This is a genomic window from Streptomyces sp. NPDC057854 (assembly GCF_042797055.1).
GTDB lineage: Bacteria > Actinomycetota > Actinomycetes > Streptomycetales > Streptomycetaceae > Streptomyces.
Window position 1 is genome coordinate 57,672 of record NZ_JBHVMF010000005.1, and the last position, 113,524, is coordinate 171,195.

102 protein-coding genes, 5 tRNA genes and 1 pseudogene (2 of these 108 only partly in view) are annotated in these 113,524 nt (G+C 72.8%); 77 read left to right on the forward strand and 31 right to left on the reverse strand.

What is annotated here, in order from left to right; translation table 11 throughout:
* From ACFVQZ_RS09655 to ACFVQZ_RS09670, 4 genes are all read left to right on the forward strand, one after another.
* Positions 1-7: the 3' portion of an ABC transporter ATP-binding protein gene (locus ACFVQZ_RS09655; protein ID WP_383620848.1), read on the forward strand. The gene continues 1,172 nt to the left of window position 1, outside the view; only the last 7 of its 1,179 coding nucleotides appear in the window; its start codon lies beyond the left edge, outside the window; it ends in the stop codon at positions 5-7.
* A 69-nt stretch (positions 8-76) separates the two neighbouring features.
* Positions 77-751: a trimeric intracellular cation channel family protein gene (locus ACFVQZ_RS09660; protein ID WP_383620850.1), complete on the forward strand. Its 675-nt coding sequence runs from the start codon at positions 77-79 to the stop codon at positions 749-751.
* A 22-nt stretch (positions 752-773) separates the two neighbouring features.
* Positions 774-1,637 carry a thioesterase family protein gene (locus tag ACFVQZ_RS09665; protein WP_030492515.1) on the forward strand — a complete coding sequence of 288 codons (864 nt, stop codon included), beginning with the start codon at positions 774-776 and terminating at the stop codon, positions 1,635-1,637.
* A 70-nt stretch (positions 1,638-1,707) separates the two neighbouring features.
* On the forward strand, positions 1,708-2,871 hold the full coding sequence (locus ACFVQZ_RS09670; protein WP_383620852.1) for a cysteine desulfurase family protein: 1,164 nt from the start codon (positions 1,708-1,710) through the stop codon (positions 2,869-2,871).
* A gap of 26 nt (positions 2,872-2,897) precedes the next feature.
* Here ACFVQZ_RS09670 and ACFVQZ_RS09675 read toward each other — a convergent pair whose 3' ends face one another.
* Entirely contained in the window at positions 2,898-3,563 is a 666-nt protein-coding gene (locus tag ACFVQZ_RS09675) for an N-acetylmuramoyl-L-alanine amidase (RefSeq protein WP_036413519.1), read from the reverse strand.
* Positions 3,564-3,623: 60 nt separating this feature from the next.
* On the opposite strand from ACFVQZ_RS09675, the gene mnmA reads away from it, so the two are divergent.
* Positions 3,624-4,748, forward strand: a complete 1,125-nt coding sequence (gene mnmA, locus ACFVQZ_RS09680; RefSeq protein ID WP_030492512.1) for a tRNA 2-thiouridine(34) synthase MnmA — start codon at positions 3,624-3,626, stop codon at positions 4,746-4,748.
* A gap of 13 nt (positions 4,749-4,761) precedes the next feature.
* Here mnmA and ACFVQZ_RS09685 read toward each other — a convergent pair whose 3' ends face one another.
* Positions 4,762-5,349, reverse strand: coding sequence for an alpha/beta fold hydrolase (locus ACFVQZ_RS09685; RefSeq protein ID WP_383620855.1), 588 nt, complete (start codon positions 5,347-5,349; stop codon positions 4,762-4,764).
* 118 nt (positions 5,350-5,467) lie between these two features.
* Between ACFVQZ_RS09685 and ACFVQZ_RS09690 the strand changes: the two genes are divergently transcribed.
* From ACFVQZ_RS09690 to gatB, 9 genes are all read left to right on the forward strand, one after another.
* Positions 5,468-6,007 (forward strand): TIGR00730 family Rossman fold protein, encoded by a 540-nt coding sequence (locus ACFVQZ_RS09690; protein WP_383620857.1) that lies wholly within the window; start codon positions 5,468-5,470, stop codon positions 6,005-6,007.
* 7 nt (positions 6,008-6,014) lie between these two features.
* Positions 6,015-6,713 carry an SDR family oxidoreductase gene (locus ACFVQZ_RS09695; RefSeq protein WP_383620859.1) on the forward strand — a complete coding sequence of 233 codons (699 nt, stop codon included), beginning with the start codon at positions 6,015-6,017 and terminating at the stop codon, positions 6,711-6,713.
* Positions 6,714-6,719: 6 nt separating this feature from the next.
* Complete coding sequence (locus ACFVQZ_RS09700) at positions 6,720-7,718, forward strand: methionine synthase (RefSeq protein WP_383620861.1); 999 nt, start codon at positions 6,720-6,722, stop codon at positions 7,716-7,718.
* Positions 7,719-7,751: 33 nt separating this feature from the next.
* Complete coding sequence (gene ligA / locus ACFVQZ_RS09705) at positions 7,752-9,953, forward strand: NAD-dependent DNA ligase LigA (protein ID WP_030492504.1); 2,202 nt, start codon at positions 7,752-7,754, stop codon at positions 9,951-9,953.
* Positions 9,954-10,276: 323 nt separating this feature from the next.
* Positions 10,277-12,388, forward strand: a complete 2,112-nt coding sequence (locus ACFVQZ_RS09710; protein ID WP_383620863.1) for a putative bifunctional diguanylate cyclase/phosphodiesterase — start codon at positions 10,277-10,279, stop codon at positions 12,386-12,388.
* A gap of 195 nt (positions 12,389-12,583) precedes the next feature.
* Positions 12,584-12,880, forward strand: coding sequence for an Asp-tRNA(Asn)/Glu-tRNA(Gln) amidotransferase subunit GatC (gene gatC, locus ACFVQZ_RS09715; protein WP_030492502.1), 297 nt, complete (start codon positions 12,584-12,586; stop codon positions 12,878-12,880).
* Positions 12,881-12,882: 2 nt separating this feature from the next.
* On the forward strand, positions 12,883-14,376 hold the full coding sequence (gene gatA / locus ACFVQZ_RS09720; RefSeq protein WP_383620867.1) for an Asp-tRNA(Asn)/Glu-tRNA(Gln) amidotransferase subunit GatA: 1,494 nt from the start codon (positions 12,883-12,885) through the stop codon (positions 14,374-14,376).
* A gap of 5 nt (positions 14,377-14,381) precedes the next feature.
* Positions 14,382-14,615 (forward strand): hypothetical protein, encoded by a 234-nt coding sequence (locus ACFVQZ_RS09725; RefSeq protein WP_030492500.1) that lies wholly within the window; start codon positions 14,382-14,384, stop codon positions 14,613-14,615.
* Between the two features lie 16 nt (positions 14,616-14,631).
* On the forward strand, positions 14,632-16,143 hold the full coding sequence (gatB, locus tag ACFVQZ_RS09730; RefSeq protein WP_383620869.1) for an Asp-tRNA(Asn)/Glu-tRNA(Gln) amidotransferase subunit GatB: 1,512 nt from the start codon (positions 14,632-14,634) through the stop codon (positions 16,141-16,143).
* Positions 16,144-16,219: 76 nt separating this feature from the next.
* Here gatB and ACFVQZ_RS09735 read toward each other — a convergent pair whose 3' ends face one another.
* Positions 16,220-16,606 (reverse strand): NPCBM/NEW2 domain-containing protein, encoded by a 387-nt coding sequence (locus ACFVQZ_RS09735; RefSeq protein ID WP_383620871.1) that lies wholly within the window; start codon positions 16,604-16,606, stop codon positions 16,220-16,222.
* 186 nt (positions 16,607-16,792) lie between these two features.
* Positions 16,793-17,107, reverse strand: coding sequence for a hypothetical protein (locus ACFVQZ_RS09740; protein WP_383620873.1), 315 nt, complete (start codon positions 17,105-17,107; stop codon positions 16,793-16,795).
* 21 nt (positions 17,108-17,128) lie between these two features.
* Between ACFVQZ_RS09740 and ACFVQZ_RS09745 the strand changes: the two genes are divergently transcribed.
* Positions 17,129-17,269, forward strand: coding sequence for a hypothetical protein (locus ACFVQZ_RS09745; RefSeq protein ID WP_383620875.1), 141 nt, complete (start codon positions 17,129-17,131; stop codon positions 17,267-17,269).
* Here the strand turns inward: ACFVQZ_RS09745 and ACFVQZ_RS09750 are convergent.
* Positions 17,256-17,960 carry a phosphotransferase gene (locus ACFVQZ_RS09750; protein WP_383620877.1) on the reverse strand — a complete coding sequence of 235 codons (705 nt, stop codon included), beginning with the start codon at positions 17,958-17,960 and terminating at the stop codon, positions 17,256-17,258. The genes ACFVQZ_RS09745 and ACFVQZ_RS09750 overlap by 14 nt on opposite strands.
* 268 nt (positions 17,961-18,228) lie before the next feature.
* Between ACFVQZ_RS09750 and ACFVQZ_RS09755 the strand changes: the two genes are divergently transcribed.
* The 7 genes from ACFVQZ_RS09755 (at position 18,229) to ACFVQZ_RS09785 (ending at position 27,909) form a co-directional block, all read left to right on the forward strand.
* Positions 18,229-18,660 (forward strand): hypothetical protein, encoded by a 432-nt coding sequence (locus ACFVQZ_RS09755; RefSeq protein WP_030492497.1) that lies wholly within the window; start codon positions 18,229-18,231, stop codon positions 18,658-18,660.
* A 19-nt stretch (positions 18,661-18,679) separates the two neighbouring features.
* Positions 18,680-20,953, forward strand: coding sequence for a hypothetical protein (locus ACFVQZ_RS09760; protein ID WP_030492496.1), 2,274 nt, complete (start codon positions 18,680-18,682; stop codon positions 20,951-20,953).
* Between the two features lie 2 nt (positions 20,954-20,955).
* A complete protein-coding gene (locus tag ACFVQZ_RS09765) occupies positions 20,956-21,540 on the forward strand; it encodes a hypothetical protein (RefSeq protein ID WP_383620880.1) in 585 nt (194 codons plus the stop codon).
* A 158-nt stretch (positions 21,541-21,698) separates the two neighbouring features.
* The gene (locus ACFVQZ_RS09770) at positions 21,699-23,942 is read left to right on the forward strand and encodes an MMPL family transporter (RefSeq protein WP_030492494.1); all 2,244 of its coding nucleotides are present in this window, start codon (positions 21,699-21,701) and stop codon (positions 23,940-23,942) included.
* Positions 23,920-24,477 carry a GNAT family N-acetyltransferase gene (locus ACFVQZ_RS09775; protein ID WP_383620882.1) on the forward strand — a complete coding sequence of 186 codons (558 nt, stop codon included), beginning with the start codon at positions 23,920-23,922 and terminating at the stop codon, positions 24,475-24,477. Before ACFVQZ_RS09770 ends, ACFVQZ_RS09775 begins: the two co-directional genes overlap by 23 nt.
* A gap of 195 nt (positions 24,478-24,672) precedes the next feature.
* Positions 24,673-24,846, forward strand: a complete 174-nt coding sequence (locus tag ACFVQZ_RS09780) for a hypothetical protein (protein WP_321192353.1) — start codon at positions 24,673-24,675, stop codon at positions 24,844-24,846.
* Positions 24,847-24,879: 33 nt separating this feature from the next.
* Entirely contained in the window at positions 24,880-27,909 is a 3,030-nt protein-coding gene (locus ACFVQZ_RS09785; protein ID WP_383621062.1) for an AAA family ATPase, read from the forward strand.
* A gap of 50 nt (positions 27,910-27,959) precedes the next feature.
* Here the strand turns inward: ACFVQZ_RS09785 and ACFVQZ_RS09790 are convergent, their stop codons facing one another.
* Together ACFVQZ_RS09790 and ACFVQZ_RS09795 are read right to left on the reverse strand one after the other, a co-directional pair.
* The gene (locus ACFVQZ_RS09790) at positions 27,960-29,093 is read right to left on the reverse strand and encodes a PQQ-dependent sugar dehydrogenase (RefSeq protein WP_383620884.1); all 1,134 of its coding nucleotides are present in this window, start codon (positions 29,091-29,093) and stop codon (positions 27,960-27,962) included.
* A gap of 133 nt (positions 29,094-29,226) precedes the next feature.
* Complete coding sequence (locus ACFVQZ_RS09795) at positions 29,227-30,240, reverse strand: aldo/keto reductase (RefSeq protein WP_030492490.1); 1,014 nt, start codon at positions 30,238-30,240, stop codon at positions 29,227-29,229.
* 75 nt (positions 30,241-30,315) lie between these two features.
* On the opposite strand from ACFVQZ_RS09795, the gene ACFVQZ_RS09800 reads away from it, so the two are divergent.
* From ACFVQZ_RS09800 to serA, 6 genes and pseudogenes are all read left to right on the forward strand, one after another.
* Complete coding sequence (locus ACFVQZ_RS09800; protein ID WP_030492489.1) at positions 30,316-31,278, forward strand: 2-hydroxyacid dehydrogenase; 963 nt, start codon at positions 30,316-30,318, stop codon at positions 31,276-31,278.
* Positions 31,279-31,938: 660 nt separating this feature from the next.
* A pseudogene (locus ACFVQZ_RS09805) lies at positions 31,939-34,798 on the forward strand (putative bifunctional diguanylate cyclase/phosphodiesterase).
* 226 nt (positions 34,799-35,024) lie between these two features.
* Positions 35,025-36,878 (forward strand): acetolactate synthase large subunit, encoded by a 1,854-nt coding sequence (locus ACFVQZ_RS09810; protein WP_030492488.1) that lies wholly within the window; start codon positions 35,025-35,027, stop codon positions 36,876-36,878.
* A 34-nt stretch (positions 36,879-36,912) separates the two neighbouring features.
* Positions 36,913-37,440, forward strand: coding sequence for an acetolactate synthase small subunit (gene ilvN / locus ACFVQZ_RS09815; RefSeq protein WP_030492487.1), 528 nt, complete (start codon positions 36,913-36,915; stop codon positions 37,438-37,440).
* A 119-nt stretch (positions 37,441-37,559) separates the two neighbouring features.
* Positions 37,560-38,561, forward strand: a complete 1,002-nt coding sequence (gene ilvC, locus ACFVQZ_RS09820; protein ID WP_043219930.1) for a ketol-acid reductoisomerase — start codon at positions 37,560-37,562, stop codon at positions 38,559-38,561.
* Positions 38,562-38,797: 236 nt separating this feature from the next.
* On the forward strand, positions 38,798-40,387 hold the full coding sequence (serA, locus tag ACFVQZ_RS09825) for a phosphoglycerate dehydrogenase (RefSeq protein ID WP_030492485.1): 1,590 nt from the start codon (positions 38,798-38,800) through the stop codon (positions 40,385-40,387).
* A 58-nt stretch (positions 40,388-40,445) separates the two neighbouring features.
* Here serA and ACFVQZ_RS09830 read toward each other — a convergent pair whose 3' ends face one another.
* The 3 genes from ACFVQZ_RS09830 to ACFVQZ_RS09840 all read right to left on the reverse strand — a co-directional run bounded on the left by ACFVQZ_RS09830 (position 40,446) and on the right by ACFVQZ_RS09840 (position 43,775).
* Complete coding sequence (locus tag ACFVQZ_RS09830) at positions 40,446-41,828, reverse strand: carotenoid oxygenase family protein (RefSeq protein ID WP_383620887.1); 1,383 nt, start codon at positions 41,826-41,828, stop codon at positions 40,446-40,448.
* Entirely contained in the window at positions 41,825-42,457 is a 633-nt protein-coding gene (locus ACFVQZ_RS09835) for a TetR/AcrR family transcriptional regulator (RefSeq protein ID WP_383621064.1), read from the reverse strand. Before ACFVQZ_RS09835 ends, ACFVQZ_RS09830 begins: the two co-directional genes overlap by 4 nt.
* 79 nt (positions 42,458-42,536) lie before the next feature.
* Positions 42,537-43,775 (reverse strand): helix-turn-helix domain-containing protein, encoded by a 1,239-nt coding sequence (locus tag ACFVQZ_RS09840; RefSeq protein WP_030492482.1) that lies wholly within the window; start codon positions 43,773-43,775, stop codon positions 42,537-42,539.
* Between the two features lie 195 nt (positions 43,776-43,970).
* On the opposite strand from ACFVQZ_RS09840, the gene ACFVQZ_RS09845 reads away from it, so the two are divergent.
* Both ACFVQZ_RS09845 and pruA read left to right on the forward strand, forming a co-directional pair.
* A complete protein-coding gene (locus ACFVQZ_RS09845; RefSeq protein WP_030492481.1) occupies positions 43,971-44,897 on the forward strand; it encodes a proline dehydrogenase family protein in 927 nt (308 codons plus the stop codon).
* Positions 44,898-44,929: 32 nt separating this feature from the next.
* A complete protein-coding gene (pruA, locus tag ACFVQZ_RS09850) occupies positions 44,930-46,561 on the forward strand; it encodes an L-glutamate gamma-semialdehyde dehydrogenase (RefSeq protein WP_383620890.1) in 1,632 nt (543 codons plus the stop codon).
* 77 nt (positions 46,562-46,638) lie between these two features.
* Here the strand turns inward: pruA and ACFVQZ_RS09855 are convergent, their stop codons facing one another.
* The gene (locus tag ACFVQZ_RS09855) at positions 46,639-47,520 is read right to left on the reverse strand and encodes an alpha/beta fold hydrolase (protein WP_383620892.1); all 882 of its coding nucleotides are present in this window, start codon (positions 47,518-47,520) and stop codon (positions 46,639-46,641) included.
* Positions 47,521-47,593: 73 nt separating this feature from the next.
* Here ACFVQZ_RS09855 and ACFVQZ_RS09860 point away from each other — a divergent pair, with 73 nt between their 5' ends.
* The 4 genes from ACFVQZ_RS09860 to ACFVQZ_RS09875 all read left to right on the forward strand — a co-directional run bounded on the left by ACFVQZ_RS09860 (position 47,594) and on the right by ACFVQZ_RS09875 (position 51,037).
* On the forward strand, positions 47,594-48,172 hold the full coding sequence (locus ACFVQZ_RS09860; protein ID WP_383620894.1) for a GNAT family N-acetyltransferase: 579 nt from the start codon (positions 47,594-47,596) through the stop codon (positions 48,170-48,172).
* A 275-nt stretch (positions 48,173-48,447) separates the two neighbouring features.
* Positions 48,448-48,579 carry a hypothetical protein gene (locus ACFVQZ_RS09865; protein WP_321192348.1) on the forward strand — a complete coding sequence of 44 codons (132 nt, stop codon included), beginning with the start codon at positions 48,448-48,450 and terminating at the stop codon, positions 48,577-48,579.
* Positions 48,580-48,657: 78 nt separating this feature from the next.
* A complete protein-coding gene (locus ACFVQZ_RS09870) occupies positions 48,658-49,698 on the forward strand; it encodes a 3-isopropylmalate dehydrogenase (protein ID WP_030492477.1) in 1,041 nt (346 codons plus the stop codon).
* A gap of 247 nt (positions 49,699-49,945) precedes the next feature.
* Positions 49,946-51,037, forward strand: coding sequence for a branched-chain amino acid aminotransferase (locus ACFVQZ_RS09875; protein ID WP_030492476.1), 1,092 nt, complete (start codon positions 49,946-49,948; stop codon positions 51,035-51,037).
* 13 nt (positions 51,038-51,050) lie between these two features.
* On the opposite strand, the gene ACFVQZ_RS09880 is transcribed toward ACFVQZ_RS09875, so the two are convergent.
* Positions 51,051-52,469, reverse strand: coding sequence for a cytosine permease (locus ACFVQZ_RS09880; RefSeq protein WP_383620896.1), 1,419 nt, complete (start codon positions 52,467-52,469; stop codon positions 51,051-51,053).
* A gap of 123 nt (positions 52,470-52,592) precedes the next feature.
* Between ACFVQZ_RS09880 and ureA the strand changes: the two genes are divergently transcribed.
* From ureA to ACFVQZ_RS09915, 7 genes are all read left to right on the forward strand, one after another.
* Positions 52,593-53,291 carry an urease subunit gamma gene (gene ureA / locus ACFVQZ_RS09885; RefSeq protein WP_383620898.1) on the forward strand — a complete coding sequence of 233 codons (699 nt, stop codon included), beginning with the start codon at positions 52,593-52,595 and terminating at the stop codon, positions 53,289-53,291.
* Positions 53,291-54,973 (forward strand): urease subunit alpha, encoded by a 1,683-nt coding sequence (locus tag ACFVQZ_RS09890; RefSeq protein WP_383620900.1) that lies wholly within the window; start codon positions 53,291-53,293, stop codon positions 54,971-54,973. Before ureA ends, ACFVQZ_RS09890 begins: the two co-directional genes overlap by 1 nt.
* Positions 54,974-54,984: 11 nt before the next feature.
* Entirely contained in the window at positions 54,985-56,004 is a 1,020-nt protein-coding gene (locus tag ACFVQZ_RS09895; RefSeq protein WP_383620902.1) for an agmatine/peptidylarginine deiminase, read from the forward strand.
* A gap of 93 nt (positions 56,005-56,097) precedes the next feature.
* The gene (locus tag ACFVQZ_RS09900; protein WP_107645369.1) at positions 56,098-56,643 is read left to right on the forward strand and encodes a TetR/AcrR family transcriptional regulator; all 546 of its coding nucleotides are present in this window, start codon (positions 56,098-56,100) and stop codon (positions 56,641-56,643) included.
* Between the two features lie 75 nt (positions 56,644-56,718).
* Entirely contained in the window at positions 56,719-58,038 is a 1,320-nt protein-coding gene (locus tag ACFVQZ_RS09905; RefSeq protein ID WP_030492470.1) for an MFS transporter, read from the forward strand.
* Between the two features lie 282 nt (positions 58,039-58,320).
* Positions 58,321-59,937, forward strand: coding sequence for a citramalate synthase (gene cimA, locus ACFVQZ_RS09910; protein ID WP_030492469.1), 1,617 nt, complete (start codon positions 58,321-58,323; stop codon positions 59,935-59,937).
* A 52-nt stretch (positions 59,938-59,989) separates the two neighbouring features.
* The gene (locus ACFVQZ_RS09915; RefSeq protein WP_383620904.1) at positions 59,990-61,360 is read left to right on the forward strand and encodes a hypothetical protein; all 1,371 of its coding nucleotides are present in this window, start codon (positions 59,990-59,992) and stop codon (positions 61,358-61,360) included.
* A 91-nt stretch (positions 61,361-61,451) separates the two neighbouring features.
* Here ACFVQZ_RS09915 and ACFVQZ_RS09920 read toward each other — a convergent pair whose 3' ends face one another.
* Positions 61,452-62,063: a YceI family protein gene (locus ACFVQZ_RS09920; protein WP_030492467.1), complete on the reverse strand. Its 612-nt coding sequence runs from the start codon at positions 62,061-62,063 to the stop codon at positions 61,452-61,454.
* A gap of 288 nt (positions 62,064-62,351) precedes the next feature.
* On the opposite strand from ACFVQZ_RS09920, the gene ACFVQZ_RS09925 reads away from it, so the two are divergent.
* The 3 genes from ACFVQZ_RS09925 (at position 62,352) to ACFVQZ_RS09935 (ending at position 64,878) form a co-directional block, all read left to right on the forward strand.
* The gene (locus ACFVQZ_RS09925; protein WP_383620906.1) at positions 62,352-62,861 is read left to right on the forward strand and encodes a hypothetical protein; all 510 of its coding nucleotides are present in this window, start codon (positions 62,352-62,354) and stop codon (positions 62,859-62,861) included.
* A 205-nt stretch (positions 62,862-63,066) separates the two neighbouring features.
* Positions 63,067-64,650, forward strand: coding sequence for an acyl-CoA carboxylase subunit beta (locus ACFVQZ_RS09930; RefSeq protein WP_030496936.1), 1,584 nt, complete (start codon positions 63,067-63,069; stop codon positions 64,648-64,650).
* 24 nt (positions 64,651-64,674) lie between these two features.
* The gene (locus ACFVQZ_RS09935; RefSeq protein ID WP_030496937.1) at positions 64,675-64,878 is read left to right on the forward strand and encodes an acyl-CoA carboxylase subunit epsilon; all 204 of its coding nucleotides are present in this window, start codon (positions 64,675-64,677) and stop codon (positions 64,876-64,878) included.
* Positions 64,879-64,967: 89 nt separating this feature from the next.
* On the opposite strand, the gene ACFVQZ_RS09940 is transcribed toward ACFVQZ_RS09935, so the two are convergent.
* From ACFVQZ_RS09940 to ACFVQZ_RS09975, 8 genes are all read right to left on the reverse strand, one after another.
* Entirely contained in the window at positions 64,968-65,549 is a 582-nt protein-coding gene (locus ACFVQZ_RS09940; RefSeq protein WP_282693957.1) for an ATP/GTP-binding protein, read from the reverse strand.
* Positions 65,530-66,069 carry a DUF742 domain-containing protein gene (locus ACFVQZ_RS09945; RefSeq protein WP_030496938.1) on the reverse strand — a complete coding sequence of 180 codons (540 nt, stop codon included), beginning with the start codon at positions 66,067-66,069 and terminating at the stop codon, positions 65,530-65,532. The genes ACFVQZ_RS09940 and ACFVQZ_RS09945 overlap by 20 nt, the downstream gene beginning before the upstream one ends.
* Before the next feature lie 93 nt (positions 66,070-66,162).
* The gene (locus ACFVQZ_RS09950; protein WP_030496939.1) at positions 66,163-66,576 is read right to left on the reverse strand and encodes a roadblock/LC7 domain-containing protein; all 414 of its coding nucleotides are present in this window, start codon (positions 66,574-66,576) and stop codon (positions 66,163-66,165) included.
* A gap of 10 nt (positions 66,577-66,586) precedes the next feature.
* A complete protein-coding gene (locus tag ACFVQZ_RS09955; protein WP_383620909.1) occupies positions 66,587-69,847 on the reverse strand; it encodes a nitrate- and nitrite sensing domain-containing protein in 3,261 nt (1,086 codons plus the stop codon).
* A gap of 351 nt (positions 69,848-70,198) precedes the next feature.
* Complete coding sequence (locus ACFVQZ_RS09960) at positions 70,199-70,780, reverse strand: ATP/GTP-binding protein (RefSeq protein WP_383620911.1); 582 nt, start codon at positions 70,778-70,780, stop codon at positions 70,199-70,201.
* The gene (locus ACFVQZ_RS09965; RefSeq protein ID WP_030496941.1) at positions 70,761-71,171 is read right to left on the reverse strand and encodes a DUF742 domain-containing protein; all 411 of its coding nucleotides are present in this window, start codon (positions 71,169-71,171) and stop codon (positions 70,761-70,763) included. Before ACFVQZ_RS09965 ends, ACFVQZ_RS09960 begins: the two co-directional genes overlap by 20 nt.
* Positions 71,172-71,327: 156 nt before the next feature.
* Positions 71,328-71,741, reverse strand: a complete 414-nt coding sequence (locus ACFVQZ_RS09970; RefSeq protein ID WP_030496942.1) for a roadblock/LC7 domain-containing protein — start codon at positions 71,739-71,741, stop codon at positions 71,328-71,330.
* Between the two features lie 9 nt (positions 71,742-71,750).
* Positions 71,751-75,671, reverse strand: a complete 3,921-nt coding sequence (locus ACFVQZ_RS09975) for a nitrate- and nitrite sensing domain-containing protein (RefSeq protein ID WP_383620913.1) — start codon at positions 75,669-75,671, stop codon at positions 71,751-71,753.
* Positions 75,672-76,247: 576 nt separating this feature from the next.
* On the opposite strand from ACFVQZ_RS09975, the gene ACFVQZ_RS09980 reads away from it, so the two are divergent.
* The 9 genes from ACFVQZ_RS09980 (at position 76,248) to ACFVQZ_RS10020 (ending at position 80,242) form a co-directional block, all read left to right on the forward strand.
* Positions 76,248-76,445: a hypothetical protein gene (locus tag ACFVQZ_RS09980; RefSeq protein WP_030496944.1), complete on the forward strand. Its 198-nt coding sequence runs from the start codon at positions 76,248-76,250 to the stop codon at positions 76,443-76,445.
* 112 nt (positions 76,446-76,557) lie between these two features.
* A complete protein-coding gene (locus ACFVQZ_RS09985) occupies positions 76,558-77,343 on the forward strand; it encodes a fumarylacetoacetate hydrolase family protein (protein ID WP_030496945.1) in 786 nt (261 codons plus the stop codon).
* Entirely contained in the window at positions 77,336-78,811 is a 1,476-nt protein-coding gene (gltX, locus tag ACFVQZ_RS09990; RefSeq protein ID WP_081959469.1) for a glutamate--tRNA ligase, read from the forward strand. The genes ACFVQZ_RS09985 and gltX overlap by 8 nt, the downstream gene beginning before the upstream one ends.
* An 80-nt stretch (positions 78,812-78,891) precedes the next feature.
* Positions 78,892-79,617, forward strand: coding sequence for an HAD family hydrolase (locus ACFVQZ_RS09995; protein ID WP_030496947.1), 726 nt, complete (start codon positions 78,892-78,894; stop codon positions 79,615-79,617).
* Between the two features lie 92 nt (positions 79,618-79,709).
* Positions 79,710-79,781 (forward strand) — tRNA-Gln (locus ACFVQZ_RS10000).
* A 42-nt stretch (positions 79,782-79,823) separates the two neighbouring features.
* Positions 79,824-79,896: transfer RNA gene (locus ACFVQZ_RS10005), tRNA-Glu, on the forward strand.
* A gap of 62 nt (positions 79,897-79,958) precedes the next feature.
* A tRNA-Glu gene (locus ACFVQZ_RS10010) sits at positions 79,959-80,031 on the forward strand.
* A gap of 22 nt (positions 80,032-80,053) precedes the next feature.
* A tRNA-Gln gene (locus tag ACFVQZ_RS10015) sits at positions 80,054-80,125 on the forward strand.
* Between the two features lie 44 nt (positions 80,126-80,169).
* Positions 80,170-80,242, forward strand: a tRNA-Glu gene (locus ACFVQZ_RS10020).
* Positions 80,243-80,378: 136 nt separating this feature from the next.
* Here the strand turns inward: ACFVQZ_RS10020 and ndgR are convergent.
* The gene (ndgR, locus tag ACFVQZ_RS10025) at positions 80,379-81,095 is read right to left on the reverse strand and encodes an IclR family transcriptional regulator NdgR (RefSeq protein WP_005311436.1); all 717 of its coding nucleotides are present in this window, start codon (positions 81,093-81,095) and stop codon (positions 80,379-80,381) included.
* Between the two features lie 139 nt (positions 81,096-81,234).
* Between ndgR and leuC the strand changes: the two genes are divergently transcribed.
* The 4 genes from leuC (at position 81,235) to ACFVQZ_RS10045 (ending at position 84,433) form a co-directional block, all read left to right on the forward strand.
* On the forward strand, positions 81,235-82,659 hold the full coding sequence (leuC, locus tag ACFVQZ_RS10030) for a 3-isopropylmalate dehydratase large subunit (protein WP_383620916.1): 1,425 nt from the start codon (positions 81,235-81,237) through the stop codon (positions 82,657-82,659).
* Positions 82,660-82,665: 6 nt separating this feature from the next.
* Positions 82,666-83,259 (forward strand): 3-isopropylmalate dehydratase small subunit, encoded by a 594-nt coding sequence (leuD, locus tag ACFVQZ_RS10035; protein ID WP_383620918.1) that lies wholly within the window; start codon positions 82,666-82,668, stop codon positions 83,257-83,259.
* A gap of 104 nt (positions 83,260-83,363) precedes the next feature.
* The gene (locus ACFVQZ_RS10040; protein ID WP_030496950.1) at positions 83,364-83,591 is read left to right on the forward strand and encodes a hypothetical protein; all 228 of its coding nucleotides are present in this window, start codon (positions 83,364-83,366) and stop codon (positions 83,589-83,591) included.
* A gap of 143 nt (positions 83,592-83,734) precedes the next feature.
* Positions 83,735-84,433: an HU family DNA-binding protein gene (locus tag ACFVQZ_RS10045; protein WP_383620920.1), complete on the forward strand. Its 699-nt coding sequence runs from the start codon at positions 83,735-83,737 to the stop codon at positions 84,431-84,433.
* A 91-nt stretch (positions 84,434-84,524) separates the two neighbouring features.
* On the opposite strand, the gene ACFVQZ_RS10050 is transcribed toward ACFVQZ_RS10045, so the two are convergent.
* Complete coding sequence (locus ACFVQZ_RS10050) at positions 84,525-84,734, reverse strand: hypothetical protein (protein ID WP_030496952.1); 210 nt, start codon at positions 84,732-84,734, stop codon at positions 84,525-84,527.
* Between the two features lie 10 nt (positions 84,735-84,744).
* A complete protein-coding gene (gene cofC, locus ACFVQZ_RS10055) occupies positions 84,745-85,392 on the reverse strand; it encodes a 2-phospho-L-lactate guanylyltransferase (RefSeq protein WP_030496953.1) in 648 nt (215 codons plus the stop codon).
* 128 nt (positions 85,393-85,520) lie between these two features.
* Between cofC and ACFVQZ_RS10060 the strand changes: the two genes are divergently transcribed.
* From ACFVQZ_RS10060 to ACFVQZ_RS10070, 3 genes are all read left to right on the forward strand, one after another.
* A complete protein-coding gene (locus tag ACFVQZ_RS10060; RefSeq protein ID WP_030496954.1) occupies positions 85,521-86,273 on the forward strand; it encodes a lysophospholipid acyltransferase family protein in 753 nt (250 codons plus the stop codon).
* Positions 86,270-87,271 (forward strand): NAD(P)H-dependent glycerol-3-phosphate dehydrogenase, encoded by a 1,002-nt coding sequence (locus tag ACFVQZ_RS10065; protein ID WP_383620923.1) that lies wholly within the window; start codon positions 86,270-86,272, stop codon positions 87,269-87,271. Before ACFVQZ_RS10060 ends, ACFVQZ_RS10065 begins: the two co-directional genes overlap by 4 nt.
* Before the next feature lie 120 nt (positions 87,272-87,391).
* Complete coding sequence (locus ACFVQZ_RS10070; protein ID WP_030496956.1) at positions 87,392-88,531, forward strand: D-alanine--D-alanine ligase family protein; 1,140 nt, start codon at positions 87,392-87,394, stop codon at positions 88,529-88,531.
* Positions 88,532-88,564: 33 nt separating this feature from the next.
* Here ACFVQZ_RS10070 and ACFVQZ_RS10075 read toward each other — a convergent pair whose 3' ends face one another.
* Both ACFVQZ_RS10075 and ACFVQZ_RS10080 read right to left on the reverse strand, forming a co-directional pair.
* Positions 88,565-89,053 carry a DUF3515 domain-containing protein gene (locus tag ACFVQZ_RS10075; RefSeq protein WP_030496957.1) on the reverse strand — a complete coding sequence of 163 codons (489 nt, stop codon included), beginning with the start codon at positions 89,051-89,053 and terminating at the stop codon, positions 88,565-88,567.
* Between the two features lie 20 nt (positions 89,054-89,073).
* On the reverse strand, positions 89,074-89,307 hold the full coding sequence (locus tag ACFVQZ_RS10080) for an Lrp/AsnC family transcriptional regulator (protein WP_030496958.1): 234 nt from the start codon (positions 89,305-89,307) through the stop codon (positions 89,074-89,076).
* A 233-nt stretch (positions 89,308-89,540) separates the two neighbouring features.
* Between ACFVQZ_RS10080 and ACFVQZ_RS10085 the strand changes: the two genes are divergently transcribed.
* On the forward strand, positions 89,541-90,503 hold the full coding sequence (locus ACFVQZ_RS10085; RefSeq protein WP_383620925.1) for a thiamine-phosphate kinase: 963 nt from the start codon (positions 89,541-89,543) through the stop codon (positions 90,501-90,503).
* Positions 90,500-91,303: a bifunctional hydroxymethylpyrimidine kinase/phosphomethylpyrimidine kinase gene (thiD, locus tag ACFVQZ_RS10090; RefSeq protein WP_383620927.1), complete on the forward strand. Its 804-nt coding sequence runs from the start codon at positions 90,500-90,502 to the stop codon at positions 91,301-91,303. Before ACFVQZ_RS10085 ends, thiD begins: the two co-directional genes overlap by 4 nt.
* A gap of 159 nt (positions 91,304-91,462) precedes the next feature.
* Here the strand turns inward: thiD and rpmB are convergent, their stop codons facing one another.
* A complete protein-coding gene (gene rpmB, locus ACFVQZ_RS10095; protein WP_003957616.1) occupies positions 91,463-91,648 on the reverse strand; it encodes a 50S ribosomal protein L28 in 186 nt (61 codons plus the stop codon).
* Between the two features lie 231 nt (positions 91,649-91,879).
* Between rpmB and ACFVQZ_RS10100 the strand changes: the two genes are divergently transcribed.
* From ACFVQZ_RS10100 to mutM, 9 genes are all read left to right on the forward strand, one after another.
* The gene (locus tag ACFVQZ_RS10100; RefSeq protein WP_383620929.1) at positions 91,880-93,562 is read left to right on the forward strand and encodes a DAK2 domain-containing protein; all 1,683 of its coding nucleotides are present in this window, start codon (positions 91,880-91,882) and stop codon (positions 93,560-93,562) included.
* 126 nt (positions 93,563-93,688) lie between these two features.
* Positions 93,689-95,821 carry an ATP-dependent DNA helicase RecG gene (gene recG / locus ACFVQZ_RS10105; protein ID WP_383621067.1) on the forward strand — a complete coding sequence of 711 codons (2,133 nt, stop codon included), beginning with the start codon at positions 93,689-93,691 and terminating at the stop codon, positions 95,819-95,821.
* 74 nt (positions 95,822-95,895) lie between these two features.
* Positions 95,896-96,474: a 16S rRNA (guanine(966)-N(2))-methyltransferase RsmD gene (rsmD, locus tag ACFVQZ_RS10110; protein ID WP_030496963.1), complete on the forward strand. Its 579-nt coding sequence runs from the start codon at positions 95,896-95,898 to the stop codon at positions 96,472-96,474.
* 26 nt (positions 96,475-96,500) lie between these two features.
* Positions 96,501-96,980 carry a pantetheine-phosphate adenylyltransferase gene (gene coaD, locus ACFVQZ_RS10115; protein ID WP_321193296.1) on the forward strand — a complete coding sequence of 160 codons (480 nt, stop codon included), beginning with the start codon at positions 96,501-96,503 and terminating at the stop codon, positions 96,978-96,980.
* A 110-nt stretch (positions 96,981-97,090) separates the two neighbouring features.
* Positions 97,091-98,116, forward strand: coding sequence for a cell division initiation protein (locus ACFVQZ_RS10120; protein WP_383620931.1), 1,026 nt, complete (start codon positions 97,091-97,093; stop codon positions 98,114-98,116).
* 175 nt (positions 98,117-98,291) lie between these two features.
* Positions 98,292-98,897, forward strand: coding sequence for a DUF177 domain-containing protein (locus tag ACFVQZ_RS10125; RefSeq protein ID WP_321193285.1), 606 nt, complete (start codon positions 98,292-98,294; stop codon positions 98,895-98,897).
* Positions 98,898-98,899: 2 nt separating this feature from the next.
* Positions 98,900-99,073: a 50S ribosomal protein L32 gene (gene rpmF / locus ACFVQZ_RS10130; protein WP_030496967.1), complete on the forward strand. Its 174-nt coding sequence runs from the start codon at positions 98,900-98,902 to the stop codon at positions 99,071-99,073.
* A 20-nt stretch (positions 99,074-99,093) separates the two neighbouring features.
* On the forward strand, positions 99,094-99,924 hold the full coding sequence (gene rnc / locus ACFVQZ_RS10135; protein WP_383620933.1) for a ribonuclease III: 831 nt from the start codon (positions 99,094-99,096) through the stop codon (positions 99,922-99,924).
* A 181-nt stretch (positions 99,925-100,105) separates the two neighbouring features.
* Positions 100,106-100,966, forward strand: coding sequence for a bifunctional DNA-formamidopyrimidine glycosylase/DNA-(apurinic or apyrimidinic site) lyase (gene mutM / locus ACFVQZ_RS10140; protein ID WP_383620935.1), 861 nt, complete (start codon positions 100,106-100,108; stop codon positions 100,964-100,966).
* Here mutM and ACFVQZ_RS10145 read toward each other — a convergent pair.
* Both ACFVQZ_RS10145 and ACFVQZ_RS10150 read right to left on the reverse strand, forming a co-directional pair.
* Complete coding sequence (locus ACFVQZ_RS10145; protein WP_383620937.1) at positions 100,956-101,339, reverse strand: winged helix-turn-helix transcriptional regulator; 384 nt, start codon at positions 101,337-101,339, stop codon at positions 100,956-100,958. The genes mutM and ACFVQZ_RS10145 overlap by 11 nt on opposite strands.
* A gap of 89 nt (positions 101,340-101,428) precedes the next feature.
* Positions 101,429-102,400, reverse strand: coding sequence for a CAP domain-containing protein (locus ACFVQZ_RS10150; RefSeq protein ID WP_383620939.1), 972 nt, complete (start codon positions 102,398-102,400; stop codon positions 101,429-101,431).
* A gap of 205 nt (positions 102,401-102,605) precedes the next feature.
* Here ACFVQZ_RS10150 and ACFVQZ_RS10155 point away from each other — a divergent pair, with 205 nt between their 5' ends.
* The 4 genes from ACFVQZ_RS10155 (at position 102,606) to ACFVQZ_RS10170 (ending at position 108,967) form a co-directional block, all read left to right on the forward strand.
* Positions 102,606-102,887, forward strand: coding sequence for an acylphosphatase (locus ACFVQZ_RS10155; protein ID WP_030496972.1), 282 nt, complete (start codon positions 102,606-102,608; stop codon positions 102,885-102,887).
* Positions 102,888-103,306: 419 nt separating this feature from the next.
* Positions 103,307-103,525: a hypothetical protein gene (locus ACFVQZ_RS10160; protein ID WP_030496973.1), complete on the forward strand. Its 219-nt coding sequence runs from the start codon at positions 103,307-103,309 to the stop codon at positions 103,523-103,525.
* A gap of 252 nt (positions 103,526-103,777) precedes the next feature.
* Positions 103,778-107,320, forward strand: a complete 3,543-nt coding sequence (smc, locus tag ACFVQZ_RS10165; protein ID WP_383620942.1) for a chromosome segregation protein SMC — start codon at positions 103,778-103,780, stop codon at positions 107,318-107,320.
* Between the two features lie 213 nt (positions 107,321-107,533).
* Positions 107,534-108,967, forward strand: coding sequence for a sugar porter family MFS transporter (locus ACFVQZ_RS10170; RefSeq protein ID WP_030496975.1), 1,434 nt, complete (start codon positions 107,534-107,536; stop codon positions 108,965-108,967).
* Positions 108,968-109,012: 45 nt separating this feature from the next.
* Here ACFVQZ_RS10170 and ACFVQZ_RS10175 read toward each other — a convergent pair whose 3' ends face one another.
* Positions 109,013-109,984, reverse strand: a complete 972-nt coding sequence (locus tag ACFVQZ_RS10175) for an LLM class flavin-dependent oxidoreductase (RefSeq protein ID WP_383620944.1) — start codon at positions 109,982-109,984, stop codon at positions 109,013-109,015.
* 150 nt (positions 109,985-110,134) lie between these two features.
* Here ACFVQZ_RS10175 and ftsY point away from each other — a divergent pair, with 150 nt between their 5' ends.
* Entirely contained in the window at positions 110,135-111,364 is a 1,230-nt protein-coding gene (gene ftsY, locus ACFVQZ_RS10180) for a signal recognition particle-docking protein FtsY (RefSeq protein WP_030496977.1), read from the forward strand.
* Positions 111,365-111,430: 66 nt separating this feature from the next.
* Here ftsY and ACFVQZ_RS10185 read toward each other — a convergent pair whose 3' ends face one another.
* The gene (locus ACFVQZ_RS10185) at positions 111,431-112,084 is read right to left on the reverse strand and encodes a bifunctional DNA primase/polymerase (RefSeq protein WP_383620946.1); all 654 of its coding nucleotides are present in this window, start codon (positions 112,082-112,084) and stop codon (positions 111,431-111,433) included.
* A gap of 438 nt (positions 112,085-112,522) precedes the next feature.
* Between ACFVQZ_RS10185 and ACFVQZ_RS10190 the strand changes: the two genes are divergently transcribed.
* Positions 112,523-113,524, forward strand: the 5' portion of a protein-coding gene (locus tag ACFVQZ_RS10190) for a hypothetical protein (protein ID WP_030496979.1). The gene runs 471 nt beyond the window's last position; only the first 1,002 of its 1,473 coding nucleotides appear in the window; the start codon lies at positions 112,523-112,525; the stop codon falls past the right edge of the window.

Here is a 113,524-nt window from a genome sequence, read left to right on the forward strand (position 1 = left end):
GAAGTAGGCCGTACGGAGAGGGCCCGTCCGCCGCGTGGCGGACGGGCCCTTCCCGTACGCACGGCACAATTGGCCGGTGCTCCACGATCTGTTCAGTCCGTCCGTCCAACACACGCTCGACCTCGTCGGCATCTTCGTCTTCGCGATCTCCGGCGCCCTCCTCGGCGTCCGGAAGAACTTCGACGTCTTCGGCATGGCCGTGCTCGCCGAGGTCACCGCGCTCGGCGGCGGTCTCCTCCGGGACCTCATCATCGGGGCCGTACCCCCGGCCGCCTTCACCGACCTCGGCTACTTCCTGATGCCGCTGGTGGCGACGGTCCTCGTCTTCTTCCTCCACCCGGAGGTGGAGCGCACCCAGACCGCCGTGAACGTCTTCGACGCGGCCGGCCTCGGCCTCTTCTGCGTCACCGGGACGACGAAGGCGTACGACTACGGGCTGGGCCTCACCTCGTCCGCGGCGCTCGGCCTCGCCACCGCCGTCGGCGGCGGCGTGCTCCGCGACGTCCTCGCCAACGAGGTGCCGTCGCTGCTCCGCTGGGACCGCGACCTGTACGCCGTCCCCGCGATCGTCGGCGCCGCGATGGTCGTCCTGTGCATCCGCTTCGACGTGCTGAACGCCTACACCAGCGGCGCGGCCGTGCTCACCGCCTTCCTCCTGCGGCTGCTCGCCATGCGCTACCACTGGCGGGCCCCGCGCGCCTGGAACCGCTCCTCGGCCCGCGAGGAGACCGAAAAAGCTACCGCTCAGTAGTTTCCTGCTGTACCTTCGGGCCATGAGCACGAGTACCGAGACGAGCCCGGCCCCGGCGACCGAGGCGCGCAGCGAGTTCGACCGGGACACCGCCGTCACCCTCCGCGAGCCGGGGGTCTACGACGCCGAGCTCTCGGCCGGCTGGACGATCATCCACGCCGTCAACGGCGGCTACCTCCTCGCCCTGCTCGGCCGCGCCCTCGGCGACCACCTGCCGCACCCCGACCCCTTCACCATCACGGCGCACTACCTCACGCCGTCCGCGCCGGGCCCGGCGGTCATCCGCACCGAGACCGTCCGCACCGGCCGGACCCTCTCCACCGGCACCGCCTCCCTGTACCAGTACGCCGAGGACGGCACCGAGGTCGAGCGGATCCGCGTCCTCGCCTCGTACGGCGACCTCGGCGCCCTCCCGGACGACGTCCGCACCAGCGCCACCCCGCCCGCCTTCGCCCCGGTCGAGCAGTGCTTCAGCGCCGCCGACAGCCCGGCCCCGCCGATCCCCGGCTCCTCCGCCATCACCGACCGGCTCGACCTGCGCCTCGACCCCGCCTGCGTCGGCTGGGCCCTCGGCGCCCCCTCCGGCAAGGGCGAGATGCGCGCCTGGTTCGGCCTCGCCGACGGCCGCGAGCCCGACCCGCTGTCGCTGCTGCTGGCCGTCGACGCCCTGCCGCCGACCTCCTTCGAGCTGGGCCTCAAGGGCTGGACGCCGACCGTGGAGCTCACCGTCCACGTCCGCTGCCGCCCCGCCCCCGGCCCGCTGCGGGTCGCCATCACCACCCGCAACCTCGCCGGCGGCTTCCTGGAGGAGGACGCCGAGGTCTGGGACAGCGCCGGCCGGCTCGTCGCCCAGTCCCGCCAGCTCGCCCGCGCCCCGCGCGGCTGAGCCGGTACGCCGCCGTACGACCCCGGTGCGGAGGGGAGCGCCGCTCCGGGGCTCGTAGAATCGACCCACCATGGCTTACCTCGACCACGCCGCGACCACGCCCATGCTGCCCGAGGCGATCGAGGCGATGACCGCCCAGCTCGCCGTCACCGGCAACGCCTCCTCCCTGCACGCCGCCGGACGGCGCGCCCGGCGGACCGTCGAGGAGGGCCGCGAGACCCTCGCCGCCGCGCTCGGCGCCCGCCCCAGCGAGGTGGTCTTCACCTCCGGCGGCACCGAGGCCGACAACCTCGCCGTCAAGGGCCTGTACTGGGCCCGCCGCGACGCCGACCCCCGCCGCACCCGCGTCCTCGCCAGCCCCGTCGAGCACCACGCCGTCCTCGACGCCGTCGACTGGCTCGCCGCCCACGAGGGCGCCGACGTCGAGTACCTGCCGGTCGACGCCCACGGCCGGGTCCACCCCGAGGCGCTGCGCGACGCGATCGCCCGCGACCCGGACTCCGTCGCCCTCGCCACCGTGATGTGGGCCAACAACGAGATCGGCACCGTCATGCCGGTCCGCGCCCTCGCCGACGCCGCCGCCGAGTTCGGCGTCCCGCTGCACGCCGACGCCGTGCAGGCCGTCGGCCAGCTCCCCGTCGACTTCGCCGCCTCCGGCCTCGCCGCGATGACCGTCTCCGGCCACAAGATCGGCGGCCCCTACGGCATCGGCGCCCTGCTCCTCGGCCGCGAGCACACCCCCGTCCCGGTGCTGCACGGCGGCGGCCAGGAGCGGCACGTCCGCTCCGGCACCCTCGACGTCCCCGCCGTCGCCGCCTTCGCCACCGCCGCCCGGATCGCCGCCGACGGACAGGAGGACTTCGCGCGCGAGATCGGCGCCCTGCGCGACACCCTCGTCACCGCCGTCCGAACGGCCGTCCCCGACGCGATCCTCGGCGGCGACCCGGTCGACCGGCTCCCCGCCAACGCCCACTTCACCTTCCCCGGCTGCGAGGGCGACTCCCTGCTGCTCCTCCTCGACGCCGCCGGCATCGCCTGCTCCACCGGCTCCGCCTGCACCGCCGGCATCGCCCAGCCCAGCCACGTCCTGCTCGCCACCGGCACCGACCCGGACCTGGCCCGCGGCACCCTCCGCTTCTCCCTCGGCCACACCTCCACGCCCGCGGACGTGAAGGCCGTCGCCGACGCCATCGGCCCGGCCGTGGAGCGCGCCCGCACCGCCGGCCTCAGCTGACCGGCCGCAGCGCGCGGGCGAGCCGTCTAGACCGCGGCCGGGGGCTTCGTCAGCTCCCGGCGCACCAGCGCCAGGTACCGGTCCCAGTCCCAGTGCGGGCCGGGATCGGTGTGGTCGGTGCCCTCGACCTCCACGTGCCCGATGATGTGCTCCCGGTCCGCCGGTATGCCGTGCCGCCGGCAGATGTCCGCGGTCAGCCGCGCCGACCCCGCGTACATCTCCGGCGTGAAGTCCTGCGGCCGGTCCACGAAGCCCTCGTGCTCGATGCCGACGCTCCGCTCGTTCATGTCCCGGTTCCCGGCGTGGAAGGCCACGTCGAGCTCCCGGATCATCTGCGCCACGTGCCCGTCCTTGCGGACCACGTAATGGGTGGCGGCGCCGTGCAGCGGATTGCGGAACACCTTCAGCGCCGTCGCGTACGAGCCCTGCACCACGTGGATCACCACCCGGTCGATCCGGTAGTCGTCCGGACGGTCCGCGCGCCGCCAGTTCGCCTGGTGCGCCGCCGTCCACTCGGCCGCCTTGTGGTCCAGCTCCCCGTCGGTCCGCGGCTTCTCCATCCCCGGCAGCCGCCACCACGCCCGCGCCAGCTCCTCGCGCGCCAGCACCGCCGTGCCCAGCACGGCCGCGCCGCCGCCGAGCAGCACCGCCCGCCGGCCGACCCGCCGCTTCTTCCCGCTCTCGCCGCCCATGCTCCCCAGAACGCCGGTACCGGCCGCGCGGTTCCCGCCGACCCGTACCCTGGTAGGGCTATGACTGAGACCCCGCGCCCCCTCCGCGTCCTCGCCGCCATGTCCGGCGGCGTGGACTCCGCCGTCGCCGCCGCCCGAGCCGTCGAGGCCGGCCACGACGTCACCGGCGTGCACCTCGCGCTCTCCGCGAACCCGCAGTCCTTCCGCACCGGAGCCCGCGGCTGCTGCACCATCGAGGACTCGCGCGACGCCCGCCGGGCCGCCGACGTCATCGGCATCCCCTTCTACGTGTGGGACCTCGCCGAGCGCTTCCGCGCCGACGTCGTCGACGACTTCGTCGCGGAGTACGAGGCCGGCCGCACCCCCAACCCGTGCCTGCGCTGCAACGAGAAGATCAAGTTCGCGGCCCTGCTCGACAAGGCGCTCGCCCTCGGCTTCGACGCCGTCTGCACCGGCCACTACGCCACCGTCGTGCTCAACGAGGACGGCACCCGCGAGCTGCACCGCGCCTCCGACATGGCCAAGGACCAGTCGTACGTCCTCGGCGTCCTCGACGAGCAGCAGCTCGCCCACGCCATGTTCCCGCTCGGCGACACCCTCACCACCAAGGACGAGATCCGCGCCGAGGCGGAGCGGCGCGGCCTCGCCGTCGCCAAGAAGCCCGACAGCCACGACATCTGCTTCATCGCCGACGGCGACACCCAGGGCTTCCTCGCGAGCCGCCTGGGCAAGGCCGAGGGCGACATCGTCGACGAGTCCGGCACCAAGCTCGGCACCCACGAGGGCGCGTACGGCTTCACCATCGGCCAGCGCAAGGGCCTGCGCATCGGCCACCCGGCGGCCGACGGCAAGCCCCGCTACGTCCTCGACATCTCGCCCGTGAACAACACCGTCACGGTCGGCCCCGCCGAGTCCCTGGACGTCACCGCCCTCACCGCGATCAAGCCCCGCTGGTGCGGCACCGCCCCCGAGGGCCCCGGCCGCTACACCGCCCAGCTCCGCGCCCACGGCGGCGAGACCGCGGTGACCGCCGCCCTGGAGGACGGCGAGCTGAAGGTCACCTTCGACGAGCCGGTCCGCGGCGTCGCCCCCGGCCAGGCGATCGTCCTCTACGACGGCACCCGCGTGGTCGGCTCGGCGACCATCGCCACGACGGCGCGGCGCACGGCCGCCGCGCCCGCGTAGCGGCCCCGCCCGCTCACAGGGCGTCCGCCGCCTCCGCGACCTCCGCCACGAACTCCGCGAGGACCGGCGCCAGCACGTGCGGCGCCACCTCGTGGGTCTGGCCCGTCAGCGTGCGGTGCCGGGCGCGCGGCAGCAGCGCCGACAGCTCCCGGGCCGCCCGCCGCACCGGCGCCGGGCTCGCGCCCCCGTCGACCACCAGCACGCGCGCGTGGACCTCGGGAACGGCGCCCGGCCCCTCGTACGACGGCTCGAAGACCGACACCGCCGCCACCGGCAGCCCGGCCGCCGCCGCGGCCAGCGCCAGCGCGCCGCCCGCCCCGCTGCCGTGCACCGCCGCCCCCGGGCCCGCCGCCGCCAGCACCGCCGCCAGGTCCTCGACCTCCCGCTCGACCGGGCAGCCGGCCCCGCCGTACCCCCGGCGGTCGTAGCCGAACACCCGGCAGCTCCGGGACAGCAGCCGCGCCAGCGGCGCCTCGCCGGCCGCCGACCGAGGGCCCCCGTCCACCAGCACCACCGCGGGACCGTCCGCCGCCCCCGCCCCGTACCGCGCGTACGCGATCGGCGTCCCGTCCCGGGACACGACCGTCTTCACCTCGTCCATGGCAGGGCAGACCGGCCGACTCACCGGAACTCATCGGCGCGGCCCGGGATTTCCCGAAGAAACCCGGAAACCGCAGGTCAGGGCCGGGAGGAAAAATTCGGTGCTCTACCGTGGCGGCATGAACATCTGCGTCTTCCTCTCCGCCGCCGACCTCGACGAGCGCTACACCGCCCCCGCCCGCGAGTTCGCCGGACTCCTCGGCAAGGCCGGCCACACCCTCGTCTGGGGCGGCTCGGACACCGGCCTGATGAAGGTCGTCGCGGACGGCGTCCAGGAAGCCGGCGGCCGCCTCGTCGGCGTCTCCGTCGACTTCCTCGCCGCCAAGGCCCGCCCGGGCGCCGACGAGATGACGATCACCAAGGACCTCGCCGAACGGAAGGCGCTCCTCCTCGCCAAGTCCGACGCGATCGTCGTCATGGTCGGCGGCACCGGCACCCTCGACGAGGCCACCGAGATCCTGGAGCTGAAGAAGCACGGCAAGCACACCAAGCCCGTCGTCGTCCTCAACACCGCCGGCTTCTACGACGGCCTCAAGGCCCAGTTCCGCCGCATGGAGACCGAGGGCTTCCTCCCCCGCCCCCTCACCGACCTGGCCTTCTTCGCCGACGACGGGGCGCAGGCCCTGGCGTACCTGGAGAGCGAGATCGCCGCCCGCTGATGGGACCATGGTGACCATGGCTACTCATGTGATCACCGGGGCCGGTTCCGGCATCGGCGCCGCCGTCGCGCGGCGGCTGCACGCGCGCGGGGACGAACTCGTGCTGCACGCGCGCGACGCGGGGCGGGCGAAGGAGCTGGCGGCGGAGTTCCCCGGCGCCCGGACGCTCGTCGGCGACCTCGCGGACCCGGACCGGCTCTCCTGGGCTTTCTCGCACCAGAGCCTGCCCGACCGCATCGACTCGCTGCTGCACGTCGCCGGCGTCGTGGACCTCGGCGCGGTGGGGGAGCTGACCCCCAAGTCCTGGCACCACCAGCTCAACGTGAACCTGGTCGCCCCCGCCGAGCTCACCCGGCACTTCCTGCCGCAGCTCCGCCTCACCCAGGGCCACGTCGTCTTCGTGAACTCCGGCGCCGGGCTCAACGCCCACGCCGAGTGGAGCGCGTACGCCGCCTCCAAGCACGGCCTCAAGGCGCTCGCCGACGCGCTCCGCCACGAGGAGCACGGCAACGGCGTCCGGGTCACCTCCGTCTACCCCGGCCGCACCGCGAGCCCCATGCAGGCCAAGGTGCACCAGCAGGAGGGCAAGGAGTACGACCCCGGGAAGTGGATCGACCCCGAGTCGGTGGCGACGGCGATCGTGATGGCGCTCGACCTGCCGCGCGACGCCGAGGTCAACGACCTGACGGTCCGTCCGGGACGGTAGCCCGCCATGACCGACATCGCCCAGTGGGGCCCCGCCACCGGCGTCGGCTCCCTCCCCGGCGGCGACGCCCGCGAGGCCGCCAGGACCGTCACCGGCACCTTCGAGGACTTCCCGTTCCTCGCCGAACTCCCCGCCCGCGGCCCCGGCGCCGACATGACCGGCCGCACCCTCGGGATGCTCGTCGACCTGTACGCGCACGTGGAGCCCAGCGGCTGGCGGATCAGCGACCGGCCCGGCCGCGACACCCGCCGGGCCCGCTCCTGGCTCGGCGAGGACCTCGACGCCCTGGAGGAGTTCACCCAGGGGTACGAGGGCCCGCTCAAGGTCCAGGCCGTCGGCCCGTGGACGCTCGCCGCCGCCCTCGAACTCCGCGGCGGCGAGGCCGCCCTCGCCGACCCCGGCGCCTGCCGCGACCTCGCCGCCTCGCTCGCCGAGGGCCTGCGCGACCACCTCGCCGACGTCGCCAAGCGCGTCCCCGGCGCCCGGATCGTGCTCCAGCTCGACGAGCCCTCGCTCACCGCCGTCCTCCTCGGACAGATCCGCACCGCCAGCGGCTACCGCACCCACCGGGCCGTCGACCGGCAGGTCGTCGAGTCCGCCCTGCGGGACGTGATCGCCGCCCACGACGGGCCCGTCACCGTCCACTCCTGCGCCCCCGGCGTGCCCTTCGGGCTGCTCCGCCGCGCCGGAGCCGCCGCCGTCTCGTTCGACTTCGGGCTGCTCACCGAACGTGACGAGGAGCCGATCGGCGAGGCCGTGGAGGCCGGGACGAAGCTCTTCGCCGGTGTGGTGCCGTCCACCGACACGGCATTGTCGGACCCGGGCGGTAGCGTCATGGGTGTCAGGACGCTGTGGCGCAGGCTGGGGCTGAATCCGGGGACTCTCGCCGAGTCCGTCGTCGTCACCCCCACGTGCGGGCTGGCGGGCGCCTCGCCCGCGTACGCCCGCGCGGCGCTCGCCCACTGCGTCCGGGCGGCGAGATCACTCGCGGACAACCCAGAGTGACCGGGTTCTGAAGGCACGGGAGGACGGACGAAGGTGGCAGTCGAACAGGGGGCCCTGCCCGACGGGGAGGCGGTCGTGCCCGCCGAGGCGCGCGAGAAGCACGCCGAACTGGCCGAGCAGGTCGAGGAGCACCGCTTCCGGTACTACGTGAAGGACCAGCCGGTCGTCAGCGACGCCGAGTTCGACCGCCTCCTGCGGTCCCTGGAGGCGCTGGAGGAGGAGTACCCGGAGCTGCGCACGCCCGACTCGCCGACCCAGAAGGTCGCCGGGCAGTACGCGACCGACTTCGCCGCCGTCGAGCACCGCGAGCGCATGCTCTCGCTGGACAACGCCTTCGACGACGACGAGCTCGCCACCTGGGCCGAGCGCGTCGCCCGGGACGTCGGCACCCCCGACTTCCACTTCCTGTGCGAGCTCAAGGTCGACGGCCTCGCCGTCAACCTCACCTACGAGCACGGCCGGCTCACCCGCGCCGCCACCCGCGGCGACGGCCGCACCGGCGAGGACATCACGCCGAACGTGCGGACCATCGCCGACGTCCCCGAGCGCCTCCAGGGCGACCGGATCCCGGAGCTCGTCGAGATCCGGGGCGAGGTCTACTTCCCCATGGAGGCGTTCGAGGCGCTCAACGCCCGGCTGGTGGAGGCCGGCGACAAGCCCTTCGCCAACCCGCGCAACGCCGCGGCCGGCTCGCTCCGCCAGAAGGACCCCAAGGTCACCGCCACCCGCCCGCTGCACATGGTGGTGCACGGCATCGGCGCCCGCGCGGGCTTCGAGATCGGCCGGCTCTCGGAGGCGTACGAACTGCTGCGCGAGTGGGGCCTGCCCACCTCCACCCACAACAGGGTCGTCGGCGGCCTCCCCGAGGTGCGCGAGTTCATCGCGTACTACGGCGAGCACCGCCACTCCGTCGCCCACGAGATCGACGGCGTCGTCGTCAAGCTGGACGAGATCCCGCTCCAGGGCCGGCTCGGCTCCACCGCGCGCGCCCCGCGCTGGGCGATCGCCTGGAAGTACGCCCCGGAGGAGGTCAACACCAAGCTCGTCGACATCAAGGTCGGCGTCGGCCGCACCGGCCGCGTCACCCCCTACGCCCAGGTCGAGCCGGTCACCGTGGCCGGCTCCGAGGTCGAGTTCGCCACCCTCCACAACCAGGAGGTGGTGAAGACCAAGGGCGTCCTCATCGGCGACACCGTGGTGCTGCGCAAGGCCGGCGACGTCATCCCGGAGATCCTCGGCCCGGTCGTCGACCTGCGGGACGGCACCGAGCGGGAGTTCGTGATGCCCGCCGAGTGCCCCGAGTGCGGCACCCCGCTGAAGCCGATGAAGGAGGGCGACATCGACCTCCGCTGTCCGAACGCCCGGACCTGCCCGGCCCAGCTCCGCGAGCGCGTCGAGTTCCTCGCCGGCCGCCAGTGCCTGGACATCGAGAACTTCGGCGCGGTCGCCGCCGCCGCCCTCACCCGGCCCCTGGAGCCCGCCGAGCCGCCGCTCACCGACGAGGGCGACCTCTTCGACCTCACCATCGAGCAGCTGCTGCCGGTCAAGGCGTACGTCCTCGACGCCGACAGCGGACTCCCCAAGCGGGACCCGAAGACCGGCGAACCGAAGATCGTCACCGTCTTCGCCAACCAGAAGGGCGAGCCGAAGAAGAACGCGCTCGCCATGCTGGCGAACATCGAGGCCGCCAAGACCCGCCCGCTCGCCCGCTTCATCAACGGCCTCTCGATCCGCCACGTCGGCCCCGTCGCCGCCGAGGCGCTGGCCCGCGAGTTCCGCTCCCTGGAGCGGATCGAGCAGGCCACCGAGGAGGAGCTGGCCGCCGTCGACGGCGTCGGCGGGATCATCGCCGCCGCCGTGAAGCAGTGGTTCGCCGAGGAGTGGCACCGCGAGATCGTGCGGAAGTGGCGCGCCGCCGGCGTCACCCTGGAGGACGAGGGCGCCGGCGAGGACGAGGGGCCGCGCCCGCTGGAAGGGCTCACCGTCGTCGTCACCGGCACCCTGGAAGGCTTCACCCGGGATGGCGCAAAAGAATCGCTCCAGAGCCGCGGAGCCAAGGTCACCGGTTCCGTTTCGAAGAAGACCTCCTTCGTCGTGGTCGGGGAAAACCCGGGTTCCAAGTACGACAAGGCCATGCAGCTGAAGGTTCCGGTTCTGGACGAGGAAGGCTTCAAGATCCTGCTCGAACAGGGGCCCGAGGCCGCCCGCGAGGCCGCCCAGCCGGTCGAGGAGTGACCACCCGCCGCCCCTCCCGGCACCCCGGAAGGTCACCCGTTCGGCGCATACCAGATCGTTACGGGTGGCCAGGCCGCATTCGGGCAAGAGAGGGAGAGCGCTGCCCCTCGGCGCCCTCGGCGGCCTAGTGTGGTGACCGTGCGTCTCGTCCCGCACGGCCGCGCGAGGGCTCTGCGCGGCCGTGCGCCAGGACGAACGGCCCCGTGCCGCGCGCCCCGCCCCCGACGCCGGCGGAGCGCGCGGCCCGCGGCCGGACGCCACCCGGGCCGCCGCGCGCGGCCCATCGGACAGCGACGGCACCGCCGCCTGTGAGAGGGACGGGAATGGAACCGACCGAGAGTGCCGCCCCGGTGCCACGGCCGCGCGGCCGGGTGCTCCCCGCGGGCTTCACCGGCCTGCCCGCCGCCGTGCTGGGCACCGCCGCCGCCGTGCTCGTCACCGGCCTCCAGCGGGCCCTGGCCGGCGGCCACCCGCTCTTCCCCGGCGGGGTCGCCGGCTGGTCCCTCGCCCTGCTCACCGGCCTCATCGTCGGCCACCTTGTCGCCCTGGGCCGCGAGCGCTGGTGGGGCGGCACCGGCTCCGGCGCCGCCCTCACCCTCGCCGTCCTGCTCCTGTACGGCTGGATCCCGGCCGGACTCGTCTCCCTCACCGTCGTCGTCCTGGTCAGCGCCGCCCGTCGGCACCGCTGGCGACAGGGCCTGCTGCACGGCGCCGCCGACATCCTCGGCGTCGGCGCCGCCGCCCTGGTGCTCGCCGTCTTCGGCGACGTCCCCAGCGTCGACCGGCCCTGGCACCCCCTCGACTGGGGGATCGCCGACGCCCCGGAGATCGTGCTCGCCGCCGGCGCCTATCTCCTCGCGACCCGCCTGCTGCTGTGGTACACCCTCGCCCCGCCCGGCCGCGGCCTGCCCACCGTCGCCCGCACCGCCCTGCTCCGGCAGGGGCTCGTCGCCGTCGCCCTGCTCGGCATCGCCCCGCTGATCTGCGTCGTCGCCGCCGCCTTCCCGGTCCTCCTGCCGCTCTTCGCGATCCCGCTGATCGCCCTCGACTCCACCCTCTGGATCGCCCGCGCCCGCGCCGAGGAACAGCTCCGCGACCCGCTCACCGGCCTCCCCAACCGCCAGTGGCTGCTGGAACGCACCTGGACCGCGCTCGCCGACGCCGAGGGCGAGCAGACCCGCGCCGCCCTCGTCCTCATCGACCTCGACCGCTTCCGCTCGGTCAACGACACCCTCGGCCACCTCGCCGGCGACCGGCTCCTCCTCCAGATCGCCGACCGGCTCCGCCTCGCCCTGCCCCGCGGCGCCGAGGCCGCCCGGCTCGGCGGCGACGAGTTCGCCGTCCTGCTGCCCACCACCGACTCCACCACCAGCGCCCAGCGCGTCGCCCGCCACCTCGTCGCCGCCCTCTCCTCCCCGCTCGACCTCGACGGGCTCACCCTCGTCCTGGAGGCCAGCGCGGGCGTCGCCGTCCACCCCGACCACGCCGCCGACGCCGAGGGCCTGCTGCGCCGCGCCGACGTCGCCATGTACCAGGCCAAGCGCGACCGCACCGGCGTCGAGGTGTACGAGTCCAAGCGCGACTCCAACACGCCCGACCGGCTCGGCCTCCTCGGCGACCTGCGCCGCGCGCTCGACGCCGGCGAGGTCGAGCTCCACTACCAGCCGAAGGTCCGCTTCGACGGCCAGGTCGCCGGTCTGGAAGCCCTCGTCCGCTGGGTCCACCCCGAGCGAGGAAAGGTTCCACCGGACGAGTTCATCGCCATCGCCGAGTCCTCCGGGCTGATGCCGCACCTCACCGAGTACGTCCTGGAGACCGCCCTCGCCCAGGTCGCCCGCTGGCGCGCCCAGGGCCTGGAGGTGCCCGTCGCGGTCAACGTCTCGCCGCGCGACGTGCACACCCCCGGCTTCGCCGGCGCCGTCGCCGCCCGGCTCGCCCGGCACGGCGTCCCGGCCGGCTCGCTCCAGCTGGAGATAACGGAACACGTCCTCCTGGAGGACCCCCAGCGCGCCGCCGACACCCTCAACGGCCTCACCGGCCACGGCGTCAAGATGTCCCTGGACGACTTCGGCACCGGCTACTCCTCCCTGGTGCACCTGCGCCGGCTCCCGGTCAGCGAACTGAAGATCGACCGCTCGTTCGTCGCCCGGCTCGCCGTCGACACCGAGGACGCCGAGATCGTCCGCTGCACCGTCGACCTGGCCCACTCCCTCGGCCTGCTCGTCGTCGCCGAGGGCGTGGAGGACGACGAGACCTGGGAGCGGCTGCGCGACCTGGGCTGCGACGCCGTCCAGGGCTGGCTGGTCTCCGCCGCGATGCCGCCGGCCGAGACGACCGCGTGGCTGCGGGCCCGCGGCGAGCACGGCTGGCGCCGGGCCGTCGACACGGCTCCCGCGACCGCGCTCGACCCGGCCCCCGGCCACGTCGTGCAGTGATCCCCCTGTGATCTCCCGTGACCTCCCGTGATCCCCTGCGATCCCCCGTGACCCCTGAGGGAGCCCTCGCTGACCCCTCAGTGACTCCTCAGGGAAGGACCAGGGGCCTGTCCGGGCCGACCGTTTCACCGGGAGGGGGAGCGGCCCCATAGGATTGGGGCACACACCATCAGACTCACCCCAGAGGATCGCTGCATGCCTGGCATCACGCGCGAGGAGGTCGCACACCTCGCTCGGCTGGCGCGTCTGGAACTCGCCGACGAGGAACTCGACCACTTCGCCGGTCAGCTCGACGACATCATCGGCGCGGTCGCCCGCGTCTCCGAGGTCGCCGAGCAGGACGTACCGCCGACCTCCCACCCGCTGCCGCTGACGAACGTCATGCGCGCGGACGAGGTCCGTCCGTCGCTCACCCCCGCGCAGGCGCTCTCCGGCGCCCCTGCCCAGGAACAGCAGCGTTTCAAGGTGCCGCAGATCCTGGGGGAGGACTGACCATGACGGACATCATCAAGCTCACCGCCGCCGAGATCGCCGCGAGGATCGCGTCCGGCGAGCTCACCGCGGTCGAGGTCACCGAGGCCCACCTGGCCCGCATCGAGGCCGTGGACGAGAAGGTCCACGCCTTCCTGCACGTCGACCGCGAGGGCGCCCTCGCGCAGGCCCGCGCCGTCGACGAGAAGCGCGCCCGCGGCGAGAAGCTCGGCCCGCTGGCCGGCGTCCCGCTCGCGCTCAAGGACATCTTCACGACCCAGGGCGTGCCCACCACGGTCGGCTCGAAGATGCTGGAGGGCTGGCTCCCGCCGTACGACGCCACGCTGGTCAAGCGCCTCAAGGCCGCCGACGTCGTCATCCTCGGCAAGACCAACATGGACGAGTTCGCGATGGGCTCCTCCACCGAGAACAGCGCCTACGGCCCGACCGGCAACCCGTGGGACCTCACCCGGATCCCCGGCGGCTCCGGCGGCGGCTCGTCCGCCGCGCTCGCCGCGTACCAGGCCCCGCTGGCCATCGGCACGGACACCGGCGGCTCCATCCGCCAGCCCGCCGCCGTCACCGGCACCGTCGGCGTCAAGCCCACGTACGGCGCGGTCTCCCGCTACGGCATGGTGGCCTTCTCCTCCTCCCTCGACCAGGGCGGCCCCTGCGCCCGCACGGTCCTGGACGCGGCCCTGCTGCACGAGGCGATCGCCGGCCACGACCCGCTCGACTCCACCTCCATCGACCTGCCGGTCCCGCCGGTGGTCGAGGCCGCCCGCAACGGCTCGGTGGCCGGGATGCGGGTCGGCGTCGTCAAGCAGTTCCGCGGCGAGGGCTACCAGGCCGGCGTCATGCAGCGCTTCGACGAGTCCGTCGAGCTGCTGAAGGAGCTGGGCGCCGAGATCGTCGAGCTGGACTGCCCGACCTTCGACCTGGCCCTGTCGGCGTACTACCTGATCGCGCCGTCCGAGTGCTCGTCCAACCTGGCCCGCTTCGACGGCCTGCGGTACGGCCTGCGCGCCGGCGACGACGGCACCCGCTCCGCCGAGGACGTCACCGCCCTCACCCGCGAGGCCGGCTTCGGCCCCGAGGTGAAGCGCCGCATCATCCTGGGCACCTACGCGCTCAGCTCCGGCTACTACGACGCGTGGTTCGGCTCGGCCCAGAAGGTCCGCACCCTCATCACCCGCGAGTTCGAGAAGGCCTTCGAGCAGGTCGACGTGATCGTCTCCCCGACGACCCCGACCACCGCCTTCCCGATCGGCGAGCGCGCCGACGACCCGATGGCGATGTACCTCGCGGACCTGTGCACCATCCCGACCAACCTGGCCGGCAACGCCGCCATGTCGCTGCCCTGCGGCCTGGCGCCCGAGGACGGCCTCCCGGTCGGGCTGCAGATCATCGCCCCCGCCATGCAGGACGACCGGCTCTACAAGGTCGGTGCCGCCGTCGAGGCCGCCTTCGTGGAAAAGTGGGGCCACCCGCTGCTCGAGGAGGCTCCGTCGCTGTGAGTGCCATGGCAAAGAAGGCCAAGAACTTCAAGAAGTCGAAGACCGGCATCTACGTCTCGCTCGCGACCACCGCGTTCGGTGCCGTCAGCGTCGCCAAGCAGGCCAAGCTGGCCCGCAACGACCACGACATGCTGCGCCTGATCGACTCCGCCGTGTCCGCCGCCGCCATCGTCACCGGCCTCGCGATCCTGTACCGCGAGCTGAAGCGCCTCGGCGACGACGACGTCCTGCTGGGCTGAGAGGGAAAGTTCCACCGTGACTGTCACTGAACTGCTGTCGTACGAGGCGGCACTGGCCTCGTACGACCCCGTCATGGGCCTGGAGGTCCATGTCGAGCTCGGTACGAAGACCAAGATGTTCTGCGGCTGCTCCACCGAGCTGGGCGCCGACCCCAACGCGCAGACCTGCCCGACCTGCCTCGGCCTGCCCGGCGCGCTGCCGGTCGTGAACGAGATCGGCGTCGAGTCCGCCATCAAGATCGGCCTCGCACTGCACTGCGAGATCGCCGAGTGGTGCCGCTTCGCCCGGAAGAACTACTTCTATCCGGACATGCCGAAGAACTTCCAGACCTCCCAGTACGACGAGCCGATCGCCTTCAACGGCTACCTGGACGTCCAGCTGGAGGACGGCGAGGTCTTCCGCGTGGAGATCGAGCGCGCCCACATGGAGGAGGACACCGGCAAGTCCACCCACATCGGTGGCGCGACCGGCCGCATCCACGGCGCCTCGCACTCGCTGCTCGACTACAACCGGGCCGGCATCCCGCTGATCGAGATCGTCACCAAGCCGATCGTCGGCGCGGGCGAGCGGGCCCCCGAGGTCGCCAAGGCGTACGTCGCCGAGCTGCGCGAGGTCATCCGCTCCCTGGGCGTCTCCGAGGCGCGCATGGACAAGGGCCAGATGCGCTGCGACGTCAACCTGTCGCTGATGCCGAAGGGTTCCACGACCTTCGGCACCCGCTCGGAGACGAAGAACGTCAACTCGCTCCGTTCGGTGGAGCGGGCGGCGCGCTTCGAGATCCAGCGCCACGCGGCGGTCCTGGAGTCCGGCGGCACGATCGTGCAGGAGACCCGTCACTTCCACGAGGACGACGGCTCCACCACCTCCGGCCGCATCAAGGACAACGCCGAGGACTACCGCTACTTCCCCGAGCCGGACCTGGTCCCGGTCGCCCCGTCCCGCGAGTGGGTCGAGAAGCTCCGCCAGGCGCTCCCCGAGCTGCCGCGCGTGCGCCGCAACCGGCTGCGCGAGGAGTGGGCCGTCTCCGAGCAGGAGATGCAGTCCATCCTCAACGCGGGCGCGGTCGACCCGATCGTCGCCACGATCGAGGCGGGCGCGGACGCGGCCTCGGCCCGCAAGTGGTGGATGGGCGAGCTGGCCCGCAACGCCAACGAGAAGGGCGTCTCCCTGGAGGAGCTGCCCATCACCCCGGCGGACGTGGCCCGGGTCTCGGCCCTGGTCGCCGGCGGCGACCTCAACGACAAGCTGGCCCGCCAGGTCATCGAGGGCGTCCTCGCCGGCGAGGGCACCCCGGACGAGGTCGTCGAGAAGCGCGGTCTGAGGGTCGTCTCCGACGACGGCGCGCTCGGCGCGGCCGTCGACGAGGCCATCGCGGGCAACGCGGCCATCGCGGACAAGATCCGCGGCGGCAAGGTCGCGGCCGTCGGCGCCCTGGTCGGCGCGGTCATGAAGGCCACCCGCGGCCAGGCCGACGCGGCCAGGGTCAAGGACCTCATCCTGGAGAAGCTGGGCGTCACCGAGAGCTGACCCTCCCGCCCGCCCCGCACACGAGAGCGGCCCCGCACCGGAGTTCCGGCACGGGGCCGCTCTGCGCGTCCGCGGGCTACTGGCGGAGGGTCGGCTCGGCGATGACGACGACCGGCTTGTTGCAGTCCTGGTCCGAGGACTTCTCCACCCGGACCAGGAGCCGCAGACCGTCGGTGACGTCCACCGTGCGGGTCACCGGCTTCCCGAGCGTGAGGTCCTGGGCGAACACCGGCTTCCCGTCGAGCAGCACGGTGATCCGCCCCGACTCCGCGGCGGCCCCGTCGTCGATCCCGGCGGTGAAGCCGAGTGTGGACCATTCCCGGTTGATGTCGAACTCGATCGAGCGGGTGGCGTAGCAGTAGGCGGCGGCGACGAGGGCGTCCGCGTACTCCTCGGTGTCCAGCTTCGCCGCCTTGATCCGGAAGGCGCCGTACTCGTCGTCGATGGGCTTCAGCGAGGTCAACGGCATCGTGACGGGAGCCTCGGGCGTCGGCGTCGGCGTGGGCGTCTGCGTCGGTGGGGGTTCCGTCGTCGGCGCGGTGGTCGCGCCACTGGGAGGCACGGCGCTGGACGCCGTCACGGACGTGGTGGGCCCCGCTCCCGCCTTGCCCGCGTCACCGCCGGGTTCGTCGTCGCCGGCCGCGAGCTTCTAGATGCCGAGCACCGCGAGGACAGTGACGAGGACGACCCCGGCGACGGCCCCGGTCACGAGCCCCTTGCGCAGCCCGGGACGCGGCGGGGGCGGGGAGCCCTGACCGCCGTACGTCGCCGCGCCGACGGTCGGCAGACCGTGCGGGCCCGGTACGGCCGGGGGCGAGACGGCGGGACCGAAGCCCACCAGGGGAGCGGCGGGGGAGCAGCCGGAGGAGGCGGTACGGCAGGGGCCGGGGGCGCGTCCCGCGGGGTCGCCGGCCGGGAGGTCGTGGTCGTGGGCACCACCCCGTGCCGGACCTCCTTGACCCACGCCGACAGCGACAGCGGGCGCTTGTCCGGATCCGCCGCGGCGATGGCGAGCACCCGGCCGCGCTGCTCCTCCGGCAGCGCCGCGATCTGCGGCACGGCGGCGAGCGCGGCGGCCAGCTGTTCGGGCGAGGCCGGCGGGGACTGGCCGCTCAGCAGGAAGTAGGCGATGGCACCCAAGGCGTACCGGTCGGTGGCCGGGGTCCGCTTGCCCTCGAAGATCTCCGGCGCCGCGTAGCCGGGAGTGAACCAGACCTCGGCGGTCCGGTGGTCGGCGGTGAGCTTGCTGAGGCCGAAGTCGACGAGGTGGCCTGGCCGTTCTCGTCGACCATCACGTTGCCCGGCGACAGGTCGCCGTGGACTACGGTCCGCCCGGACGGGGTGGCCCGGCCGGAGTGCAGCCAGTCGAGGACGTCCGCGAGCTGTTCGAGCGTCCGCATGACCTCGCGCCGCTCGGCGGGCGTCGCGAGGGTCCGCTCGGCGCGCCAGTCGCGCAGGTCGAGCCCGTCGACGTGGTTCATGACGAGGACGAGCGCCCGGCCGCTGAGCGCGCCGGACTCGCCGGGCGCGTGGATGGGCGGCCCCTGGAAGTGCTCGCGCACCCCGACGACGCCCGGACGGCTGACGAACCGCAGCAACTCGGTCTGCTCGTTCCACTTGCGGCTGACGCGCTCGAAGATCTCGGGTGTGATCGTCGTCCGGGAGTCGAGGACCTTGACGACGACGGGTTCGGCCCTGCCCGCGAGCTCCAGCTCGGCGAGGTAGAGCACGGCCTCCCCGCCGTGCCCGATGGAGCGCAGCAGCCGGTACCGGTCCGGCGCGGAGTCGGGCCCGATGTGGTGCGCCGATGCGCTCAACTTTCTCCCCGGTCACAGCGAATGACAGAGAGTCAGCTTGCCGCTCCCGTGAGCCGGGGATCAACCGGCCCCCGGCCGGCCCCCGTACTCGCCGTCTCCGACCCGCCCCTGCCCGGTCCGCCCGCCGTTCGCGCCCGCGCAGACGCCGGGCCCCGCCCCGGGAGCCGCATGACATGCCCCTGTTGCTACTGTGAAGCAACGACCCCCGGGCCGGGTGGAACGGGCCCTCAGGGGCCACACGGGGACGACCGGTCGAAGGGGGAACACGATGTCCTGGGACGAGTGGGAGCAGCTCAAGGCCGACAGCGCGCAGCGGGAGCCGGACCGGATGCGGCTCAACGGACTCGAAGGCAACGCCGGTGCGACCGCGGGCTCCGGTGACCTGGTGGTGAACCGCGACGACCTCGGAGCGATCGGGCACGAGGCGTACCTGCTCTACGGCCGGCTCTCCCGGGACGGCGACCACGCGCGGCCCGCGACCTTCGACGCGTCGATCGCCCTCACCAACGGCAACTTCACCAGCGGATCCGAGCTGCTGAAGGTGCACGACCGCTGGAACAGCCAGCTGCGCACCCTCCTCGACGCCTGCGCGCGGATCTCCAACCACCTGGACTACAGCAAGTCCGTCCATGCCAAGGACGACGCGGACATCGGAGGGCAGCTGCTCTCCACGTCCAAGATCGACGAGTACTTCAAGTAGAGGACCCGGGGGAACCGCCGTGCTGACATTCGACGACGTCGTGAACGCGCCCGTCGCCAAGCTGAAGCAGGCCGTCGACGACTGGTCGGAGATGGCCGCCAAGCTCAAGACGCTCGCCACCGATGCCCGCGAGGGCATGCAGGCCAAGACGGACAAGGCCCAGTGGCAGGGCGTCAACTCCGACGTGACGCGGCCGTTCATCGCGAAGACCGCCAAGGAGTTCGAGGACGCGCACGCGCAGGCGAAGGGCATCCATCTGCTGCTCGCCGACGCCCACACCTCCTTCCTGGCGGCGAGGGACGCCCTGGTCAGGATCAGGGACGAGGAGGCCCCCGCGGCCGGTGTCCACGTCGACGCGCAGGGCAAGGCCCGGCCCCGGCACGACCTGTCGACCGACGTCGCCGCCGCCCACGACCCGGACATCGACTACCCGAAGCTCGTACGGGAGCAGAAGGAGGCCGTGGCCGCCTGGCAGCGGAAGATCGACCGTCTCGTCGAGGACTGCGCCGACGCCGACGAGTCGCTGCGGCGCGCCCTCGCGGCGAACGTCAAGGACGACCACAACTTCAGCGCCCCCACGTACAAGACCCTCGACGAGGAGCAGGTCGCCCGGGCCGCGGAGCTGCTGAAGAAGGTCACCGGCGAAGGCGGCACGGCACGGCACCCGGGCCAGCTGAAGGAACTCGAGGACCTGCTGGACGACAACCGGAACGACCCCGAGTTCGCGACCGGCTTCTACCGGTGGCTGGGTCCCGAGGCCACGCTCGACGCGTACGCGAAGATGTCCCTGGACTCGACGTCCCTCGGGCCGGCCGGCCAGGACCGCGCCGACCTGGTCCGCGGCATCCAGTCCGACATGGGCGCGATGCTCGGCCTCGCCACCCAGCGGACGACCCCGAACCACCTCGACACGGTGTGGACGGAAGGCCTCCTGAAGGCCGGCCGCAAGGAGCTCGACGTCCCCGGCGTCGGCTTCTCCAAGATCTACGGCTACCAGGCCCTCGGCGGCCTCCTCCGGGAGGGCACGTACGACAAGGACTTCCTGGTCTCCGTCGGCCGCGACATGGTCGCCCTGGACCGGGAGGACCCGGGCCGCTGGTCGGAGTCGCTGCCCACGAACATGGACACGCGCATCAACCTCGGCGAGAGCGGCGGCAAGGGCTTCAACCCCCTCACGGGTCTCATGGAAGCCATGGCGAACAATCCCGCGGCCTCGGCTGCCTTCTTCGACGAGCAGCTCCGCTCGGACACGAACAAGGACGGCATCGTCACCCTCGCGGACGACGAGCTCACCGGCAAGGACGCGAAGAGCGTCGTCGACTACATGCTCGACCGGAAGCCCACGGACGACTACTACGACACCGTCTCCGGCAGCGGGACCACCCCCGGCCAGACCGCCCTCGGCAACGCCCTGGAGGCCGCGGTCACCGGCCGCGTCCCCGGCGACGAGGACGCGAAGCCGGTGGAGCACACCAAGACCATGGCGAGCGTCATGGAGAAGGTCGTCGAGAAGATCGGCAACTCGCCGGAGCTCGCCGTCGACGACGGCCCGCTCACCGGCATCGCCCCTAACCTGGGCAACATGGCCGCCGAGTACATGGCGGACCTCCAGGCCACCGCCGAGAACGGCGCGGAGCGGATCAAGCCGTTCGGTGAGCGGGCGGATTTCGACAAGGCCGAGATGGCCCAGTTCCTCGGCGCGGTCGGCCAGGACCCCGACGCGTACGGCGCGATCACCAACGCCCAGCAGGCGTTCACCACGGCCCTGGTGTCGGACGTCTTCCAGAACCCGGAGAAGTACGCCGACACGGGCGAGGCCGTCCGCAACGCCGTCCACCCGGGCGGCGAGATCGCGGGCATGATGAGCGAGGCGCGGGCCCAGGCCGTGGTCGACGCGGCGGCCCGCTCGGACAAGGAGTACAACGACGGCGTCGCGGAGAACGCGAAGTGGGCGAATCGCTGGATCGACCTCTTCGGGGCCAAGTACCTCGAGATGCTGCCCATCGGCGGTGACATGATCGGCTGGGTCAAGGAAGACGTCACCGAATACCTCACGGAGGGTGCGAAGCAGGACACGGCCACGGACGCCCGCCATGAGGCCGCATCGGGATATGCCCAGGCGGAGACCTTCGCCAAGAATTCCGCCGAGGCCGCCGTGGCGCGGGCGGGGAAGGCGGCGGGGCTCAGCGAGGCCGAGATCCAGGACTACCAGGGTTCCGCGTCGACCGAGACGGCATCGGCCCATGCCATCGGTCGCGACTTCGCCGTCCTCCGAGTCTCCGGGGAGAACTGATCATGCGACGCTTCGCCCGTACCACTGCGGTGGCATCGACAGCCGCCGTCGCGGCAGGTCTTCTGGCGGGCTGCGCCGCCGGCGAGGAGAAGGCCGCCCCCCAGCTGCCCGAGCGCGTCTGCTGGGGCGGTGGGGCGTTCGCCGGGAGTGACGTGGCTCCGCTTCTGCCGCCGGGCGACACGGTGGAATTCTCGCCCGATTCCGGTGATCCGTTCGCCCTGACAAAAGAACTCGACTCGGCGACCTGCACCCTGTACATCGACGGAAACACGAAGTTTCAGGCAGTGGCCACGCGCCGGAATTTCGCGGAGTCCATCGACTGGTCCTCGTGGGACTCCGCCCACCCCAAGCCGCTCGACGTGGGAGAGAAGGGCATCATCTGGGACACCGGCGCCGCCGCCTCCTTCACCTGCGAACCGGCCAAGGACGCCAACACGCCGGGGAAGTACATCGAGCTGCGGATCACCGCGAACGACACTCCCGACCCGGCCGCGCTCCAGGCCGCCCTGCCGCAGCTGATGAAGGAGTTCCAGGACTTCGCGCAGGGCCGGCTGCAGTGCCCCGGGCGCGTAGCGGGCGGGGCCTGAGGGCGGAAGGGCAGTCGGCCCGGGCCGCGGCCGAGCCACCGCGTGTGACGGCACTCCCCGGCCCGCACGATCTGTGAGGATCGACACGAAACGGTCAAACGATCACGTTTGGCTGCGACAGTGGGCCGCGAGCACCGATCCAGCAGGGAGCACGTCCTTTGGCAGCCATCGCACGGTGGTTCATCCGGCACCGCCTCGTCGCCGTTCTCCTGTGGGTCCTCGCCCTCGCCGGGGTCGGTGGCGCCGCCGCCTTCGCCGGCAGCGCGTACTCCAACGACTACGAGGTGCCGGGCACCGAGTCCGGGCGGGCGACCGCCCTGCTCGACCGCGGGTTCCAGGGGCTCGGCGGGGACACCGACACCATCGTCTGGCACACCGAGCGCGGCAGCGTCCGCGCGGACGCGGTGCAGGAGCGGGTCGGGCCGATGCTGGAGCGGGTCGCGGCGCTGCCCGGCGTCGCCGCCGTCGCCTCCCCGTACGGGGACGGTGCCGCGCGCGGCCAGGTCAGCGAGGACGGGCGGACCGCGTACGCCACCGTCACCTTCCGCGAGCAGGCCGACGACATCCCCGTCGCGCAGGCCCGGGCCCTCGTCGACACGGCGAAGACGGCCGGCACCGACGGGCTCCGGGTGGAGCTCGGCGGCAGCGCCGTCGCGCTGACCGAGGCGCCCGGCGGCCACGTCGCGGAGGCGGTCGGCGTGGCCGTCGCCGCCGTCGTCCTCTTCCTCGCCTTCGGCTCGCTCGCCGCCTCGCTGCTGCCCATCGCCACCGCCCTGGTCAGCGTCGGCATCGCGTACTCCGGGATCGTGCTCCTCGGCCACGTGATGACGGTCGCAGACTTCGCGCCCATGCTCGGCATGCTCATCGGCCTCGGCGTCGGCATCGACTACGCCCTCTTCATCGTCACCCGGCACCGCAAGGGCCTGAAACGCGGCCTGCCCGTCGACGAGGCCGCCGTGACCGCCGTCGCCACCACCGGCCGCGCCGTCGTCTTCGCCGGCGCGACCGTCTGCATCGCGCTGCTCGGCATGCTCATCCTCCGCCTCGGCTTCCTCAACGGCGTCGCCCTCGCCGCGGCCCTGACCGTCGTCCTCACCGTCGCCGCCTCGGTCACCCTGCTGCCCGCGCTGCTCTCCCTCATCGGCATGCGCGCGCTGTCCCGGCGGGAGCGCCGTACGCTCGCCGAGCACGGCCCGCAGCCCGAGCTGCCCACCGGCTTCGCCGCCCGCTGGTCCGCGTTCGTCGAGCGCCACCCGAAGCTGCTCGGGGCCGTCGCCGTCGTCGTCATGACCGTCCTCGCGCTGCCGACCCTCTCGCTCCACCTCGGCACCTCCGACCAGGGCAACAATCCGGCCACCGCCACCACCCGGCAGGCGTACGACCTCCTCGCCGACGGTTTCGGACCGGGCGTGAACGGCCCCCTCACCCTCGTCGCCGCCCTCGACGGCGCGGACGACCGGGTCGCCCTCGACCGGCTGCCGGACGCGCTCGCCGCCACCCAGGGCGTCGCCGCCGTCTCCCCGATCACGTACAACGGCTCCGGGGACACCGCCGTCCTCACCGTCGTCCCCGACTCCTCGCCGCAGTCCGAGGCGACCAGCGAGCTCGTCGACCGGATCCGCCACGACGTCGTCCCGGTCGCCGGGACCGGCACCTCGCTGGACGTGCACGTCGGCGGCATCACCGCCTCGTACGACGACTTCGCCGAGGTGATCGTCGGCAAGCTGCCGCTCTTCGTCGGCGTCGTCGTCGCCCTCGGCTGCCTGCTCCTGCTGCTCGCCTTCCGCTCGATCGGCATCCCGCTCAAGGCCGCCGCCATGAACATCGCGGCCGTCGCCGCCGCCTTCGGCATCGTCGTCGCGATCTTCCAATGGGGCTGGGGCGCCGAACTCCTCGGCCTCGGCAGCGCCGGCCCGATCGAGCCCTTCCTCCCCGTGATCATGGTCTCGGTCCTCTTCGGCCTCTCCATGGACTACCAGGTCTTCCTGGTCAGCCGGATGTACGAGGAATGGCTGGAGACCGGCGACAACCGGCGCGCGGTCCGGGTCGGCCTCGCCGAGACCAGCCGCGTGATCAACTCCGCCGCGGTCATCATGATCGCGGTCTTCCTCGCCTTCGTGCTCTCCGGCGACCGGGTCATCGCGATGTTCGGCATCGCCCTCGCCGCCGCCGTCGCCCTCGACGCCTTCGTCCTGCGGACCCTCCTCGTCCCCGCCCTGATGCACCTGCTCGGCGGCGCCAACTGGTGGCTGCCCCGGAGCCTCGACCGGATCCTGCCCAGGATCAGCATCGAGCCGCCCGAGTGCCGCGTCGCCGCCGACGCCCGTGCGAAGATCCCCGGGCAGCGCATCACGGTGACGGACACGGAGGAGAACGAGGATGTTCGCGATATCGCTGGGTGACGACGCCGCCGAGCTGAGGCCCCTGGAGCCCTGGCAGGCGGAGGAGTTCCTCGCCCACATGGACCGCGGCCGGGAGTACGTCGGCACCCACATCGGCCTCGCCGACGCCGTCCACGACCTGGACTCCGCCCGCGCCTTCCTCCGCGGCTACGCCGAGAAGACCGCGAACGACGCCGGACGCCTCTACGGCATCTGGGCCGACGGCACCCTCGTCGGCGGCGTCATGTTCCGCACCATGGACGTGGCCGCCGGCCACGCCGAGGTCGGCTGCTGGCTGGAACCCGCCGCCGCCGGCCGCGGCCTCGTCACCCGCGCCTGCCGGATCATCATCGACTGGGCCGTCGAGCAGCGGGGCATCCACCGCCTCGAATGGCTCGTCTCCTCGAAGAACGAGTCCAGCATCGCCGTCGCCCGCCGGCTCGGCATGACCCGCGACGGCGTCCTCCGCGAGCACTACGCCCACCGCGGCACCCGCACCGACATCGAGGTCTGGTCCCTGCTGGCCCCCGAGTGGCGCGCCCGCCGCACCGCCTGACCCGCCCGGGGCGGCCCGGGGAACCCGTACGCACCCTCCCCGGGCCGCCTAAGGCGGCCCCCGGCCCTCCCTAAGGCACCCCGCGTCCCGAACATGCGGCACTCGCCCGATGCCGCGGCACCGGCTGGGCGGCGAAGGTGGAGGCATCGCGAAGAGCGATGCCGACACCGGCCACCACCGCCCAGGGAGCACCCCATGTTCCAGTACGAACTCCACCGCGCCGCCCACGCCGAGCTGGTCCGCGAGGCCGCCGCCCAGCGCCTCGGCCGCGAGGCCGCCCGCGCCGCCAAGGCCGCCCGCCGCGCCGGACGCCATGAACCCGAGGGGCGGGTGAGCACCGGCAGGGAACGCTTCGCCCGGGTCGCGTGACCCCGTATGGGTGAGCCGCGGGGCGCCTGTGCGATGCTCGGCGCCGTGGAGACCAGGTCCGTCAGCCCCGTCTTCGTCGGCCGCGCCGGCGAACTCACCGCCCTCACCGAGGCGCTCTCCCGCGCGACCGCGGGAGAGCCCCAGGCGCTGCTCGTCGCCGGCGAGGCCGGCGTCGGCAAGACCCGGCTCGTCGAGGAGTTCCGGGACGCCGCCTGCGCCGCCGGCGCGGTCGTGGCCGTCGGCGGCTGCGTGGAACTCGGCGCCGACGGGCTGCCCTTCGCGCCCTTCTCCGCCGCCCTGCGCACCCTGCGCCGCCGCCTCCCCGGCGAGGTCGACGCCGCGGCCGACGGCCACGAGGGCGAACTCGCCCGCCTCCTGCCCGAGCTCGGCGACCCGGGCGGCGCCGACACCGGCGACGAGGACGCCACCGCCCGCCTCTTCGAGCTCACCGTCCGCCTGCTGGAACGGCTCGCCGCCGACCGCACCCTCGTCCTCGTCCTCGAAGACCTCCACTGGGCCGACACCTCCACCCGCCACCTCCTCACCTATCTGCTGCGCACCCTGCGCCGCGGCCGGATCGTGGTCGTCGCCACCTACCGCGCCGACGACATCCACCGCCGCCACCCGCTGCGCCCCCTCCTCGCCGAACTCGACCGGATGCGCACCATCCGCCGCATCGAGCTCGCCCGCTTCACCCGCACCGAGGTGCGCCGCCAGCTCGCCGGCATCCTGGCCGCCGAACCCGCCCCCGGCCTCGTCGACGAGATCTTCGACCGCTCCGACGGCAACGCCTTCTTCGTCGAGGAACTCGTCGCCTCCCGCAGCTGCGGCGACGGCACCGGCCCGCTCAGCGACTCCCTCCGCGACCTCCTCCTGGTCCGCGTCGAGACCCTCCCCGAGGACGCGCAGCGGGTCGCCCGGATCGTCGCCGAGGGCGGCTCGACCGTCGAGTACGGGCTCCTCGCCGCCGTCGCCCGCCTCGCCGAGGACGACCTCATCGAGGCGCTGCGCGCCGCCGTCGGCGCCAACATCCTCCTCGCCGTCCCCGACGGGGAGGGCTACCGCTTCCGCCACTCGCTGGTCCGCGAGGCCGTCAGCGACGACCTCCTCCCCGGCGAGCGCTCCCGCCTCAACCGGCGGTACGCCGAGGCCCTGGAGGCCGACCCGGGGCTCGTCCGCCCCGACGAGCGGGCCACCCGCCTGGCCACGTACTGGTACCACGCCCACGACCCCGCGAAGGCGCTGCCCGCCGTCCTCGACGCCGCCGTCGCCACCCGCAAGCGCCACGCCTACGCCGAACAGCTCCGCCTCCTCGAACGCGCCATGGAACTCTGGGACGAGACCCCCGCCGAGATCCGCGCCGGCCTGCGCCCCCTCGACTACGCGGAGGCGTACCCGCCCTGCGGCTGCGACCCGGCGACCACCCCGCTGCGCCACCTCGACCTGCTCGCCGAGGCCGCCGTCGCCGCCCGTCTCTGCGGCGAACGCGAACGCGCGCTCAAGATCGGCAAGATGGCGCTCCGCCTCCTCGACACCGACGCCGACGACGAGCACGACCCCCTGCGCGCGGCCTGGTTCTGGGCCGAGCAGGCCCGGCTCCAGTCCAACCTCGGCCGCGGCGACGGCTGGGCCGAGATCTCCCGCGCCCAGGAACTGGTCAAGGGCCTGCCGCCGTCCGCCGTCCACGCCACCGTCCTCGCCGGCGCCGCCGGCTGGGGCATGCTCCGCAAACCCGGTCCCGAAGCCCTCGCCGCCGCCGAACGCGCCGTCGAGTACGCCCGCCTGGTCAAGGCCGAGGCGACCGAGCTCAACGCCCGTCTCACCCTCGGCACCATCATGGTCGCCGCCGGCGACCGCGAGGCCGGGCTCGCCGAGATGCACGCGGTCCGCGAACGGGCCACCGCCCTCGGCCAGTTCCACGAGGCCGCCCGCGCGCACATCAACATCGTCTCCGCCCTGGAGTCCCTCGGCCGCTCCGCCGAGGCGGTCGCCCTCTCCGACGCCGGCCTCGAACTCGCCCGCACCCGCGGCCTCGTCGAGTCCGCCGGCTGGATCCGCGGCAACAAGGCCGAATCCCTCCTCTCCCTCGGCCGCTGGGACGAGGCCCGCGCCGAGGCCGAACACCTGCTCTCCTCCGCCACCAGCACCAAGCCCCGCGGCTCCGCCCACGTCCGGCTCGCCCAGATCGCCGTCGCCCGCGGCGAGACCGTCACCGCCGTCCGGCACCTGGACGAGGCCCGCGCCGTCTACGGCACCCGCGACCCGGTCCCGCAGTACACCCTCCCGCTGGCCGGCGTGGAGGTCGCCACCGCCGCCGCCGAGGGCCGCCTCGCCGACGTCCGCGCCCGGATCGCCGCCGCCGCCGAGGACGGCTTCCCGCCCGGCACCCACCGCTACGGCTGGCCGCTCGTCCTCACCGCCGTCACCGCCGAGGCCGACAGCCGCGGCCTGCCCGCCGCCGAGGAGGGCCGCGCCGAGGCGCTGGCCGCCGTCCGCCGCTGCGTCCGCGCCCTCGCCACCCCCGCCCCCGTCTGGGCCGCCCACGCGCTCCAGGTCGGCGAGGAGCTGGCCCGTGCCGAGGGCCGGGACACCGCGGCCCGCTGGGCGGAGACCGTCGAGGCGTGGGCCCCGCTCGGCCAGCCCTACCCGCTGGCCCGCGCCCGCCACCGGCTCGCCGACGCGCTCCTCACCGAGGGCGGCCGGCGCGACGAGGCCACGGCCCTGCTCCGGCAGGCCCACGCCACCGCCGTCGCCCTCGGCGCCCACCCCCTCCGGGAGGACGTCGAACTGCTCGCCGCCCGCGCCCGCGTCCCGCTCACCGCCGACGCCCCGCCGGAGCCCGAGCCGGAGGCCGACGCCTTCGGGCTGACCCCCCGCGAGCAGGACGTCCTGCGCCTGGTGGCGGCGGGCCGCACCAACCGGCAGATCGCGGAGGAGCTGTTCATCTCACCGAAGACCGCCAGCGTCCACGTCTCCCACATCCTCGCCAAGCTCGGCGTCTCCGGCCGCGGCGAGGCCGCCGCGCTGGCCCACCGCCTCCACCTCCTCGACGCCCCCCGCTGACCCCGCGCCCCGGCCCCGCGCGCGCACGCGTCCGATCCGGGCCGGGGCCGTCATCTCACGTCGAGCCTCAGGATCCGGTCGTCCCCGGAGCCGGGCGTGCCCCGGCCGTCGGTCTCGCTCGTCACCAGCCACAGCCGCCCGTCCCCGCCCGCGAGGACCGTCCGCAGCCGCCCGTACTCCCCGGCCAGGAACGCCTCCGGCTCCCCGGACCGCTCCGCGCCCGACAGCGGGATCCGCCACAGCCGCTCGCCCCGCAGCCCCGCCATCCACACCGCGCCCCGCGCGTAGGCGATGCCGCTCGGCGACGCCTCCGAGGTCGGCCACTGGGCCACCGGGTCCACGAACCCCGACCGCCCGGCGCGGCCCTCGGCCTCCGGCCAGCCGTAGTTCCGCCCCGGCTCCACCAGGTTCAGCTCGTCCCAGGTGTTCTGCCCGAACTCGGCCGCCCACAGCCGCCCTTCGGCGTCCCAGGCGATGCCCTGCACGTTCCGGTGGCCGGTCGACCAGACCACCGAGCCCGGGAAGGGATTGCCCGGCGCCGGCTTCCCCTCCGGGGTCATGCGCAGGATCTTCCCGCCCAGCGACTCCCGGTCCTGCGCCAGCCCGGTCCGCCCCGTCTCGCCGGTGCCGGCGTACAGCATCCCGTCCGGACCGAAGGCGATCCGCCCGCCGTTGTGCACCACGCCCTTCGGGATGCCCGTGAGCACCGGCTCCGGCGCCCCGAGCCGGTCGCCCGCCCCGCCGCCGTACCGCATCCGCACGATCCGGTTGTCGGACGCGGCGGTCAGGTACGCGTACACCCACCCGTCGCGCACGGCCAGGCCCATCAGCCCGCCCTCGCCGCCCGGCACCACCCCCGGCACCTCGCCCAGCGAGGTCTTCGCACCGCTCCGTCCGTCCACCCGGGTGACGGTCCGGTCGTCCCGCGACGAGACCAGCAGGTCGCCGTCCGGCAGCGCGGCGAGCCCCCAGGGCGACCGCAGCCCCTCGGTGAGCGTCCCCGCCACCGCCACCCGCCCGTCTCCGGCCGGACGCGCCGACGACGGCGCCGCGGCGGACGAGGGGGCCGGCGAGACGGGCGGCGAGGTGCCCCGCACACCGGTGTCGGCGCCCGAGGAGCAGCCCACCGCGAACACCAGCGCGGCGGCACCCCCCAGGGCCTTCAGCACAGCAGGACGGCTCATGATCCGGTCCCTTCGACGGTACGAGCGTTCGAGCGGCATCCCTTCCCTCTTGATACACCGCTCGTGCCGATCAGGTTCCCGTCTCCCGCTCCCCTTTCCCGGAATCCCTCCGGGCATCGGGCGGAACCGCAGGTCAGGACCGCGGATACTCCCACGACTCGCGCGCCGCGGGCAGCGCCGCGAGCTCCGCGAGGTCGCGGCCGGTGAGCCGCAGCCCGGCCGCGCCGGCGTTCTCCACCGCCCACCGCTCCCGCTTCGTCCCCGGCACCGGCACCACGTGCCGGCCCTGCGCGAGCACCCACGCCAGCGCCACCTGCGCCGCGGTCACCCCGTCGCCGTGCCGCGCCGCCACCCGCCGCAGCCCGGCCACCAGCGGCTGGTTCGCCGCCATCATCTCGGCGGTGAACCGCGGGTGCCGGGCCCGCGGGTCGTCCGGCTCGAAGCCGCCGCCCGGCGTCAGCGTCCCGGTCAGGAAACCGCTGCCCAGCGGCATCGCCGCGAGCAGTCCGATGCCCCTCGCCGCGCACCAGGGCAGCAGCCGGGCCAGCGCCTCCGGCGCCCACACCGACAGCTCGGCCTGGACGGCCGCGACGGGGAAGACCTGCTGCACCCGCGCCAGCTGGCGGATCGTTCCCTCGTACAGGTCACCGGCCGGCGAACGCCGGGTCCGCCGCACCCCGACCGCGCTCAGGCCGAGCGCCCGCACCTTGCCCGCCGCCACCAGCTCCGCCATCGCCCCCCAGGTCTCCTCCACCGGCACCTCGGGGTCCGCCCGGTGCAGCAGGTACAGGTCGAGGACGTCCGTCTGGAGCCGCCGCAGCGAGGCGTCGCAGGCCCGGCGCACGTACTCCGGCCGGCCGTTGGCGACGACGTGCCCGTCGCCGACGAGCAGCCCGCACTTCGTGGAGACGAAGACGTCGGCCCTGCGCTCCTTCAGCACCCGGCCCAGCAGCAGTTCGTTGGTGAACGGCCCGTACATGTCGGCCGTGTCCAGCAGGTTCACCCCGGCGTCCAGCGCGGCGTGCACGGCCCGCAGCGAGCGGTCGCCCCGCTGCTGGGAACGCCCGTAGGCCCAGCTCATCGGCATGCAGCCGAGGCCGACGGCCCCCACGTCGAGCGCCGTCGCCCCGATAGTCCTGCGCTCCACGTGCCGCTACCCCTCCCTGTGCCGCCCCCCAAAGTAACCAATGGCGCGCGGGATTCTTCGCATAGCCTCCCGGACATGACACTCGCACCCACCACCGCTGACGTGTGGCTTCCGATCCCCGCCGACGAGATCGACGGGCTGCCGGAGCCGGGCGCGTCGGGACTGCACTACCGGTTCTGGGACGGCGGACCCGACTTCCCGGCGGACCCCAAGGACTGCGCCTTCTACGTCGTCCCGTACATGAAGGGCTCCGCGATCGCGGTCCGGCCGCTCGCCGCGATGACCTCGCTGCGCGTCGTCCAGACCCTGTCCGCCGGCATCGACCACGTCGTCCCCGGGCTCGGCGCGCTCGGCCCGGGCGTCTCGGTCTGCAACGCCAAGGGCGTCCACGAGGCCAGCACCGCCGAGCTCACCCTCGCCCTGATACTGGCCTCCCTGCGCGGCATCCCGCGCTTCGTCCGGGGCCAGGACGCCGAGGAGTGGCGCGACGGCTTCTACCCGGCGCTCGCCGACAAGTCCGTCCTCATCGTCGGGTACGGATCGATCGGCTCGGCGATCGAGGACCGGCTCGCGCCGTTCGAGTGCGCGCGGGTCGCGCGCGTCGCACGCTCCGCTCGCACCACGGCGCGCGGACCGGTGCACGCCCTCGCCGACCTCCCCGCCCTGCTGCCCGACGCCGACGTGGTGGTGCTCTCCACCCCGCTCACCCCGGAGACCCGGCACCTCGCCGACGCCGGATTTCTCGCCCGGATGAAGGACGGGGCGCTGCTCGTCAACGTCGCCCGCGGACCGGTGGTCGACACGAACGCCCTGCTCAAGGAGGTGGAGAGCGGTCGGATCACGGCCGCCCTCGACGTGACCGACCCGGAACCGCTGCCGGCCGGGCATCCGCTGTGGCACGCTCCGGGTGTCCTCGTCACGCCGCACGTCGGCGGATCCACCTCGGCGTTCATGCCGCGGGCGAAGCGGCTGATCGCGGCGCAGGTGAGCCGGTTCGCGGCGGGGGAGGAGCTCGCGAACGTCCTCCGCACCACCTGAGGCCGCCGGGCGGCGCGCCCCCTCGCGCGCCGCCCGCAAGCCCTCAGGTCGTCACGGAGAGTACTCCACCCCTGTCCCTGAGTGACGGTCCTGGTGTATCGTCCCGGATCGGGGGACTGCGTCGTGTACGGGCTGACGCTGGGGAGCGAAGTGACGGGCCATCAGAATCCGAGGGGGGTGACGGGTGAAGCACGGCCGGACGACCGACGGTCGCGCGCGGCGACGCCGCCTGGTGACCTCCCGCGCCTCGCCGCCGGTCTCGCGTGTTCGGTGCCGGACCAGGCCGCGCCCCACCGCGCGGAGTGCCTGGACGGCCCGGGGCTGTCCCGGGCCGCCGGGCCCTGCCCCGACTCATGCCCCGACCCCGGTCCGGACGCCTGCCCCGACCGCGGTGCCGGGCCGGCCCGGACGGCCGGTGCCGTCCCGCCCCGCGAGCGCGTCGCGCCGGGCCCGGACGCGTCCGCACGCGCCCGCCTGCGCGCCTCCGTGGTCCCCCAGCCGTCCGCCCGCGCCCCGCGCCCCGCGCCGGCCCCGGACGACGGCGCCCCGCGCCGGCTGCCGAACCCGCACGCCTTCGGCGGGACGGACGGGGAGGCGGGCGGCTTCGGACACGACGAGGGGCGGGAGGACGCCGTGAGCGGCACCGGCGCCACCGCCCTGATGCGGCGCGAGGCCGCCCCCGCCGGGACCGGCCTGCCCGGCGCCGAGCGGACCACCGCGCCCGGACCGGGGCGACCGCCCTCCTGGGCCGGCTCGCTCCTCGCCCAGATCGCCCTCGGTCTCGTCTGCGCCGGCTACACCACCGGCGCCGCCCTCGGCTGGGGGTCCCCCCGACTGGCCCTCGTCATGGGCGACTTCGGGCTGAGCGCCGCCGCCTTCACCGCCGCCGTCTCCTGCTTCCTCTACGCCAGGACCGAGCGCGGCGGCACCCGCCCCGCCTGGCTCCTCTTCGCCTTCTCGTCCTTCATGGCCGGCGCCGGGAACGCCGTCTGGGGCTGGTACGAGGTCGTGCGCGGCCAGGAGGTCCCCGAGTCCTCCGTCGCCGACCTCTTCTTCTTACTCTTCGCCCCGCCCGCCATCGTCGGTCTCCTCGTCCTCGCCAAGAAGCCCGTCACCCGGGCCGGCTGGGTCTGCCTGGGGCTCGACGCCTGGCTCATCGCCGGATCCCTGCTGACCCTCTCCTGGAGCCTCGCCCTCGCCCACACCGCCCACTTCCAGGGCGAGTCCGTGGCCCAGGCCGCGCTGTCGCTCGCGTACCCGCTCCTCGACATCGTGCTCGTCAGCATGGTCCTCGCGCTCCACTTCCGCCGCTCGCACGCGAACCGCTCGGCGGTCAACACCGCGATCGCCGCCCTCGCGCTCACCGTGCTCTGCGACGCCCTCTTCACCTCGCCGCTGATGCGCGCCAACTACGTCTCGGGCCAGCTGCTCGACGCCGGCTGGTTCGCCGGCTCCCTGCTGCTCGCCTACGCCCCCTGGGGTGTCCGCCGGCCGCCGGAGACCGCGGCCGTCCGCGGCCCCGGGCTGCCCAGCCGCCCCATCGCCGGTTCGCTCGCCGCCCTCACCCCGTACCTCGCCGCCGCGGTCTGCACCCTCGGGATCCTGTACAACGTGGTCGAGGGCCGCCGGATCGACCGCGTCGTCGTCCTCACCGGCTGCGCCGTCGTCCTCGCCCTCGTCGTCCGCCAGGGCATCATGCTCATCGACAACATCGCCCTCACCCACGAACTGGCCCAGAAGGAGAACCACTTCAGGTCCCTCGTGCAGGGCTCCAGCGACGTCATCATGATCGCCGCGCCGAGCGGCGTGCTGCGGTACGTCAGCCCCGCCGCGAGCGGGGTGTACGGGCGGGACGCCGAGGAGCTGGTCGGCTCCGAACTGGCCTCCCTCATCCACCCCGAGGACCTCGGGGCCGTCGTCCACGAGGTGCGCCGCTTCCTCGCCGCCTCGCCCGCCGACGAGCCCACCACCCGCATCGAGTGCCGCTTCCGCTCCGGCAGCGGGGACTGGCTCAACGTCGAGTCCACCGTCAACCGGCACCAGGGCGGCCTCATCTTCAACAGCCGCGACGTGACCGAACGGGTGCGTCTCCAGGCGCAGTTGCAGCACAACGCCGAGCACGACCCGCTCACCGACCTGCCCAACCGCGCGCTCTTCACCCGCCGCGTCGGCCAGGCCCTCGGGGGCCGCCGCTCCTCCGACCCCGGCACCGCCGTGCTCTTCATCGACCTCGACGGCTTCAAGGCGGTCAACGACCGGCTCGGCCACCAGGCCGGCGACGACCTCCTGATCCAGGCCGCCCGCCGCCTCCAGGAGGCCGTACGGGCCGGGGACACCGCCGCCCGGCTCGGCGGCGACGAGTTCGCCGCCCTCATCCTCGGCGACGGGCTGCGCGACCGGGCCGCCCGCGAGGCCCAGGTCCAGGAGATCGCCGACCGGCTCCGGCAGACCCTCTCCCGCCCCTACCGCGTCGACGGGGGCACCGAGGTCCGGGTCGCCGCCTCCATCGGCGTCGCGTTCGCCGAGCCCGGCATCGACGCCGGCGCCCTGCTGCGCAACGCCGACCTCGCCATGTACCGGGCCAAGGCCGGCGGCAAGGACCGGGTCGAGCTGTACGTGCCCCAGATGCAGGCCGAGGTCGTCCGGCGCACCGAACTCGCCGCCCGGCTCCGCAGCGCCCTCCACGACGGCGAGTTCGCCCTCCTCCACCAGCCCGTCGTGGACCTCGCCACCGGCCGGATCTCAGCCGTCAGCGCCCAGGCCCGCTGGCGCTCCGCCCAGGGCATCCTCTTCACCCCCGCCGAGTACCTGCGGGTCACCGACGACGGCGAGCGCACCGCCGAGCTGGACCGCTGGCTGCTGGAGGAGGCCGTCGAGCAGGCCGCCGAGCGGGCCGGCAGCGGCCACCGCACCCCGGTCAGCATCCGGCTCGCCGCCCGCCGGCTGCTCGACCGCTCGGTGCCGCTCGGCTCCGTCGAGGCCCTGCTGGCCCGGCACGGGCTGCCCTCCGGCTCGCTCGTCATCGAGCTGGCCGACACCGACCACCGGATCCCGCTGGACGAGCTGGAGCAGCGGCTGGTCGCGCTGCGCCGGCTCGGCGTCCGGATCGCCCTCGACGGATTCGGCAGCGGACATGTCGCCGTCCACGCCCTCCGGCGCCTCCCGGTCGACATACTGAAACTGGACAGAGGTCTCGTCGAAGGCGTGGTCGAATCCGCCCGGCTCCGCAAGATCACCAGCGGGGTGCTCCGCATCGCCGGGGAGCTGGGCATGCAGACCGTCGCCGACGGCGTCGACGTCCCCGAGCAGGTGCTGGCCCTGCGGGCCATGGGCTGCCGGCACGCGCAGGGCATGGCCTTCTCGGGCCCGCTCGACGAGTACCGGCTCCGCCGCGCGCTCGTCCGGGGCGCCTATCCGCTGCCCGGAGCCGTCTCCGTACCGGCCGGAGCGGGCCCGGAGACGCGGCGGAAACCGTCCCCCGATCCGCTCACATGATGAGACGCGCATCCCACCCACTTGACAGTGACGAGGCCCGGGAGGGAGGGTCAGTGCCATGCGCACCCGAATTCTCGTACTTGGACAGCGCGTCGGCTGAAGCCGGGCCGCCTCAGGCCCGCTGAGAACCACCCGACGCGCTCCCCTCGCTTGCCTTCCGGCACGAGGGGTTTTTTGTTGCTTCGGTTCTCCTGAAAGTCGACGCAAAACCCCGTAAAACCCTCGCAAAAAACCCTCTGCTTCGAGAAGAGATGCTGATGACCGAGCAGGCCACCGGGCACCATCCGCAGCCGCGGCCCCGCAGCGGCGCGACGCCCGCCACCACCGTCGAGCACGTCACGGGTGCGCAGTCCCTCATCCGTTCTCTCGAAGAGGTGGGCGCGGACACCGTCTTCGGCATTCCGGGCGGTGCGATCCTCCCGGCGTACGACCCGATGATGGACTCCCAGAAGGTCCGGCACGTCCTGGTCCGCCACGAGCAGGGCGCCGGCCACGCGGCCACCGGCTACGCCCAGGCCACCGGCAAGGTCGGCGTCTGCATGGCGACCTCCGGCCCCGGCGCGACCAACCTGGTCACCCCGATCGCCGACGCCCACATGGACTCCGTCCCGATGGTCGCGATCACCGGCCAGGTCGCCTCCAAGGCGATCGGCACGGACGCCTTCCAGGAGGCGGACATCTGCGGCATCACCATGCCGATCACCAAGCACAACTTCCTGGTCACCAAGGCCGAGGACATCCCGCGGACCATCGCCGAGGCGTTCCACATCGCCTCCACCGGCCGCCCCGGCCCGGTCCTGGTCGACATCGCCAAGGACGCCCTCCAGGCGAAGACCACCTTCTCCTGGCCGCCGCAGACCGAGCTCCCCGGCTACCGCCCGGTCACCAAGCCGCACGCCAAGCAGATCCGCGAGGCCGCCAAGCTGATCACGGCCGCCAAGCGCCCGGTCCTGTACGTCGGCGGCGGTGTCATCAAGTCCGGCGCCACGGCCGAGCTGAAGGTCCTCGCCGAGCTCACCGGTGCCCCGGTCACCACCACCCTGATGGCCCTCGGCGCCTTCCCCGACAGCCACCCGCTGCACGTCGGCATGCCTGGCATGCACGGTGCCGTCACGGCCGTCACCGCGCTCCAGAAGGCCGACCTGATCGTCGCCCTCGGCGCCCGCTTCGACGACCGCGTCACCGGCAAGCTCGACAGCTTCGCCCCGTACGCCAAGATCGTCCACGCCGACATCGACCCGGCGGAGATCGGCAAGAACCGCGCCGCCGACGTCCCGATCGTCGGCGACGCCCGCGAGGTCATCGCCGACCTGGTCCAGGCCGTCCAGGCCGAGCACAGCGAGGGCAACCAGGGCGACTACTCCGCGTGGTGGGCGGACCTGAACCGCTGGCGCGAGACCTACCCGCTCGGCTACGACCTGCCGGAGGACGGCAGCCTCTCGCCGCAGCAGGTCATCCAGCGCATCGGCCAGCTGGCTCCCGAGGGCACGATCTTCGCGGCCGGCGTCGGCCAGCACCAGATGTGGGCCGCCCACTTCATCGACTACGAGAAGCCCGCCACCTGGCTGAACTCCGGCGGCGCCGGAACCATGGGCTACGCCGTCCCGGCCGCCATGGGCGCCAAGGCCGGCATGCCCGAACGCACCGTCTGGGCGATCGACGGCGACGGCTGCTTCCAGATGACCAACCAGGAACTCACCACCTGCGCCCTCAACAACATCCCGATCAAGGTCGCCATCATCAACAACGGCGCCCTCGGGATGGTCCGCCAGTGGCAGACCCTCTTCTACAACCAGCGCTACTCGAACACGGTCCTGCACTCCGGCCCGGACGACGTCAACCCGGACGCCAAGGGCACCCGCGTCCCGGACTTCGTGAAGCTGTCCGAGGCCATGGGCTGCGTCGCCCTGCGCTGCGAGGACCCGGCCGACCTCGACAAGGTCATCGCCGAGGCCAACGCGATCAACGACCGGCCCGTCGTCATCGACTTCATCGTCCACGAGGACGCCCAGGTCTGGCCGATGGTCGCCGCCGGCACCTCCAACGACGAGGTCATGGCCGCGCGGGGCGTCCGCCCCGACTTCGGCGACGGCGAAGACGACTGAGCACGCAGAGCGCAGAAGGAAGAGAGACCCACACATGTCCACGAAGCACACGCTCTCCGTCCTCGTCGAGAACACGCCCGGCATTCTCGCCCGGATTGCCGCCCTGTTCTCCCGCCGCGGCTTCAACATCGACTCCCTCGCCGTCGGCGTCACCGAGCACCCCGACATCAGCCGCATCACCATCGTGGTCAACGTCGAGGACCTGCCCCTGGAGCAGGTGACCAAGCAGCTCAACAAGCTGGTCAACGTCCTGAAGATCGTCGAACTCGAGCCCAGCGCCGCGATCCAGCGCGAGCTCGTCCTGGTGAAGGTCCGCGCCGACAACGAGACCCGCTCCCAGATCGTCGAGATCGTCAAGCTCTTCCGCGCCAAGACCGTCGACGTCTCGCCCGAGGCCGTCACCATCGAGGCCACCGGTTCGAGCGACAAGCTGGACGCCATGCTCAAGATGCTGGAGCAGTTCGGCATCAAGGAGCTCGTCCAGTCGGGCACCATCGCCATAGGGCGTGGCGCCCGGTCCATCACGGACCGGTCCCTGCGGGCACTCGACCGCAGCGCCTGAGCGTCACCGGTCGCCGACCGCCGGTCCGCCCGGCGGTCCGACTGACGAGACCAGAGAACTTCCCTTCCGCTCCCCGCCGTACGGTGGGACGCAACACCAGCACCTCAAGGAGATTTCCAGTGGCCGAGCTGTTCTACGACGCCGATGCCGACCTCTCGATCATCCAGGGCCGCAAGGTCGCGGTGATCGGTTACGGCAGCCAGGGCCACGCCCACGCGCTGTCGCTCCGCGACTCGGGTGTCGACGTCCGCGTCGGTCTGCACGAGGGCTCGAAGTCCAAGGCGAAGGCCGAGGAGCAGGGCCTGCGCGTCGTCACCCCCGCCGAGGCGGCGGCCGAGGCCGACCTCATCATGATCCTGATCCCGGACCCGATCCAGGCCAAGGTCTACGAGGAGTCCATCGCCCCGAACCTGAAGGACGGCGACGCGCTGTTCTTCGCCCACGGCTTCAACGTCCGCTTCGGCTTCATCAAGCCCCCGGCCGGCGTCGACGTCGCCCTGGTCGCCCCCAAGGGCCCGGGCCACCTGGTCCGCCGCCAGTACGAGGAGGGCCGCGGCGTCCCCGCGATCGCCGCCGTCGAGCAGGACGCCACCGGCAACGCCTTCGCCCTCGCCCTGTCGTACGCCAAGGCGATCGGCGGCACCCGCGCCGGCGTCATCAAGACCACCTTCACCGAGGAGACCGAGACCGACCTCTTCGGCGAGCAGGCCGTCCTCTGCGGTGGAGCGTCCGCACTCGTCAAGGCGGGCTTCGAGACCCTGGTCGAGGCCGGCTACCAGCCGGAGATCGCGTACTTCGAGTGCCTCCACGAGCTGAAGCTCATCGTCGACCTCATGTACGAGGGCGGCCTGGAGAAGATGCGCTGGTCCGTCTCCGAGACCGCCGAGTGGGGCGACTACATCACCGGCCCGCGCGTCATCACCGCCGACACCAAGGCCGAGATGAAGAAGGTCCTCACCGAGATCCAGGACGGCACCTTCGCCAAGAACTGGATGGACGAGTACCACGGCGGTCTGAAGAAGTACAACGAGTACAAGACCCAGGACGAGAAGCACCTCCTGGAGACCACCGGCAAGGAGCTGCGCAAGCTCATGAGCTGGGTGAACGACGAGGAGGCGTAAGCCTCTCGGCACGGGGCCGGACACCTTGTCCGGCCCCGCGCCGCATCCTTGGACACCCCGTCCAACCACGGACGGGTGATCCTTCCAACGAGGCGCACGACGTGTGCCGATGCGGCACTACACTGCTCAACAACATCGCGTCTGGCCCACAGCGTCGTGCGCTTTCACGCGGCAAGCCCCCTCCACCGCCTGCGGCCGTCGGGACGGCCGTCCGCACTGCCTCTGTGAGGACTCACGTGAGCTCGAAACCTGTCGTACTCATCGCTGAAGAGCTGTCGCCCGCCACCGTGGACGCCCTGGGCCCGGACTTCGAGATCCGGCACTGCGACGGCGCCGACCGCGCCGAGCTGCTCCCCGCGATCGCCGACGTCGACGCGATCCTCGTCCGCTCGGCCACCAAGGTCGACGCGGAGGCCATCGCCGCCGCCAAGAAGCTGCGGGTCGTCGCCCGCGCCGGCGTCGGCCTGGACAACGTGGACGTCTCCGCCGCCACCAAGGCCGGCGTGATGGTCGTGAACGCCCCGACCTCCAACATCGTCACCGCCGCCGAGCTCGCGTGCGGCCTGCTCGTCGCCACCGCGCGCAACATCCCGCAGGCCAACACCGCGCTGAAGAACGGCGAGTGGAAGCGCTCCAAGTACACCGGCGTCGAGCTCAGCGAGAAGACCCTCGGCGTCGTCGGCCTCGGCCGCATCGGCGTCCTGGTCGCCCAGCGCATGTCCGCCTTCGGCATGAAGATCGTCGCCTACGACCCCTACGTGCAGCCGGCCCGCGCCGCCCAGATGGGGGTGAAGCTGCTGGCCCTGGACGAACTGCTGGAGGTCGCCGACTTCATCACCGTCCACCTGCCGAAGACCCCCGAGACCGTCGGCCTCATCGGCGACGAGGCGCTGCACAAGGTCAAGCCGTCCGTCCGCATCGTCAACGCCGCGCGCGGCGGGATCGTCGACGAGGCCGCGCTGTACTCGGCCATCAAGGAGGGCCGGGTCGCCGGCGCCGGCCTCGACGTGTACGCGAAGGAGCCCTGCACGGACTCCCCGCTCTTCGAGCTCGACCAGGTCGTCTGCACCCCGCACCTCGGCGCCTCCACCGACGAGGCCCAGGAGAAGGCCGGCATCGCCGTCGCCAAGTCGGTGCGCCTGGCGCTCGCCGGCGAGCTGGTGCCGGACGCGGTCAACGTCCAGGGCGGCGTCATCGCCGAGGACGTCAAGCCAGGCCTGCCGCTCGCCGAGAAGCTCGGCCGCATCTTCACCGCCCTCGCGGGCGAGGTCGCGGCCCGTCTCGACGTCGAGGTGTACGGCGAGATCACCCAGCACGACGTCAAGGTGCTCGAACTCTCCGCGCTCAAGGGCGTGTTCGAGGACGTCGTCGACGAGACCGTCTCGTACGTGAACGCGCCGCTGTTCGCGCAGGAGCGCGGTGTCGAGGTCCGCCTCACCACCAGCTCCGAGTCGCCCGACCACCGCAACATGGTCACCGTGCGCGGCACGCTCTCCAGCGGCGAGGAGGTGTCGGTCTCCGGCACCCTGGCCGGCCCCAAGCACCTCCAGAAGATCGTCGCCGTCGGCGACTACGACGTGGACCTCGCGCTCGCCGACCACATGGTCGTGCTGCGGTACGAGGACCGTCCCGGCGTCGTCGGCACCGTCGGCCGCATCCTCGGCGAGGCCGGCCTGAACATCGCCGGCATGCAGGTCTCCCGTACGGAGGAGGGCGGCGAGGCGCTCGTCGTGCTCACCGTCGACGACACCGTCCCGGCGGCCGTCATCGCGGAGATCGCCACGGAGATCGGCGCCACCTCGGCCCGCTCCGTCAACCTGGTCTGACGCGTTCCACCCGGTCCGACACCCGCCCCCGCTCCGCGCGGGGGCGGGTGTCGTGCCGTCAGGGGGCGCCCGGGACCCAGTTGCCGTGGAGTCCCAGCGGCACGCGCACCGGCAGGTGGACGCGGGCGACGGGCTCGCCCGCGAAGTCCCGCGCCGAGAGGATCACCAGGTCGGCGGCGCCGCGCTCGGGGTCGTGCACATAGACCATGACGTATCCGTCGTCCTCCCCGGCGGGCGACTCGGCGGCGACGAACACGCCCTCGCCCACGGCCCCGAACCGGCCGAACTCGTGCGCCTCGGTCGTTCCCCGCAGCAGGTCGTGCTTGAGCAGGGCGTTGCTGAACCCCTCGACGGGCCGGGGGTCGCCGGGGCCGACGGGCGGCGCGTAGAGCTCGACCGCGGCGGTGTAGCCGTAGCGGTGCGGCCGGCCGGTGCGGCGGGGGTCGATCCGGGGGAACTCCTGGACGCGGTCGTCGAGCCGCTCCTCGCGCACCCGCCCCCGGACCGGGTCGATCCGCCAGCGGTCCAGGGTGGGGCGGCTGGCCCCCACGTTCCTGATGTCGAAGCCCTCGGGGTGCCGGACGAGGTCGACGACGACGTCCGTGCCGTCCTCGTAGGCGTTGAGCGTGTGGCCCACCAGGCTGGGCGCGACCTCGAACCAGCGCACCCCGCCACCCGTCCGGGCCATGAGGCCCACCCGCGCCGGCCGGTCGTGGTCCCACGCGAAGGGGATCCCCGTCGCGAGGTGGGCGGGACTGAAGACGACGGGCCCGTCGAACAGGACCACGTGGTGCTCGGTCAGCGCGAAGTCGTGCATGTACGGGTTGCCGGGCACGTGGATCAGGGTGCTGCGCAGCACCGCCCCCGTGCCGTCCATGACGATGTGCTGGACGCGGTCCGAGCCGTACAGGAAGCCGAGCGCGTGCAGTTCTCGGGTGTGCGGGTCGAAGACGGAGTGGGCGTTCGCGCTGTACCCCTCGGGCGTCGCGCCGAGGTCGCAGGGCCCGACGGTGTCGAGCTCGTAGGTGAGTTCGTACGGGCGGATGCCGCCCTCCAGGAGCGCGAAGGTCCGGCCGTCGAGTCCGGCAACCTGGACGTTCGGCGACACGTCCGTGCGCGGATCGACCGGGGTGCCGCGCCGGGGCTCGCCGAGGCGGTCGGCGACCGAGGAGGAGCGGACCCACCGGTTGCGGTACCACTCGGCGCGGCCGTCCCGGATGCGCACGCCGTGCACCATGCCCGCCCCGAGCGTCCAGAGGTGGGCGGCGGGATCCTCGACGCCCAGCGGGTTGGGGCCGATGCGGAGGTAGCGGCCGTCGAGGTGGCCGGGGATGCTGCCGGTGACCGGCAGGCGTAACGCCGTGACCTCTTCGGTGACCGGGGCGAAGCTCCCCGACAGGTAGCGGTTGACCGTCGTGGTGCGCGTCGTGGTGTCCGTCATGGGGATCCTTCGGCTGTGGCTGTGGCTGTGGCTGCGGCGGAGAACGCCTGTCCCAGCGCCTCCATCAGCGACGCGTAGCGCCGGGCCGCGACGTCCGGCGGGAAGTGTCCGGCGATCTCCAGGCTCACCGCCCCGTGCGCCGCGGCCCAGAGGAGCTTGGAGATCTCGCGCGCGTCGCCCGGGCGGAAGACCCCGGCCGCGATGCAGTCCTCGACGGCGGCGACCGAGGCGTCGAAGGCGGTCTCGGCCTCGGCGAGTGCCTCGGCGCCGGGCCGGTGCCCGGGGATCGCCTGCCCGAACATCAGGGAGTAGTAGCCGGGTTCGGCCAGCGCGTGAGCCCGGTAGGCGGTGCCGAGGTCCCGGAGGCGGGTGAGGGGGTCGTCCGACCGGGGCACGCGCTGCTGGGCCGCGCGCAGCCGGGCGAATCCCTCCCGGTGGAGCGCGTCCACCAGACCTTCCTTGCCGCCGAACAGGGTGTACAGGACCTTGGTCGAGGCGCCGATCTCGGTGGCGATCCGGCGCATGGTGAGGGCCGTCGGCCCCTCCGCGACCAGCAGGCCGACGGCGTGGTCGAGGATCGTGGTGCGCACGGCCGCCTGGCCGGCGCGCTGGGCGTCCTGGTAGGTCATGGTCACGGTAACACTGTATCTGTGCGGTAACAGTGTTACCAGAGCTTCCGCGGGAACCGTGCCCCCGGGGGGATAGCCCCTACAGCCGGGCCGCCTTCAGGGCCATGTGGAGGAGTAGGCGGTCCTCGCCCGAGTCCAGGTCGAGGCCGGTGAGCTGTTCGACCCGGGAGAGCCGGTAGTAGAGGGTCTGCCGGTGGATGCCCAGGGCCGCCGCCGTGCGGCCCGCCTGGCCCGCGTGGTCGAGGAACACCTCGGCCGTGCGGGCCAGTTCCGTGTGCGCGGGGGCGAGCAGCGCCCGTACCGCCGGGTCCGGCCCGGTCTGCGGCAGGGCGGTGAGCAGCCGGTACGCGCCCAGCTCCGACCAGTGGGCGAGCGGGCCGAGGTGCGGCTGGGCCTGCGCGGCACGGGCGGCGGCGGAGGCTTCGCCCCAGCACAGGTCCAGCTCCCCGAGGCCCCGCCGGGGCGCGGCGATCCCGGCCACGGCCGCCGGTCCGGCCGTGCCGCGCAGCCGCCCGGCGGCGGTGGTCGCGGGGGAGAGGTTGTCGCCGGACCGCAGCCGTACGAGGACCGCCAGCGCCCGCTGCGGCCCGGGCCCGGGGGCGTACCCCCCGGAGGAGGCGGTCCGCCCGGGCGTGGCATCGCGGGCGGAGCCGGTGTCGCCGGGTGTGTCCCGGGGTCCGCCGGTCCGGCCCCGCCACGGGAGGGTGCAGACGGCGGCCGCGCCGGGGACGGTGCGGGGGGCGGGGGAGTCGTCGCCGGGCCAGGGGGCAACGCAGACGAGGGCGTGCAGGCCGTCCGCGTCCGGGCCCAGGGCCGTGCGCAGGGCGGCGACGGCCATGTCGTACTGCCAGCCCCGCTCCGCCGTGAGGACGGCCGACAGTTCGCGGGAGAGGTCGGCGCCGGCCCGCTCCTCGTCGGCGAGCAGCTCGCCGATCCGCGCGGCGACCTCCATCGCGGCGGTGAGCTGCGCGTGCGAGGGGCCCGGCTCGGCGTCCAGGAGCCACACGTATCCGAGGACGACACCCCGATGGCGTACCGGCAGGCAGATCCGGTCGCGGAAGACGCCCGCGTCCGGCGCGGCCGGGATGCGGACGGGGCCGGTCGCGCGGGTGATGCCGAAGCCCTCGAACCAGGCGCGGACCGCCGGGGTGGAGCGGCGGGTCAGGATGGAGCGGGTGCGGACCGGGTCCATGGCGCTGTCGTCGTCGCTGTCGTGGGCGCCGAAGGCGATCAGCCCGAAATCCCGGTTCTCCAGGGTCGCCGGGGCGCCGAGCAGCGCCGAGATCTCGTCCACCAGCTCCTGGTAATCGCCTTTCACGGGCCCATTCTCGCACCGCCGGACCCGCGCCTTCAGACAGATGTCTGAGGCGGCGCTCACGGATGCGTGACAGCTGTAGATGGCGCAGGATCGGAGCGATCCTTAGGTTTCACGGTGGTTACCCGTGCTGTTCCCGGTTCGTACCCCTGCGACCGGTAATGGCCCTGTTCTTCCTCGCCCCTCTGGAGGTGCCCCGTGCTGGGTCCCGTGATCCTCGCCGCGTCGCGCAGCGACAAGATGCGCCGTCTCGTGTCGGCCGCGCCCGGGACCAAGCAGGTCGTGGCGCGCTTCATCGCCGGCGAGATCGTCGACGACGTCGTCCCGATCGTCCGGGACCTGACCGACCGCGGCCTGGAGGTCACCCTCGACGTCGTCGGTGAGGACATCACCACCGTCGAGCAGTCCTACGCCGCCCGGGACGCCTACCTGGAGCTCATCGGCCGCCTCAAGGAGCTGGGCCTCGGCGAGCGCGCCGAGATGTCCGTCAAGCTGTCGATGTTCGGCCAGTCCCTGGAGAACGGCCACGAGCTGGCCCTCGCCAACGTGCGCCCGGTCGTGGCCGCCGCCGCGGAGATCGGCACCACGGTCACCCTGGACGCCGAGGACCACACCACCCTCGACTCGATGTTCGCCATCCACGAGGAGCTGCGGAAGGACTTCCCGCAGACCGGCTGCGTCATCCAGGCGTACCTCTTCCGCACCGAGGAGGACGCCCGCCGGCTGGCCGCGAACGGCTCCCGCGTGCGCATCGTGAAGGGCGCCTACAAGGAGCCCGCCGAGGTCGCGATCCAGGACAAGCCGGAGATCGACAAGGCGTACGTCCGGATCATGAAGATCCTGATGGAGGGCGAGGGCTACCCGATGATCGGGTCCCACGACCCGCGCCTCATCTCCATCGCGCAGGAGCTGGCCCGCCGCGCCGGGCGCAAACTGGACGAGTACGAGTTCCAGATGCTGTACGGCATCCGCTCCGAGGAGCAGACCCGGCTCGCCGCCGAGGGCCACCGCATGCGCGTCTACACGGCCTACGGCACCGACTGGTACGGCTACTTCATGCGCCGCCTCGCGGAGAAGCCGGCCAACCTGCTCTTCTTCGTCCGCTCCATCCTCACCAAGGGCTGAGCCCCCACCTCTCCGAAGGAGTTACGAGACTCATGGACGCTGTGACCCAGGTCCCCGCTCCCGTCAACGAGCCGGTGCACGGCTACGCCCCCGGTTCCCCCGAGCGCGCCCGGCTGGAGGCCAAGCTCAAGGAGCTGGCCGACAACCCGCGCGAGCTGCCGATGACCATCGGCGGCGTGAAGCGCATGGGCGGCGGCGAGGAGTTCAAGGTCGTCCAGCCGCACAACCACAAGTCGGTCATCGGCACCTTCCGCGGCGCCACCGAGCAGGACGCCCAGGACGCCATCGACGCCGCCCTGGCCGCCGCCCCGGCGTGGCGCGCGATGTCCTTCGACGACCGCGCCGCGATCATCCTGCGCGCCGCCGAGCTGCTGGCCGGCCCGTGGCGCGAGACGCTGGCCGCCTCCACCATGCTCGGCCAGTCGAAGACCGCCCAGCAGGCCGAGATCGACACCCCGTGCGAGCTCGTCGACTTCTGGCGCTTCAACGTGGCGTACGCCCGCCAGATCCTCGCCGAGCAGCCGCCGGCGAACTCCCCGGGCGTGTGGAACCGTCTGGACCACCGCCCGCTGGAGGGCTTCGTCTACGCGATCACGCCGTTCAACTTCACGGCCATCGCGGGCAACCTGCCCACCGCCCCCGCCCTCATGGGCAACGTGGTGGTCTGGAAGCCGTCCCCGACGCAGACCCACTCCGCCGTGCTCCTCATGGAGCTCCTGGAGGAGGCCGGCCTGCCGAAGGGCGTCATCAACCTGGTGACCGGCGACGGCATCGCCGTCTCCGAGGTCGCGCTGAACCACCGCGACCTGGCCGGCATCCACTTCACCGGTTCGACCAAGACCTTCCAGCACCTGTGGAAGACGGTCGGCACCAACATCGAGAAGTACCGCTCCTACCCGCGGATCGTCGGCGAGACCGGCGGCAAGGACTTCGTCGTCGCCCACCCCAGCGCCGACCGCGCCGTCCTGAAGACCGCGCTGACCCGCGGCTCCTTCGAGTTCCAGGGCCAGAAGTGCTCCGCGTCCTCGCGGGCGTACATCCCGGCCTCGATCTGGAACGACGGCTTCAAGGAGGAGTTCGCGGCCGAGGTCGACGGCATCAAGATGGGTGACGTCACCGACCTGTCGAACTTCATCGGCGCCGTCATCGACGAGCGCTCGTTCGCCAAGAACAAGGCGGCGATCGACCGTGCCTCCGCCGACCCGAGCTGCACGATCGTCGCCGGCGGCACCTACGACGACTCGGAGGGCTGGTTCGTCCGCCCGACCGTCATCGAGTGCACCGACCCGGAGAACGAGGTCTTCAAGGCCGAGTACTTCGGCCCGATCCTCGCCGTGTACGTCTACGAGGACGACCAGTACGACGCCATGCTGGAGCAGATGGAGTCGGTCTCCGACTACGCGCTGACCGGCTCGGTCATCTCCAACGACCGCGCCGCCGCCGCGTACACGATGGAGAAGCTCCGCTTCGCCGCGGGCAACTTCTACATCAACGACAAGTCGACCGGCGCCGTCGTCGGCCAGCAGCCCTTCGGCGGCGGCCGCGCCTCCGGCACCAACGACAAGGCCGGCGCCCCGCAGAACCTGATGCGCTGGACGCTGACCCGCGCCATCAAGGAGACGCTGGTCCCGCCGACCGAGTACGGCTACCCGCACATGGGCTGACGCCCGCCCGCCGCGTGAGCGGCCCCTGATCACCGCCCCCCTCCCCGGTCCCCCCAGGCCGGGGTCGGGGGCGGTACTCATTCCCCCACGGTGCGGCGCAGGAAGTCGCCGATCAGTTCGGCGATGCGCGGCGCGTGGGTCTCCAGGGCGAAGTGGCCGGTGGGCAGGAGGTGGATCTCGGCGTCCGGGAGGTCGCGGCGGAAGGCCTCGGCGCCGGCCGGGACGAAGACCTCGTCGCCCTCGCCCCAGACGGCGAGCAGCGGCACCCGGGAGGTGCGGAACCACTCCTGGAAGGCGGGGTAGAGGGCGAAGTTGGAGCCGTAGTCGGCGATCAGGTCCAGCTGGATGCCGTCCTGGCCGTCGCGGGCCATGAGGGCGGCGTCGTGGTGCCAGGCGTCCGGGCTGAGGAGCTCGCGGTAGCGGGCGGGGACACCGGTCTCGTACTGCCACCGGATGCCCTCCAGGGAGCGGATGGCCCGGACCGGGGCCTCGGTCTCGGGGGTGCGGTGCTCGATCAGGGCCAGGACCGGCGCCCAGGCGTCGGCGCCCAGGCCCTCCTCGTAGGCGTTGCCGTTCTGGGTGACGACCGCGGTGATCCGCTCGGGGTGGGCGAGGGCGAGGCGCAGGCCGATGGGCGCGCCGTAGTCCTGGACGTAGAGCGCGAACCGGTCGAGCCCCAGGGCCTCGGTGAACGCGGCGGTGAGGGAGGCCAGCTCCGCGAAGGTGTACGGGAAGTCGGTGGCGGCGGGTGCGGCACTGCGGCCGAAGCCCAGGTGGTCGGGGGCGATCAGGCGGTACCGGTCGGCGAGCCGGGGGATGAGGTCGCGGAACATGTGCGAACTGGTGGGGAAGCCGTGCAGCAGGAGCAGCACGGGGGCGTCGGCCGGCCCGGCCTCCCGGTAGAAGATCTCGTGGCCCCGGACGGTGACGGTGCGGTGGCGGGTCGGCAGCACGCTCATCTCTTTCTAACCCCTCAAGCGCTCGATAGTGGTTGCAGAGGGATTCGATCAGGCCGGTGTCTAACCTGTCAAGATGATTGAAAGGGTTAGGTGCGTGGCGTGGGAGGGTGGAGGGGTGACCGTGAGAACCGCGCCCACCCACGCCCTCGGCACCGGCCGGCTCCGCGCCGTCCGCGCCCTGCTCGACGCCGCCTTCGGCGGGGACTTCTCCGCGGAGGACTGGGACCACGCACTCGGCGGCGTGCACGCCTGGATCGAGGACGAGCGCGGGATCGCCGCCCACGGCGCCGTGGTCCAGCGCCGCGCGCTGCACGCCGGACGGTCGTACCGGATCGGGTACGTGGAGGCGGTCGCCGTCCGGGCCGACGTGCGGCGCCGGGGGCTCGGCGGGGCCGTCATGGACGGGCTGGAGCGGGTGATCGACGCGACCCACGCCTTCGGCGCGCTCTCCGCCTCGGACGAGGGCGCCGCGCTCTACCGGGTGCGCGGCTGGCGGCTCTGGGAGGGGCGGATCGCGGCCCTCGGCCCCGACGGGACCGTGCCGCTGCCCGACGAGGAGGGCGCGCTCTTCCTGTGGCCCGCGGGCGGGCGCCCGCTCCCCGCCGCCACCGCTCCGCTCGTCCTCGACTGGCGGGACGGCGACCTGGCCTGAGGGTGGCCCGGCCGGCTTCCCGGGCGCCGCCGTCTCAGATAGTAGGAAGTCCGAGTAATTGTGGAGACAGATGAGGGCGGCTGCCCTAGCTTTGTAGAAGCCGAACGTCTCGCTTCATCAGCGAATGGCGGTCGAGAGCGCGACGCCCCGTGCAGGCCACCCCTGCGGCGGCGCTCCCCGCCCCTTTCCGGCGCCTTCGATCACCACCGATCTCCCGGTCGCAGCTGATCTCCGCACGTTCCGGATCACCACTGATCTCAAGGAGTCGATCCCTCATGGCCGCTCAGACCACCCCCCGTGTCCGCCACTCCGCCGGCCGTCCCAGCGACGAGGCCCGGCAGAACGCCGCCGCCGCCCTCCAGCGCGCGCTCGACCGCCGTGACAACGGTGGTTCCACCGGCCACTGATCCGGCCCGGCGCCTGTCCGTTCGTCCACATGGTGGACGATGCGTGTCAGACGATGGGACGAAGAGTAGGGTGCCGCCATGTCTCACAGCATCAATCTCGCAGTCATTCCCGGCGACGGCATCGGTCAGGAGGTCGTGGCCCAGGGCCTCAAGGTCCTCACGGCCGTGCTTCCGCAGGACGTGAAGCTGGAGACCGAGGAGTACGACTTCGGCGCGCGGCGCTACCACGCCACCGGTGAGACCCTCACCGACGCCGACCTCGACTCCCTCAAGAAGCACGACGCCATCCTGCTCGGCGCGATCGGCGACCCGTCGGTCCCGTCCGGCGTTTTGGAGCGCGGCTTCCTGCTGAAGCTGCGCTTCGCCTTCGACCACCACGTCAACCTGCGCCCCTCGAAGCTGCTGCCCGGCGTCGCGACCCCGCTCGCCGGCCAGCCCGCGATCGACTTCGTCGTGGTCCGCGAGGGCACCGAGGGCCCGTACACCGGCAACGGCGGCACCATCCGCAAGGGCACCCCGCACGAGGTCGCCACCGAGGTCTCCGTCAACACCGCCTTCGGCGTCGAGCGCGTGGTCCGGGACGCCTTCGCCCGCGCCCAGGCCCGCCCGCGCAAGAAGCTGACGCTGGTCCACAAGAACAACGTGCTGACCTTCGCCGGACACCTCTGGACCGACACCTTCCAGCGGGTCGCCCAGGAGTTCCCCGAGGTCACCACCGACTACCTGCACGTCGACGCCGCGACGATCTTCCTCGTCACCGACCCGGCCCGCTTCGACGTCATCGTCACCGACAACCTGTTCGGCGACATCATCACCGACCTCGCCGCGGCCGTCTCCGGCGGCATCGGCGTCGCGGCCTCGGGCAACATCAACCCGAGCCGCGCGTTCCCGTCCATGTTCGAGCCGGTCCACGGCTCCGCGCCGGACATCGCGGGCCAGGGCAAGGCCGACCCCACGGCCACCGTCCTCTCCGTCGCCCTCCTGCTGCGCCACCTCGGCTACGAGGCCGAGGCCGCCCGGGTCGAGGCCGCCGTCGAGGCAGACCTCACCGAGCGGGGCGCCGCCGTCCGCACCACGGACGAGATCGGCGACGCGCTCGCCGCGCGAGTAGCGAGCTGACCCGCGCGCCTCACTGACACCACAGAGCAGCCGCCGGGTCGTACCGACACCCGGCGGCTGCTCCGTCATGCGTCGCCACCGGGTGCCGGAACCCCTACCCTCCCCCTCACAGGACCGCGCACCTCCGCACCGCGACCACCCGTTTCGTCCACCGGTCCCCCCGGGCGATAATCGAACGTGGGGCCGCGGCATGCGGGCACGCCGTGGGCGCGGTCCGACCCACACAACCGGTGAAGGACACGCACTCATGACGAAGCCCACGATCGAGCTCAAGCCCTCCTCCAGCCCGCTGTCCGCCGAGGAGCGCGAGGCGATCCTGGCCAACCCGGGATTCGGCCGCCACTTCACCGACCACATGGTCACCGTCCGCTGGACGGAGGGCCGCGGCTGGCACGACGGCGAGCTCGTGCCGTACGGCCCGCTCTCCCTCGACCCGGCGACCAACGTCCTCCACTACGCCCAGGAGATCTTCGAGGGCCTGAAGGCGTACCGCCGCCCCGACGGCTCCGTCGCCTCCTTCCGCCCGGACGCCAACGCCCGCCGCTTCCAGCGCTCCGCGCACCGCCTCGGCATGCCCGAGCTTCCCGTCGAGACCTTCATCGAGGCGTGCGACCTGCTGGTCCGCCAGGACGAGGCGTGGGTCCCGGCGCACGGCGGCGAGTCCTCGCTCTACCTGCGCCCGTTCATGATCGCGACCGAGGTCGGCCTGGGCGTCCGCCCGGCCAACGAGTACCTGTTCGTCGTCATCGCCTCCCCGGCCGGCCCGTACTTCCCCGGCGGCGTCAAGCCGGTCTCCATCTGGGCCTCCGAGGACCGCGTCCGCGCCGTCCCCGGCGGCATGGGCGACGCCAAGACCGGCGGCAACTACGCGGCCTCCCTGCTCGCGCAGGCCGAGGCGGCGGAGAAGGGCTGCGACCAGGTCTGCTACCTCGACGCGGTCGAGCACAAGTGGGTCGAGGAACTCGGCGGCATGAACATGTACTTCGTGTACGGCGACCGCATCCTCACCCCCGCCCTCACCGGCTCCATCCTGGAGGGCATCACCCGCGACTCCCTCCTCACCCTCGCCGCCGACCTGGGCTACCAGGTCGAGGAGGGCCGGATCTCCCTCGACCAGTGGCAGGCGGACAGCGCCGCCGGCACCCTCACCGAGGTCTTCGCCTGCGGCACCGCCGCGGCCATCACCCCGGTCGGCACGGTCAAGTCCGCCCGCGGCGAGTGGCAGCAGTCGGGCGGCGAGCCCGGCGAGGTCACCATGCGGCTGCGCGAGGCGCTGCTCGCCATCCAGACCGGCAAGGCCGAGGACGTCCACGGCTGGATGCACGAGCTGGGCCGCTAGCCGCCCCGGAGCTTCAGTCCGCCGCCAGGGCGTCCGGGGCCGGTGCGGTCCCGGACGCCCGGTGCGGCGTCAGGGCGGCGTACAGCGCGCCGCCCACCACCCCCGAGACCACGAAGCTGCAGTCGATCCCGCCGGTCAGCGCCAGCAGCGGGCCCTCGTACAGCGGCGTGGAGACCGCCGAGAGGCCCGCCGCCGCGCCGAGCGCCCAGGAGAGCGTGGCGCGCGGGTGCCAGCCCGCCGTGAACCAGTAGGCGCCGCCGCGCGAGCGCCGGTTGTAGACCTGGAGCGCCTCGGGGTCGTACTCCCCCCGGCAGCGGGCGTGCCCGATCAGGGTGATGACCGCCCACGGCGTGCCGATCGCCGTCAGGAGCAGCACGAACGAGGTCATCGCCGACTGGGCGTCCGAGGCGAAGTGCCCGAGGAAGACGAAGCCGGTCGCGACCGCCGCCACCACCAGGGTGGCGCGCGCCCGGGTGGCCCGGGGCAGGATCGCGTCCAGGTCGAGGCCCATCGAGTAGAGCATCAGACCGGCGTTGCCGACCGAGCCGGCGGCGGCCGCGAGCAGCAGCGGCACCAGGTACCAGGCGGGGGAGGCGGCGACCAGCGGCCCCGCGTAGTCGAGTCCGGCGCGGGCCGCGAGCGCCGTGAAGGTGCCGAAGAGCTGCGGCACCAGCAGGCCGACGAGCAGCCCCAGACAGGTGGCCCGCCAGACGCTCCGGGCGCTGTGCCGGGCGGGGGAGACGTACCGGGTGTAGTCGCCGAGCAGGGTGATGAAGGCGACCGGTCCGCTGAGCCCGGCGGCGACCGCGGAGAGCAGCCAGGTCGGCCAGAAGGAGCCGAGCAGGTACGGGGTGTCCGGCACCGGCGCGGCGGTGAAGTCGCCCGCGTACGCCACGGCCCCGGCCGCGAGCAGGACGGTCATGCCGACGGCGAGCGCCTTGCTGAGCCGGAGCAGCAGCCGGTAGCCGTACACCGCGGCGACCGCCGTTCCGGCCGCGAGCAGCGCGTACACGGCCGCGTGGGCGCCGGCGCCGGTGGAGAGGCCGGTCAGGCGGGCGAGGGTGCCCACCATGACGTCGCCGCCGATCCACAGGGTCAGGGCGGTGTAGCCCAGCGACAGCAGCAGTCCCACCACCGAGCCGACGAGCCGGCCGCGGACGCCGAAGAAGGCGCCCGAGGAGGTGGACAGGTTGGTGGCGGTCCGCAGGGAGACCAGCGCCAGCGGGGCGGTGACGGCGACGCCGGCGACCGTGCCCGCGACCACGGAGGTCACCGAGCCCCACAGGCCGAGGCCGAAGGAGACCGGCAGCCAGCCGAAGACGATCACCCCCAGGCAGAGGTTGGAGCCGAGCAGGATCGCGACCAGGTCGCGGGGACCGCTGGTGCGTTCGGCCTCGGGGACGGTGTCGACTCCGCGCTGTTCGATCGCCATGGGACCTCCGGGGGAGCGGATTTTTGAGTGGCGCTCAATGTGGCGTGTTCCTGGACCGCCCGTCAATGCTTGGAAGGAACCGTCTCAGCATTTAGAGTGTCGCTCAAACAGGAGGTGCATGACGTGCGACTGACCCCCACCGAGCGCGACCGGCTGCTGCTCTTCGGCGCCGCCGAACTCGCCCGGGCCCGCCGGGCCCGCGGCCTGCGGCTGAACGTCCCCGAGGCGACCGCCCTCATCGCGGACACCGTCTGCGAGGCGGCCCGCGACGGCCGGCGGCTCGCCGAGGCCATCGAGGCGGCCCGCTCCGTCCTCGGCCCCGAGGACGTGCTGCCCGGCGTCGCCGACGTGGTGACCGAGGTCCACGTCGAGGCCGTCTTCGACGACGGCTCCCGGCTCGCCGTCGTCACCGACCCGATCGGCGGCGGCACCCTCGGCGCCGGAGCCCCCGGCGCCCTGCTGCCCGGCCCCGGCCACCCCGAGCAGCAGCCGGCGCTCACCCTGCGGGTGCGCAACACCGCCACCGTGCCGGTCAGCGTCACCTCCCACTTCCACTTCTTCGAGGCCAACCCGCGCCTCGACTTCGACCGCGCCGCCGCCTACGGCATGCGGCTCGCCATCCCCGCCGGCGCCTCCTTCCGCTTCGACCCGGGCGGCTCCGCCGAGGTCGGGCTCGTGCCCATCGGCGGCGCCCGCGTGGCCATCGGCTTCGCCGGCCTCGTCGACGGGCCGCTGGACGCGCCCGGCGCGCGGGAAGAGGCGCTGCGCCGCGCGGCCGCCTGCGGCTACCTGGGCGTCACGGCCCCGAAGGAGGACGACTGATGGATCCGTACGAGTACGCCTCCGTGCACGGCCCCCGGGCCGGCGACCGCGTCGTCCTCGGCGACTCCGGACTCGTCGTCCGGGTCGAGGACGACTCCCAGGAGCCCGGCGAGGAGTTCCTCGCCGGCTTCGGCAAGACCGCCCGCGACGGCCTCCACCTGAAGGCCGCCGCCGTCCGCGAGACCTGCGACGTCGTCATCAGCAACGTCCTGCTGATGGACGCCGTCCAGGGCATCCGCAAGGTCTCCATCGGCATCCGCGAAGGCCGGATCCACGCCATCGGCCGGGCCGGCAACCCCGACACCCTCGACGGCGTCGACGTCGTCGTCGGCACCGGCACCTCGATCGTCTCCGGCGAGGGCCTCATCGCCACCGCCGGCGCCGTCGACACCCACGTCCACCTGCTCTCGCCCCGGATCATGGAGGCGTCGCTCGCCAGCGGCGTCACCACGATCATCGGCCAGGAGTTCGGCCCCGTCTGGGGCGTCGGCGTCAACTCGCCCTGGGCGCTGCAGCACGCCTTCAACGCCTTCGACGCCTGGCCCGTCAACATCGGCTTCCTCGCCCGCGGTTCCTCCTCCGACCCGGCCCCGCTGGTCGAGGCGCTCGCCGAGGGCGGCGCGTCCGGCTTCAAGGTCCACGAGGACATGGGCGCCCACACCCGCGCCCTGGACACCGCGCTGCGGGTCGCCGAGGACCACGACGTCCAGGTCGCCCTGCACTCGGACGGCCTCAACGAGTGCCTGTCCGTGGAGGACACCCTCCGCGTCCTGGAAGGCCGCACCATCCACGCCTTCCACATCGAGGGCTGCGGCGGCGGCCACGTCCCCAACGTCCTCAAGATGGCGGGCGTGCCGAACGTCATCGGCTCCTCCACCAACCCCACCCTGCCCTTCGGCCGCGACGCCGTGGCCGAGCACTACGGGATGATCGTCTCCGTCCACGACCTGAAGACCGACCTCCCCGGCGACGCCGCCATGGCGCGCGACCGGATCCGGGCCGGGACGATGGGCGCGGAGGACGTCCTGCACGACCTCGGCGCGATCGGGATCACCTCCTCCGACGCGCAGGGGATGGGAAGGGCCGGCGAGACCGTACGCCGGACCTTCGCCATGGCCGGGAAGATGAAGGCCGAGCTCGGACCGCTGGACGGCGACGGCGCGCACGACGACAACGCGCGCGTCCTGCGCTACCTGGCCAAGCTCACCATCAACCCGGCGATCGCCCACGGCCTCGCCCACGAGATCGGCTCCGTCGAGGTCGGCAAGATGGCCGACATCGTGCTGTGGCGGCCCGAGTTCTTCGGCGCCAAGCCGCAGCTGGTGCTGAAGAACGGCTTCCCCGCGTGGGGCGTCACGGGCGACCCCAACGCCGCCACCGACACCTGCGAACCGCTCGTGCTCGGCCCGCTGTTCGGCGCCCACGGCGCCACCGCCGCGGACCTCTCCGTCGCCTTCGTCGCCCAGGCCGCCGTCGACCTCGGCGGCGACCGGATGCCGACCCGGCGCCGCCGCGTCCCCGTCCGCGGCACCCGGGGGATCGGCCCCGCCGACCTCCTCCTCAACTCCCGCGTGGGCGACGTCCAGGTGGACGACCGCACCGGCCTGGTCTCGCTCGACGGCTCCCCGATCCGCTCCGAGCCGGCCGAGTCCGTCTCCCTGAACCGCCTCTACTTCCTCTAGGACCCGCCTCCATGACTTCGTACCGCATGCCCGCCGAGTGGACCCCGCACGAGCGGACCTGGATGGCCTGGCCCAGCCCCAACCCCACCTTCACCAGCGACGAGGAGCTGGCCGAGGCCCGCGAGGCGTGGGCGTCCGTCGCCCGGGCCGTGCGCCGCTTCGAGCCGGTGACCATGGTCGTCGCCCCCGGCGACGCGGAGGGCGCCCGCGCGCTCCTCGGCGCGGACGTCGAGCTGGTCGAGCGGGAGCTGGACGACGCCTGGATGCGCGACATCGGCCCCACCTTCGTCACCGACGGCACCTCCCTGGCCGCCGTGGACTGGGTGTTCAACGGCTGGGGCGCCCAGGACTGGGCCCGCTGGGAGCACGACTCCAAGATCGCCCGCCACGTCGCGGACGCGGCGGACGTCCCCGTACTGAGCAGCGAACTCGTCAACGAGGGCGGCGGCCTGCACGTCGACGGCGAGGGCACCGTCCTCCTCACCGACACCGTCCAGCTCGGCGCCGGCCGCAACCCCGAGTGGACCCGCGAGCAGGTCGAGCGGGAGATCCACGCCAAGCTCGGCACCAGCAAGGCGATCTGGCTCCCGCACGGCCTCGCCGGCGACTACGGCCTGTACGGCACCCAGGGCCACGTCGACATCGTCGCCGCCTTCGCCCGCCCCGGCACCGTCCTCGTCCACAGCCAGCAGGACCCCGCCCACCCCGACTACGCCCGCTCCCGGCTCTACGTGGACATCCTCCGCGCCCAGACCGACGCCCAGGGCCGCCCCCTGGAGGTCATCGAGGTCCCCGCCCCCACCGTCCTCAAGGACGAGGAGGGCGACTGGGTCGACTACTCCTACATCAACCACTACCTGTGCAACGGCGCCGTGATCCTCTGCGCCTTCGACGACCCGCACGACGAACTGGCCGCCGAGATCTTCCGCCGCCTCTTCCCGGACCGCGAGGTCGTCCTGGTCGACGCCCGGACGATCTTCGCCGCGGGCGGCGGCATCCACTGCATCACCCAGCAGCAGCCCGCGGTGTAGAACGTACGAGTGAGTCAGAGCAGCAGCCCGTCCCCCGCCCCCCGCCGCCGCAACCAGGCCGCCCCGCCCCGCGAGGAGGTGTTCGCGGCGGCGATGGACACCGTCGCCGAGCGGGGGCTCGACGGGCTCACCATGGCCGGGCTCGGACGGCAGGTCGGGATGAGCAGCGGCCACCTCCTCTACTACTTCCGCACCAAGGACGAGCTGCTGCTCCAGACCCTGGAGTGGAGCGAGGGGCGGCTGGGCGCCGAGCGGGGCGCCCTGCTCTCCGGGCCCGGCAGCTCCCGCGAGCGGCTCGACGGATACGTCGAGGTGTACGTGCCCGACGGGCCGCGCGACCCGCACTGGACGCTCTGGCTGGAGGTCTGGAACCGGTCGCAGAACGCCGACGAGGACGCCCGCGCCCGGCAGGCCGCCATCGAGGGCGCCTGGCACCGGGACCTCGTCGCGATCCTCGCCGAGGGCGTCTCGCGCGGCGAGTTCCGCCCCGTGGACCCGGACCGCTTCGCCACCCGGATGCGCGCCCTCCTCGACGGCTACAGCGTCCACGTGGCGGTCGGCCTCCCCGGCACCGGCCGGGACGAAGTCCTCGCCCAGGTCCGGGAGTTCCTCGACGAAACCCTGAACCCGCGAACGTAACGCACGCAAGTACTCCCGATCGTTGCCCCCGGCACCCTTGCCCGCCGGGGGCGCGGTCCGGCACGGTTCCGGCCCATGGGACGTGATCACTGGAAGAAGATCTGGGTCGGTTCGGCCGGGAACATGGTCGAGTGGTTCGACTGGTTCGTGTACGCGAGCTTCGCCACCTACTTCGCGGGCGCGTTCTTCCCCGAGGGGAACGACACCGCCAAGCTCATGAACACCGCCGGCATCTTCGCCGTCGGCTTCTTCATGCGCCCGGTCGGCGGCTGGCTCCTCGGCCGGGTCGGCGACCGCAAGGGCCGCAAGGCGGCGCTCACCCTCACCGTCACCCTGATGTCCGCCTCGGCGCTGCTCATCGCCGTCGCCCCCACCTACGCGGTCGCCGGCTACGGCGGCGCCGCCGTCCTCCTCGTCGCCCGCCTCCTCCAGGGCCTCTCCGTCGGCGGCGAGTACGCCGCCAGCGCCACCTACCTCACCGAGGCGTCCGCGCCCCGGCACCGGGGCTTCGCCTCCAGCTTCCAGTACGTCTCCATGACCGCCGGACAGATCCTCGGCCTCGGCCTCCAGATCGTCCTCCAGCGGACCATGTCCGCCGAGGCCCTGCACAGCTGGGGCTGGCGCATCCCCTTCATCGTGGGCGCCCTCGGCGCCGCCGTCGTCTTCTACCTGCGGCGCAACATGCTGGAGACCGAGGTGTACGAGGAGACCGCCGACGACGGCGTCGGGCACGGCGAGAAGGGCACCCTCAAGGCCCTGTGGGCGCACAAGCGCGAGGCGTTCCTCGTCGTCGCGCTCACCATGGGCGGCACGGTGGCCTACTACACGTACACCACCTACCTCACCAAGTACCTCTCCAACTCCGCCGGGCTGCCCAAGCAGACCGCCACCCTCGTCTCCTTCTGCGCGCTCATCGTCTTCGCCTGCCTCCAGCCGCTCGCCGGCCGGCTCTCCGACCGGATCGGCCGCCGCCCGCTGCTCATCACCTTCGCCGTCGGCTCGACGCTCCTCACCGTGCCGATCATGACGATGCTGAAGCACGCGGGCTCCTTCTGGCCGGCCCTCGGGCTCTCGCTGCTCGCCCTGCTCGTCATCACCGGCTACACGTCGATCAACGCGTGCGTGAAGGCCGAGCTCTTCCCGACCGGCATCCGGTCCCTCGGCGTCGCGCTGCCCTACGCCGTCGCCAACGCCCTCTTCGGCGGCACCGCCGAGTACGTGGCCCTCTGGTTCAAGGACTCTGGCATCGAGTCCGGCTACTACTGGTACGTCGCCGGCTGCGCGGCCGTCTCCCTGGTCGTGTACCTCACCATGCGGGAGACCCGCGACATCGACCTCGGCCGGGTCGGCAAGGACGTGCCGGAGCAGCGGCGGGACCGGCTGCCCGTATCGTGAGACCGGCGTCCGGCAGGACCCCCGGCTGTGGCAGACTTCCGGCGTGCTCGCTACCACGATGATTATCGGCAGCAGCGCGCCGGTCCGCAGTGACCACTGAACCGCGGCACGACCCCCGCGGCCGGTGACACCGTGCCCCAGACCCGCGCGCAGACCTCTCGCACCCGCGAGGGGTTTTTTCGTTTTCCGGCCCCACCCGTGCCGGGAGCGGACGGCGCGTGAGAATGGGGGCAAGTGGATCCATCCCTTCCGGAGCCACATCCGACAGGAGCCATCACAGCCATGACCACGGAGAACGCCGGGGGCTCGCGCCCCGACGACAGCTTTCACGTCTTCGACACCACCCTGCGCGACGGCGCGCAGCGTGAGGGCATCAACCTCACCGTCGCGGACAAGCTGACCATCGCCCGGCACCTCGACGAGTTCGGCGTCGGCTTCATCGAGGGCGGCTGGCCCGGCGCCAACCCGCGCGACACCGAGTTCTTCGCCCGCGCCCGGCAGGAGATCACCTTCCGGCACGCGCAGCTCGTCGCCTTCGGCGCCACCCGCAGGGCCGGCGGCACCGCCGCCGACGACCCGCAGGTCAAGGCGCTGCTCGACTCCGGCGCCCCCGTGATCACTCTGGTGGCCAAGTCCCACGACCGGCACGTCGAACTGGCCCTGCGGACCACCCTCGACGAGAACCTGGAGATGGTCCGCGACACCGTCTCCCACCTGGTCGCCCAGGGCCGCCGGGTCTTCGTCGACTGCGAGCACTTCTTCGACGGCTACAAGGCGAACCCGGACTACGCCAAGTCCGTGGTCCGCGCCGCGCACGAGGCCGGCGCCGACGTCGTCGTCCTCTGCGACACCAACGGCGGCATGCTCCCCGCCCAGATCCAGGCCGTCGTCGCCACCGTCCTCGCCGACACCGGCGCCCGGCTCGGCATCCACGCCCAGGACGACACCGGCTGCGCCGTCGCCAACACCCTGGCCGCCGTCGACGCCGGCGCCACCCACGTCCAGTGCACCGCCAACGGCTACGGCGAGCGGGTCGGCAACGCCAACCTCTTCCCGGTCGTCGCCGCGCTGGAGCTCAAGTACGGCAAGCGGGTGCTGCCCGACGGCGCCCTCGCCGAGATGACCCGCATCTCGCACGCCATCGCCGAGGTCGTCAACCTCACCCCCTCCACCCACCAGCCGTACGTCGGCGTCTCCGCGTTCGCGCACAAGGCCGGCCTGCACGCCTCCGCCATCAAGGTCGACCCCGACCTCTACCAGCACATCGACCCCGAGCTGGTCGGCAACACCATGCGGATGCTCGTCTCCGACATGGCAGGCCGCGCCTCCATCGAGCTCAAGGGCAAGGAGCTGGGCGTCGACCTCGGCGGCGACCGCGCGCTGGTCGCCCGGGTCGTCGAGCGGGTCAAGGAGCGCGAGCTCCAGGGCTACACGTACGAGGCCGCCGACGCCTCCTTCGAGCTGCTGCTGCGCGCCGAGGCCGAGGGGCGGGCCCGCCGCTACTTCCGCACCGAGTCGTGGCGGGCGATCACCGAGAACCGCCCCGACGGCACCCACGCCAACGAGGCCACGGTCAAGCTGTGGGCCAAGGGCGAGCGGATGCTCGCCACCGCCGAGGGCAACGGCCCGGTCAACGCCCTCGACCGCGCCCTGCGGGTCGCCCTGGAGCGGATCTACCCGCAGCTCGCCAAGTTCGAGCTGGTCGACTACAAGGTCCGCATCCTCGAAGGCCGGCACGGCACCGAGTCCACCACCCGGGTCCTCATCACCACCAGCGACGGCAACGCCGAATGGGCCACGGTGGGCGTCGGCGAGAACGTGATCGCCGCCTCCTGGCAGGCCCTGGAGGACGCCTTCACCTACGGGCTGCTGCGGGCGGGGGTCGACCCCGCCGAGTGACCGAGATACGCCCTGTATGTCTAGTTCGATCCCGTTCGGGTAATTTCGAACCATGAAGACCAGGGCGTTGTCGGCGGGCCCGGCCCTCGCCGGGCTGATCCTCCTGCTGCTCCTGGCCCTGGCACCCGCGTCCGCGGGCGCCAGGGCCGGCGGCATCCCGGACGCGGCCGAGGCGCTGAGACAGGGGCCGGTCTACGTCGACCCGGGCGCCGCCGGGCAGCTCTCCGCGGCCGACGCGGCCGCCCTGGCGGAGCGGATCGAGGACGCGGACAAGCCGCTCTTCGTCGCCGTCCTCCCGGAGGGCGCCCAGTACCCGCCGGACGGGCTCATCGAGAACCTGCGCGAGCAGACCGGTCTGCCGGGCGTCTACGCCGTGCGGCTCGGCGACGACTTCGCGGCCAAGGCCGACACCCGGATCCTGTCGCAGGCCGCCGTCGCGAACATGGTGGCCGTCGCCGACGGCCCCGGCGCGGACGCCGCCGCCGAACTGAACGCCTTCGCCGACCAGGCCCTGCCCGCGATGCGCGGCTCCGCGCCCGCCGCCTGGCCCGGAGGCGCGGCCGGCGACTCCGGTGTGCCGGTCGCCGGCCTCGTCACCCTGGGCGCGGTCGCCGCCGTCGGCGGCACCGCCGCCTACGCGGTGGTCCGCGGCCGGCGCAAGCGCAGGGAGGCCGAGGAGCGGGCCGCCCTGGAACGCCTCCGGGTCGTCGTCGACGAGGACATCACCGCCTTCGGCGAGGAGCTGGAACGGCTCGACTTCCACCCCGCCGAGGCGGGCGCGACCGAGGCGATGCGCGCCGACTACGAGCGGGCCCTCGACTCGTACGACCGGGCGAAGACCCTGATGGGCGGGGTGCGGCAGCCGCACGAGGTCCGGGGGGTCACCCAGGCCCTGGAGGACGGGCGCTACTCCCTGGCGGTGCTCGACGCCCGCCGGGCCTCCCGTCCGCTGCCCGAGCGCCGGCCCCCATGCTTCTTCGACCCCCGCCACGGCCCGTCCACCGACGACCGCACCTGGCGCCCGGCCGGCGGGGCCGCCCGCGAGGTCCCGGTCTGCGCGGCCGACGCGGCCCGCCTGGACGACGGCGAGGACCCCCGCGCCCGCACCGTCGAGACCGACGCCGGCCGCCGCCCCTACTGGGAGGCGGGTCCCGCGTACGGCCCCTGGGCGGGCGGCTACTTCGGCGGCGGCCTGCTCCCCGGGCTCCTCGTCGGCACGATGCTCGGCTCGGCCCTCGCCACCCCGGCGTACGCGGTGGAGTACGGCGGCGGCGACTTCGGCGACGGCACCGGCGACATCTCCTCCGGCGACTTCGGCGGCAGCGACTTCGGGGACTCCGGCGGGGGCTTCGGCGGCGGGGACTTCGGCGGTGGCGGCGACTTCGGGGGCGGCGGGGACTTCGGCGGCGGCGGAGGCTTCTGAGCCGGCGGCCCCCGGGAACGCCGAGCGCCCGCCGTCCGCGTGGTCGCGGAGGGCGGGCGCGCTCGTGCCGCGGGGCCCGGGGGGAGGGGGCTCAGGCGGCGTTCTTGATGGCGGAGATGTCGAAGTTCAGCTTCACCTTGTCGCTGACCATGACGCCGCCGGTCTCCAGGGCCGCGTTCCAGGTCAGGCCCCACTCGGAGCGCAGGATCTCGGCGGAGCCCTCGAAGCCGACGCGCTCGTTGCCGTACGGGTCGGTGGCGGTGCCGTTGAACTCCAGGTCGATGGAGAGCGGCTTGGTGACGTCCTTGATGGTCAGGTCGCCGGTGATCCGGTACGTGTCGCCGCCGAGGTGCGCCGCCTCGGTGGAGCGGAAGGTCATCAGCGGGAACCGCTCGGCGTCGAAGAAGTCGGCGGCGCGCAGGTGGTTGTCGCGGTCGGCGATGCCGGTGTCGACGGAGGCGATCTTGACGTCGATGGAGGCGCTGGACGCGGACGGGTCGCTGCCGTTCAGCTTCAGGGTGCCCTCGTGCTCGCCGAAGGAGCCGCGGACGTTGGTGACCATGGCGTGCCGGACGGTGAAGCCGATGGTGCTGTGGGCGGCGTCGATGGTGTAGTCGCCGGTCAGGGCGGCGAGGGCGGGGTCCACGGGGAGGGTGGCGGTGGTGGCGGCGGACCCGGTGTTCTTGCGGCCGAAGAGACCCATGATGTCGTGCTCCTTGTCGGGGGTGGCGTCGAAGCCATGTTGTTGAAGCTTCAACGAGAACGACTGTAGCCCCATTCCGTTCAACTTTCAACATCTAACGCCGAGGTTCACCCGGACGGCCCCGCCCCCCGTGTCCCGCCCCGCCCCGGGCCGACCGCCCACCGCCCCGCGACGCCCTCTGGCGGACGCGCGTAGAACTGCGGCATCATCCCCGTGCGCGACCCGCACGACCGCACCACCTGCACCCCTGACCCATCCCGTCACGGCCATCAGCAGGAGGCAGTCCCCGTGAAGCACCGCTCCGTCCTCACCGCCCTGGCGCTCGTCCTCGGCGCCCTCTTCGCCCCCGGCTTCGGCGCCCTCACCTCGGGCGGCGACGCCCACGCCGTCACCAAGATCAGCCACGCCACCGCGACCTCGATGTTCCGCAGCTCCGGCATCACCTGGTCGTCCTCCGGCGGCTGCTCCGACCGGTACAACTCCACCTGCACGTCCTTCGAGCAGCTCAACCTCGCCACCGCCCAGGGCGCCCAGACCCTCAAGAGCGCCAGCGGCTGCGCCCTCAACATCACCGGCGGCACCGAGACCGGCCACGCGAGCGGCACCTACTCGCACTGGAACGGCTACAAGCTCGACTTCAGCAAGTACACGTGCCTCGGGAACTACATCAAGAACACGTTCACCTACATCGGCGTCCGCGGCGACGGTGCCCCGCAGTGGCGCTCCGGCGCCGGCAACGTCTACGCCGACGAGGGCAACCACTGGGACGTGACCTTCTACAACTGCGGCGGCTGCTGAACCGGCCGCCCCACCGCGCGCGCGGGTCCCCCAGCCCGGGGGCCCGCGCGCCGCCTTTGTAGGACCCCCACAAGCAAAAGGGGTCTCCGGCTGTGGACTCGCGCCCCGGCCCCCACGGTTCTGTCCGTCCCCGCCAGGAATCGACACGCGAGACTGTACGGAGTCGACGGCGGGGTTTCCTTGGTCCAGTTCGTAGGGTCGGTACATGACCCTTGTCGACGAGATCCCGAGCGAGCCCACCGACGCACGTGGCCGCGTCGCCGAACTGCACGTCCTGCGCCAGCAGGCGCTGGCCGGCCCCAGCGAGCGCGCGACCGAGGCCCAGCACGCGAAGGGCAAGCTGACCGCGCGCGAGCGCATCGAGCTGCTCCTCGACCCGGGTTCCTTCAACGAGGTCGAGCAGCTGCGCCGGCACCGCGCCCAGGGATTCGGCCTGGAGGCCAAGAAGCCCTACACCGACGGCGTCATCACCGGCTGGGGCACCGTCGAGGGCCGCACGGTCTTCGTCTACGCCCACGACTTCCGGATCTTCGGCGGCGCCCTCGGCGAGGCCCACGCCACGAAGATCCACAAGATCATGGACATGGCCATCGCGGCCGGTGCCCCGCTGGTCTCCCTCAACGACGGCGCCGGCGCCCGCATCCAGGAGGGCGTCTCCGCCCTCGCCGGCTACGGCGGCATCTTCCAGCGCAACACCCGGGCGTCCGGCGTCATCCCGCAGATCAGCGTGATGCTCGGCCCGTGCGCCGGCGGCGCCGCCTACAGCCCGGCCCTCACCGACTTCGTCTTCATGGTCCGCGAGACCTCGCAGATGTTCATCACCGGCCCGGACGTCGTCAAGGCGGTCACCGGCGAGGAGATCACCCAGAACGGCCTCGGCGGCGCCGACGTGCACGCCGAGACCTCCGGCGTCGCGCACTTCGCGTACGACGACGAGGAGACCTGCATCGCCGAGGTCCGCTACCTCCTGTCGATGCTCCCGCAGAACAACCGCGAGAACCCGCCGGCCGTCGCCTCCGAGGACCCGGCCGACCGCCGCTCCGACGTCCTGCTCGACCTCGTGCCCGCCGACGGCAACCGCCCGTACGACATGCACAAGGTCATCGAGGAGCTCGTCGACGACGGCGACTACCTGGAGGTCCACGAGCGCTGGGCCCGCAACATCATCTGCGCCCTCGCCCGCCTCGACGGCCAGGTCGTCGGCATCGTCGCCAACCAGCCGCAGTCCCTCGCCGGCGTCCTCGACATCGAGGCGTCCGAGAAGGCCGCCCGCTTCGTGCAGATGTGCGACGCCTTCAACATCCCGATCATCACCCTTCTGGACGTCCCCGGCTTCCTGCCCGGCGTCGACCAGGAGCACGGTGGAATCATCCGCCACGGCGCGAAGCTGCTGTACGCCTACTGCAACGCGACCGTGCCCCGGATCTCGCTGATCCTGCGCAAGGCCTACGGCGGCGCCTACATCGTCATGGACTCCCAGTCCATCGGCGCCGACCTGACGTACGCCTGGCCCACCAACGAAATCGCGGTCATGGGCGCCGAGGGCGCCGCCAACGTGATCTTCCGCAAGCAGATCGCCGAGGCCGAGGACCCCGAGGCCATGCGCTCCCGCATGGTCAAGGAGTACAAGGCCGAGCTGATGCACCCGTACTACGCGGCCGAGCGCGGCCTCGTCGATGACGTCATCGACCCCGCCGACACCCGCCAGGTGCTCATCCGGTCCCTCGCCATGCTCCGCACCAAGCACGCCGACCTGCCGTCCCGCAAGCACGGCAACCCGCCGCAGTAAGACTTCAGCAAGGAGTCCACCGAAGTGACCACGCCTGCCACAGCCAACCTGCTCCGCGTCGAGAAGGGCCACGCCGACCCCGAGGAGCTGGCCGCCATCACCGCGGTCCTGCTCGCCCGGGCCGCCACCCAGCCCGAGCCGGCCGCCGCCCGCCACGGCCGCAGCACCGCCGGCTGGCGCCGCCTGGAGCGCGAGAACGGCTTCCGCGCCCCGCACAGCTGGCGCTGACGCCCCCGGCACACGCGAAAGGGCCCCCGCTCCTGACAGGAGCGGGGGCCCTTCCGTGTGGCGGTGCCACCGGGAGCCCGGCGGGACGGTTACCGCAGGCGGGCCATGAGGGCGTGCTCGACGAGGGTGATGAGCGCGCTCTTGGCGTCCGCGCGGTGGCGGGCGTCGGTGGTGATGATGGGGGTGTCGGGGCCGATCTGGAGGGCTTCGCGGACCTCGTCGGGGGTGTAGGGCTGGTTTCCGTCGAAGCCGTTGAGGGCGATGACGAAGGGGAGGCCGCTGTTCTCGAAGTAGTCGACGGCGGGGAAGCAGTCGGCGAGGCGGCGGGTGTCGACGAGGACGACGGCGCCGATGGCGCCGCGGACCAGGTCGTCCCACATGAACCAGAAGCGGTCCTGGCCGGGGGTGCCGAACAGGTACAGGATCAGGTCCTGGTCCAGCGTGATGCGGCCGAAGTCCATGGCGACAGTCGTCGTCGTCTTGTCGCCGGTGTGCGTGAGGTCGTCGATGCCCGCGGACGCGGACGTCATGACGGCCTCGGTACGCAGCGGGTTGATCTCCGAGACGGCGCCGACGAACGTGGTCTTGCCCACGCCGAAGCCGCCCGCCACCACGATCTTCGCGCTGGTGGTAGAACGGGCCGCGCCGCCGCTAGAGCTTGCGAAGTCCACTGAGCACCCTTTCGAGCAGTGTCACGTCTGGCTGACCGCCGGCGGCCTCGTCGCCGCCGGGCTGGTGAATGGCGACAAGTCCGGCCTCGGCCAGGTCGGCGACGAGGATCCGGGCAACGCCGAGGGGGATGGAGAGAAGGGCCGAGATCTCGGCGACCGACTTGATCTCGAAGCACAGCCGGCAGATCCGCTGGTGCTCGGGCAACTGCCCCTGCAGCCGGGACGGATCGGCGGTCGTGCTGACCAGCGCCTCGATGGCGAGCTGGTAACGCGGCCGGGTGCGGCCGCCGGTCATCGCGTACGGACGCACGAGCGGGTTGTGCCCGCCGCCGGCGCCCGCGCCGCCCGCGGCACGCTGGGCCACCGGCTGCGCCTGCTGCTGCGGCTGCCCGTAGGGCTGGTGGACACCCTGTCTGCTGGGCGCGGAAGGGAAGTTGTACCGGTTCTGCGCGGCGTCGCCGTGCGGCGCCTGATGCGCGTCGAAACCGTTGTAGGGGTTCGCCCCCGGGGGTGTTCCCACGTCTCCTCCTCCGACTGCTTCGCGGTCCATGTCCCTTGGAGCCGCGTCACCGCACCCTAACGGTGCGGTGACCTGAAACGCACTCTGTGTCTGTTAGTTGAGAAGACTTCCCTGGAGCTCCGCCCGCAGGTCCGGGGTGAGGACCGAGCCCGCCCGGTCCACCAGCAGGGCCATCTCGTAGCCCACGAGGCCGATGTCCGACTCCGGGTGGGCCAGCACGGCCAGCGAGGAGCCGTCCGAGACCGACATGATGAAGAGGAAGCCGCGCTCCATCTCCACCACGGTCTGGTTGACCGCGCCGCCCTCGAAGATCCGGGAGGCGCCCGCCGTCAGCGAGGTCAGCCCGGACGCGACCGCCGCCAGCTGGTCGGCACGGTCCCGGGGGAACCCCTCGGACATGGCCAGCAGGAGACCGTCGGCGGAGACCACCACCGTGTGGGACACCCCGGGGGTGTTGTCCACGAAGTTGGTGATCAACCAGTTCAGATTCTGCGCCGCCTGGCTCATCGCGCTCACACTAACGCTCCTGGTTGTAGGTATTGCCCGGGCCGAGGCCCGATCCGTTCGTGTCCGACCCCGCGGTGCGTCCCTGCTGGACGCCCCGGCGCAGGTTGCTCAACCTGCCCCGGACGTCCTCGGGCGCGCGGGAGACCTGGGGGCCGCCCTGCGGGGTCTGCTCCGCGGTGCCCTCGACCAGGTTGGCCTTGGGGACGCGCCGGGGGAGACCGGACGGAGTGACCCCGCCCGCCTTCGGCTCGCGGAGCTTCTTGGCCTGCTCCCAGCGCTCGTCATTGGCCGAGCGCCACTCGCCGGAGCCGTCGTTCTGGTGCTGCTGCTGGTCCTGCCCCACCGGCGGGGCGGGCTGGGCCGGCGGCGCGGGCCGCTGCGCCTGCGGCGCCTGCGGGGCGGCACCGCCGCGGCGCGGCAGACCGGCGTCGGTCAGTCCGCTGCCGGTGTCCGGAACGGGACTGGGAGCCGGGGCCGGACGGTCGAAGCCTACGCGCTCGGCGCCCTGTTCGGGAGCGGCCTGCGAAGATTCCGATTCCGGCTGGTAACCCTGGTCGAAAGCACCCTGGTAGGAGCCCTGCGCGGGCCACTCGTCCTGGTGGGAACGGCCTTCGAACGCCTGGTCGTAACCGGAGTGGGCCTGCTCCTGGGTGCCGTACGGGGCTTCCGCATACGCCTGCTGCGGGTACGCCTCGGACTGCTGTCCGTACCCCGCGTGCTCCTCGTAGCCCTGCTGCTGGGGGTAGCCGTAGCCGTCCTGCGGCTGCTGCTCGTAGCCCTGGGCGTACTCCTGGCCGTACTCGCCGGCGTACTCCTGGGCCTGGCCCTGCTGCTCGTACTCCTGGACCGGGGCCTGCTGCCCGTACTCCTGCGGGTACTCCTGGCCGTAGCCCTGCTCCTGGGCGTACTCGCCGCCCTGCCCGGACTCCTCGTACGGCGTCCCCTCGCCGCCGTGCACCTGGGCCTCCAGGGCCGCGCGGCGCTCCTCGCGCATCAGCGAGCGGTTGACCGGGTCGAGGCTGCGGCCGTCGGCCTGCTCGTACCGCGAGTCGTCGAAGCCGAGCTCGGCGGCGGTCCGCATCGGGGCCGCGGACTCGAAGCCGCCCTGCTGCTGCTGAGGGATCATCTGCGAGACGGTGAAGTCGTCCTGCACCGGCTGCTCGCCACCGCCACCGTGCGTGATCGCGTCCGGCAGCATGACCAGCGAGGTGGTGCCGGCCTGCTCGCCCGAGGGGCGCAGCTGGACCCGGATGCCGTGCCGGTCGGACAGCCGGCCGACCACGAAGAGGCCCATGCGCTGGGAGACGGCCGCGTCCACGGTCGGCGGGTTCGCCAGCTTGTGGTTGATGTCCGCGAAGTCCTCGGCGGTGAGGCCGATGCCCTTGTCGTGGATCTCGACCATCACGCGGCCGTCGGGGAGACGGGTCGCGGTGACGCGGACCTTGGTCTGCGGGGAGGAGAACGTGGTGGCGTTCTCCAGCAGCTCGGCGAGCAGGTGCACGAGGTCGGTCACGGCCTGGCCGTGGATCTCGGCGTCCGGCACGCCGGCGATCTCGATGCGCTCGTACTGCTCCACCTCGGAGGAGGCGGCGCGGAGCACGTCGACCAGCGGGACCGGCTGGTCCCAGCGGCGGCCCGGCTCCTCGCCGGCGAGGACGAGGAGGTTCTCGCCGTTGCGGCGCATGCGGGTCGCGAGGTGGTCCAGCTTGAAGAGGTTCTCCAGCTGGTCCGGGTCGGCCTCGTTGTTCTCCAGGTCGGTGATGAGGGTCAGCTGGCCCTCGATCAGCGACTGGTTGCGGCGCGACAGGTTGGTGAAGATCGCGTTGACGTTGCCGCGGAGCATGGCCTGCTCGGCGGCGAGCCGGACGGCCTCGCGGTGGACCTGGTCGAAGGCCCGGGCGACCTCGCCGATCTCGTCCTGCGAGTCGATCGGGATGGGCTGGACGCGGGTGTCGACCCGGCCCGGCTCGGTCCGGGACAGCTGGTCGACCAGCATCGGCAGGCGCTGCTCGGCGATGCCGAAGGCCGCGGTGCGCAGCTCGCGCATCGAGCGGCTCATCTGGCGGGCCATCATCCCGGCCAGGATGAAGGCGGCGAGCAGGGCGATCACGACGGCGGCGCCGGTGACCCAGGCGTCGGTCTGGGCGTCGGAGGAGATGGCGGTGGCCTCGGCCACGGCCTTGTCGACGAGGGTCTTCTCTACCTCGCTGTAGCCGTCGAACTTGGCGGTGGCGATCGCCAGCCAGGTGTCGGCGGTGATGCCCTGGGCGGAGAGGGCCTTGACCGCGTCCGCGTCCTCGGCGGAGCCGATCAGGCCGGCGACGCCGGAGTAGACCGAGCCGTCCTTGCCCTTGGGCAGGGTGACGTCGGCGGCCCGCATCTTCTTCTCGCCCTCGGCGGCCTTGCCGGCCATCACCTTCTTCAGGCGCTCGACGTCCTCGGCCGTGCCACCGGAGTTGTACTCGCCGAGGGCGATCTGCTCCAGGTAGTTGTACGAGTTGAAGGCGACCGACTGCTGGGCGAAGACGGAGTCCTTGGCGCTGGGCCGGACGAGCAGGTGGGTGCCGATGGAGCGCTGGAGCGAGCCGGCGGCCTTCGCGAGCTGGATGGCGTAGACGGTCCGGCCGTAGCTGGTGATGTTGCCGGTGCCCAGGCCGAGCTCGTTGGAGAACTCCATGAGGTAGTGCTGGACGCCGGTGTAGCCGAGCTGGGTGTTCACCGGGTCGAGCGCGGCCGTGTAGGCGGCCTTGCGGAGCGCGGCGAGCTTGGGCTCCTCGTTCTTGAACGCCTGGAGGCGCCGTTCGAGGCCCTGCCCCGACGGCATGTTCTTGACGGCCTCGTCGAACTTCGCGCGGGCCGCGTCGGTGGCGGCGTACGCCCGGGTGATGTCCTCGCCGCCGCGGTCCTTGCCGGCCAGCAGCGGGGCCGCGGTCAGGTCGCGCTCGTCGAGCAGGGCGGTGGAGTACTCCGAGGCGGCGCGCACGATGAGCGCCGTCTTCTCGGCGTCCTGGGCCTCCTGCCAGGTGTCGATCGACCCCTTCACCTGGAAGCCGCCCATGACCAAGCCGACGAGCACGGGTATGAGGAGGATCGCGTTCAGGCGGGTGGGCACGCGCCAGTTGCGCGGGGACAGCCGGCTGGAGCTGCCCCGGGGGGCGGGTGCGGGCGCGGGCGTCACCGGTACGTCCGCGGGCGACACCGCGCCGCGCGACGGCGGGGTGAAGTTGCCCCGCGCCTCCTGCTCCGCGGAGCCATCCATGCTGCGCCTCACTCGACCAACAACCTCTCGGCGTCGGCACCTACGTCGTGCCGGTGTTTCGTTCAGGGCCGTACTACTCGGGAGTTCATGAATTGCAGCACGTGAAGGGGGTCCGTTCCAAACACTGGGACGGGGCCCCGGTCCGTGGCCCACGCCTCGCATAAAACGGGCATAAAGAGCGAGCCCCGCCAAATGGCGGGGCTCATGTGAGCGCAGCGACACCGACCGGATGCGTCGGGTGTCCGAGACGCCCCCGATTCTCTGTCGAAATGTTATGAAGCCCGGGCCGGCCGTGGCGAAGGCCACAGCCGCCCTCCGGACGGCCCGGTCCCGGGGCATATGACAACTGCCCTGGTGAGCGGCCTACTTGAGGCGGGCCATGAGGGCGTGCTCGACGAGGGTGATGAGCGCGCTCTTGGCGTCCGCGCGGTGGCGGGCGTCGGTGGTGATGATGGGGGTGTCGGGGCCGATCTGGAGGGCTTCGCGGACCTCGTCGGGGGTGTAGGGCTGGTTTCCGTCGAAGCCGTTGAGGGCGATGACGAAGGGGAGGCCGCTGTTCTCGAAGTAGTCGACGGCGGGGAAGCAGTCGGCGAGGCGGCGGGTGTCGACGAGGACGACGGCGCCGATGGCGCCGCGGACCAGGTCGTCCCACATGAACCAGAAGCGGTCCTGGCCGGGGGTGCCGAACAGGTACAGGATCAGGTCCTGGTCCAGCGTGATGCGGCCGAAGTCCATCGCCACCGTGGTCGTCGTCTTCCCGCCCGTGTGGGTCAGGTCGTCGATCCCGGCGGAGGCCGCGGTCATCACGGCCTCGGTACGCAGCGGGTTGATCTCCGAGACGGCGCCCACGAACGTGGTCTTGCCGACGCCGAAGCCACCGGCCACCACGATCTTCGCGCTGGTGGTCGGTCTGGCCGCGCCGTCGTTAGAGCTTGCGAAGTCCACTGAGCACCCTTTCGAGCAGTGTCACGTCCGGCGTGCCGCCGGCTTCTCCGTTGCCCGGCTGGTGGATGGCCACCATGCCCGCCTCGGCCAGGTCGGCCACGAGGATCCGGGCGACACCGAGCGGCATCGACAGCAGGGCGGACACCTCGGCCACCGACTTGACCTCACGGCACAGGTGGCAGATGCGCTGGTGCTCGGGCAGGAGCGTGGCGAGGTGCGCCGGGTCGGCCGTGGTGCTGACCAGCGCCTCGATGGCGAGCTGGTAGCGCGGCCGGGTCCGGCCGCCGGTCATCGCGTACGGACGGACCAGCGGCTGGTCGCCCTCATGACCGTACGGATCGTCCAGGGACGAGCCGCCGTACGGATCGTGAGTGGCGGGGGGCGGGGTCATGAATCCTCCGGGCGTGACAGCAAGCCTTCTGCCGTCTGATGGGGCCGGTGGGGGGCCGGATGGGGCGGCCGGACGATTGAACGGTGCCGGGGGCGGTACGTGTGGGGGACGTACCGCCCCGTCGGGGGGAGAGGTGCTGGGGGCGGGTGGGGACCGCTAGTGCAGCAGGCTGCCCTGGAGCTCCGCGCGGAGATCCGGGGTGAGGACGCTGCCGGCCCGGTCGACCAGCAGCGCCATCTCGTAGCCCACGAGGCCGATGTCGCACTCCGGGTGCGCGAGCACGGCCAGCGAGGATCCGTCCGAGACCGACATGAGGAAGAGGAAGCCGCGCTCCATCTCCACCACGGTCTGCGCCACGGGACCGCCCTCGAAGATCCGGGAGGCGCCCGCGGTCAGCGAGGTGAGCCCGGACGCGACCGCCGCCAGCTGGTCGGCACGGTCGCGGGGGAATCCTTCGGACATGGCAAGGAGCAGACCGTCGGCGGAGACCACCACCGTGTGCGACACCCCGGGGGTGTTGTCCACGAAGTTGGTGATCAACCAGTTCAGGTTCTGCGCCGCCTGGCTCATCGCGCTCAACTATCGCTCCTGCTGGTGGTTCGGACCGAGGTGGAAGCTACCCGTGGTCGAGTTGCCCGCCTGCCGGCCCTGCTGGATGCCGCGGCGCAGGTTGGTGAGCCGGCCACGGACGTCGTCGGGTGCACGCGAGACCTGGGGGCCGGCCGTGTGGGCCTGCTCCTGTGCGGTCCCGGGTACGAGGTTGGCCTTCGGCACGCGGCGCGGAAGACCGGAGGTGGTGACCCCGCCGGCGGAGGGCTTGCGCGCCCGCTCGGCCTGGCGCACCAGGTCGTCGTTGGGCGAGGGCCGCCAGCCGGCGGCCGCGCCCTGGCGCCCGCCGTCGCCGGCCGGACGCGGACCCGCCGGAGCGGGCTGCTGCACGACCGGGGTCGGCATCGTCCGGTCGACCTCGGGCATCCGCTGCTGCGGCGCCTGGCCCGGGGCCTGCTGCTGCCCCTGCTCCTGCTGGAACCAGTTGGTCTCCAGCGTGTCGTACAGCGGGGTGCGCCCGTCGCCCGCGGACGGCGCCGGAGGCAGGGCCTCCGGGCGGCGCGGCCGGCCGAGCTGCGGCTGCCGCGGCTCGGGCGCGGCCTGCGGGGACGGCTGCTGCGGGGCCTGGGGGAGACCCGGCTGCGGCGGCGCGAACCCGTTGCCGGCGGGCAGGCGCGGAGCCGGCTGCTGCGGCTGCTGCTGCGCCTGCGTGACGAAGGGCTGGTCGCCGTACGCCGGACGGTCCTGGTACTGCGGGGCCTGCGGCTGCTGCGGGGCGCCGAAGTCCGGCCGCGGGAACTGGCCGGTGGAGCCGGGTCCCTGGGGCGCCTGGTGCTGCTGGTGCTGGGGGGCCTGCGGGGCCTGGGGGGCTCCGAAGTCCGGGCGCGGGAACTGCGCGGTGGACGCCGGGTCCTGGTACTGCGGGGCCTGCGGCTGCTGCGGAGCGCCGAAGTCCGGCCGCGGGAACTGGCCCGTGGAGCCCGGGCCCTGCGGCGCGCCGGGCGCGGCGAAGGAACCGGTGGTCTCGGCGTCGTCGTGGCCGCGCGGGGCGTCCAGCGGCGTCATGTCCTGCTGCGGGCGGCGCACCGGCTGCTGCGCGGCGGGGTCGCTGCCCCAGCTCGTCCCCTGCGGGCGCTGCGGCTGCGGGTTCCCGCCGGGCAGCTCGGCGCGCGGGAAGCCGTTCGGCGCACCGAGCGGGTCCTGCTGCCGGGGAGCCTGCGGGTTCTGCGGAGCCTGCGGGTGCTGCGGGTTCTGGGGCGCCTGTGGGTTCTGGGGGCCTTGCGGGCGGCCGCCCCACACGTCCGTGCGGGACGGGATGGCGCTGGCCGCGCCGCCGATGAGACCGGCACCGGGGCCGGGCTGGGGGAGCTGCGGCAGCTGGCCGGTCTGCTCCAGGCGCGCGTCGGCCGGCTGGGGCTGCTGCTGCTGCTGCGGCTGCTGCGGGGCCGGGGCCTGCGGGTTCTGCGGCGCGCCGTCCCGGGCGGGCAGCGCGGTCCGCGGTCCGCCCGCCGCGCCGACCTGCGGACGCGCGGCGCCCGGGCCGGCGCCGAGGCGGCCGGCCGGAGCGGACGGGCCGCCGAGACCGGGGCGTCCGGCACCCGGACCACCGGCCGCGCCGGGACCGCCGGCGAGCCGGCCGCCGGGGGCGCCGCCCTGCGGGGACGCGCCCTGCGCGCCGGGACCGCTCTTCGGGGCCGGCTTGCGGCCGCCCTGGGCGACGTCGACCGGGAGCATGACGAGCGCGGTGGTGCCGCCCGAGTCGGACGGGCGCAGCTGGATGCGGATGCCGTGCCGCAGGGACAGGCGGCCGACCACGAAGAGGCCCATGCGCCGGGAGACGGAGACGTCCACGGTGGGCGGCGAGGCGAGCCGCTCGTTGATCGCCGCCAGGTCCTCGGGGGAGAGGCCGATGCCGGTGTCGTGGATCTCGACCAGCACGCGCCCGTCGGGCAGCGCGTGGCCGGTGACCCGGACCTTGGTCTGCGGGGAGGAGAACGAGGTGGCGTTCTCCAGCAGCTCGGCCAGGAGGTGCACGAGGTCGTTGACGACCCGGCCGGCGACGTCCGTCGCCGGGACCGCGGCCAGTTCGATGCGCTCGTACTGCTCCACCTCGGAGGCGGCGGCGCGGAGCACGTCGACCAGCGGGACCGGGCGGGTCCAGCGGCGGCCCGGCTCCTCGCCGGCGAGGACGAGGAGGTTCTCGCCGTTCCGGCGCATGCGGGTCGCGAGGTGGTCGAGCTTGAAGAGCGAGGACAGCTGGTCCGGGTCGGCCTCGCGGGACTCCAGCTCGGAGATGAGCGAGAGCTGGCGCTGGATGAGACCCTGCGAACGGCGCGAGAGGTTGGTGAACATCGCGTTGACGTTGCCCCGGAGGAGGGCCTGCTCGGCGGCGAGGCGGACGGCCTCGCGGTGCACGTCGTCGAAGGCCGCGGCCACCTGGCCGATCTCGTCGCGGGAGTGCACGCCGACGGACTCGACGGAGGTGTCGACGTCCTGCGGGTCCGCCTCGGAGAGCTGCTTGACCAGCTCGGGCAGGCGTTCCTGGGCGACCTTGGTGGCGGTGTCCTGGAGCCGGCGCAGCGAGCGGATCATGGACCGGGCCACGACGAACGCGCCGATCAGCGAGACGCCGAGGACGAGCAGGATCAGCGCACCGTTGATGATGGCCTCGCGCTGCGACTCCTGCCGCAGCTCACGGGCCATCGTCTCCATCTCGCCGAGGAGCTGGTTCTCGATGCGGCTCATGGCCGCGATCTTCGTCTCGTACTCGTCGGTGAAGTTCAGGTAGCCGCGGGCCGACTTCGGGGCTCCGATGGCGGTCTCGGAGGAGAGCACGCGCTCGGCGTACTTCTCGGCGTCCACGATCGTCGGGTTGCCGGTGCGCAGCGAGTCGGTGAGGTCGGTGGCGTCGCCGCCGGTGCCCTCGTAGATCGCCGTGAAGGTCTTGAAGGCGTTGTTCTCACTCTTGAGCGCGGCCTCGCCGTAGAGGCGGTCACCGGGCTTGAACCGGCCGCGGCCCTTGTCGCTGGCCGGCAGGGCGCCCGCGATGATCGCCTGCTGGATGGAGGCGTACTCCTTGGCGGACGAGAACGCGGCGAGCGCGCGGGTCCGCTTGATCATCTCGGGGTTGCTGGTCGCCTGCGCCATGTCCTGCGAGAGGCTGAGCAGCGAGCGGATGAGGCGGCTGTACGCCTCGACGGTCACGGACTGCTGGACGCCGTCCTTGTAGGCGTTCGTCCGGATGTTGTGGAGGTCGATGACCTGCCCGGCGATGGTGCCGACGTTGGACCGGATGCTCTGCAGCGCCTCGTCGTCGTCGCTGTTCGGGATGGCCCGGGTGGCGTCGAGGAAGGCGTCGTAGGAACGGTCCGTACGGCGGCGGGGGTTGGCGATCTGGTAGTCGCTGGTCGGCCGCCCGTTGGCGAGCGGGCCGGCCGAGAGGTCGCGCTCGGCCTGGAGGGCCTGGGCGAGCGCGGTCGCCTCACGGGTCAGCTTGGTCAGCAGCTGCATGTGGTCGAGCTGCTGCATGTCCTGCAGCGACTCGTTGATGCGGATGCCGCCGAGGCTGGTGGCCGCGACCACGGGGAGGGTCAGCAGGGCCACGAGACGCGTGGAGATGCGCCAGTTGCGCAGGGCTATTCGGGAGCCCGTCGCGTTCTCGGCGGCGACGGGGGCGGTGCCCTTCTCGCCGCGCGGCGCGCCGCTCTCATCGCCGGGTGCCGCCGACGGGCCGGACCGGCGTGCGGAGCCGTCGCCGGACTCGCCGGCCGGCCGTGCGGCCTTGCCCGGGTTCCTGCCCTGGCCGCCCGGACCGGGCGCCTGCTGGGCGGAGTGCGGGGCCGCGGGACCGCGATCGGTCCCGGCACGCGGTTCCTGCTCCGACGGAGCCTCCGCGCGGCCCTTGCGGGCCTGGGCGGAGCCCGCGCCATCCCTCTTGAAACGTCCCTGCACTAGCGTCGCAACCTCTGGACCAGGCGTCCTTCCGGGGTGGACCCGGAGCGGACGGTGTCGGCGTCGATGGGGACGCGTCGGCGCGCCCCAGGTGGTCGTCGGTGACCGGCGCAGATCCCCCTTCTCCGCCACTCGGCCGGCGCTGCGTTGCGCCCCCTGCGTGCCGGCGTCGAACCCGCGGCGGTGCGTGGAATTCCAGCACAGTGCCGGATCTCCAACAAGGGCCGAGGTCTATACCGGGAGGGGGATGACAACCCGTGCGCGGGAGGTCACCGCGTGTAGAAGATGATCACGGAGGATTCGGGCGTATCACCCCCAATGGCCCGGCGTCCTCGTGTGTCCCAGTCGCCATGATCAGGAGCGGAATGGAGGGTTCAATGGCGGAATGTCCCTTTCCGTGACCTGACATGCCGGTCCGTAATGACCGGAATATCCGGCCAGTGGTGAGCAAACTCACATGGGAATGGATGTCTCAGCCATGCATTCGAAGGGAACCCCTTGATTTAGCCTGACGCTTTGCACCATCATCCCCGCGCCCGCACGGGCGCCCGTCCCGGAACAAGGTCTGCCAGCGCGATGACTGCACCCACCCCCGCCACCACGGCCAACCCGCGCCGCTCCACCCTCGCCCACCTCGAGGACGCCGCCGCCCTGGGCCGCGGCGCCACCCCCGAGTACGCGACCGAGCTGCCCGGCACCACCGCCAACCCGCGCCGCACCGTCCTCATGCAGGCCCCCGCCCCGCACGTGCCGGCCTACCTCGCCGAGGTCTGATCCCGGCGTCCGCCCGCCCGCCACCGGCGATATCCGCCGGTCGGCCGCCCCGCGCCGCGTTAGCCTGGAGCGTCAGACTCCAGCCAGTACCAAGTGAGGGGCGACAGCACTCGTGCGCATCGCCAGATTCTCCATCGACGGCAATGTCGCCTTCGGCGCGGTCGAGGGCGAGGGGACCGTCGAGTCCGGCGGCCTCGTCCTCGACATCATCAAGGGCATCCCGTACACCGACTTCGAGCTCAGCGGCACCAAGGTCCCGCTGAGCAAGGTACGGCTCCTGCCGCCGGTGCTCCCCAACAAGGTCGTGGCCATCGGCCGCAACTACGCGGAGCACGCCAAGGAGCTCGGCAACGAGGTCCCCGAGGTCCCGGTCGCCTTCTTCAAGCCGACCACCTCCGTCATCGGCCCCGGCGACGCCATCGAGTTCCCCTCCTTCTCCAGCGAACTGCACCACGAGGCCGAACTGGCCGTGGTGATCGGCCGCATGTGCCGCGAGGTGCCCCGGGAGCGCGTCAAGGACGTGATCTTCGGCTACACCTGCGCCAACGACGTGACCGCCCGCGACGTCCAGAAGCGCGAGGCCCAGTGGGCCCGCGCCAAGGGCTTCGACACGAGCTGCCCGCTGGGCCCCTGGGTGGAGACCGACCTCGACCCGAGCGACCTCGCCGTCCAGGCCACGGTCAACGGCGAACAGCGCCAGCTCGGTCGGACGAGCGACATGATCCGCTCCATCGAGGACCTGGTCGTCCACATCACCGAGGCCATGACACTGCTCCCCGGCGACGTCATCCTCACCGGCACCCCCGCCGGGGTCGGCCCCCTCACCGTCGGCGACGAGGTCGCCGTCACCATCGAAGGCATCGGCACTCTCACCAACAGGGTGATCAAGCGTGGCTAACGCGAACCTCCGCGTCCGTTTCTGTCCGTCCCCGACCGGCAACCCCCATGTGGGCCTGGTCCGCACCGCCCTCTTCAACTGGGCGTTCGCCCGGCACCACCAGGGCACCATGGTCTTCCGCATCGAGGACACCGACGCGGCCCGCGACTCCGAGGAGTCGTACGAGCAGCTGCTGGACTCCCTCAAGTGGCTCGGCCTCGACTGGGACGAGGGCCCCGAGGTCGGCGGCCCGCACGCCCCGTACCGCCAGTCGCAGCGCATGGACATCTACAAGGACGTCGCCGACAAGCTGCTCGCCGGCGGCTACGCGTACCGCTGCTACTGCACCACCACCGAGCTCGACGAGCGCCGCGAGGCCGCCCGCGCCGCCGGGAAGCCCTCCGGCTACGACGGCCACTGCCGCGAGCTGTCCGCCGAGCAGGTCGCGCAGTACGAGGCCGAGGGCCGCGAGCCGATCGTCCGCTTCCGGATGCCCGACGAGGCCATCACCTTCACCGACCTGGTCCGCGGCGAGCTCACCTTCACCCCCGAGAACGTGCCGGACTACGGCATCCTCCGGGCCAACGGCGCCCCGCTGTACACCCTGGTCAACCCGGTCGACGACGCCCTCATGGAGATCACCCACGTCCTGCGCGGCGAGGACCTGCTCTCCTCCACCCCCCGCCAGATCGCCCTCTACAAGGCGCTCATCGAGCTGGGCGTCGCCAAGGAGATCCCCGCCTTCGGCCACCTGCCGTACGTGATGGGCGAGGGCAACAAGAAGCTCTCCAAGCGCGACCCGCAGGCGTCCCTCAACCTCTACCGGGAGCGCGGCTTCCTCCCCGAGGGCCTGCTGAACTACCTCTCCCTCCTCGGCTGGTCCTTCTCCGCCGACCAGGACCTCTTCACCATCCCCGAGATGGTGGAGAGGTTCGACATCTCCGACGTCAACGCCAACCCGGCCCGCTTCGACCTGAAGAAGGCCGAGTCCATCAACGCGGACCACATCCGCATGCTGGACGTGAAGGCGTTCGCCGAGGCGTGCGAGCCCTGGCTCCAGGCCCCGCACGCCCCCTGGGCCCCCGAGGACTTCGACCGCGCGGCCTGGGAGCGGATCGCCCCGCACGCCCAGACCCGCCTCACCGTCCTCTCCGAGATCACGGCCAACGTCGACTTCCTCTTCCTGGCCGAGCCGGTCTTCGACCAGCCCTCGTGGGACAAGGCGATGAAGGGCGAGCCCGCGGCCCTGCTGACCACCGCCCGGGAGAAGCTGGAGTCGGCCGACTGGACCGACCCCGAGTCGCTCAAGAACGCCGTCCTCGCCGCCGGCGAGGCCCACGGCCTCAAGCTCGGCAAGGCCCAGGCCCCGGTCCGCGTCGCCGTCACCGGCCGCACCGTCGGCCTCCCCCTCTTCGAGTCCCTGGAGATCCTGGGCAAGGAGAAGACCCTGGCCCGCGTCGACGCGGCCCTCGCGAAGCTCGCCGCGTAAGCGGCGCGACCCGCGTCCCACGACGGGGGCGGCGCCCGGAGCACTTCCGGGCGCCGCCCCCGTCGGCGTACCGTCGGGGCATGAGCATCCGGGCCGTCGTCTGGGACGTGGACGACACGATCTTCGACTACGCGGGCGCCGACCGGGCCGGGATGCGGGCGCATCTCGCCGCCGAGGGGCTGGACGGGCTGCACGGCACCGTCGAGGACGCGCTGCGCCACTGGAAGGAGCTCACGGAGCTCTTCTGGCGCCGCTTCGAGGAGGCGCCGGCGGGGAACTGGCAGGACCAGCGCCGCCACCGCGTCCGCGCCTTCCTGGACCGGCCCGCGATGACCGACGCCGAGGCCGACGCATGGTTCGGCCGGTACGTGGCCCACTACGAGGCCGCCTGGGAGCTCTTCCCGGACGCCCTGCCCGTCCTCGACCTGCTCGCCGCCGACTACCGACAGGCCGTCCTGTCGAACTCCAGCATCCACGCCCAGGAGCCCAAGCTGCGCGCCCTCGGCGTCCGCGACCGCTTCGAGGCCGTCCTCTGCGCCGCCGAGCTCGGCAGCGCCAAGCCGGCCCCCGAGGCGTTCCTCGCCGCCTGCACGGCCCTGGGCCTGCCCCCGCACCAGGTGGCGTACGTGGGGGACCGGGCCGACATCGACGCGCTCGGCGCGCAGCAGGCCGGGCTGCACGGCATCTGGCTGGACCGTGCCGGCACCGGCGGGGTGCCCGGTCTGCACCGCATCACGGACCTCCACCAGCTCCCGCCGCTGCTCCGCGGGCATACCCGTTTTGGAGCACCGTCCACCTTCGGGTAATGTTCTTCCTGCGCCGAGGGGAGCAAGCCGAAAGGCAAGAACCCGGAAAGCGCAAGCCGAGCAAGATCCCCCTCGCGGGGAAGTTGCCCCGGTGGCCTATGGTGTAATTGGCAGCACGACTGATTCTGGTTCAGTTAGTCTTGGTTCGAGTCCAGGTAGGCCAGCTCGCAGAGCTCATCTGCAAACCAGTGGATTGGCATCCACGAGCCCCCGTTGTGTAGCGGCCTAGCACGCCGCCCTCTCAAGGCGGTAGCGCCGGTTCGAATCCGGTCGGGGGTACAGATCCTTCCCGCGGGATCACTTGGGTAGCGCCCAGGTGCTCTCGATGCAGGATCGCTAGGGCCCCCGTTGTGTAGCGGCCTAGCACGCCGCCCTCTCAAGGCGGTAGCGCCGGTTCGAATCCGGTCGGGGGTACGACGCTGGTCTAACCACGTATTGGTCTATGGTGTAATTGGCAGCACGACTGATTCTGGTTCAGTTAGTCTAGGTTCGAGTCCTGGTAGACCAGCTCGGGTCGGCGGCGGTTGATCTCAACAGCCCGCATGATCCAAAGCCCCCGTTGTGTAGCGGCCTAGCACGCCGCCCTCTCAAGGCGGTAGCGCCGGTTCGAATCCGGTCGGGGGTACGCGACAGAGAAGCCCTTCCCTTCGGGGGAGGGCTTCTTCGCTGTTCCGGCACGGCGCACACAACTCCGGCCCACCGCTGCGGCGTTGGAGCGGTGGGCCGGGGAACGTACAGGTGAACAGAGGAGACGGAGACGGTCAGCCGTTGCGGCGGAGGGCCTCGGAGAGACGGGCGGCGGCGTCGATGACCGCCTGGGCGTGCATCCGGCCCGGGTGGCGCGTCAGACGCTCGATCGGACCCGACACCGACACGGCGGCCACCACGCGGTTCGACGGGCCCCTGACGGGCGCGGAGACGGACGCGACGCCCGGCTCCCGCTCACCGATCGACTGGGCCCAGCCGCGGCGCCGTACGCCCGACAGGGCCGTCGCCGTGAACCGGGCGCCCTGGAGGCCGCGGTGCAGCCGCTCGGGCTCCTCCCAGGCCATCAGGATCTGCGCCGACGAGCCGGCCTTCATCGTGAGCGTCGAGCCCACCGGGACCGTGTCCCGCAGACCGGACAGCCGCTCGGCCGCCGCCACGCAGATCCGCATGTCGCCCTGGCGCCGGTAGAGCTGCGCGCTCTCCCCGGTCACGTCGCGCAGGTGCGTCAGCACCGGCCCGGCCGTCGCCAGCAGGCGGTCCTCGCCCGCCGCCGCCGCGAGCTCCGCGAGGCGCGGACCGAGAATGAAGCGACCCTGCATGTCGCGGGCCACCATCCGGTGGTGTTCCAGTGCCACGGCCAGTCGGTGGGCCGTGGGCCGTGCGAGTCCCGTCGCCGCGACCAGTCCTGCGAGGGTGGCCGGACCGGACTCCAGGGCGCTCAGGACAAGGGCTGCCTTGTCGAGAACGCCTACGCCGCTAGAGTTGTCCATGCAACGATATTCGCGTCTCACTCTGTGAAACGCAAGTTCAATTTTCCGAGGAACTTGTCACTCTGGTGGGGCGGCCGCACAACGGCCCGCACAACGGTCTCTAGGGGTGCCGGCGCAGCCGCCGGCCGGAGGGAAAGCGATGGGTAGGACACTCGCGGAGAAGGTCTGGGACGACCACGTCGTCCGGCGCGCCGAGGGCGAGCCCGACCTCCTCTTCATCGATCTTCACCTGCTGCACGAGGTGACCAGCCCGCAGGCGTTCGACGGCCTCCGGCAGAACGGCCGGCAGGTGCGGCGGCTCGACCTCACCCTCGCCACCGAGGACCACAACACCCCCACCCTCGACATCGACAAGCCCATCGCGGACCCGGTCTCCCGCGCCCAGCTGGAGACCCTGCGCAAGAACTGCGCCGAGTTCGGGGTACGGCTCCACCCGCTCGGCGACGTCGAGCAGGGCGTCGTCCACGTGGTGGGACCGCAGCTGGGCCTGACCCAGCCCGGCATGACCGTCGTCTGCGGCGACTCCCACACCTCCACCCACGGCGCCTTCGGCGGCCTCGCGTTCGGCATCGGCACCAGCCAGGTCGAGCACGTCCTCGCCACCCAGACGCTGCCCATGGCCCGCCCCAAGACCATGGCCATCACCGTGGACGGCGAGCTGCCCGCCGACGTCACCGCCAAGGACCTCATCCTCGCCGTCATCGCGAAGATCGGCACCGGCGGCGGCCAGGGCTACGTCCTGGAGTACCGGGGCTCCGCCATCGAGAAACTCTCGATGGAGGGCCGCATGACCATCTGCAACATGTCCATCGAGGCCGGCGCCCGGGCGGGCATGATCGCCCCCGACGAGACCACCTTCGCCTACCTCAAGGGCCGCCCGCACGCCCCCGAGGGCGAGGACTGGGACGCCGCCGTCGCCTACTGGAAGACGCTGAAGACCGACGAGGACGCCGTCTTCGACGCCGAGGTCGTCATCGACGCCGCCGAACTCGCGCCGTTCGTCACCTGGGGCACCAACCCCGGCCAGGGCGCGCCGCTTTCGGCGAACGTCCCCGACCCGGCTTCGTACGAGGACCCCTCGGAGCGCCTCGCCGCCGAAAAGGCCCTGGAGTACATGGGGTTGACCGCCGGACAGCCGCTGCGCGACATCAAGGTCGACACCGTCTTCGTAGGCTCCTGCACCAACGGGCGCATCGAGGACCTGCGCAACGCCGCCTCCCTCCTGGAGGGCCGCAAGGTCGCCGACGGCGTCCGCATGCTGGTCGTCCCCGGCTCCGTCCGGGTCGCCCTGCAGGCCGTCGAGGAGGGCCTGGACAAGGTCTTCAAGGAGGCCGGCGCCGAATGGCGGCACGCGGGCTGCTCCATGTGCCTGGGCATGAACCCGGACCAGCTGGCCCCCGGCGAGCGCTCCGCGTCCACCTCCAACCGCAACTTCGAGGGCCGGCAGGGCAAGGGCGGCCGCACCCACCTGGTCTCCCCCCAGGTGGCCGCCGCCACCGCCGTCCTGGGCCACCTGGCCTCCCCGGCCGACCTGTCCGACGCCGTCACCACCGCGGGGGTCTGAGGAACCATGGAAGCTTTCACCACGCACACCGGCCGGGCCGTCCCGCTGCGCCGCAGCAACGTCGACACCGACCAGATCATCCCCGCGCACTGGCTGAAGAAGGTCACCCGCGACGGCTTCGAGGACGGCCTCTTCGAGGCGTGGCGCAAGGACCCCGAGTTCGTCCTCAACCGCCCCGAGCGGCAGGGCGCCACGGTCCTGGTCGCCGGCCCCGACTTCGGCACCGGCTCCTCCCGCGAGCACGCCGTCTGGGCGCTCCAGAACTACGGCTTCAAGGCCGTGATCTCCTCCCGCTTCGCCGACATCTTCCGCGGCAACTCGCTGAAGAACGGTCTGCTGACCGTCGTCCTGCCGCAGGAGACCGTCGACGCCCTCTGGCAGCTCACCGAGGCCGACCCCACCGCCGAGGTCACCGTCGACCTGGAGGCCCGCAAGGTCCTCGCCGAGGGGATCGACGCCGACTTCGAGCTCGACGAGAACGCCCGCTGGCGGCTCCTGAACGGTCTCGACGACATCAGCCTCACCCTTCAGAACGAAGCCGACATCGCGGCCTACGAGGCGGCGAGGCCGTCCTTCAAGCCCCGTACAATTACGGCCTGAGCAGCGCTTTTCCACGACTGCGCCCCCCACCCTCCGGTGGGGGGCGCAGTCGCTTGTTGAGACCCTGTCGGGCGACAACTCGCCCTAGATGGCACAATCGGTGCATGGAACGCGACAGCCAACTCGAGCTCTACGAGGCAGTCGCCGCCCGATTGAAAGAAGCGCACTCCCGAGTGCGCGCACTGCAAGTCCCGGAGGGCGTAAGGATGGCGCTGTCCCGGAAGCTGCTGGTCGTCACGGCCGCGGCGAAGCACGATCTCGCGGACGCGGCAACGCGTCTGGACCGGTTGATGAAGGACCTCGACGAGGGTCGATTCCCCGAAGACGACTGACACCAGGAACTCCGCAACGGGACTTCCGCGTTGCGGCACTAGGGTGATTAGACCGTTTCGTGTTTGATTTGCGGTATATACATGCCTAACGTGCGAAAAAGCTTGAACACTTTCGTTCCGGCAAAGTCTCCGAAGGGGAAGACGTGAACAAGGCGCAGCTCGTAGAAGCGATTGCCGACAAGTTGGGCGGTCGCCAGCAGGCCGCCGAAGCCGTCGACCACGTGCTCGACGCCATCGTGCGCGCCGTGGTGGCCGGGGACCGGGTCTCGGTCACCGGTTTCGGTTCGTTCGAGAAGGTCGACCGCCCGGCCCGCTACGCCCGCAACCCGCAGACGGGTGAGCGCGTGCGGGTCAAGAAGACCTCGGTTCCGCGCTTCCGCGCCGGCCAGGGCTTCAAGGACCTGGTCAGCGGCTCGAAGAAGCTCCCCAAGGGCGGCGAGGTCTCCGTCAAGAAGGCCCCCAAGGGCAGCCTGACCGGCGGCGGCGCCTCCGCCACCGTGAAGAAGGCCGCCGCCAAGAAGGCCACCACGGCCAAGAAGGCCGCCGCCAAGAAGGCCACGCCGGCCAAGAAGACCACGGCCGCCGCCGCCAAGAAGGCGACCCCGGCGAAGAAGGCCACCACCGCCGCCGCGAAGAAGACCACCACCGCCGCGGCCAAGAAGACGACGGCGGCGGCCAAGAAGACCACCGCCGCCGCGAAGAAGGCCACGCCGGCCAAGAAGACGACGGCCGCCGCCAAGAAGACGGCCCCCGCCAAGAAGGTCACGGCGAAGAAGGCCCCCGCCAAGAAGACCACGGCGCGCAAGACCGCCACGGCCAAGAAGACCGCCGCCAAGAAGTAGGACGGTCCTCGCACGTCCGCCGGGCCGGGCTCCCCGCACGGGAGCCCGGCCCGCGGCGCGTTCCGGAGCGGCCGTACGGGGGAGCGGCGGCTCAGAAGGTCTGCAGCGTCACCAGCGTGATCCGCAGGCCCGCGCCCGACGTGCCCGGCTCCGCCTCGATCCGCACCCGCTGGCCCGGCCGCAGCAGCCGCAGCCCGCCCGCGTCGAAGGCCGCCGCCTCGAACTCCACCGGGGTGCCGTCGTCGAGCAGCACACTGCCGCTGCGGGTCTCGGGGTCGTACGTGTACGCGGTCGCCTGCATGGACCGCAGCCTATCCGGCCGGCGCCGGCCGCCGGGCCGCCGTCCGCGGGCCGAGCCCCAGCGCGTCCGCCGCCGCCAGGTCCTCGCCGGTGTCCACGTCCCGGCGTACGGAATCCACCCCGGCCAGCCGTATTTCCACCGCGCCGGACGACAAATGCCGAAGCCGCGACGGACCTCCGAATGCCGGTTCCAATTCCACCCCGGGCGCCGCCGAGAGGAATGTCGTACCTATTTCGGCGGCATCCGCGAGAAATGCCCTGGGGAATTGCCGGGCCGCCGACAGGACCCGTGTCAGCTCCGCCGGGCGCAGCGCCGGCAGGTCCGCGTTCAGCGCCGCCACGCGCGCGTGCGGGAGGCGCTCCCGCACCGCCCGGGCCCCGTGCGCCAGCGCCGCGTTGAGCCCCGCCGCCGGCACGTCCGGCTCTATCCGGGCCCCCAGCACCGCCAGCGCCCGGCCCGCCACGGGATCGTCCGTGACCACCACCACGTCCCGCACCTCCGGACAGTCCAGCGCCGCCGCCACCGTGTCCTCCGCGAAGGCCAGCGCCAGCCGGGGCCGCAGCCGCTCCCCGGCCGCCGCGGCGAGCCGGCTCTTCGCCAGGGCCAGGGGTTTCAGGGGTACGACCAGGGACCAGCCGTCGTCCGCATCCGTGTTCATCGCCGCCCATTCTGTCCCGCCCCGGCGGTACGGCCCGGTCCCCGGGGCGTACGGTGTCACTCGACACAGCAGGAGCATGGGGCGACACTTGACCCCCTGCCAGCAAGACCCGGAGAAAGGTGCCCCGAGTGCCCCGCCGCAGAATCGGCTTCTGGTACCGCCTGGCGGCGGTCATCGCCAAACCCCCCCTGGTGGTTCTGTTCAAGCGGGACTGGCGCGGCATGGAGCACATCCCGGCCGAGGGCGGCTTCATCACGGCCGTGAACCACAACTCGTACCTGGACCCGCTGTCCTACGCGCACTACCAGTACAACACCGGCCGCGTGCCCCGCTTCCTGGCCAAGGCGGGGCTCTTCAAGGGCGGATTCGTCGGCACGATGCTCCGCAACACCGGCCAGATCCCCGTCTACCGCGAGACCGCCGACGCCCTCGACGCCTTCCGGGCCGCCGTCGACGCCATCGAGCGGGGCGAGTGCGTCGCCTTCTACCCCGAGGGCACCCTCACCCGCGACCCCGACATGTGGCCGATGCCCGGCAAGACCGGCGCCGCCCGGGTCGCCCTGCTCACCAAGGCGCCCGTCATCCCGGTGGCCCAGTGGGGCGCCAACCTCGCGATGCCGCCGTACGCCAAGAAGGACCGGTTCAGCTTCTTCCCGCGCAAGACGCTGATCGTGCAGGCCGGCCCGCCCGTCGACCTCTCCCGCTTCGACGGCCTGGAGCCCACCCCCGAGGTGCTGCGCGAGGCCACCGAGGTCATCATGGCCGCCATCACCGCCCTGCTGGAGGAGGTCCGCGGCGAGCGGGCCCCCGCCGAGCCGTACGACCCGCGCCGCGCCCGCCTGGAGCAGCGACGCAAGGCCGCCGAGGGAGGTGCCAAGTGACCAAGGCCGCCGTCTTCGGCAGCGGGTCCTGGGGCACCGCCTTCGCCATGGTGATGGCCGACGCCGGCTGCGAGGTGAGCCTCTGGGGCCGCCGCGCCGAGCTCGCCGAGGCCGTCAACACCACCCGTACCAACCCGGACTACCTGCCCGGCGTCGAACTCCCCCGGGGCATCACCGCGACCACCGACGCGGCCGAGGCCGCCGCGGGGGCCGACTTCGCCGTCCTCGCCGTGCCGTCCCAGACGCTGCGCGAGAACCTCGCCGCCTGGGCGCCGCGACTCGGCCCGGACACCGTGTTCGTCTCCCTGATGAAGGGCATCGAACTCGGCACCGCCAAGCGGATGAGCGAGGTCATCACCGAGGTCGCCGGCGTCCCCGCCGAGCGCGTCGCCGTCCTCACCGGCCCCAACCTGGCCCGGGAGATCGCCGCCCGCCAGCCGGCCGCCGCCGTCGCCGCCTGCGTCGACGAGTCGGTCGCCCAGCGGCTCCAGGCCGCCTGCATCACCCCGTACTTCCGCCCGTACACCAACACCGACGTGGTCGGCTGCGAACTCGGCGGCGCGGTGAAGAACGTCATCGGCCTCGCCGTCGGCATCGCCAACGGCATGGGACTCGGCGACAACTCCAAGGCCACGCTCATCACCCGCGGCCTCGCCGAGACCACCCGCCTCGGCCTCGCCATGGGCGCCGACCCGCTCACCTTCGCCGGCCTCGCGGGCCTCGGCGACCTCGTCGCCACCTGCTCCTCGCCGCTCTCCCGGAACAACACCTTCGGCACCAACCTGGGCCGGGGGATGAGCCTGGAGGAGACCATCGCGGTCACCAAGCAGACCGCCGAGGGCGTCAAGTCCTGCGAGTCGGTGCTCGATCTGGCCCGCCGGCACGGCGTCGACATGCCCATCACCGAGACCGTCGTCTCCATCGTCCACGACGGCAAGCCGCCGACGGTCGCCCTCAAGGAGCTCATGTCGCGCAGCGCCAAGCCCGAGCGGCGCTGAGCCGGGGCGCCGCCGGTCCCCGGGCCAGAGGCGCCCGCTCCGCCACCGCTGGGCCGGACGCGGGAGGCGGCCAGCGGGGCGCTCAGGAGTTCGGACACCGCAAGGTACGCTCATCGCGATATGAGCGAGAACACCCAGAGCCCCCGCAAGCCGCGCGTGGCCGTCGTCTTCGGCGGACGCAGCTCCGAGCACGCCATCTCCGTCGTCACCGCCGGCGCCGTCCTCAAGGCGATCGACCGGACCAAGTACGACGTGCTTCCCATCGGCATCACCCGGGAGGGGCGCTGGGCGCTGACCGCCGACGCCCCCGAGCGGATGGCGATCTCCGACCGCGCCCTGCCGGACGTCGCCCAGCTCGCCGAGTCGGAGACCGGCGGCGTGGTCCTCCCGGTCGACCCCGCCAGCCGCGAGGTCGTCCTGCACGAGCCCGGCTCGCTGCCGCAGGCCCTCGGCGAGGTCGACGTCGTCTTCCCGGTGCTCCACGGCCCCTACGGCGAGGACGGCACCCTCCAGGGCCTCCTGGAGCTCTCCGGCATCCCGTACGTCGGCGCGGGCGTCCTCGCCTCCGCCGTCGGCCAGGACAAGGAGTACATGAAGCGGGTCTTCGTCTCGTACGGCCTGCCCGTCGGCCCGTACGAGGTCGTCCGGCCGCGCGAGTGGGACCGCAACCCGGCCGAGGCCCGCAAGAAGATCGTCGAGTTCGCCGCCGACCACGGCTGGCCGCTCTTCGTGAAGCCGGCCCGCGGCGGCTCCTCCATGGGCATCACCAAGGTCGACGACCTCTCCGGCCTCGACGAGGCCGTCGAGGAGGCCCGCCGCCACGACCCGAAGATCATCGTGGAGGCGCTGGTGCGCGGCCGCGAGATCGAGTGCGGCGTGCTGGAGTTCGAGGACGGCCCGCGCGCCAGCGTGCCCGCCGAGATCCCGCCGGTCACCGACCACGACTTCTACGACTTCGAGGCGAAGTACATCGACTCGGCCTCCGGGATCGTGCCCGCGCCGATCGGCGACGAGGCCACCGCCGAGGTCCAGCGGCTCGCCGTCGCGGCCTACGAGGCGGTGTCCTGCGAGGGCCTGGTGCGCGCCGACTTCTTCCTCACCGAGGACGGCGACTTCGTCATCAACGAGATCAACACCATGCCCGGCTTCACCCCGATCTCCATGTACCCGCGCATGTGGCAGGAGAGCGGCGTGAGCTACCCCGAGCTGGTCGACCGGCTGATCCAGGCCGCGCTGACCCGCTCCACGGGCCTGCGCTAGTACGGAGGACGGGCCCGGCCGGGGGGCCGGGCCCTAACGGCACTCGGGCTCCAGGGCGCAGGGCACCGTCCGGTCCACCGGGCCGGCGAGGTCGGCCAGCGGCCCGGCGTCGTGCGCGTACCGCTCGCCCAGGGTCACCTCGACGTACGTCTTCCGGTACACCGAGGTGAACCGGGGCCCGCCGCCCTCCGTCCGCTCCAGCATCCAGCGGACGCCCTCCGCGGAGACGGCCTCCGCCTGCGGATCGCTCATCTTTTCGGGCCGGGGGACCCCGCAGCGCAGTACGATCGCTCCGTCGCCCCACCCCGCGGTCAGCCCGGAGTCGGGGGACGGATCGCTCCGCTCCTGACCCGCCACGGTCTCGGGGAGCTCCTCCGCCAGCGCACGGCAGAGCGCCGCCTCCGCCGCGGGCGGTGTCGGCACCGGCACCGACGCCCGGGCGTCGGCGGAGCAGCCGGTGACGGCGGCCAGCAGGACGGCGGCCGGTGCGAGGAGGCCGTAAGGCCGGTGGGAAGACGTCACCGGCCCAGCGTAGACGGGGGCTACAGATGGACGACCGGGCAGGTCAGGGTGCGCGTGATGCCGTCCACCTGCTGGACCTTGGCGACCACCATGCGGCCGAGCTCGTCGACCGTGTCGGCTTGCGCGCGCACGATCACGTCGTACGGCCCGGTGACGTCCTCGGCCTGGATCACCCCCGGGATCTTGGCGATGGTGTCGGCGACGGTCGACGCCTTGCCCACCTCGGTCTGAATCAGAATGTACGCCTGTACCACGGAACCTCCAGGGCGGCCACGAGGATCTTGTGGGAGAAAGAGACGCCACGGTACCGCGTCGCCGGAACCCGCGGGGAGACCCGCGCCTTCCGGGGGGCCCGGGGTGTGGCGTACACAGGACGGAAGTTGACGGTCAACTTGACGGTACCCAGCACGGTGACGGCCCGCGACCCGCGGCGCGAGCGGACGCTCCGCCGGCGGCCGGCCGGCACGACGACACGAGGTGAGACGCGGTGAAGGGCACAGTCGGAGAACTGGGCGAGTTCGGGCTCATCAGGGAGCTCACGTCCCGGCTCACCTCCACCCCGGCGGTACGGATCGGGCCCGGCGACGACGCCGCCGTGGTCTCCGCCCCGGACCGGCGCGTGGTGGCCAGCACGGACATCCTGCTCGAAGGACGGCACTTCCGCCGCGACTGGTCGACCGCGTACGACGTCGGCCGCAAGGCCGCCGCGCAGAACCTCGCCGACATCGCCGCCATGGGCGCGGTCCCCACCGCGCTCCTCCTCGGCCTCGTCGTCCCCGCCGAACTCCCCGTCACCTGGCCCACGGAACTCATGGACGGCCTGCGCGACGAATGTCAGGTCGCGGGCGCCGCGGTGGTCGGCGGCGACGTCGTGCGCGGCGACACGATCATGGTTTCCATCACCGCGCTCGGCGACCTCCGCAACCACGACCCGGTCACCCGCGGCGGCGCGAAGCCCGGCGACGTCGTCGCCTACACCGGCTGGCTCGGCTGGTCCGCCGCCGGCTACGCGGTCCTCTCCCGCGGCTTCCGGTCCCCGCGCGCCTTCGTCGAGGCCCACCGCCGCCCCGAACCGCCGTACCACGCCGGTCCGGCCGCCGCCGGGCTCGGCGCCACCGCCATGTGCGACGTCAGCGACGGCCTGATCGCCGACCTCGGCCACATCGCCGAGGCCAGCAACGTCCGCATCGACCTGCGCTCCGGCCTCATCGACATCCCCAGCCAGATGAACGACATCGGCCAGGCCGTCGGCGTCGACCCGCGCCAGTGGGTCCTCACCGGAGGCGAGGACCACGCGATCGTCGCCACCTTCCCGCCCGACGTGAAGCTGCCCGCCCGCTGGAAGATCATCGGCGAGGTCGTCGCCCCCTCCGCGCTGCCCCAGGTGACCGTCGACGGCGCCCCCTGGCACAGCACCGGCGGCTGGGACCACTTCGGGGAGACCGAGTGACCGTCCCGCCGCCCCTGGTGCTCACCGTCGCCGGATCCGACTCCGGCGGCGGCGCCGGCATCCAGGCCGACCTCAAGGCCATGCTCGCCCTCGGCGTCCACGGCATGAGCGTCCTCACCGCCGTCACCGCGCAGAACTCGCGCGGCGTCCACGGCGTCTGGGAACTGCCCGAGGAGGCCGTCCGCGCCCAGTACCGCGCCGTCGTCGACGACATCGGCGTCCACGCGGTCAAGACCGGGATGCTCGCCACCGCCGCGCTCGTCGACACGGTCGCCGGACTCCTCGCCGGGACGGACGCGCCCGTGGTCGTCGACCCCGTGGGCGTCTCCAAGCACGGCGACCCGCTTCTCGCGGCCAGCGCCCTGGAGTCCGTACGGACGCGGCTGCTGCCGGCCGCGACCGTCGCCACGCCCAACCTGGACGAGGTGACGCAGCTCACGGGAATCCTCGTCGAGGACGAGGACGGCATGCGGCGGGCCGCCGACGCGATCCTCGGATACGGGCCGCGCTGGGCGCTCATCAAGGGCGGGCACCTGCCCGGGGACGCCGCCGAAGTCGTGGACCTGCTCACCGACGGCACCGACGAGCACTGGCTGTACGCCCCCCGGTACGACAACCGGCACACCCACGGCACCGGCTGCACGCTCGCCTCGGCGGTCGCGTCCGGCCTCGCCAAGGGACTGCCGGTGCCGGAGGCCGTACGGGAGGCGAAGGCGTACGTGACGGGGGCCCTCGCCGCCGGCTTCGCCCTGGGGGAGGGCATCGGACCCGTCGACCACGGGTGGGCGCTGCGCCGCTGAGCACGACGAAGGGCGGGCCCGGCCCCCGAGGCCGGACCCGCCCTCCGCGTCATGCGGGCACGGTGTGTGTCGCGGAAAAGGCGGAAGGCCGGTCCACCGAGGTGAACCGGCCTTCCCAGGCAACCGCAGGGGCTGCGCTACGACACGGAAACGTCGCGATTAGCGCGAGACCTTGCCGGCCTTGATGCACGAGGTGCAGACGTTGAGCCGCTTCGGCGTCCGACCGACCACGGCACGCACACGCTGGATGTTCGGGTTCCAGCGACGAGACGTACGGCGGTGCGAGTGCGAAATGTTGTTGCCGAAGCCCGGCCCCTTGCCGCAGACGTCGCAGTTGGCAGCCACGGGTCACTCCAAAGACTTCAGATTTACAGTGAGATCCGGCGCACCGGAATCAGGAGTCTGAAGTGGCTTGCCGGGGATGGCCCGGCGAGTGCCAGGCAACCGAAGCAGCATACAACGACTGCTCCGGTGGAACGAAACTACCACGGTCCGGCCCGACGACGTCCCGGCCCCCGGACCCGGCAGCCCCCGGTCTACCCTGCGGTGGACTTCACCGCCGAAGGAGGACCCCCGTTGTCGCGAGCCCCGCAGCCCTTCGACCCCACCGCACGGAGTGACGAGCGTCTCGTCCTCGACGCCGGGGCGGTACGGGCCTGGAGCGCGCGGACGGCGGAGGCGCTCGGCCGGGAACGGGCCGCCATCGACGCCATCAACGTCTTCCCGGTCGCCGACGGGGACACCGGCACCAACCTCTGCCTGACCGCCGAGGCCGCCCACCGCGCCGTCGAGGCCGTCTTCGCCGCCCCCGGGGCCGCGGGCGCCTCCGCACCCGACACCGCCGACGCCGTACGGGCCCTGGCCCACGGCGCGCTCCTCGGCGCCCGCGGCAACTCCGGCACCATCCTGTCCCAGCTGCTCCGCGGCATGGCCGGGGTCCTCGCCGAGGGCGCCGACGGCGACCACCTCGCCCGCGCGCTCGCCACCGCCGCCGCCTCCGCCCGGGCCGCCGTCGCCCACCCGGAGGAGGGCACCATCCTCACCGTCGCCTCCGCCGCCGCGGCCCGCTGCGCGGACGGCGGCACCCTCGCGGACGTGGCCAGGAGGGCCTACGACGGGGCCAGGACCGCCCTGGAGGCCACCCCCGGGCAGCTGGCCGTGCTGGGCCGCGCGGGGGTCGTGGACGCCGGCGGACAGGGACTGGTGACCGTCCTGGGCGCGCTGGTGGAGACGGTGACCGGGCAGGCCCCGGAACCGCCGCCGGCGTCCCGCGCCCGGCCCGGGCTGCTGACGGCCGCGGAGCCCTGCGGGCCGGACGGCGGGGGGCCCGGATACGAGGTCCTGTACCTGCTGGAGGCCGAGGACGCCGCCGTCGAACTCCTCAAGGGCCGGCTCGACGCCCTCGGCGACTCCCTCGTCGTCGTGGGCGGCGACGGGCTCTGGAACGTCCACGTGCATGTGGACGACGCGGGCGCCGCCGTCGAGGCCGGGATCGAGGCCGGCCGACCCCACCGGATCCGCATCACCCACTTCGCGAGCGCCGCGCCCGTCGGGGACGAGGGCGGGGACGGGGACGGCCACGCGCGCGAGGAGCGGGCCGGCCGCGCCGTCGTCGCCGTCCTCCCCGGCGAAGGACTCGCCGGACTCTGCGCCGAGGCCGGCGCCACCACCGTCCAGGCCCGGCCCGGCGAACCGCCCGCCGGCGACGAACTCCTCGACGCCGTCCGCCGCGCCCACGCGCGCGAGGTCGTCCTGCTGCCCAACGACACCGACCTGCGGGCCGCCGCCGCGACCGCCGCCGAACGGGCCCGCGCCGAGGGCATCCGGGTCGCCCTCATCCCCACCCGGGCCGCCGTCCAGGGCATCGCCGCCCTCGCCGTCCACGAACCCGGGCGCAGCTTCGACGAGGACGTCGTCGCCATGACCGCCGCCGCCGGCGCCACCCGCTACGCCGAACTCGCCGTCGCCGAACGCCAGTCCTTCACCTCCGCCGGCGTCTGCCAGGCCGGCGACGTCCTCGGGCTCATCGAGGGCGACGTCGCCGTCATCGGCGACGACCTCACCGACACCGCCCGCACCGTCCTCGACCGGATGCTCCAGGCCGGCGGCGAACTCGTCACCCTCGTCGTCGCCGACGGCACCCCGCCCGGCCTCGCCGCCATCCTCGAAGCCCACGTGCGCCGCGGCTACCTGGCCGTCGACACCGTCACGTACCACGCGGGCGCGGGCGCCCCGCCGCTCCTCATCGGGGTCGAGTAGCCCGGCCCGGACCGGCGGGTTGTCCACAGGCTCGCCCCGGCTGTCGGCGCCGTGGTGTGCAATGGGGACGTGCCCGCGCTCGACGAACCCCTCAAGAAGTCCCTCGGCCCCGCCACCGCCAAGGTCATGGCCGAGGCCCTCGACCTGCACACGGTCGGCGACCTGCTCCACCACTACCCGCGGCGGTACGCGGAGCGGGGCGAGCTGACCACCCTCTCCGACCTGCCGCTCGACGAGCACGTCACCGTCGTCGCCCAGGTCTCGGACGCCCGGGTGCACACCTTCAACGGCGCCAAGGGCCGCGGCCAGCGGCTGGAGGTGACCATCACCGACGGGTACGGCCGGCTCCAGCTGGTCTTCTTCGGCAAGGGCGTCCACAAGCCCCACCACGACCTGCTGCCCGGCACCCGCGCGATGTTCTCCGGCAAGGTGTCCCTCTTCAACCGCCGCCTCCAGCTCGCCCACCCCGCGTACGAACTCCTGCGCGGCGACGGCGACGCGGCGGTGGACGCCTGGGCCGGCGCCCTCATCCCGATCTACCCGGCCACCACCAAGCTGGAGTCCTGGAAGATCGCCAAGGCCGTCGACGCCGTCCTGCCCAGCGCCGTCGACGCCGTCGACCCGCTTCCCGCCGCCCTCCGCGAGGGCCGCGGCCTCGCCGAACTCCCCGACGCGCTCCGCCTGATCCACCGCCCCCGCACCCAGGCCGACATCGCCGCCGCCCGCGAACGGCTCAAGTGGGACGAGGCGTTCGTCCTCCAGGTGGCCCTCGCCCGCCGCCGGCACGCCGACACCCAGCTCCCCGCCGTCCCGCGCCGCCCCGCCGCCGACGGCCTGCTCGCCGCCTTCGACGCCAGACTGCCCTTCACCCTCACCGACGGGCAGCGGAAGGTCTCCCAGGAGATCTTCGACGACCTCGCCACCGACCACCCCATGCACCGGCTCCTCCAGGGCGAGGTCGGCTCGGGCAAGACCATGGTGGCGCTGCGGGCCATGCTCGCCGTCGTCGACGCCAGGGGACAGGCCGCCATGCTCGCCCCCACCGAGGTCCTGGCCCAGCAGCACCACCGGTCCGTCACCGAGATGATGGGCGAGCTGGCCGAGGGCGGCATGCTCGGCGGCTCCGAGAAGGCCACCAAGGTCGTCCTGCTCACCGGCTCCATGGGCGCCGCCGCCCGCCGCCAGGCCCTGCTCGACCTGGTCACGGGCGAGGCCGGCATCGTCATCGGCACCCACGCCCTCATCGAGGACAAGGTCAAGTTCCACGACCTCGGCCTGGTCGTCGTCGACGAGCAGCACCGCTTCGGCGTCGAACAGCGCGACGCCCTGCGCGGCAAGGGCAAGCAGCCGCCGCACCTCCTCGTCATGACCGCCACCCCCATCCCGCGGACCGTCGCCATGACCGTCTTCGGCGACCTGGAGACCTCCGTCCTCGACCAGCTCCCCGCCGGACGCTCCCCGATCGCCAGCCACGTCGTCCCCGCCGCCGACAAGCCGCACTTCCTCGCCCGCGCCTGGGAACGGGTCCGCGAGGAGGTCGAGGGCGGCCACCAGGCGTACGTGGTCTGCCCCCGCATCGGTGACGAGGAGGACCAGAAGAAGGCCGCCAAGCGCAAGCCCTCCGCCGAGGACGAGGCCGAGAAGCGCCCGCCGCTCGCCGTCCTCGACGTCGCCGCGCAGCTCGCCGCCGGGCCCCTCGCCGGACTGAGGATCGCCGCCCTGCACGGGCGCATGCACCCCGACGACAAGGACGACGTCATGCGCCGCTTCGCCGCCGGCGAGCTCGACGTCCTCGTCGCCACCACCGTCATCGAGGTCGGCGTCAACGTGCCCAACGCCACCGCCATGGTGATCATGGACGCCGACCGTTTCGGCGTCTCCCAGCTCCACCAGCTCCGCGGCCGGGTCGGCCGCGGCTCCGCCCCCGGCCTCTGCCTCCTGGTCACCGAGATGCCCGAGGCCAGCCCCGCCCGGCAGCGCCTCGGCGCCGTCGCCGCCACCCTCGACGGCTTCGAGCTCTCCCGCATCGACCTCGAACAGCGCCGCGAGGGCGATGTCCTCGGCCAGGCCCAGTCCGGCGCCCGCTCCTCCCTGCGGGTCCTCGCCGTCATCGACGACGAGGAGGTCATCGCCGCCGCCCGCGAGGAGGCCACCGCCCTCGTCCTCGCCGACCCCGACCTGGACGCCCACCCGGGCCTGCGCACCGCGCTGGACGCCCTGCTCAGCGAGGAGCGGGAGGAGTACCTGGAGAAGGGCTGACCGGGCGAGCCGCCCTAAGCTGGTTCTTGCCCGGTGCGCTCGCAGCGGGCGAGAACCAGCGAGCGAGGAAACCGATGACCCGCGTGATCGCCGGCACCGCCGGCGGACGGCGCCTGGCCGTGCCCCCGGGCAACGGCACCCGCCCCACCTCCGACCGGGCGCGCGAGGGCCTGTTCTCCACCTGGGAGGCGCTCTTCGGCATCGAGGGCGCCCGGGTCGCCGACCTGTACGCCGGCTCCGGCGCCGTCGGCCTGGAGGCGCTGTCCCGCGGCGCCGCGCACGCCCTGCTCGTCGAGGCAGACGCCCGCGCCGCCCGCACCGTCCGCGAGAACGTGCGCGCGCTCGGCCTGCCCGGCGCCGAGGCCCGGACCGGCAAGGCCGAGCAGATCGTCACCGGACCGGCCCCGGCCGAGCCGTACGACCTCGTCTTCCTCGACCCGCCCTACGCGGTCCCCGACCAGGAGCTGCGCGAGATCCTCCTCACACTGCGCGCGGGGGGCTGGCTGAGCGAGGATGCCGTCGTCACCGTGGAGCGCGCCACGCGCGGCGGCGAGTTCGGCTGGCCGGACGGCTTCGAGCCCCTGCGCTCGCGCCGCTACGGTGAAGGAACGTTCTGGTACGGCCGCGTCACGGCCGGCGAGGACCCCCGATGACCGCACCGGAGAGCGAGGAACACACCATGCGCCGCGCCGTCTGCCCGGGGTCCTTCGACCCCGTCACCAACGGACACCTCGACATCATCGCCCGCGCCTCGAAGCTGTACGACGTCGTGCACGTCGCCGTGATGATCAACCAGTCCAAGAAGGGCCTCTTCGCGGTCGAGGAGCGAATAGAGCTGATCCGCGAGGTCACCGCCGGCTTCGGCAACGTCGAGGTCGAGTCCTTCCAGGGCCTGCTCGTCGACTTCTGCAAGCAGCGCGACATCCCCGCCATCGTCAAGGGGCTGCGCGCGGTCAGCGACTTCGACTACGAACTCCAGATGGCCCAGATGAACAACGGCCTGTCGGGCGTCGAGACCCTCTTCGTGCCCACCAACCCCACCTACAGCTTCCTGTCGTCGTCGCTGGTCAAGGAGGTCGCGGCCTGGGGCGGCGACGTCTCCCACCTGGTGCCCCCGGTGGTCCTCGAACGGCTCACCGAGCGGCTCGGGCGGAAGTGACGCGCGGCCACCATCGCTGACGCTCCGTCACCTGGTGTCGGACGGGCCGCGACTGCCCTTACAGTCGTCCCGTCCGTCTCCATCCAGCTGTAGAGAGTGGCGAGCACCCGGTGGACGTGCAGAAGATCCTCGACGAGATCGTCGCGACCGTACAGAACGCCCGCTCGATGCCCATGTCGGCCTCCTGCGTGGTCAACCGCGCCGATCTGCTCGCCCTCCTCGACGAGGTGCAGGGCGCCCTGCCGAACTCCCTCGCCCAGGCACAGGAGCTCATCGGCGGGCGCGACCAGATGGTCGAGGAGGCCCGCCGGGAGGCGGAGCGGATCATCGAGGCCGCCCACGCCGAGCGCGGCACGATCGTCTCCGACACCCAGATCGCCCGGCAGTCCCAGGAGGAGGCCGACCGGATCCTCGCCGAGGCCCGCCGCGAGGCCGAGGAGATCCGCGCCGAGGCCGACGAGTACGTCGACTCCAAGCTCGCCAACTTCGAGGTCGTCCTCAACAAGACCATTGGCGCCGTCGACCGGGGCCGCGAGAAGCTGCTCGGCCGCGGCCCCGGCCTGGACGAGCACGGCTACGCCGACGAGGACGCCCCCGAGTACAGCGCCGACCCGCAGACCCTGATCGCCCGCGCCGACGAGTACGTGGACGCCAAGCTGGGCGCCTTCGAGGCCGTCCTCTCCAAGACCCTGGAGGCCGTCGGGCGCGGCCGGCAGAAACTGCACGGCCGGATCGCCACCGACGCCCTCGGCGAGCACATGGCCGCCCAGGAGGGCTTCGCCCACTCCGTGCACACCAGCGACGCCGACTACCTGGCCGGCCTCGCCGAGCTGGCCGACCCCGAACCGGCCGCCGCACCGCCCGCCCCCGTCGCCGCGCAGATCCCGGCCCAGCAGGACCCGTACGCCTACCAGCAGCCCTCGCAGACGGACCCGTACGGCTACCCGCAGCAGGACCCGTACGCGTACCAGCAGCAGCCCCAGCAGGCCGATCCGTACGGCTACCCGCAGCAGGACCCCTACGCGTACCAGCAGCCCCCGGTCCAGCCCCAGCCGGCCGCGCTCGACGAGACCAGCTTCTTCGACACGAGCATGATCGACCTGGAGCAGCTGCGCCGGTACGAGCAGGGCCAGTAGCGGGCGAAGGGGCCGATTGGGCCCTGGGCGAAGCGTCCAGTATCCTGGCTCTTCGGTCGCGTGTATGCCGCGATCCAGGCTGCCCGCGAGCGGCAGCCCCCGTGAAACTTGCGACGCGAACGATCCGAAAGCAGGAAGAGCCCTGAGCACGCGCCTCGACCACCGCAACCCCCTCGTGTTCGACACGCACGAGCTGGGGCGGCGTCCCGGTGCCCTCCAGCGGATCTCCCGCACGGTCGACGCGCCCGCCGATCTCGGCGTCGCGGGGGTCGTCGGAGTGCCCGAGGGCGCGCCGGTGGAGATCGAGCTCCGACTCGAGTCGGTCATGGAAGGGGTGCTTGTCACAGGCACCGCCCGTGCATCGGCCGAGGGGGAGTGCGTAAGGTGTCTGGAGCCCGTCGAGCTGGAGCTCGACGCGGACTTCCAGGAGATGTTCTCGTACCCCGACTCCGACGACCGGGGCCGCTCCAAGGCGGCACCGGACGACGAGGACGACGAGGAAGAGGACATGATCCCCCTCGAGGACGGCATGTTCGACCTCGAACCCGTGCTGCGTGACGCAGTGGTACTCGCGCTGCCCATGCAGCCGGTGTGCCGGGAGGACTGTGCGGGTCTGTGTTCCGAATGCGGAATCAACCTGAACGAGAACCCGGACCACCACCACGACGCCACCGACATCCGTTGGGCGGCACTGCAGGAACTCGCCGGTTCGCTGGGAGCCGACGAGAAGGACAACATGAGCGACGCCGCTACCGGTGTCGACGAGAAGCAGGAGAAGTAGCCGTGGCTGTTCCGAAGCGGAAGATGTCGCGCAGCAACACGCGCCACCGCCGGTCGCAGTGGAAGGCTGCGGTCCCCACCCTGGTTTCGTGTGAGCGTTGCCAGGAGCCGAAGCAGCAGCACATCGCGTGCCCGAGCTGCGGCACCTACAACAAGCGCCAGGTCCTCTCGGTCTGAGCGGGCTGGTGAGAGGCACGATGTCTGACAACATCAACAACGCCTCGTCCCACACGCTTCTGGAAGGGCGGCTCGGGTATCAGCTCGAGTCCGCCCTTCTGGTGCGTGCGCTGACCCACCGCTCGTACGCGTACGAGAACGGCGGTCTGCCCACCAACGAGCGGCTGGAGTTCCTCGGGGACTCCGTGCTCGGCCTGGTGGTCACCGACACCCTCTACCGCACCCACCCCGATCTCCCCGAGGGCCAGCTGGCCAAGCTCCGGGCCGCGGTGGTCAACTCACGTGCGCTGGCGGACGTCGGGCGCGGCCTCGACCTGGGCTCCTTCATCCGGCTCGGCCGGGGCGAAGAGGGCACGGGCGGCCGGGACAAGGCATCCATCCTCGCCGACACCCTCGAAGCGGTGATCGGCGCGGTCTATCTCGACCAGGGTCTCGACGCGGCGTCCGAGCTGGTGCACCGGCTCTTCGACCCGCTGATCGAGAAGTCCTCCAACCTCGGTGCCGGCCTGGACTGGAAGACCAGCCTCCAGGAACTCACCGCGGCCGAGGGTCTCGGCGTGCCGGAGTACCTCGTCTCCGAGGAGGGCCCCGACCACGAGAAGACCTTCACTGCTGCCGCCCGCGTCGGTGGTGTCTCGTACGGCACCGGCACCGGCCGCAGCAAGAAGGAGGCGGAGCAGCAGGCCGCCGAGTCCGCGTGGCGTGCGATCCGCGCCGCGGCGGACGAGCGGGCGGCGGCCGAGGCCAAGGCCGCGGCCGACGTCACGGCCGACGGGTCGGTCGTGACGTCCGACGCGCAGTCCGACCGGACGTCCGACCGGAAGGACGGGGCCGCTCCGGCCACCGCCTGACCGCCGTCCGGCGACCGCCCGCGCCTTCGCCTTCGGCGGAAGCTCTTCCCGCCCGCCCCCGCCAGGGGCGGGCGGAGCCGTTTCCGGGCCCGGGAACCGTCCGTCGCGGGAGCCCGGAGGGCTGTCGGTGCCGGGCGGTAGGCTGCGAGGACCACCACCCGTACCCCTCCGGAGGAGTCCCGTGCCCGAGCTGCCCGAGGTCGAGGTCGTCCGGCGCGGACTGGAGCGCTGGGTCGCCGGCCGGATCGTGGCCGGCGTCGAGGTGCTCCATCCCCGGGCCGTGCGCCGCCACCTCGCGGGCGGCGCGGATTTCGCCGCCCGGCTCACCGGGCAGCGCTTCGAGCCGGCCCGGCGCCGCGGCAAGTACCTGTGGCTGCCGCTCGCCGGCACCGGCACCTCCGTCCTCGGCCACCTCGGGATGAGCGGCCAGCTCCTCGTGCAGCCGGAGTCGGCGCCGGACGAGAAGCACCTGCGCATCCGGGTCCGCTTCGACGACGCGGCCGGTACGGAGCTCCGCTTCGTCGACCAGCGCACCTTCGGCGGCCTCTCGCTGCACGACCAGACTCCGGAGGGCCTGCCGGACGTCATCGGGCACATCGCCCGCGACCCGCTGGACCCCGCCTTCGACGACGCCGCCTTCCAGGCCGCGCTGCGCCTGCGCCGTACGACGATCAAGCGCGCGCTGCTCGACCAGTCGCTGATCAGCGGCGTCGGCAACATCTACGCCGACGAGGCGCTGTGGCGGGCCCGGCTGCACTACGACCGGCCGACCGCCACCCTCACCCGCCCGCGCGCCGCCGAGCTGCTCGGCCACGTCCGCGACGTGATGAACGCGGCGCTGGCCGCCGGCGGCACCAGCTTCGACAGCCTCTACGTGAACGTGAACGGCGAGTCTGGCTACTTCGACCGCTCGCTCGACGCGTACGGGCGCGAGGACGAGCCCTGCCGCCGCTGCGGCACGCCGATGCGCCGCCGGCCGTGGATGAACCGCTCCAGCTACTTCTGCCCGCGCTGCCAGCGCCCGCCGCGCCTCAGCGTGTGACGGCGGAGCGCTCCGCGTCGTACGTCTCCCGGGCCGCGACGACCTCCGGCATCCGGCCCTCGACCAGCCGGATCAGGCCGATCAGCCGCTCGGCGACGTCCCGCCCGAGCGGTGTGAGCCGGTAGTCGACGCGCGGAGGATTGACCGGCTGCGCCTCGCGGTGCACCAGCCCGTCGCGCTCCAGCGCCTGCAGCGTCTGGGCCAGCATCTTCTCGCTGACGCCGTCGACCCGCCGCCGCAGCTCGTTGAAGCGGTACGACCCGTCGTGCAGCGCCCCGAGCGTGAGGGCGCCCCACCGGCCGGTGATGTGCTCCAGGGTCACCCGCGAGGCACACCCCCGCGCGAACACGTCGAAGGCGAGATCGTCGGTCATACCCCCCACGGTACGCGCGCCCCCCACTCACCACCAGACCGCGCTTTCGGAAAGTGAGCGGGTGGGGCGGGGCCTGCCGCCGCCAGGGGTCAGCGGCCGAAGTCCTGGGTCCACCAGGGGCCGCCGTCGCCGAAGTGGACGCCGACGCCGAGGGTGGTGAAGTCGCAGTTCAGGATGTTGGCGCGGTGGCCGTCGCTGTTCATCCAGGAGAGCATCGCGGCCGTCGCGTCGACCTGGCCGCGGGCGATGTTCTCGGCGCCCAGGTTGGTGATGCCGGCCGCCTGGGCGCGGGCCCAGGGGGTGGCGCCGTCGGGGTCGGTGTGGTCGAAGAAGCCGCGGTTCGCCATGTCGGCGCTGAACGCGCCGGCCAGCCGGGCGAGGCCGGCCGACGGCTGGACCGGGGCGCAGCCCACCTTGCCGCGCTCGGCGTTCACCAGGCGCAGCACCTCGGCCTCGGCCGCGTCCGCGCGGTCGGCGGTGGAGCCGGCCGCCGTGGCCGACGGCTCCTCGGCAGGGGCCTCCGTGGTGGGGGCGGGCTTCGGGGCGGCGGCCCGGGTGGTCGCCGGGGCCTTCGACGGCTGGGGCTTCGCGGTGGGCTTCGGCTTCGCCGGTGCGGCCGTGGTGGGCGCGGGAGGCGTGGTGCGGGTCTTCGAGGGGGTGGGGGAGGGGGGCGCCGTGGTCTTCGACGGGGTGGGCGTCGGCGTGGCGGTCCGGGTGGGCGTGGGCTTCGCGGACGGCGCGGCCGTCTTCTTCGCTCCCGTGCCGGCCGGTGCTTCCGCCGGGGTGCGGGTCGCCCCGCCCTGGGTGGTCAGCTCCGGGGCCTGCCGGGCCTCCGTGGCCGTCGGCCGGCTGCTGCCGACGCTGCCCGCGGTGAGGGTCTCCCCGCCGGGGAGGAGACCGGTGGCGACCGCGACGGCGCCGACGGCGACCGCGGCGGAGGCGCCGATCAGGCCGGTGCGGACGGGGCGCCGCCTGCGGCGCGTACCCCCGTGACCGCGGTCGGTGCCGGTCGCGTAGTCTGCCTCGGCGGGCGCGGCGCCGGAGCGACGGTGGCGTCCCATCTGCCCTGCCTCCCTGATGAGCTGCTCTGCTGCGTGGATCTTTGCGCCCTTTGCTTTCGGCACGGGTCGGCACGGAGCGTGACGCTGCGTACGGACGGCCGAGAGGCGTGCACCCGTGTGGGTGACGGCGCATTCCGTCGGACTGTACGCCATGGGGAGCCGTCGCGACGTGCTCTTCGGGCAATCCGCCCGCTAGCGTGCAGCCATGAGCGACGACGTACGGATGACCGCCTGGGTGCGGGGGCGAGTACAGGGAGTGGGCTTCCGCTGGTTCACCAGGGCAAACGCGCTGGAGATCGGCGGCCTCACGGGCTTCGCCCTGAACCTCGACGACGGCCGGGTGCAGGTGGTGGCCGAGGGCCCGAGTGACCATTGCCACCGTCTTCTCGACTGGCTGCGGTCCGGTGACACGCCCGGGCGCGTGGACGGTGTCACCGAGATATGGGGCACCCCGCGCGGCGGCTACGACGGCTTCGCCATCCGCTGACGCGCCTCCCCGGAACCCCGCCGGCCCTCCCTCCGGACGCCCCTCGCGGGCGCCGCACGGAGGGCCGGTTGCGCGTGCATGAACGCTGGTGAACCGGTGAAGCGCCTGGTGGTTGCCAAGTTCCCGCAGTCGTGGAAGGCTTCCCCGGGTAAGGATGATCGCCACGCCCCGGCGCAACGGGTCGAGAGGCGCCGCCGCCTGCGACGCGGCCGCGAACTCCCCGCCCGCCGGGCCGTCCGGCGCGTGATCGTGTTGACCGTCAAACTTTTTGGTGAGACTCTGGAAGCCCCGCGCACCTTAGCTGTGTGGCAGTAGAACACCGGCACGACTCAGGTACTGCCGAGCACCGCGGGTGCGAATCCATCCCTCACGACCCACACCGCAATCGGTCGGTCACTCAGTGTGGAGGACCACTCATCATGGCAAAGGCGCTTCTCGGTTACGTCGGCGGCTCCGACCCGCGACTCCTCGCCGAGATGCGACGGCTTCAGCAGCGCGTCCAGGACCTGGAATCCGAGCTCGTACGGATCCAGACCGAGAACGACGCGCTCAACGCTGCCGCCGCTCAGCACCAGGGCGAGACGCTGCTCGACCGCATCGACCTCGACGTACCCCAGGCAGAGCCTGCGCTCACCTGACTCCCGGCCCCGAGGGCTTCAGGTGGGAACAGCTGAATAGGCAAGGGACGCTTCGGCGTCCCTTCACTTCTGCCCCGCTCGCTTCCTCGCCGCCCGGGCCCTCCGAGCCCGTCCGCCGGCCGCTCGTCCGCCGGCCCCCGGGTCCTCGTCGTCCCGGGTCCCGTCCCTCCCCCTCGTCACACCGCTTCTCACCCGAGGGTCTGCCCTGCGCGATCACGGGCGAAACGCGACACCCCGGGTAGAGTCCCGGGGGTGCACCTCAAGGCCCTGACGCTCCGCGGATTCAAGTCCTTCGCCTCCGCCACCACGCTGAGGTTCGAACCCGGAATCACCTGCGTCGTCGGGCCCAACGGCTCCGGGAAGTCCAACGTCGTGGACGCGCTCTCCTGGGTCATGGGCGAGCAGGGCGCCAAGTCGCTGCGCGGCGGCAAGATGGAGGACGTCATCTTCGCCGGCACCACCGGCCGCCCCCCGCTCGGCCGCGCCGAGGTCTCGCTCACCATCGACAACTCCGACGGCGCCCTGCCGATCGACTACGCCGAGGTGACCCTCACCCGGATCATGTTCCGGGGCGGCAGCAGCGAGTACCAGATCAACGGCGACACCTGCCGGCTGCTCGACATCCAGGACCTGCTCTCCGACTCCGGCATCGGCCGCGAGATGCACGTCATCGTCGGCCAGGGACAGCTCGACTCCGTCCTGCACGCCGACCCCATGGGCCGCCGCGCCTTCATCGAGGAGGCCGCCGGCGTCCTCAAGCACCGCAAGCGCAAGGAGAAGGCGCTGCGGAAGCTCGACGCGATGCAGGCCAACCTCGCACGCGTGCAGGACCTCGCCGACGAGCTGCGCCGCCAGCTCAAACCGCTCGGCCGGCAGGCCGCCGTCGCCCGCCGCGCCGCCGTCATCCAGGCCGACCTGCGCGACGCCCGCCTCCGCCTCCTCGCCGACGACCTCGTCCGCCTCCGGCGCGCCCTGCACGCCGAACTCGCCGACGAGGCGGCGCTGCTGGCCCGCAAGGAGACCACCGAGGAGGAGCTGCGCACCGCCCTCGCCCACGAGTCCGCGCTGGAGGCCGAGGTCCGCGCCCTCGCGCCGCGCCTGGAGCGCGCCCAGCAGACCTGGTACGCCCTCTCCCAGCTCGCCGAACGCGTCCGCGGCACGATCTCCCTCGCCGACGCGCGCGTGAAGAGCGCCACCGGCGTCCCCGCCGAGGAGCGGCGCGGCCGCGACCCCGAGGACCTGGAGCGCGAGGCCGCCCGCGTCCGCGAGCAGGAGGCCGAACTCGCCGCCGCCCTGGAGGCCGCCGAACGGGCCCTGGAGGACGCCGTCGAGCACCGCGCCGAACTCGAACGGGCCCTGGCCGCCGAGGAACGGCGCCTCAAGGACGCCGCCCGCGCCCTCGCCGACCGCCGCGAGGGCCTGGCCCGGCTGCACGGCCAGGCCAACGCCGCCCGCTCCCGCGCCGCCGCCGCCCAGGCCGAGATCGACCGGCTCACCGCCGCCCGCGACGAGGCCGCCGACCGGGCCGTCGCCGCCCAGGAGGAGTACGAGCAGCTGAAGGCCGAGGTCGACGGCCTCGACGCCGCCGACACCGCGCACACCGAGCGGTACGAGGAGGCCCGCCGCGCCCTCGCCGGCGCCGAGGCCGCCCTCGGCGCCGCCCGCGAGGCCGCCGCCGACGCCGAGAGCCGCCGCGCCGCCACCCGCGCCCGGCACGACACCCTCGCGCTCGGCCTGCGCCGCAAGGACGGCACCGGCGCCCTCCTCGCCGCCGGCCTCCCCGGGATCCTCGGTCCCGCCGCCGAACTCCTCACCGTCACCCCCGGGTACGAGGTGCCCGTCGCCGCCGCGCTCGGCGCCGCCGCCGACGCCCTCGCCGCCGACGGCCCCACCGCCGCCGCCGAAGCCCTCCGCCTCCTCCGCAAGCAGGACGCCGGCCGCGCCACCCTGCTCCTGACCGGCGCCGAGCACGAGCCCGCGCCGCTGCCGCCGGGCACCGTGGCCGCCGCCGGACTCGTCACCGGCCCCGCCGGACTCGTCGCCGCCGCGCGCCGGCTGCTCGCCGGGATCGCCGTCGTCGACGGCCTCGACGAGGCCCGCGACCTCGTCCGCTCCCACCCCGAAGTCACCGCCGTCACCGCCGACGGCGACCTCCTCGGCGCCCACTGGGCCCAGGGCGGCTCGGCCGGCGCCCCCAGCCTCCTCGAAGTGCAGGCCCAGGTGGACGAGGCCGCCGCCGAGCTCGCCGCACTCGCCGCGCGCTGCGAGGAGACCGCCCGTGCCAGGGACGAGGCCGCCGGACACCGCGCGGAGTGCGCCGCCCGCGTCGAGGAGCTCGACGCCCTCCGGCGTACCGCGGAGAAGGAGAAGGCGGCCGTCGCCCAGGCCCTCGGGCGGCTCGCCGGGCAGGCCAGGGGAGCGGCCGGCGAGGCGGAACGCACGGCCGCCGCCGTCGCCCGCGCCCAGGAGGCGCTGGAGCGCGCCGGAGCCGAGGCCGAGGAGCTGGCCGAACGGCTCCTCGCCGCCGAGGAGAGCCCGGCCGAGGAGGAACCCGACACCGCCGTCCGCGACCGGCTCGCCCTCGACGGCTCCCACGCCCGCCAGACCGAGGTGGAGGCCCGCCTCCAGGTCCGCACCCACGAGGAGCGGGTCAAGGGCCTGGCCGGCCGGGCCGACTCCCTCGACCGGGCCGCCCGCGCCGAACGGGAGGCACGCGCGCGTGCCGAGCAGCGCCGGGCCCGGCTCCGCCACGAGGCCCGCGTCGCCGGGGCGGTCGCCGCCGGAGCGCGTACCCTCCTCGCCCACGTTGAGGTCTCCCTGGACCGGGCCGAACGGGAACGGGCCGAGGCCGCCGCCGCCCGCGCCGACCGCGAGCAGCGCCTCGCCACCGCCCGCGCCCGGGGCCGCGAGCTCAAGGCCGAGCTGGACAAGCTCACCGACTCCGTCCACCGCGGCGAGGTCCTGGGCGCCGAGAAGCGGCTGCGGATCGAGCAGCTGGAGGCGAAGGCCCTGGAGGAGTTCGGCGTCGAGCCGGGCGCCCTCGCCGCCGAGTACGGACCCGACCAGCCGGTCCCGCCGTCGCCGCCCGCGGACGGCGAGACCCTGCCCGAGGACCCGGACGACCCGCGCAACCGGCCCCGCCCCTTCATCCGTTCGGAGCAGGAGAAGCGGCTGAAAGCGGCCGAGCGCGCCTTCCAGCAGCTCGGCAAGGTCAATCCGCTGGCCCTGGAGGAGTTCGCGGCCCTGGAGGAGCGGCACCGCTTCCTCTCCGAGCAGCTGGAGGACCTGAAGAAGACCCGCGCCGACCTGCTTCAGGTCGTGAAGGAGGTCGACCAGCGGGTCGAGCAGGTCTTCACGGAGGCGTACCGGGACACCGCCCGCGAGTTCGAGGGCGTCTTCTCCCGCCTCTTCCCGGGCGGCGAGGGCCGGCTCGTGCTCACCGACCCGGACTCCATGCTCACCACCGGCGTCGAGGTCGAGGCCCGCCCGCCGGGCAAGAAGGTCAAGCGGCTCTCGCTGCTCTCCGGCGGCGAGCGCTCGCTGACCGCCGTGGCCCTGCTGGTGTCGATCTTCAAGGCCCGTCCGAGCCCGTTCTACGTCATGGACGAGGTCGAGGCGGCGCTCGACGACACCAACCTCCAGCGCCTGATCCGGATCATGCGGGAGCTCCAGGAGTCCTCGCAGCTCATCGTGATCACCCACCAGAAGCGGACGATGGAGGTCGCGGACGCGCTGTACGGGGTCTCCATGCAGGGCGACGGCGTCTCCAAGGTGATCAGCCAGCGCCTCCGCTGAGCCCCACCTGCCCCCGTTTCCCCTTCACTTCTTCAAGCAGTGAAGATCGATAAGCCAGATGTCAGGTAAAAGTCATATGACATCGCCTATTGACTTCAAAACTTGAAGGCATAGTCTCTGCAACGTCGCTTTTACCTTCATGTGGTGGGCGGCGCCGAGATGTGCGCCACTGGAAGCCACTGGAAGGGTTGTTCCCCCCACCGAGGAGTCCATGTGACCGACACCGCGCAGGCCCCCACGCCGCCGCCTTCCGAAGGAAGGGCGGCGCACCCGGACCACCTCGGCCATGTCATCTTCATCACCGCCTCCGCCGCGATGGGCGGCTTCCTCTTCGGCTACGACAGCTCCGTCATCAACGGCGCCGTCGAGGCCATCCGGGACCGCTACGACATCGGCTCCGCGACCCTCGCGCAGGTCATCGCCATCGCCCTGATCGGCTGCGCCATCGGCGCCGCGACCGCCGGACGGATCGCCGACCGCATCGGCCGGATCCGCTGCATGCAGATCTCCGCGGCCCTCTTCACCGTCAGCGCCGTCGGCTCCGCGCTGCCCTTCGCCCTCTGGGACCTCGCCTTCTGGCGGATCGTCGGCGGCTTCGCCATCGGCATGGCCTCGGTCATCGGCCCCGCCTACATCGCCGAGGTCGCGCCCGCCGCGTACCGGGGCCGGCTCGGCTCCTTCCAGCAGGCCGCCATCGTCATCGGCATCGCCATCTCGCAGCTCGTCAACTACGGCATCCTCCAGCTCGCCGACGGCGACCAGCGCGGCGAGATCGGCGGCCTGGAGGCGTGGCAGTGGATGCTCGGCGTGATGGTGGTCCCCGCCCTCCTCTACGGGCTGCTCTCCTTCGCCATCCCCGAGTCCCCGCGCTTCCTCATCTCCGTCGGCAAGACCCAGCGCGCCAAGGAGGTCCTGGCCGAGGTCGAGGGCAAGGGCGTCGACCTCGACCGCCGGATCGCCGAGATCGACCGGGCCATGCGCAGCGAGCACAAGTCCACCTTCAAGGACCTGCTCGCCGCCGGCAGCCGCTTCCGGCTCCTGCCCATCGTCTGGGTCGGCATCGGCCTCTCGGTCTTCCAGCAGCTCGTCGGCATCAACGTCGCCTTCTACTACTCCGCGACGCTCTGGCAGTCCGTCGGCATCGACCCGTCGAGCTCGTTCTTCTACTCGTTCACCACGTCGATCATCAACATCATCGGCACCGTGATCGCGATGGTCCTGGTCGACCGGGTCGGCCGCCGGCCGCTCGCCCTCGTCGGCTCCGCCGGCATGGCGATCGCCCTCGCCTTCGAGGCGTGGGCCTTCTCCGCCGACCTCGTCGACGGCAAGCTCCCCGAGACCCAGGGCGTCGTCGCCCTCGTCGCCGCCCACGTCTTCGTGCTCTTCTTCGCCCTCTCCTGGGGCGTGGTGGTCTGGGTCTTCCTCGGCGAGATGTTCCCCAACCGGATCCGCGCCGCCGCCCTCGGCGTCGCCGCCTCCGCCCAGTGGATCGCCAACTGGGCCATCACCGCCAGCTTCCCGTCCCTCTCGGACTGGAACCTCTCCGGCACCTACGTCATCTACACGGTCTTCGCCGTGCTCTCCATCCCCTTCGTGCTCCGGTACGTCAAGGAGACCAAGGGCAAGGCGTTGGAGGAGATGGGCTAACTCCCCGCTGCCCCTCTCCTCACGACGGCTGCCCCGGCCCGCGGTTCACGCCCCGAGCCGGGGCAGCACCTCGTCGCAGAACAGCCGCAGGCTCCGCCACCCCTCCTCCACCGGCATCCCGCCGCACAGCGGATGCAGCACCAGGCTCTCCAGGCCCAGCTCCGCGCACTCCCCGGGCGTCACCACCCGGTACACCCCCTCCGCCCGCAGCTCCGCCACGCTCGTCGCCGCCGACCGCACCGCCGAACGGATGTCCTTCGACTGCCAGGAGGCGTAGGTCCGCGCCTCGTGCAGGAAGTGCCCCCCGTACTCAGCCCAGGTCCGGTCCGGGTCCTCCGCCACGTGCAGCAGCGGCGTCACCGGCCCCGGCATCATCGTCCAGCCCGCGGTGCCGTACTCCGCGCACCGCTCGGTGTAGTACGCCTCCAGCTCCGGCAGGTGCGCGGACGGGAAGAACGGCAGCCCCAGCCGGGCCGCGCGCCGCGCCGCCGCCCTCGACGAACCGCCGACCAGCAGCAGCGGGTGCGGGTCGGTGAAGGGCCGCGGGGTGACGCGGACCGTACGCCCCCGGTACGTGAAGGGCTCGCCCGTCCAGGCGGCGAGCAGGGTCTCCAGGAGCTCGTCCTGGAGCCTCCCGCGCCGCCCCCAGTCGACCCCGCGCTCCTCGTACTCCTCCGGCCGGTAGCCGATCCCCGCCACCGTCACGAGCCGGCCCCGGCTCAGCAGGTCGAGCACCGCGATCTCCTCGGCGAGCCGCAGCGGGTCGTGCAGCGGGCCGATGGCCGCCGAGACCGTGACGGCGATCCGGCGGGTCGCCCCGAAGACCGCGCCGGCGAAGACGAAGGGGGAGGGGAGCCAGTTGTCCTCCACCCCGTGGTGCTCCTCGGTCTGGACCGTGTCCACCCCGTGCGCGTCGGCGTGGGCGGCCATCTCCAGGGCCGCGCGGTACCGCTCCGCCAGCGCTTCCCGGCCGGCGCGCGGGTCGACCAGGTTGAACCGTACGACGCTGAAGGCCATGGGGGTCCCCTCCGTGGGCGGGCCGGCGACGGACGGCGACCATAGCTGACGTACCGTCAGATGAGAACGGTGCCGGCGGCCCGGGAACCGCGACCCACGCTGCGTACGTACTGCGTCACCGGGCGGCTCGTGTCCGATACTGGACGGGTTATGGAACTCATCCTTGCTGTAGTCATCGCTCTGGTCGTCGCGGTCGCCGTGACCAGCGGACTCGTGATCAGCGGTCGCAAGAAGAAGCAGCTGCCGCCGGCCGAGCCGCCGTCCACCACGCCGACCATCACCGCTCCGCCCGCCGAGCCGCACGTCGGCGACGAGGCGGAGACACCGCGGGAAGAACCACGCCGCACCGTCGAGGAGGTCGGCCTCCCCGCCACCGAGGCCCCCACCGCCGAGGAGACCGCCGAGGCCCCGCCCGTCGCGGAGCCCGAGGCGCCCGCCGCGCCCGAGATCGAGGTGCCCGAGCCCACCGCCGGCCGCCTCGTCCGGCTCCGCGCCCGGCTCGCCCGCTCCCAGAACTCGCTGGGCAAGGGCCTGCTGACGCTGCTCTCCCGCGAGCACCTCGACGAGGACACCTGGGAGGAGATCGAGGAGACCCTCCTCACCGCCGACGTCGGCGTCGCCCCCACCCAGGAACTGGTCGAGCGGCTGCGCGAGCGGGTCAAGGTGCTCGGCACCCGCACCCCCGAGGAACTGCGCGGCCTGCTCCGCGAGGAGCTGATCACCCTCCTGGGCGACTACGACCGCACCGTGCACACCGAGAGCCCCGAGGACGTCCCCGGCGTCGTCATGGTCGTCGGCGTCAACGGCACCGGCAAGACCACCACCACCGGCAAGCTCGCCCGCGTCCTGGTCGCCGACGGCAAGTCTGTCGTCCTCGGCGCCGCCGACACCTTCCGCGCCGCCGCCGCCGACCAGCTCCAGACCTGGGGCGACCGGGTCGGCGCCCGCACCGTCCGCGGCCCCGAGGGCGGCGACCCCGCCTCGATCGCCTACGACGCGGTCAAGGAGGGCATCGCCGAGAAGGCCGACGTCGTCCTCATCGACACCGCCGGCCGCCTGCACACCAAGACCGGCCTCATGGACGAGCTCGGCAAGGTCAAGCGCGTCGTCGAGAAGCACGGCCCGCTCGACGAGATCCTGCTCGTCCTCGACGCCACCACCGGCCAGAACGGCCTCATCCAGGCCCGCGTCTTCGCCGAGGTCGTCGACATCACCGGCATCGTCCTCACCAAGCTCGACGGCACCGCCAAGGGCGGCATCGTCGTCGCCGTCCAGCGCGAGCTGGGCGTCCCCGTCAAGCTCGTCGGCCTCGGCGAGGGCCCCGACGACCTGGCCCCCTTCGAGCCGGCCGCCTTCGTCGACGCCCTCATCGGCGACTGACGACCCCGGCGCCCCGCCCACGGCGAAGGGCCCCGCTCCTCGGGGAGCGGGGCCCTTGGCCGTGTCCTACGCGTGCGTCCGATGGCACATGTACGCCAGCGTGCCCAGCAGCAGCCGGGCCTGCGGCGGCGCGCCCGCCGTGTCCAGCGTCGGCGGGCGCAGCCAGCGCACCGGGCCCAGACCGCCCAGGTTCGACGGGGGAGCGGTGATGTGGGCGCCCGGCCCCAGCCCGTGCAGGTCCAGATCGGCGTCGTCCCAGCCCATCCGGTACAGCAGCCTCGGCAGCTCCGCCGCCGCGCCCGGCGCCACGAAGAACTGCGCCCGGCCGGTCGGCGTCGCGCAGACCGGGCCCAGCGGCAGCCCCATCCGCTCCATGCGGACCAGCGCCCGCCGGCCCGCCGCCTTGGCCACCTCGATCACGTCGAAGGCCCGGCCCACCGGCAGCAGCAGCGCGGCCCCCGGGTACTCCGCCCACGCCTTGGCCGCGTCGTCGAGCCCCGCGCCCGCCGGGACCGGCGGCGCGAAGGAGAGGGGGTGCGCGCCCGGGGCCGTACAGGCCCGGTCGCCGCAGGAGCACTGGCCGGAGACGGCCCGCGCGCCGGGCTGGACGTCCCAGCCCCAGAGTCCGGTGTACTCGGCCACCGCCGTGCACTCGGTGGTGCGTGCGCGGCGCCGTGTCCCGGACCGCATCTCACGGATGCCGCCGATCGTGAAGCCCATGCCCCCTCCAACGGGTCGGACGCGCAGGTGGTTACGACCGGGAACACCGCCGTCACCCACGGTGACGCGGCGCCCGGAGTGCGTCGCCCAGGGTGGCGCACGGTGGTGAGCGGGGTGGTGCGCACGGTGGCGCGCGCCTCTTCGCGCTTCCGTCCGCTTACCCGGGGTCGTCGCATGTCAAGTGAATCGTGCGCAGGGCCCGGCGAGTTCATTCGAAGGGGTGGCGAATGGTGGCGTTTCTTGAAACGCCCTCACGACAGGGGTGATCGTAGGATTACTTTCGGTACCCGAACCCCGGGGGCGCGTGCGGTGGTGGGTATGCCGGAGGCAACCAGGTTTCCCGTTCGAAGGAGTCGGAACACCGGGCGGAGCGGCGCCGGACGCGGCATTCTGATAGGGGTTCGCACGACAGGCAATCAGGTGGATGGGGGCGTTCCAGTGGGCGGCAACGGCACAGACGGTACGACTGCCGGCAAGCGCCCCAACGAGCGGCTCGGCTCGTGGTTCGTGCGCAGCGGCTGGTCCAAGGGCGAACTCGCCCGCCAGGTCAACCGCAGGGCCCGCCAGATGGGCGCCCACCACATCTCCACCGACACCTCCCGGGTCCGCCGCTGGCTCGACGGCGAGCAGCCCCGCGAGCCGATCCCGAGAATCCTCTCCGAGCTGTTCTCCGAGCGCTTCGGCTCCGTCGTCGCCATCGAGGACCTCGGACTGCGCACCGCCCACCAGACGCCCTCCGTCTCTGGCGTCGACCTCCCCTGGGCCGGACCCCAGACCGTCTCCCTGCTCAGCGAGTTCTCCCGCAGCGACCTCATGCTCGCCCGGCGCGGCTTCCTCGGCTCCTCGCTCCAGCTCGCCGCCGGACCCGCCCTCATCGAGCCCATGCAGCGCTGGCTGGTGCCCACCCCGGCCGGCGAGCCCGGGTCCGAGGGGCCCGCGCCCGACGGCCGCCGCCACCGGCTCTCCGAGATCGAGCTGGACCTCCTCGAATCCACCACCGCGATGTTCCGCAAGTGGGACGCCCAGTGCGGCGGCGGACTGCGCCGCAAGGCCGTCGTCGGCCAGCTCCACGAGGTCACCGACCTCCTCCAGGAGCCCCAGCCGGCCGCCACCGCCAAGCGCCTCTTCACCGTCGCCGCCGAACTCGCCGAACTCGCCGGGTGGATGAGCTACGACGTGGGCCTCCAGCCCACCGCCCAGAAGTACTTCGTGCTCGCCCTGCACGCCGCCAAGGAGGCCGGCGACAAGCCGCTCGGCTCGTACATCCTCTCCTCCATGAGCCGGCAGATGATCCACCTCGGCCGCCCCGACGACGCCCTCGAACTCATCCACCTCGCCCAGTACGGCAGCCGGGACTGCGCCACCGCGCGCACCCAGGCCATGCTGTATGCGATGGAGGCCCGCGCCTACGCCAACATGGGCCAGCCGTCCAAGTGCAAG

What these genes read in the sequence shown, in the direction of transcription:
- ACFVQZ_RS09665 (WP_030492515.1), top strand. Translation starts at nt 774, where the DNA reads ATGAGCACGAGTACCGAGACGAGCCCGGCCCCGGCGACCGAGGCGCGC.
- ACFVQZ_RS09670 (WP_383620852.1), top strand. Translation starts at nt 1,708, where the DNA reads ATGGCTTACCTCGACCACGCCGCGACCACGCCCATGCTGCCCGAGGCG.
- ACFVQZ_RS09675 (WP_036413519.1), bottom strand. Translation starts at nt 3,563, where the DNA reads ATGGGCGGCGAGAGCGGGAAGAAGCGGCGGGTCGGCCGGCGGGCGGTG.
- mnmA (WP_030492512.1), top strand. Translation starts at nt 3,624, where the DNA reads ATGACTGAGACCCCGCGCCCCCTCCGCGTCCTCGCCGCCATGTCCGGC.
- ACFVQZ_RS09685 (WP_383620855.1), bottom strand. Translation starts at nt 5,349, where the DNA reads ATGGACGAGGTGAAGACGGTCGTGTCCCGGGACGGGACGCCGATCGCG.
- ACFVQZ_RS09690 (WP_383620857.1), top strand. Translation starts at nt 5,468, where the DNA reads ATGAACATCTGCGTCTTCCTCTCCGCCGCCGACCTCGACGAGCGCTAC.
- ACFVQZ_RS09695 (WP_383620859.1), top strand. Translation starts at nt 6,015, where the DNA reads ATGGTGACCATGGCTACTCATGTGATCACCGGGGCCGGTTCCGGCATC.
- ACFVQZ_RS09700 (WP_383620861.1), top strand. Translation starts at nt 6,720, where the DNA reads ATGACCGACATCGCCCAGTGGGGCCCCGCCACCGGCGTCGGCTCCCTC.
- ACFVQZ_RS09710 (WP_383620863.1), top strand. Translation starts at nt 10,277, where the DNA reads ATGGAACCGACCGAGAGTGCCGCCCCGGTGCCACGGCCGCGCGGCCGG.
- gatC (WP_030492502.1), top strand. Translation starts at nt 12,584, where the DNA reads ATGCCTGGCATCACGCGCGAGGAGGTCGCACACCTCGCTCGGCTGGCG.
- gatA (WP_383620867.1), top strand. Translation starts at nt 12,883, where the DNA reads ATGACGGACATCATCAAGCTCACCGCCGCCGAGATCGCCGCGAGGATC.
- ACFVQZ_RS09725 (WP_030492500.1), top strand. Translation starts at nt 14,382, where the DNA reads ATGGCAAAGAAGGCCAAGAACTTCAAGAAGTCGAAGACCGGCATCTAC.
- ACFVQZ_RS09755 (WP_030492497.1), top strand. Translation starts at nt 18,229, where the DNA reads ATGTCCTGGGACGAGTGGGAGCAGCTCAAGGCCGACAGCGCGCAGCGG.
- ACFVQZ_RS09765 (WP_383620880.1), top strand. Translation starts at nt 20,956, where the DNA reads ATGCGACGCTTCGCCCGTACCACTGCGGTGGCATCGACAGCCGCCGTC.
- ACFVQZ_RS09775 (WP_383620882.1), top strand. Translation starts at nt 23,920, where the DNA reads ATGTTCGCGATATCGCTGGGTGACGACGCCGCCGAGCTGAGGCCCCTG.
- ACFVQZ_RS09780 (WP_321192353.1), top strand. Translation starts at nt 24,673, where the DNA reads ATGTTCCAGTACGAACTCCACCGCGCCGCCCACGCCGAGCTGGTCCGC.
- ACFVQZ_RS09785 (WP_383621062.1), top strand. Translation starts at nt 24,880, where the DNA reads ATGCTCGGCGCCGTGGAGACCAGGTCCGTCAGCCCCGTCTTCGTCGGC.
- ACFVQZ_RS09790 (WP_383620884.1), bottom strand. Translation starts at nt 29,093, where the DNA reads ATGAGCCGTCCTGCTGTGCTGAAGGCCCTGGGGGGTGCCGCCGCGCTG.
- ACFVQZ_RS09800 (WP_030492489.1), top strand. Translation starts at nt 30,316, where the DNA reads ATGACACTCGCACCCACCACCGCTGACGTGTGGCTTCCGATCCCCGCC.
- ACFVQZ_RS09810 (WP_030492488.1), top strand. Translation starts at nt 35,025, where the DNA reads ATGCTGATGACCGAGCAGGCCACCGGGCACCATCCGCAGCCGCGGCCC.
- ilvN (WP_030492487.1), top strand. Translation starts at nt 36,913, where the DNA reads ATGTCCACGAAGCACACGCTCTCCGTCCTCGTCGAGAACACGCCCGGC.
- ACFVQZ_RS09830 (WP_383620887.1), bottom strand. Translation starts at nt 41,828, where the DNA reads ATGACGGACACCACGACGCGCACCACGACGGTCAACCGCTACCTGTCG.
- ACFVQZ_RS09835 (WP_383621064.1), bottom strand. Translation starts at nt 42,457, where the DNA reads ATGACCTACCAGGACGCCCAGCGCGCCGGCCAGGCGGCCGTGCGCACC.
- pruA (WP_383620890.1), top strand. Translation starts at nt 44,930, where the DNA reads ATGGACGCTGTGACCCAGGTCCCCGCTCCCGTCAACGAGCCGGTGCAC.
- ACFVQZ_RS09855 (WP_383620892.1), bottom strand. Translation starts at nt 47,520, where the DNA reads ATGAGCGTGCTGCCGACCCGCCACCGCACCGTCACCGTCCGGGGCCAC.
- ACFVQZ_RS09860 (WP_383620894.1), top strand. Translation starts at nt 47,594, where the DNA reads ATGATTGAAAGGGTTAGGTGCGTGGCGTGGGAGGGTGGAGGGGTGACC.
- ACFVQZ_RS09865 (WP_321192348.1), top strand. Translation starts at nt 48,448, where the DNA reads ATGGCCGCTCAGACCACCCCCCGTGTCCGCCACTCCGCCGGCCGTCCC.
- ACFVQZ_RS09870 (WP_030492477.1), top strand. Translation starts at nt 48,658, where the DNA reads ATGTCTCACAGCATCAATCTCGCAGTCATTCCCGGCGACGGCATCGGT.
- ACFVQZ_RS09875 (WP_030492476.1), top strand. Translation starts at nt 49,946, where the DNA reads ATGACGAAGCCCACGATCGAGCTCAAGCCCTCCTCCAGCCCGCTGTCC.
- ACFVQZ_RS09880 (WP_383620896.1), bottom strand. Translation starts at nt 52,469, where the DNA reads ATGGCGATCGAACAGCGCGGAGTCGACACCGTCCCCGAGGCCGAACGC.
- ACFVQZ_RS09890 (WP_383620900.1), top strand. Translation starts at nt 53,291, where the DNA reads ATGGATCCGTACGAGTACGCCTCCGTGCACGGCCCCCGGGCCGGCGAC.
- ACFVQZ_RS09895 (WP_383620902.1), top strand. Translation starts at nt 54,985, where the DNA reads ATGACTTCGTACCGCATGCCCGCCGAGTGGACCCCGCACGAGCGGACC.
- ACFVQZ_RS09900 (WP_107645369.1), top strand. Translation starts at nt 56,098, where the DNA reads ATGGACACCGTCGCCGAGCGGGGGCTCGACGGGCTCACCATGGCCGGG.
- ACFVQZ_RS09905 (WP_030492470.1), top strand. Translation starts at nt 56,719, where the DNA reads ATGGGACGTGATCACTGGAAGAAGATCTGGGTCGGTTCGGCCGGGAAC.
- cimA (WP_030492469.1), top strand. Translation starts at nt 58,321, where the DNA reads ATGACCACGGAGAACGCCGGGGGCTCGCGCCCCGACGACAGCTTTCAC.
- ACFVQZ_RS09915 (WP_383620904.1), top strand. Translation starts at nt 59,990, where the DNA reads ATGAAGACCAGGGCGTTGTCGGCGGGCCCGGCCCTCGCCGGGCTGATC.
- ACFVQZ_RS09920 (WP_030492467.1), bottom strand. Translation starts at nt 62,063, where the DNA reads ATGGGTCTCTTCGGCCGCAAGAACACCGGGTCCGCCGCCACCACCGCC.
- ACFVQZ_RS09930 (WP_030496936.1), top strand. Translation starts at nt 63,067, where the DNA reads ATGACCCTTGTCGACGAGATCCCGAGCGAGCCCACCGACGCACGTGGC.
- ACFVQZ_RS09950 (WP_030496939.1), bottom strand. Translation starts at nt 66,576, where the DNA reads ATGAGCCAGGCGGCGCAGAATCTGAACTGGTTGATCACCAACTTCGTG.
- ACFVQZ_RS09965 (WP_030496941.1), bottom strand. Translation starts at nt 71,171, where the DNA reads ATGACCCCGCCCCCCGCCACTCACGATCCGTACGGCGGCTCGTCCCTG.
- ACFVQZ_RS09970 (WP_030496942.1), bottom strand. Translation starts at nt 71,741, where the DNA reads ATGAGCCAGGCGGCGCAGAACCTGAACTGGTTGATCACCAACTTCGTG.
- ACFVQZ_RS09980 (WP_030496944.1), top strand. Translation starts at nt 76,248, where the DNA reads ATGACTGCACCCACCCCCGCCACCACGGCCAACCCGCGCCGCTCCACC.
- ACFVQZ_RS09995 (WP_030496947.1), top strand. Translation starts at nt 78,892, where the DNA reads ATGAGCATCCGGGCCGTCGTCTGGGACGTGGACGACACGATCTTCGAC.
- ndgR (WP_005311436.1), bottom strand. Translation starts at nt 81,095, where the DNA reads ATGGACAACTCTAGCGGCGTAGGCGTTCTCGACAAGGCAGCCCTTGTC.
- leuC (WP_383620916.1), top strand. Translation starts at nt 81,235, where the DNA reads ATGGGTAGGACACTCGCGGAGAAGGTCTGGGACGACCACGTCGTCCGG.
- leuD (WP_383620918.1), top strand. Translation starts at nt 82,666, where the DNA reads ATGGAAGCTTTCACCACGCACACCGGCCGGGCCGTCCCGCTGCGCCGC.
- ACFVQZ_RS10040 (WP_030496950.1), top strand. Translation starts at nt 83,364, where the DNA reads ATGGAACGCGACAGCCAACTCGAGCTCTACGAGGCAGTCGCCGCCCGA.
- ACFVQZ_RS10050 (WP_030496952.1), bottom strand. Translation starts at nt 84,734, where the DNA reads ATGCAGGCGACCGCGTACACGTACGACCCCGAGACCCGCAGCGGCAGT.
- cofC (WP_030496953.1), bottom strand. Translation starts at nt 85,392, where the DNA reads ATGAACACGGATGCGGACGACGGCTGGTCCCTGGTCGTACCCCTGAAA.
- ACFVQZ_RS10070 (WP_030496956.1), top strand. Translation starts at nt 87,392, where the DNA reads ATGAGCGAGAACACCCAGAGCCCCCGCAAGCCGCGCGTGGCCGTCGTC.
- recG (WP_383621067.1), top strand. Translation starts at nt 93,689, where the DNA reads ATGGCCGAGGCCCTCGACCTGCACACGGTCGGCGACCTGCTCCACCAC.
- rsmD (WP_030496963.1), top strand. Translation starts at nt 95,896, where the DNA reads ATGACCCGCGTGATCGCCGGCACCGCCGGCGGACGGCGCCTGGCCGTG.
- coaD (WP_321193296.1), top strand. Translation starts at nt 96,501, where the DNA reads ATGCGCCGCGCCGTCTGCCCGGGGTCCTTCGACCCCGTCACCAACGGA.
- rnc (WP_383620933.1), top strand. Translation starts at nt 99,094, where the DNA reads ATGTCTGACAACATCAACAACGCCTCGTCCCACACGCTTCTGGAAGGG.
- ACFVQZ_RS10145 (WP_383620937.1), bottom strand. Translation starts at nt 101,339, where the DNA reads ATGACCGACGATCTCGCCTTCGACGTGTTCGCGCGGGGGTGTGCCTCG.
- ACFVQZ_RS10150 (WP_383620939.1), bottom strand. Translation starts at nt 102,400, where the DNA reads ATGGGACGCCACCGTCGCTCCGGCGCCGCGCCCGCCGAGGCAGACTAC.
- ACFVQZ_RS10155 (WP_030496972.1), top strand. Translation starts at nt 102,606, where the DNA reads ATGAGCGACGACGTACGGATGACCGCCTGGGTGCGGGGGCGAGTACAG.
- ACFVQZ_RS10160 (WP_030496973.1), top strand. Translation starts at nt 103,307, where the DNA reads ATGGCAAAGGCGCTTCTCGGTTACGTCGGCGGCTCCGACCCGCGACTC.
- ACFVQZ_RS10175 (WP_383620944.1), bottom strand. Translation starts at nt 109,984, where the DNA reads ATGGCCTTCAGCGTCGTACGGTTCAACCTGGTCGACCCGCGCGCCGGC.
- ftsY (WP_030496977.1), top strand. Translation starts at nt 110,135, where the DNA reads ATGGAACTCATCCTTGCTGTAGTCATCGCTCTGGTCGTCGCGGTCGCC.
- ACFVQZ_RS10185 (WP_383620946.1), bottom strand. Translation starts at nt 112,084, where the DNA reads ATGGGCTTCACGATCGGCGGCATCCGTGAGATGCGGTCCGGGACACGG.